This is a genomic window from Streptomyces sp. JLBG701 (genome assembly GCF_058544905.1).
In genome coordinates this window covers 4,413,854-4,528,921 of sequence record NZ_CM178588.1, presented here as the reverse complement: position 1 = coordinate 4,528,921, position 115,068 = coordinate 4,413,854, and the positions used below count along the sequence as shown (strand labels likewise).

General features: G+C 69.4%; 96 protein-coding genes, 1 tRNA gene, 1 other RNA gene and 4 pseudogenes (1 of these 102 running past the window's edge). 54 read left to right on the top strand and 48 right to left on the bottom strand.

The window, feature by feature from the left end; all coding sequences use genetic code 11:
• Positions 1-267 precede the first annotated feature (267 nt).
• The 3 genes from AC5DRG_RS20760 (at position 268) to AC5DRG_RS20750 (ending at position 7,011) form a co-directional block, all read left to right on the top strand.
• Entirely contained in the window at positions 268-783 is a 516-nt protein-coding gene (locus AC5DRG_RS20760) for a DUF6912 family protein (protein WP_491812061.1), read from the top strand.
• An 87-nt stretch (positions 784-870) separates the two neighbouring features.
• Positions 871-1,539 carry an HAD family hydrolase gene (locus AC5DRG_RS20755; RefSeq protein ID WP_491813100.1) on the top strand — a complete coding sequence of 223 codons (669 nt, stop codon included), beginning with the start codon at positions 871-873 and terminating at the stop codon, positions 1,537-1,539.
• A 510-nt stretch (positions 1,540-2,049) separates the two neighbouring features.
• On the top strand, positions 2,050-7,011 hold the full coding sequence (locus tag AC5DRG_RS20750; protein WP_491812060.1) for an NAD-glutamate dehydrogenase: 4,962 nt from the start codon (positions 2,050-2,052) through the stop codon (positions 7,009-7,011).
• A 115-nt stretch (positions 7,012-7,126) separates the two neighbouring features.
• Here AC5DRG_RS20750 and AC5DRG_RS20745 read toward each other — a convergent pair whose 3' ends face one another.
• Positions 7,127-7,969, bottom strand: a complete 843-nt coding sequence (locus AC5DRG_RS20745; RefSeq protein ID WP_491812059.1) for an ABC transporter ATP-binding protein — start codon at positions 7,967-7,969, stop codon at positions 7,127-7,129.
• On the bottom strand, positions 7,962-8,885 hold the full coding sequence (locus AC5DRG_RS20740; RefSeq protein WP_491812058.1) for an ABC transporter permease: 924 nt from the start codon (positions 8,883-8,885) through the stop codon (positions 7,962-7,964). Before AC5DRG_RS20740 ends, AC5DRG_RS20745 begins: the two co-directional genes overlap by 8 nt.
• Before the next feature lie 183 nt (positions 8,886-9,068).
• Between AC5DRG_RS20740 and AC5DRG_RS20735 the strand changes: the two genes are divergently transcribed.
• On the top strand, positions 9,069-9,695 hold the full coding sequence (locus tag AC5DRG_RS20735; protein ID WP_491812057.1) for a TetR/AcrR family transcriptional regulator: 627 nt from the start codon (positions 9,069-9,071) through the stop codon (positions 9,693-9,695).
• Here the strand turns inward: AC5DRG_RS20735 and AC5DRG_RS20730 are convergent.
• Positions 9,682-10,653, bottom strand: coding sequence for an alpha/beta hydrolase (locus AC5DRG_RS20730; RefSeq protein ID WP_491812056.1), 972 nt, complete (start codon positions 10,651-10,653; stop codon positions 9,682-9,684). The two genes, AC5DRG_RS20735 and AC5DRG_RS20730, sit on opposite strands and share 14 nt — an antisense overlap.
• Positions 10,654-10,799: 146 nt before the next feature.
• Between AC5DRG_RS20730 and AC5DRG_RS20725 the strand changes: the two genes are divergently transcribed.
• Entirely contained in the window at positions 10,800-11,693 is an 894-nt protein-coding gene (locus tag AC5DRG_RS20725) for a helix-turn-helix transcriptional regulator (protein WP_491812055.1), read from the top strand.
• 94 nt (positions 11,694-11,787) lie between these two features.
• Positions 11,788-11,925, top strand: a pseudogene (locus AC5DRG_RS20720) (IS701 family transposase); the annotation flags it as partial.
• Between the two features lie 131 nt (positions 11,926-12,056).
• On the opposite strand, the gene AC5DRG_RS20715 reads toward AC5DRG_RS20720, so the two are convergent.
• The 5 genes and pseudogenes from AC5DRG_RS20715 to AC5DRG_RS20695 form a co-directional block, all read right to left on the bottom strand.
• Entirely contained in the window at positions 12,057-12,626 is a 570-nt protein-coding gene (locus tag AC5DRG_RS20715; protein WP_491812054.1) for a maleylpyruvate isomerase N-terminal domain-containing protein, read from the bottom strand.
• 86 nt (positions 12,627-12,712) lie between these two features.
• Positions 12,713-12,920, bottom strand: a pseudogene (locus tag AC5DRG_RS20710) (IS630 family transposase); the annotation flags it as partial.
• Between the two features lie 3 nt (positions 12,921-12,923).
• A complete protein-coding gene (locus AC5DRG_RS20705) occupies positions 12,924-13,862 on the bottom strand; it encodes an ADP-ribosylglycohydrolase family protein (protein ID WP_491812053.1) in 939 nt (312 codons plus the stop codon).
• Positions 13,859-14,065 (bottom strand): DUF397 domain-containing protein, encoded by a 207-nt coding sequence (locus tag AC5DRG_RS20700; protein ID WP_491812052.1) that lies wholly within the window; start codon positions 14,063-14,065, stop codon positions 13,859-13,861. Before AC5DRG_RS20700 ends, AC5DRG_RS20705 begins: the two co-directional genes overlap by 4 nt.
• A gap of 11 nt (positions 14,066-14,076) precedes the next feature.
• Positions 14,077-14,928 carry a DUF5753 domain-containing protein gene (locus tag AC5DRG_RS20695; RefSeq protein ID WP_491812051.1) on the bottom strand — a complete coding sequence of 284 codons (852 nt, stop codon included), beginning with the start codon at positions 14,926-14,928 and terminating at the stop codon, positions 14,077-14,079.
• A gap of 207 nt (positions 14,929-15,135) precedes the next feature.
• Here AC5DRG_RS20695 and AC5DRG_RS20690 point away from each other — a divergent pair, with 207 nt between their 5' ends.
• The 3 genes from AC5DRG_RS20690 to AC5DRG_RS20680 all read left to right on the top strand — a co-directional run bounded on the left by AC5DRG_RS20690 (position 15,136) and on the right by AC5DRG_RS20680 (position 16,279).
• On the top strand, positions 15,136-15,555 hold the full coding sequence (locus AC5DRG_RS20690; protein ID WP_491812050.1) for an ATP-binding protein: 420 nt from the start codon (positions 15,136-15,138) through the stop codon (positions 15,553-15,555).
• 89 nt (positions 15,556-15,644) lie between these two features.
• Positions 15,645-16,001 carry a hypothetical protein gene (locus AC5DRG_RS20685; RefSeq protein WP_491812049.1) on the top strand — a complete coding sequence of 119 codons (357 nt, stop codon included), beginning with the start codon at positions 15,645-15,647 and terminating at the stop codon, positions 15,999-16,001.
• Positions 15,998-16,279 (top strand): hypothetical protein, encoded by a 282-nt coding sequence (locus AC5DRG_RS20680; protein WP_491812048.1) that lies wholly within the window; start codon positions 15,998-16,000, stop codon positions 16,277-16,279. The genes AC5DRG_RS20685 and AC5DRG_RS20680 overlap by 4 nt, the downstream gene beginning before the upstream one ends.
• Positions 16,280-16,371: 92 nt before the next feature.
• Here the strand turns inward: AC5DRG_RS20680 and AC5DRG_RS20675 are convergent, their stop codons facing one another.
• The gene (locus AC5DRG_RS20675; RefSeq protein ID WP_491812047.1) at positions 16,372-17,190 is read right to left on the bottom strand and encodes a phosphotransferase; all 819 of its coding nucleotides are present in this window, start codon (positions 17,188-17,190) and stop codon (positions 16,372-16,374) included.
• Between the two features lie 92 nt (positions 17,191-17,282).
• Between AC5DRG_RS20675 and AC5DRG_RS20670 the strand changes: the two genes are divergently transcribed.
• Positions 17,283-17,594 carry an NIPSNAP family protein gene (locus AC5DRG_RS20670; protein WP_491812046.1) on the top strand — a complete coding sequence of 104 codons (312 nt, stop codon included), beginning with the start codon at positions 17,283-17,285 and terminating at the stop codon, positions 17,592-17,594.
• Here AC5DRG_RS20670 and AC5DRG_RS20665 read toward each other — a convergent pair.
• Positions 17,591-17,830 carry a hypothetical protein gene (locus AC5DRG_RS20665; protein ID WP_491812045.1) on the bottom strand — a complete coding sequence of 80 codons (240 nt, stop codon included), beginning with the start codon at positions 17,828-17,830 and terminating at the stop codon, positions 17,591-17,593. The genes AC5DRG_RS20670 and AC5DRG_RS20665 overlap by 4 nt on opposite strands.
• Between AC5DRG_RS20665 and AC5DRG_RS20660 the strand changes: the two genes are divergently transcribed.
• On the top strand, positions 17,825-18,070 hold the full coding sequence (locus tag AC5DRG_RS20660) for a hypothetical protein (RefSeq protein ID WP_491812044.1): 246 nt from the start codon (positions 17,825-17,827) through the stop codon (positions 18,068-18,070). The genes AC5DRG_RS20665 and AC5DRG_RS20660 overlap by 6 nt on opposite strands.
• Positions 18,071-18,114: 44 nt before the next feature.
• Here the strand turns inward: AC5DRG_RS20660 and galE are convergent, their stop codons facing one another.
• Positions 18,115-19,095 carry a UDP-glucose 4-epimerase GalE gene (galE, locus tag AC5DRG_RS20655; RefSeq protein ID WP_491812043.1) on the bottom strand — a complete coding sequence of 327 codons (981 nt, stop codon included), beginning with the start codon at positions 19,093-19,095 and terminating at the stop codon, positions 18,115-18,117.
• Between the two features lie 119 nt (positions 19,096-19,214).
• Complete coding sequence (locus tag AC5DRG_RS20650) at positions 19,215-19,715, bottom strand: MarR family winged helix-turn-helix transcriptional regulator (protein WP_491812042.1); 501 nt, start codon at positions 19,713-19,715, stop codon at positions 19,215-19,217.
• Positions 19,716-19,840: 125 nt separating this feature from the next.
• On the opposite strand from AC5DRG_RS20650, the gene AC5DRG_RS20645 reads away from it, so the two are divergent.
• Positions 19,841-20,254 carry an organic hydroperoxide resistance protein gene (locus AC5DRG_RS20645; RefSeq protein WP_491812041.1) on the top strand — a complete coding sequence of 138 codons (414 nt, stop codon included), beginning with the start codon at positions 19,841-19,843 and terminating at the stop codon, positions 20,252-20,254.
• 78 nt (positions 20,255-20,332) lie between these two features.
• Here the strand turns inward: AC5DRG_RS20645 and AC5DRG_RS20640 are convergent.
• The 6 genes and pseudogenes from AC5DRG_RS20640 to AC5DRG_RS20615 form a co-directional block, all read right to left on the bottom strand.
• Positions 20,333-21,511, bottom strand: a pseudogene (locus tag AC5DRG_RS20640) (CDP-glycerol glycerophosphotransferase family protein); the annotation flags it as partial.
• Positions 21,512-21,633: 122 nt separating this feature from the next.
• Complete coding sequence (locus AC5DRG_RS20635) at positions 21,634-23,898, bottom strand: bifunctional glycosyltransferase/CDP-glycerol:glycerophosphate glycerophosphotransferase (protein ID WP_491812040.1); 2,265 nt, start codon at positions 23,896-23,898, stop codon at positions 21,634-21,636.
• Positions 23,899-24,057: 159 nt separating this feature from the next.
• Positions 24,058-24,939 carry a carbohydrate ABC transporter permease gene (locus AC5DRG_RS20630; protein WP_491812039.1) on the bottom strand — a complete coding sequence of 294 codons (882 nt, stop codon included), beginning with the start codon at positions 24,937-24,939 and terminating at the stop codon, positions 24,058-24,060.
• Entirely contained in the window at positions 24,936-26,282 is a 1,347-nt protein-coding gene (locus AC5DRG_RS20625; RefSeq protein ID WP_491812038.1) for a carbohydrate ABC transporter permease, read from the bottom strand. The genes AC5DRG_RS20630 and AC5DRG_RS20625 overlap by 4 nt, the downstream gene beginning before the upstream one ends.
• A gap of 21 nt (positions 26,283-26,303) precedes the next feature.
• Positions 26,304-27,668: an ABC transporter substrate-binding protein gene (locus AC5DRG_RS20620; RefSeq protein WP_491812037.1), complete on the bottom strand. Its 1,365-nt coding sequence runs from the start codon at positions 27,666-27,668 to the stop codon at positions 26,304-26,306.
• 292 nt (positions 27,669-27,960) lie between these two features.
• Positions 27,961-31,416, bottom strand: a complete 3,456-nt coding sequence (locus tag AC5DRG_RS20615; protein WP_491813099.1) for an FHA domain-containing protein — start codon at positions 31,414-31,416, stop codon at positions 27,961-27,963.
• A gap of 431 nt (positions 31,417-31,847) precedes the next feature.
• On the opposite strand from AC5DRG_RS20615, the gene AC5DRG_RS20610 reads away from it, so the two are divergent.
• From AC5DRG_RS20610 to AC5DRG_RS20595, 4 genes are all read left to right on the top strand, one after another.
• Positions 31,848-33,530: a serine/threonine-protein kinase gene (locus AC5DRG_RS20610; RefSeq protein WP_491812036.1), complete on the top strand. Its 1,683-nt coding sequence runs from the start codon at positions 31,848-31,850 to the stop codon at positions 33,528-33,530.
• 129 nt (positions 33,531-33,659) lie between these two features.
• On the top strand, positions 33,660-34,904 hold the full coding sequence (locus tag AC5DRG_RS20605) for a serine/threonine-protein kinase (RefSeq protein ID WP_491812035.1): 1,245 nt from the start codon (positions 33,660-33,662) through the stop codon (positions 34,902-34,904).
• A gap of 116 nt (positions 34,905-35,020) precedes the next feature.
• On the top strand, positions 35,021-36,127 hold the full coding sequence (prfB, locus tag AC5DRG_RS20600; protein ID WP_491812034.1) for a peptide chain release factor 2: 1,107 nt from the start codon (positions 35,021-35,023) through the stop codon (positions 36,125-36,127).
• 299 nt (positions 36,128-36,426) lie between these two features.
• A complete protein-coding gene (locus AC5DRG_RS20595; RefSeq protein ID WP_491812033.1) occupies positions 36,427-37,053 on the top strand; it encodes an LPXTG cell wall anchor domain-containing protein in 627 nt (208 codons plus the stop codon).
• 95 nt (positions 37,054-37,148) lie between these two features.
• On the opposite strand, the gene AC5DRG_RS20590 is transcribed toward AC5DRG_RS20595, so the two are convergent.
• Complete coding sequence (locus AC5DRG_RS20590; RefSeq protein WP_491812032.1) at positions 37,149-37,340, bottom strand: hypothetical protein; 192 nt, start codon at positions 37,338-37,340, stop codon at positions 37,149-37,151.
• Positions 37,341-37,590: 250 nt separating this feature from the next.
• On the opposite strand from AC5DRG_RS20590, the gene ftsE reads away from it, so the two are divergent.
• The 5 genes from ftsE (at position 37,591) to ssrA (ending at position 41,613) form a co-directional block, all read left to right on the top strand.
• Positions 37,591-38,280, top strand: a complete 690-nt coding sequence (gene ftsE, locus AC5DRG_RS20585; RefSeq protein WP_491812031.1) for a cell division ATP-binding protein FtsE — start codon at positions 37,591-37,593, stop codon at positions 38,278-38,280.
• A 40-nt stretch (positions 38,281-38,320) separates the two neighbouring features.
• Complete coding sequence (ftsX, locus tag AC5DRG_RS20580) at positions 38,321-39,238, top strand: permease-like cell division protein FtsX (protein ID WP_491812030.1); 918 nt, start codon at positions 38,321-38,323, stop codon at positions 39,236-39,238.
• A 67-nt stretch (positions 39,239-39,305) separates the two neighbouring features.
• Positions 39,306-40,490, top strand: coding sequence for a S41 family peptidase (locus AC5DRG_RS20575; RefSeq protein WP_491812029.1), 1,185 nt, complete (start codon positions 39,306-39,308; stop codon positions 40,488-40,490).
• Positions 40,491-40,583: 93 nt separating this feature from the next.
• Positions 40,584-41,129: an SsrA-binding protein SmpB gene (smpB, locus tag AC5DRG_RS20570; protein ID WP_491813098.1), complete on the top strand. Its 546-nt coding sequence runs from the start codon at positions 40,584-40,586 to the stop codon at positions 41,127-41,129.
• Between the two features lie 87 nt (positions 41,130-41,216).
• Positions 41,217-41,613: a transfer-messenger RNA gene (gene ssrA / locus AC5DRG_RS20565) on the top strand.
• On the opposite strand, the gene AC5DRG_RS20560 is transcribed toward ssrA, so the two are convergent.
• The 10 genes from AC5DRG_RS20560 to AC5DRG_RS20515 all read right to left on the bottom strand — a co-directional run bounded on the left by AC5DRG_RS20560 (position 41,612) and on the right by AC5DRG_RS20515 (position 57,091).
• The gene (locus AC5DRG_RS20560) at positions 41,612-42,811 is read right to left on the bottom strand and encodes an MFS transporter (RefSeq protein WP_491812028.1); all 1,200 of its coding nucleotides are present in this window, start codon (positions 42,809-42,811) and stop codon (positions 41,612-41,614) included. The genes ssrA and AC5DRG_RS20560 overlap by 2 nt on opposite strands.
• 28 nt (positions 42,812-42,839) lie before the next feature.
• Positions 42,840-45,761, bottom strand: a complete 2,922-nt coding sequence (locus tag AC5DRG_RS20555; protein WP_491812027.1) for a glycoside hydrolase family 3 protein — start codon at positions 45,759-45,761, stop codon at positions 42,840-42,842.
• Positions 45,762-45,807: 46 nt separating this feature from the next.
• Positions 45,808-46,824, bottom strand: a complete 1,017-nt coding sequence (locus AC5DRG_RS20550) for a LacI family DNA-binding transcriptional regulator (protein ID WP_491812025.1) — start codon at positions 46,822-46,824, stop codon at positions 45,808-45,810.
• The gene (gene yicI / locus AC5DRG_RS20545; RefSeq protein WP_491812024.1) at positions 46,824-49,097 is read right to left on the bottom strand and encodes an alpha-xylosidase; all 2,274 of its coding nucleotides are present in this window, start codon (positions 49,095-49,097) and stop codon (positions 46,824-46,826) included. Before yicI ends, AC5DRG_RS20550 begins: the two co-directional genes overlap by 1 nt.
• 27 nt (positions 49,098-49,124) lie before the next feature.
• Positions 49,125-49,949, bottom strand: a complete 825-nt coding sequence (locus AC5DRG_RS20540; RefSeq protein ID WP_491812023.1) for a carbohydrate ABC transporter permease — start codon at positions 49,947-49,949, stop codon at positions 49,125-49,127.
• The gene (locus AC5DRG_RS20535) at positions 49,946-50,896 is read right to left on the bottom strand and encodes a carbohydrate ABC transporter permease (RefSeq protein ID WP_491812022.1); all 951 of its coding nucleotides are present in this window, start codon (positions 50,894-50,896) and stop codon (positions 49,946-49,948) included. Before AC5DRG_RS20535 ends, AC5DRG_RS20540 begins: the two co-directional genes overlap by 4 nt.
• Positions 50,893-52,191, bottom strand: a complete 1,299-nt coding sequence (locus tag AC5DRG_RS20530; protein WP_491812021.1) for an ABC transporter substrate-binding protein — start codon at positions 52,189-52,191, stop codon at positions 50,893-50,895. The genes AC5DRG_RS20535 and AC5DRG_RS20530 overlap by 4 nt, the downstream gene beginning before the upstream one ends.
• A 531-nt stretch (positions 52,192-52,722) precedes the next feature.
• Positions 52,723-53,469, bottom strand: a complete 747-nt coding sequence (locus AC5DRG_RS20525) for a M55 family metallopeptidase (RefSeq protein ID WP_491812020.1) — start codon at positions 53,467-53,469, stop codon at positions 52,723-52,725.
• A gap of 4 nt (positions 53,470-53,473) precedes the next feature.
• Positions 53,474-55,183, bottom strand: coding sequence for a hypothetical protein (locus tag AC5DRG_RS20520; RefSeq protein WP_491812019.1), 1,710 nt, complete (start codon positions 55,181-55,183; stop codon positions 53,474-53,476).
• 627 nt (positions 55,184-55,810) lie between these two features.
• A complete protein-coding gene (locus tag AC5DRG_RS20515) occupies positions 55,811-57,091 on the bottom strand; it encodes an MFS transporter (protein WP_491812018.1) in 1,281 nt (426 codons plus the stop codon).
• A gap of 125 nt (positions 57,092-57,216) precedes the next feature.
• Between AC5DRG_RS20515 and AC5DRG_RS20510 the strand changes: the two genes are divergently transcribed.
• The 4 genes from AC5DRG_RS20510 (at position 57,217) to AC5DRG_RS20495 (ending at position 62,796) form a co-directional block, all read left to right on the top strand.
• Entirely contained in the window at positions 57,217-58,209 is a 993-nt protein-coding gene (locus tag AC5DRG_RS20510; RefSeq protein WP_491812017.1) for a LysR family transcriptional regulator, read from the top strand.
• Between the two features lie 134 nt (positions 58,210-58,343).
• Positions 58,344-59,360, top strand: a complete 1,017-nt coding sequence (locus AC5DRG_RS20505; protein ID WP_491812016.1) for a hypothetical protein — start codon at positions 58,344-58,346, stop codon at positions 59,358-59,360.
• Complete coding sequence (locus AC5DRG_RS20500; RefSeq protein WP_491812015.1) at positions 59,360-61,552, top strand: bifunctional polysaccharide deacetylase/glycosyltransferase family 2 protein; 2,193 nt, start codon at positions 59,360-59,362, stop codon at positions 61,550-61,552. The genes AC5DRG_RS20505 and AC5DRG_RS20500 overlap by 1 nt, the downstream gene beginning before the upstream one ends.
• Entirely contained in the window at positions 61,549-62,796 is a 1,248-nt protein-coding gene (locus AC5DRG_RS20495; RefSeq protein ID WP_491812014.1) for an acyltransferase family protein, read from the top strand. The genes AC5DRG_RS20500 and AC5DRG_RS20495 overlap by 4 nt, the downstream gene beginning before the upstream one ends.
• Before the next feature lie 66 nt (positions 62,797-62,862).
• On the opposite strand, the gene AC5DRG_RS20490 is transcribed toward AC5DRG_RS20495, so the two are convergent.
• The 6 genes from AC5DRG_RS20490 to AC5DRG_RS20465 all read right to left on the bottom strand — a co-directional run bounded on the left by AC5DRG_RS20490 (position 62,863) and on the right by AC5DRG_RS20465 (position 70,951).
• On the bottom strand, positions 62,863-63,624 hold the full coding sequence (locus AC5DRG_RS20490) for a hypothetical protein (RefSeq protein ID WP_491812013.1): 762 nt from the start codon (positions 63,622-63,624) through the stop codon (positions 62,863-62,865).
• 336 nt (positions 63,625-63,960) lie between these two features.
• Positions 63,961-66,384, bottom strand: coding sequence for a proprotein convertase P-domain-containing protein (locus AC5DRG_RS20485; RefSeq protein WP_491812012.1), 2,424 nt, complete (start codon positions 66,382-66,384; stop codon positions 63,961-63,963).
• Between the two features lie 532 nt (positions 66,385-66,916).
• A complete protein-coding gene (locus AC5DRG_RS20480) occupies positions 66,917-67,174 on the bottom strand; it encodes a helix-turn-helix domain-containing protein (RefSeq protein ID WP_491812011.1) in 258 nt (85 codons plus the stop codon).
• Complete coding sequence (locus AC5DRG_RS20475) at positions 67,174-67,788, bottom strand: hypothetical protein (protein ID WP_491812010.1); 615 nt, start codon at positions 67,786-67,788, stop codon at positions 67,174-67,176. The genes AC5DRG_RS20480 and AC5DRG_RS20475 overlap by 1 nt, the downstream gene beginning before the upstream one ends.
• 110 nt (positions 67,789-67,898) lie before the next feature.
• Positions 67,899-70,265, bottom strand: a complete 2,367-nt coding sequence (locus tag AC5DRG_RS20470) for a proprotein convertase P-domain-containing protein (protein WP_491812009.1) — start codon at positions 70,263-70,265, stop codon at positions 67,899-67,901.
• 347 nt (positions 70,266-70,612) lie between these two features.
• Entirely contained in the window at positions 70,613-70,951 is a 339-nt protein-coding gene (locus AC5DRG_RS20465) for a hypothetical protein (RefSeq protein ID WP_491812008.1), read from the bottom strand.
• A 135-nt stretch (positions 70,952-71,086) separates the two neighbouring features.
• Here AC5DRG_RS20465 and AC5DRG_RS20460 point away from each other — a divergent pair, with 135 nt between their 5' ends.
• From AC5DRG_RS20460 to AC5DRG_RS20420, 9 genes are all read left to right on the top strand, one after another.
• Positions 71,087-71,518 carry a helix-turn-helix domain-containing protein gene (locus AC5DRG_RS20460; RefSeq protein ID WP_491812007.1) on the top strand — a complete coding sequence of 144 codons (432 nt, stop codon included), beginning with the start codon at positions 71,087-71,089 and terminating at the stop codon, positions 71,516-71,518.
• Between the two features lie 187 nt (positions 71,519-71,705).
• Entirely contained in the window at positions 71,706-73,085 is a 1,380-nt protein-coding gene (locus AC5DRG_RS20455) for a nitrate/nitrite transporter (protein WP_491812006.1), read from the top strand.
• A 111-nt stretch (positions 73,086-73,196) separates the two neighbouring features.
• On the top strand, positions 73,197-74,357 hold the full coding sequence (locus AC5DRG_RS20450; protein WP_491812005.1) for a uroporphyrinogen-III synthase: 1,161 nt from the start codon (positions 73,197-73,199) through the stop codon (positions 74,355-74,357).
• 310 nt (positions 74,358-74,667) lie between these two features.
• Complete coding sequence (locus AC5DRG_RS20445) at positions 74,668-75,252, top strand: CGNR zinc finger domain-containing protein (protein WP_491812004.1); 585 nt, start codon at positions 74,668-74,670, stop codon at positions 75,250-75,252.
• Between the two features lie 329 nt (positions 75,253-75,581).
• On the top strand, positions 75,582-76,103 hold the full coding sequence (locus AC5DRG_RS20440; protein WP_010039908.1) for a sigma-70 family RNA polymerase sigma factor: 522 nt from the start codon (positions 75,582-75,584) through the stop codon (positions 76,101-76,103).
• Positions 76,103-76,930: an anti-sigma factor family protein gene (locus AC5DRG_RS20435; protein WP_491812003.1), complete on the top strand. Its 828-nt coding sequence runs from the start codon at positions 76,103-76,105 to the stop codon at positions 76,928-76,930. The genes AC5DRG_RS20440 and AC5DRG_RS20435 overlap by 1 nt, the downstream gene beginning before the upstream one ends.
• 107 nt (positions 76,931-77,037) lie before the next feature.
• Complete coding sequence (locus tag AC5DRG_RS20430) at positions 77,038-79,338, top strand: HelD family protein (RefSeq protein WP_491812002.1); 2,301 nt, start codon at positions 77,038-77,040, stop codon at positions 79,336-79,338.
• A 334-nt stretch (positions 79,339-79,672) separates the two neighbouring features.
• Complete coding sequence (locus AC5DRG_RS20425; protein WP_491812001.1) at positions 79,673-81,097, top strand: NAD-dependent malic enzyme; 1,425 nt, start codon at positions 79,673-79,675, stop codon at positions 81,095-81,097.
• A 338-nt stretch (positions 81,098-81,435) separates the two neighbouring features.
• On the top strand, positions 81,436-81,717 hold the full coding sequence (locus AC5DRG_RS20420; protein WP_105974351.1) for an HU family DNA-binding protein: 282 nt from the start codon (positions 81,436-81,438) through the stop codon (positions 81,715-81,717).
• A gap of 138 nt (positions 81,718-81,855) precedes the next feature.
• Here the strand turns inward: AC5DRG_RS20420 and murA are convergent, their stop codons facing one another.
• Positions 81,856-83,196: a UDP-N-acetylglucosamine 1-carboxyvinyltransferase gene (gene murA, locus AC5DRG_RS20415; protein WP_491811999.1), complete on the bottom strand. Its 1,341-nt coding sequence runs from the start codon at positions 83,194-83,196 to the stop codon at positions 81,856-81,858.
• A gap of 251 nt (positions 83,197-83,447) precedes the next feature.
• On the opposite strand from murA, the gene AC5DRG_RS20410 reads away from it, so the two are divergent.
• The 11 genes from AC5DRG_RS20410 to AC5DRG_RS20360 all read left to right on the top strand — a co-directional run bounded on the left by AC5DRG_RS20410 (position 83,448) and on the right by AC5DRG_RS20360 (position 96,406).
• On the top strand, positions 83,448-84,020 hold the full coding sequence (locus tag AC5DRG_RS20410; RefSeq protein WP_491811998.1) for a YqgE/AlgH family protein: 573 nt from the start codon (positions 83,448-83,450) through the stop codon (positions 84,018-84,020).
• A gap of 29 nt (positions 84,021-84,049) precedes the next feature.
• On the top strand, positions 84,050-84,349 hold the full coding sequence (locus tag AC5DRG_RS20405; protein WP_491811997.1) for a DUF3039 domain-containing protein: 300 nt from the start codon (positions 84,050-84,052) through the stop codon (positions 84,347-84,349).
• 197 nt (positions 84,350-84,546) lie between these two features.
• Positions 84,547-85,842 carry an extracellular solute-binding protein gene (locus tag AC5DRG_RS20400; RefSeq protein ID WP_491811996.1) on the top strand — a complete coding sequence of 432 codons (1,296 nt, stop codon included), beginning with the start codon at positions 84,547-84,549 and terminating at the stop codon, positions 85,840-85,842.
• Entirely contained in the window at positions 85,839-86,798 is a 960-nt protein-coding gene (locus tag AC5DRG_RS20395) for a carbohydrate ABC transporter permease (protein WP_491811995.1), read from the top strand. The genes AC5DRG_RS20400 and AC5DRG_RS20395 overlap by 4 nt, the downstream gene beginning before the upstream one ends.
• 23 nt (positions 86,799-86,821) lie before the next feature.
• Positions 86,822-87,667, top strand: coding sequence for a carbohydrate ABC transporter permease (locus AC5DRG_RS20390; protein ID WP_491811994.1), 846 nt, complete (start codon positions 86,822-86,824; stop codon positions 87,665-87,667).
• 1 nt (position 87,668) lies between these two features.
• Entirely contained in the window at positions 87,669-89,327 is a 1,659-nt protein-coding gene (locus AC5DRG_RS20385) for a beta-N-acetylhexosaminidase (RefSeq protein WP_491811993.1), read from the top strand.
• Positions 89,328-89,554: 227 nt separating this feature from the next.
• Positions 89,555-90,448, top strand: coding sequence for an FAD binding domain-containing protein (locus tag AC5DRG_RS20380; protein WP_491811992.1), 894 nt, complete (start codon positions 89,555-89,557; stop codon positions 90,446-90,448).
• A complete protein-coding gene (locus tag AC5DRG_RS20375; protein ID WP_491811991.1) occupies positions 90,445-91,980 on the top strand; it encodes a (2Fe-2S)-binding protein in 1,536 nt (511 codons plus the stop codon). The genes AC5DRG_RS20380 and AC5DRG_RS20375 overlap by 4 nt, the downstream gene beginning before the upstream one ends.
• On the top strand, positions 91,977-94,286 hold the full coding sequence (locus AC5DRG_RS20370) for a xanthine dehydrogenase family protein molybdopterin-binding subunit (RefSeq protein WP_491811990.1): 2,310 nt from the start codon (positions 91,977-91,979) through the stop codon (positions 94,284-94,286). Before AC5DRG_RS20375 ends, AC5DRG_RS20370 begins: the two co-directional genes overlap by 4 nt.
• Positions 94,287-94,417: 131 nt before the next feature.
• Positions 94,418-94,960, top strand: coding sequence for an AAA family ATPase (locus tag AC5DRG_RS20365; RefSeq protein WP_491811989.1), 543 nt, complete (start codon positions 94,418-94,420; stop codon positions 94,958-94,960).
• A 210-nt stretch (positions 94,961-95,170) separates the two neighbouring features.
• On the top strand, positions 95,171-96,406 hold the full coding sequence (locus tag AC5DRG_RS20360) for an SUKH-4 family immunity protein (protein WP_491811988.1): 1,236 nt from the start codon (positions 95,171-95,173) through the stop codon (positions 96,404-96,406).
• 13 nt (positions 96,407-96,419) lie between these two features.
• Here AC5DRG_RS20360 and AC5DRG_RS20355 read toward each other — a convergent pair whose 3' ends face one another.
• The 5 genes from AC5DRG_RS20355 to AC5DRG_RS20335 all read right to left on the bottom strand — a co-directional run bounded on the left by AC5DRG_RS20355 (position 96,420) and on the right by AC5DRG_RS20335 (position 100,953).
• Complete coding sequence (locus tag AC5DRG_RS20355) at positions 96,420-97,475, bottom strand: amidohydrolase family protein (protein WP_491811987.1); 1,056 nt, start codon at positions 97,473-97,475, stop codon at positions 96,420-96,422.
• A 140-nt stretch (positions 97,476-97,615) separates the two neighbouring features.
• Positions 97,616-98,248, bottom strand: a complete 633-nt coding sequence (locus AC5DRG_RS20350) for a dihydrofolate reductase family protein (protein ID WP_491811986.1) — start codon at positions 98,246-98,248, stop codon at positions 97,616-97,618.
• Between the two features lie 89 nt (positions 98,249-98,337).
• Positions 98,338-98,409, bottom strand: a tRNA-Cys gene (locus tag AC5DRG_RS20345).
• Between the two features lie 404 nt (positions 98,410-98,813).
• Positions 98,814-100,286 carry a sensor histidine kinase gene (locus tag AC5DRG_RS20340; RefSeq protein WP_491811985.1) on the bottom strand — a complete coding sequence of 491 codons (1,473 nt, stop codon included), beginning with the start codon at positions 100,284-100,286 and terminating at the stop codon, positions 98,814-98,816.
• Positions 100,273-100,953, bottom strand: coding sequence for a response regulator transcription factor (locus AC5DRG_RS20335; RefSeq protein WP_491811984.1), 681 nt, complete (start codon positions 100,951-100,953; stop codon positions 100,273-100,275). The genes AC5DRG_RS20340 and AC5DRG_RS20335 overlap by 14 nt, the downstream gene beginning before the upstream one ends.
• A 129-nt stretch (positions 100,954-101,082) precedes the next feature.
• Between AC5DRG_RS20335 and AC5DRG_RS20330 the strand changes: the two genes are divergently transcribed.
• The 8 genes from AC5DRG_RS20330 to AC5DRG_RS20295 all read left to right on the top strand — a co-directional run bounded on the left by AC5DRG_RS20330 (position 101,083) and on the right by AC5DRG_RS20295 (position 109,226).
• Positions 101,083-102,618: a glycosyltransferase family 39 protein gene (locus tag AC5DRG_RS20330; protein WP_491811983.1), complete on the top strand. Its 1,536-nt coding sequence runs from the start codon at positions 101,083-101,085 to the stop codon at positions 102,616-102,618.
• Positions 102,619-102,865: 247 nt separating this feature from the next.
• A complete protein-coding gene (locus tag AC5DRG_RS20325) occupies positions 102,866-103,228 on the top strand; it encodes a hypothetical protein (RefSeq protein WP_491811982.1) in 363 nt (120 codons plus the stop codon).
• A gap of 94 nt (positions 103,229-103,322) precedes the next feature.
• Positions 103,323-104,771: an MFS transporter gene (locus AC5DRG_RS20320; RefSeq protein ID WP_491811981.1), complete on the top strand. Its 1,449-nt coding sequence runs from the start codon at positions 103,323-103,325 to the stop codon at positions 104,769-104,771.
• A 32-nt stretch (positions 104,772-104,803) separates the two neighbouring features.
• Entirely contained in the window at positions 104,804-105,001 is a 198-nt protein-coding gene (locus tag AC5DRG_RS20315) for a hypothetical protein (protein ID WP_491811980.1), read from the top strand.
• Complete coding sequence (locus AC5DRG_RS20310) at positions 105,001-105,369, top strand: type II toxin-antitoxin system death-on-curing family toxin (RefSeq protein ID WP_491811979.1); 369 nt, start codon at positions 105,001-105,003, stop codon at positions 105,367-105,369. Before AC5DRG_RS20315 ends, AC5DRG_RS20310 begins: the two co-directional genes overlap by 1 nt.
• A gap of 138 nt (positions 105,370-105,507) precedes the next feature.
• A complete protein-coding gene (locus AC5DRG_RS20305) occupies positions 105,508-107,316 on the top strand; it encodes a DEAD/DEAH box helicase (protein ID WP_491811978.1) in 1,809 nt (602 codons plus the stop codon).
• A gap of 407 nt (positions 107,317-107,723) precedes the next feature.
• A complete protein-coding gene (locus tag AC5DRG_RS20300; RefSeq protein ID WP_491811977.1) occupies positions 107,724-108,371 on the top strand; it encodes an IclR family transcriptional regulator in 648 nt (215 codons plus the stop codon).
• Between the two features lie 63 nt (positions 108,372-108,434).
• Complete coding sequence (locus AC5DRG_RS20295; protein ID WP_491811976.1) at positions 108,435-109,226, top strand: S16 family serine protease; 792 nt, start codon at positions 108,435-108,437, stop codon at positions 109,224-109,226.
• A 23-nt stretch (positions 109,227-109,249) separates the two neighbouring features.
• Here the strand turns inward: AC5DRG_RS20295 and AC5DRG_RS20290 are convergent, their stop codons facing one another.
• The 7 genes and pseudogenes from AC5DRG_RS20290 to AC5DRG_RS20260 all read right to left on the bottom strand — a co-directional run bounded on the left by AC5DRG_RS20290 (position 109,250) and on the right by AC5DRG_RS20260 (position 114,363).
• Positions 109,250-109,675 carry a type II toxin-antitoxin system VapC family toxin gene (locus tag AC5DRG_RS20290; protein WP_491811975.1) on the bottom strand — a complete coding sequence of 142 codons (426 nt, stop codon included), beginning with the start codon at positions 109,673-109,675 and terminating at the stop codon, positions 109,250-109,252.
• 11 nt (positions 109,676-109,686) lie between these two features.
• Positions 109,687-109,929, bottom strand: coding sequence for a ribbon-helix-helix domain-containing protein (locus tag AC5DRG_RS20285; protein WP_491811973.1), 243 nt, complete (start codon positions 109,927-109,929; stop codon positions 109,687-109,689).
• 81 nt (positions 109,930-110,010) lie between these two features.
• A pseudogene (locus AC5DRG_RS20280) lies at positions 110,011-110,972 on the bottom strand (glycine betaine ABC transporter substrate-binding protein).
• A complete protein-coding gene (locus AC5DRG_RS20275) occupies positions 110,969-111,796 on the bottom strand; it encodes an ABC transporter permease (RefSeq protein ID WP_491811972.1) in 828 nt (275 codons plus the stop codon). Before AC5DRG_RS20275 ends, AC5DRG_RS20280 begins: the two are co-directional and overlap by 4 nt.
• Entirely contained in the window at positions 111,793-113,037 is a 1,245-nt protein-coding gene (locus AC5DRG_RS20270; RefSeq protein ID WP_491811971.1) for a betaine/proline/choline family ABC transporter ATP-binding protein, read from the bottom strand. Before AC5DRG_RS20270 ends, AC5DRG_RS20275 begins: the two co-directional genes overlap by 4 nt.
• Positions 113,030-113,677 carry an ABC transporter permease gene (locus AC5DRG_RS20265; RefSeq protein ID WP_491811970.1) on the bottom strand — a complete coding sequence of 216 codons (648 nt, stop codon included), beginning with the start codon at positions 113,675-113,677 and terminating at the stop codon, positions 113,030-113,032. The genes AC5DRG_RS20270 and AC5DRG_RS20265 overlap by 8 nt, the downstream gene beginning before the upstream one ends.
• A 191-nt stretch (positions 113,678-113,868) precedes the next feature.
• Positions 113,869-114,363: an Lrp/AsnC family transcriptional regulator gene (locus tag AC5DRG_RS20260; RefSeq protein ID WP_491811969.1), complete on the bottom strand. Its 495-nt coding sequence runs from the start codon at positions 114,361-114,363 to the stop codon at positions 113,869-113,871.
• A 123-nt stretch (positions 114,364-114,486) separates the two neighbouring features.
• On the opposite strand from AC5DRG_RS20260, the gene hppD reads away from it, so the two are divergent.
• Positions 114,487-115,068: the 5' portion of a 4-hydroxyphenylpyruvate dioxygenase gene (hppD, locus tag AC5DRG_RS20255; RefSeq protein WP_491811967.1), read on the top strand. It continues 564 nt past the right edge of the window; only the first 582 of its 1,146 coding nucleotides appear in the window; it begins with the start codon at positions 114,487-114,489; the stop codon falls past the right edge of the window.

Genomic DNA, 115,068 nt, shown 5'->3' with positions numbered 1-115,068 from the left:
GGAAGCGGGGGCCCGTGCCGGGCGGTCGGAATGTTCACCTATCAGAGTGGTCGAGGGGGTGCCGAAGCCCATGGCGTCGGGGGTGCACCGGGTGAGTCGCGAGGCGTGGAGTGGACGCCTCCGAGGGGGCGGGCAGGGACTCGAAAGGGGACTCCCGGGCGCCCGCGCACGTATCCTGAAGGCCCTCCGGTTGAGGGGGGACCGCGCCCTCCCCGGGGCCTCGGCGGAGCCCTCCTCGCCCTTCCGATCACCAGAAAGCGGCCAGCCATGCGCGTCTACGTCCCCCTGACCCTCTCCGGTCTCGCCGAGGCGTACAAGACGGGTGAGCTGGGCGCCGGGCCGTTCCTCGCGTACGCCGTCACGCCGGCGTTGCGCGAGTGGTACCTCTCCGACGACATCGAGGAGTTGGAGTACGCGGCGCTGAACCGGGCCGCGGTCGCCTCGTTGCGGCTGCTGGCCGCGGACGCGGAGGCCGCGCGGCGGCGGGTCGTGATCGCCGTCGACGTACCCGACGGGGCGGCCGTCGCCGACCCCGACCGGGGGCTCGATCCGGCGGCGCTCGGTGAGGTGCGGGTCTCGGGGACCGTGGCGCTCGCGAAGGCGGCCGCGGTGCATGCCGACTCGGCGGACGCGGAGGCGGATGTGGCGGCCGCCGCGGACGCGGTGGTGGCCGCGGACGGCGGGGACGACGACGCGCAGTTCGTGGTGGACGGGGCCGAGGACCACGAGCTGCTGTGGTTCGCCACGCAGGAGATTCCGAACCTGGTGGGGCTGGGAGGCTGACGCGTCCCGCAGCGCCGGCGTCGCGGCGCTGCTGACCTGGTGTTCTCTTGATTGTCAGTGGTGGCGGGTACGTTCTTTGGCATGGGGATGCACAACGGCCACAACGGCACACACATCGTGTGGGACTGGAACGGAACGCTGTTCCACGACAATGACGCGATCATCGGGGCGACCAACGCGGCGTTCGCCGAGCTGGGGCTCGCGCCGATCACGATGGAGGAGTACCGGGCGCTGTACTGCGTGCCGGTGCCGAAGTTCTACGAGCGGTTGATGGGGCGGCTGCCCACCGACGCCGAGTGGGAGGTCATGGACGTGACCTTCCATCGGTACTACTCCGAGCATCGGGTCGGATGCGGGCTCACCGCGGGTGCGGCGGAGTTGCTCGAGGGATGGCGGTCGGCGGGGCGCAGCCAGTCGATCCTCAGCATGTACGGGCATGACGAACTCGTCCCGCTGGTGCGGGGGTTCGGGATCGAGCCGCACTTCATACGGGTCGACGGGCGGACCGGGCCCTCCGGCGGCAGCAAGGCCGAGCACATGGTGCGGCATCTCGGGGCGTTGAGCGAGGTCGATCCCTCGCGCACCGTGGTGATCGGGGACGCCGCCGACGACGCGGTGGCCGCGCTGCATGTGGGCGCCCGGGCCGTGCTCTACACCGGGGGTTCCCACAGCCGGGCCAGCCTGGAGGAGGTGGGCGTGCCGGTGGTGGACACGCTGGGGGAGGCGGTCGCGGAGGCGGAGCGGTTGGTGGCCTGAGCGGGTCGGGGCGCGGGTGGCTTCCCAGAGCCGAACCGCACACTGAACCGCACGGCGAACTACACGCCGCTCACCCCTCCGCTCCTGTGCAGACTGTCAAAGTTCCACCCCCGGATTTGTACACATACGGCTCGTGACGACCCCCGGGTCCGGAGCGATAGCCTTGTGGCGTGATCAGCGCGATAGTTCGCGGGGGCCTCGTCGTCCCTGCTCTGCGCCCGGAGTGCACGGACCACATCCGTGCCCGGGCGGCGGTCGCTGGTCCGCGTGGGCGGGACGGAGCCTCCAGGGCTCCCAGGACGCCGAGCGCACTCTGGGCGGTGGCGGCGCAGAGAGCAGCGTCACACCCCTTGTGCGCGTCGAAAATGGCTGATAACCCCCCGCTCATCTCCCCTTGCGGCATAGCGTCGAAGCAGACCGGACACCCCGCGTCGCGGCGTTACGTCGGAAGCGAAGAGACCGTACTTCCTTCTACGTCACGCAACGGCGCGCGACAGGAGCCAGAGGACAATGCAGACCAAGCTGGACGAAGCCAAGGCCGTGCTGCTCGAACGGGCCGCCCGGGTAGCTGAGAACAGCCCGGTCGGGGGGCACCTACCGACTGGGACGACGGACGAGGGCACCCCTGACCGGGACACCGTGCTCGCGTTCCTCCAGCGCTACTACCTGCACACCGCACCAGAAGACCTCACCGACCGCGAACCGGTCGACGTCTTCGGAGCCGCGATCGCGCACTACCGGCTGGCCGAGAGCCGGCCGCAGGGCACGGCCAACGTAAGAGTCCACACGCCGACGGTCGAGGAGAACGGCTGGGCCTGCAGTCACTCCGTCGTCGAGGTCGTCACGGACGACATGCCCTTCCTCGTCGACTCCGTGACCAATGAGCTCACCCGCCAGGGGCGTGGCATTCACGTCGTCATCCACCCGCAGATGACCGTGCGGCGCGATGTCACCGGCAAGCTCATCGAGGTGCTCGGCGCGACTCCGGCCGGTGAGCTGCCGCATGACACGCACATCGAGTCCTGGATCCACGTCGAGATCGACCGCGAGAGCGACCGTGCCGACCTGAAGCAGATCACCGCCGATCTGCTGCGCGTCCTGTCCGACGTCCGGGAGACCGTCGAGGACTGGGAGAAGATGCGCGACGCGGCGATGCGTATCGCCGACGAGCTGCCGACCGAGCCCACCGCTGACGACCTGCGCGACCAGGAGGTCGAGGAGGCCCGCGAGCTGCTGCGCTGGCTGGCCGACGACCACTTCACCTTCCTCGGGTATCGGGAGTACCAGCTCCGGGGGGACGACTCCCTCGCCGCCGTGCCAGGCACCGGCCTTGGCATTCTGCGGTCCGATCCCCATCACGCCGGCCAGGAAGGGCATCCCGTCAGCCCCTCCTTCGAGCGGCTGCCCGCCGACGCCCGGGCCAAGGCCCGCGAGCACAAGCTCCTGGTCCTCACCAAGGCCAACAGCCGGGCCACCGTCCACCGGCCGTCGTATCTCGACTATGTGGGCGTGAAGAAGTTCGACGAGAACGGCGAGGTCGTCGGCGAGCGGCGTTTCCTCGGGCTGTTCTCGTCCGCCGCCTACACCGAGTCCGTCCGCCGGGTGCCCGTGGTGCGGCGCAAGGTGGACGAAGTGCTGCGGGGCGCCGGGTTCTCGCCCAACAGCCATGACGGGCGCGACCTGCTCCAGATCCTGGAGACCTACCCGCGCGACGAGCTCTTCCAGACGCCGCCCGACGAACTGCGGTCCATCGTCACGTCCGTGCTCTACCTCCAGGAGCGCAGGCGGCTGAGGCTGTACCTGCGGCAGGACGAGTACGGGCGTTACTACTCCGCCCTCGTCTATCTGCCCCGCGACCGGTACACGACCGGCGTGCGGCTGCGGATCATCGACATCCTGAAGGAGGAACTCGGCGGTACCAGCGTCGACTTCACGGCCTGGAACACCGAGTCGATCCTCTCCCGGCTGCACTTCGTGGTCCGCGTCCCGCAGGGCACCGAGCTGCCCCAGCTGTCCGACGCCGACAAGGAGCGCATCGAGGCGCGGCTCGTGGAGGCCGCCCGGTCCTGGGCCGACGCCTTCGCCGAGGCCCTCAACGCCGAGTGCGGTGAGGAGCGGGCCGCCGAGCTGCTGCGGCGGTACGGGAGCGCCTTCCCCGAGGGGTACAAGGCGGACCACACCCCGCGTTCCGCCGTCGCCGACCTCGTCCACCTCGAACGCCTCAGCGAGAGCGGCGGCGAGGGAGGGGACAAGGACGGGAAGAAGGACTTCGCGCTCAGCCTCTACGAGCCGGTGGGGGCCTCGCCCGAGGAGCGCCGGTTCAAGATCTACCGCAAGGGTGCCGCGATCTCCCTGTCCGCCGTGCTGCCGGTCCTCAACCGGCTCGGCGTCGAGGTGATCGACGAGCGGCCCTACGAGCTGCGCTGCTCGGACCGCAGCACCGCCTGGATCTACGACTTCGGCCTGCGCATGCCCAAGTCGGCGGTCGGCAACGGCGACTACCTCGGTGACGACGGGCGCGAGCGGCTCCAGGAGGCGTTCGCCGCGACCTGGACCGGACAGGCGGAGAACGACGGCTTCAACTCCCTCGTGCTCAGCGCCGGGTTGAACTGGCGGCAGGCGATGGTGCTGCGGGCGTACGCCAAGTACCTGCGCCAGGCCGGTTCCACCTTCAGCCAGGATTACATGGAGGACACCCTCCGCAGCAACGTCCACACCACCCGCCTCCTCGTCTCCCTCTTCGAGGCACGGATGTCGCCGGACCGGCAGCGGGCCGGGCACGAACTGGTGGACGCGCTGCTCGAAGAGGTCGACGCGGCCCTCGACCAGGTGGCCTCGCTCGACGAGGACCGGATCCTGCGCTCCTTCCTCACCGTCATCAAGGCGACCCTGCGGACCAACTTCTTCCAGGAGGTTCTCGGCGGCGGCCCGCACGACTACGTGTCCATGAAGTTCGACCCGCAGGCGATCCCCGATCTGCCGGCGCCGCGTCCGGCGTTCGAGATCTGGGTGTACTCGCCGCAGGTCGAGGGCGTGCACCTGCGGTTCGGCAAGGTCGCGCGCGGCGGTCTGCGCTGGTCCGACCGGCGTGAGGACTTCCGCACCGAGGTCCTCGGGCTGGTCAAGGCGCAGATGGTGAAGAACACCGTCATCGTGCCGGTCGGCGCCAAGGGCGGCTTCGTCGCCAAGCAGCTGCCGGATCCGTCCGTGGACCGCGACGCCTGGCTCGCGGAGGGCATCAGGAGCTACAAGACCTTCATCTCCGCGCTGCTCGACATCACCGACAACATGGTCGCCGGCGAGGTCGTGCCCCCGGCGGACGTCGTCCGGCACGACGAGGACGACACCTACCTCGTGGTCGCGGCCGACAAGGGCACGGCGACGTTCTCGGACATCGCCAACGAGGTCGCCCAGGCGTACAACTTCTGGCTCGGCGACGCCTTCGCGTCGGGCGGCAGCGCCGGGTACGACCACAAGGGCATGGGCATCACCGCCCGCGGCGCCTGGGAGTCCGTCAAGCGGCACTTCCGGGAGCTGGGCGTCGACACCCAGGCCGAGGACTTCACGGTGGTCGGCATCGGCGACATGTCCGGCGACGTGTTCGGCAACGGCATGCTGCTGAGCGAGCACATCCGCCTGGTCGCCGCCTTCGACCACCGGCACATCTTCCTCGACCCGAACCCGGACGCGGCCACCTCGTACGCCGAGCGCCGCCGCGTCTTCGAGCTGCCGCGCAGCTCCTGGGCCGACTACAACACCGAACTGCTGTCGGCCGGCGGCGGCATTTTCCCGCGTACCGCCAAGGCGATCCCGGTCGGCGGGCACATCCGCGAGGCCCTCGGGATCGAGGGCCGGGTCACCAAGATGACCCCGGCCGACCTGATGAAGGCGATCCTCCAGGCGCCGGTCGACCTGCTGTGGAACGGCGGCATCGGGACGTACGTCAAGGCGTCGACCGAGTCCCACGCGGACGTCGGCGACAAGGCCAACGACCCGATCCGCGTCGACGGCGCCGACCTGCGCGTCAAGGTCGTCGGCGAGGGCGGCAACCTGGGTCTGACCCAGCTCGGCCGGATCGAGTTCGCGCTGCACGGCGGCAAGATCAACACGGATGCCATCGACAACAGCGCGGGCGTGGACACCTCCGACCACGAGGTGAACATCAAGATCCTGCTCAACGGTCTGGTCACGGACGGCGACATGACCGTCAAGCAGCGCAACAAGCTGCTCGCCGAGATGACCGACGAGGTCGGCCGCCTGGTCCTGCGCAACAACTACGCGCAGAACACGGCGATCGCCAACGCGCTGGCCCAGTCCAAGGACATGCTCCACGCCCAGCAGCGCTTCATGCGCAGCCTGGTCAGGGCGGGCCACCTCGATCGCGCCCTCGAATTCCTGCCCACGGACCGCCAGATCCGCGAGCGCCTCGGCGCCGGCCAGGGCCTGACCAGTCCGGAAACGGCCGTCCTGCTGGCGTACACGAAGATCACGGTCGCCGACGAGCTGCTGCACACCTCGCTGCCCGACGACCGCTACCTGCGCAGCCTGCTGTACGCGTACTTCCCGTCGGCGCTGCGCGAGCAGTTCGCCGAGCAGATCGACAACCACCCCCTGCACCGCGAGATCGTCACGACGGTCCTGGTCAACGACACGGTCAACACGGGCGGGACGAGCTTCCTGCACCGCCTGCGCGAGGAGACCGGCGCCTCCCTCGAGGAGATCGTCCGGGCGCAGACCGCGGCCCGCGCGATCTTCCGCTCGGCCCCGGTGTGGGACGGGGTCGAGGCTCTGGACAACCGGGTCGAGGCCGCCGTACAGACCCGGATCCGGCTGCACTCGCGCCGCCTAGTCGAGCGTGGCACGCGCTGGCTGCTCAACAACCGGCCGCAGCCGCTCCAGCTCACCGAGACGGTCGACTTCTTCCGCGACCGGGTCGGCCCCGTCTGGGCGCAGCTGCCCAAGCTGCTGCGCGGCGCGGACCTGGAGTGGTACCAGCAGATCTACGACGAGCTGTCGGGCGCCGGCGTCCCGGACGAACTCGCCACGCGCGTGGCCGGTTTCTCCTCCGCCTTCCCGACCCTCGACATCGTCTCGGTCGCCGACCGCATGGGCCGGGACCCGATGGACGTCGCCGAGGTCTACTACGACCTCGCCGACCGCCTCCACATCGCCCAGCTCATGGACCGCATCATCGAGCTGCCCCGTGCCGACCGCTGGCAGTCCATGGCCCGCGCCTCCATCCGCGAGGACCTGTACGCGGCCCACGCGGCCCTGACCGCGGACGTCCTCGCGGCCGGCAACGGCACCTCCACTCCCGAGCAGCGCTTCAAGGCCTGGGAGGAGAAGAACGCGGCGATCCTGGGCCGCGCGCGCATGACCCTGGAGGAGATCCAGGGCTCCGAGGCGTTCGACCTGGCCAACCTGTCGGTCGCGATGCGCACGATGAGGACGCTGCTGCGCCAGCACTCATAGGCCGTACGCCGGCTGTAGTTTCGTAGGCCTACGACGATGAGGGCGCCCCGAGCCGCAATGGCTCGGGGCGCCCTCATCGTCGTATCGACAAGTACTGCTGCCGCTGGTGCTGCTGCTAGGAAGTCACCGCGACCTTCGGCTTCGGCTTGGGCTTCGGCTTGTCGGGGCCGCCCGTGAACTTCTCGTACTCCTTGAGTACGTCCTCGGTGGGGCCGTCCATGCGCAGTTCGCCGCGCTCCAGCCAGAGCACGCGGTCGCAGGTGTCGCGGATCGACTTGTTGCTGTGGCTGACCAGGAAGACCGTGCCCGCGGTCTCGCGCAGCGCGCGGATGCGGGCCTCGGAGCGCTTCTGGAAGGAGCGGTCGCCGGTCGCGAGGGCCTCGTCGATGAGGAGGACGTCGTGGTCCTTGGCGGCGGCGATGGAGAAGCGCAGGCGGGCGGCCATGCCGGAGGAGTACGTCCGCATCGGGAGCGTGATGAAGTCGCCCTTCTCGTTGATGCCGGAGAACTCGACGATCTCCTGGTAGCGCTCCTTGACCTGCTCGCGGGTCATGCCCATGGCGAGGCCGCCGAGGTAGACGTTGCGCTCGCCGGTGAGGTCGTTCATCAGGGCCGCGTTGACGCCGAGGAGGGAGGGCTGGCCGTCGGTGTAGATGGCGCCGTTCTCCACCGGGAGCAGGCCGGCGACCGCCTTGAGCAGGGTCGACTTGCCGGAGCCGTTGGTGCCGATCAGGCCGATCGCCTCGCCGCGGTAGGCGACGAAGGACACGTTCTTGACGGCGTGCACCGTGCGGACGCCGGACGCCTTCTCGGCCTTCTTGCCGCGCACGATGCGGTTGAGGGCGGCGGTCGCGCTGCCGCGTCCGGCACCGGTGCCGTTGACCCGGTAGACGATGTCGACGCCGTCGGCGATGACGGTGGGGATCTCTTCGCTCGGGAACTCGGTGTTGTCAGCCACGGCCGTACGTCTCCTCAGCCTTCCAGAAGTAGATGAAGCCGCCGACTCCGGCGACCAGCGCCCAGCCCGCCGCGAGCAGCCACACGTGGTGGGGCAGCTGGCTGGAGTGGAAGCTGTCGATGAGGGCGTACCGCATCAGGTCGATGTAGACGGCGGCCGGGTTGGCCTGGAGGACCGGACCGACCCAGCCCGGGAGGTCGGTGTGCTTGCTGAGCAGGTGGTCGATGCTCCACATCACGCCCGACACGTACATCCACGTACGCAGCACGAACGGCATCAGCTGCGCGATGTCGGGCGTCTTCGCCCCCAGCCGGGCCATGATCATCGAGACGCCGGCGTTGAAGGTGAACTGCAGCAGCAGGGCCGGGATCGCCAGCAGCCAGGACCAGGCGATCGGCACGCCGAAGCAGAGCAGGATGACGACCAGTGCGGCCATCGAGTACAGCAGTTGCTGGAGCTGCTGGAGGCAGAAGGAGATCGGCAGCGCGGCCCGCGGGAAGTGCAGGGCCCGTACGAGCCCCTGGTTGCCGGAGATCGCGCGGGTGCCGGTCAGGATCGAGCTCTGGGTGAACGTCCAGATGAACACGCCCGTCACCAGGAACGGGATGTAGTCCGGCACGCCCTTCTTCGTCTGGAGCAGGACGCCGAAGATGAAGAAGTAGACCGCCGCGTTCAGGAGCGGGGTCATCACCTGCCAGACCTGGCCCAGCTTCGCCTGGCTGTACTGCGAGTGGAGCTTGGCGGTGGAGAACGCGGCGATGAAGTGGCGCCGCGCCCACAGCTCGCGGACGTACTCGCGCAGCGTGGGGCGGGCGCCGCTGACAGCGAGCCCGTGACGTGCGGCGAGCGCCTTGAGGTCGACGCCGTCGGCCGGGGCGGCCGCCGTGGGGGGCGGTGTGTGGAGGACCTGGCTCACATCCGCTGCTTTCACTCGGGGGGAGGGGTGCGCACGCGCGGTCCGCAGTTTTCCCACCGTTTCCTTACGTGTTTCCGCACGTTCTCTTACGTCGGGACGGGACCGTATCGTCGCAACGGAAGCGTATTCCGATTCCGCGTCGGAACGCAACCGTTTCGTCGTAACGCCCCTATGCTGGACGACATGACGACGAACGCCGAGGAGCCCAAGACGCGCCCGCGCCGCAGGGCGCCTGCCGGTGCGGCCGTACTCCGTGAGGATGTGACGGAAGCCATCCGCGCGGCCGTCTTCGAGGAGCTCGCGTCGGTCGGCTACGCGCGGATGTCCATCGAGGGCATCGCCCGCCGGGCCGGCGTCGGCAAGACAGCGGTGTACCGCCGCTGGCGTTCCAAACTGCACCTGGTCCTGGACCTGGTCTCGGCGATCGCGGTCCAGGGCCTTCCGGCGCCGGACACGGGTTCCCTGGAGGGCGACCTGCGGCTGCTGTACGAGGTCACATCGCGTGCTCTACGTCACCCGGTCGCCTCGCAGATCATCCCGGACCTCCAGGCCGAGGCCGCCCGCAACCCCGACATCGCCGAGGCCATGCAGAAGGCTCTGCGGGAGGGCCAGGACAGCGTGGCGAGCGGGATCGTGGCGGCGGCGGAGCGGCGGGGGGAGGTCCGTGAAGGGGTCGACGAGAACCTGGCCCTGGACCTGATCTCGGGACCGCTTTACTGGCGGTCGGTGGTGATTCGGAGCCCGAGGCTGCCGAAGGGGTATCTGGCGGGGCTGGCTCGGGCTACGACGCAGGCGCTCAAGGCGTTGTGAGTTTCGGGGCGCCGAACTGTGCGCTCAGGTGTGCGCGCAGCTCTGTGCCCAGTTCTGTGCTGAAGAAAGTCGTCAGCTTCGCGACCGCCGGGTCGACGTACCGCGGCTTGTCGTAGAGATCGACGTGGCTCGCGCCCTCGATCCAGTGCAGTTCCTTCGGGCCGCGCGCCTTCTGGAACGCCTCCACGCTCATCCAGGAGGTGACCGCCTCGCGCCCTACGACCATGAGCAGCGGGCGCGGTGCGATCAGGTCGACGAAGCGGAAGGCGTCGTAGGACACCATGCGGTCAACGCTGGACCAGGTGAAGAGCCTCGCCGAGCGCGGGTGCGCGCCGCGGTCGGTTCGGTAGTACTCGAAACCATCGGCGGCGTGTTGACCGCCCAGGGTACGGGCCTGTTCGGCCGTGTCGGGGAAGAGCGGGAAGGTCTGGACCCCCTCGCCGCGAGCCTCGGCGGTGCGTGCGGCTGAGGCCGCGTCGAGCATGCCCTGGATCATGGCGGGGTCCTGGGTGCCGTCGGCGCCTACGCGGAACTGGCGCGCGATGTCTACGGCACTGACCGTGGCGACCGCCTTGATACGGTGGTCCGTCGCCGTCGCGGAGAGGACGTACCCGCCCGAGGCGCAGATTCCCAGCGCCCCGATGCGGTCGGGGTCGACCTCCTCGCGCGTGGTGAGGAAGGAGACCGCGGACTTGATGTCCTCGACCCGCTGGCCGGGGTCCTCCAGGCCACGCGGCTCGCCCTCGCTCTCACCCTGGTACGCGGCATCGAACGCGAGGGTGACGAAGCCGTGCTCTGCCAGGTGCCGGGCGTACAGGCCGGCGGTCTGTTCCTTCACGCCGCTGCCGGGGTGGCCCACGACGACCGCTGGGCGGGGGCCGGCTGCGTCGTTGTGCGGGAGGTGGAGGTGGGCGGCGAGGGTGAGGCCGGTGCTGGGGAAGGTGACGGGGGTTGGCATGGGGGTGCTCCGGTTGTGGGAGGGGGTGGGGGTGCTTGGCTGTTGCACACCAACCGTCGCGGCCGCGCGGGCACGGGACCAGGGACGGTTCTGCCTGTGCAAGCCAGTACCAGGCACGCGGCTGGGCAGTGGCGGACACTGGCGGCATGGACCATCCCGGAACGGCCGCCGGCGGCAGCGAGCTGGGCGCGTTTCTGCGTTCCCGTCGTGCCGCTCTCGATCCGCGGCAGGTGGGCGTGCCGGACGATGGCCGTCCGCGTCGGGTTCCGGGACTGCGCCGGGAGGAGCTCGCCCAGCTCGCGCACGTGAGCATCGACTACGTCGTCCGGCTGGAGCAGGGGCGGACCCGCCGGGTATCCCGTCCGGTCCTCGACGCGCTCGCGGACGCGCTGCAACTCGCCCCGGACGAGCGGGACTACCTCTTCACCGTGGCCGACGTCGCAGCGGCACCGCCCGCGCGCCAGCCCGGCCGGCCGGTGGTCGCCCCGCGCCTGCGAGAGCTACTGGACACGATGCACGACGTACCTGCCCTGGTCCTACGTCGTGGCATGGACGTACTGGCCTGGAACCGTGGGGCGGCCGCCCTGCTGACCGACTTCGCCGCGCTGCCCCCGGCCGAGCGCAACCTGATCCGGCTGACCTTCCTCGACGACAACTTCCGGTCCCTGTACGCGGACTGGCCGCGCGCCGCCCGCGAGTGCGTGGCGGTCCTGCGCATGGAAGCCGGCCGTACCCCGCACGACCCTGCATTGAGCGCACTGGTCGGCGAGTTGAGCGTCCTCGACGCGGACTTCCGCACCTGGTGGGCCAGCCATCAGGTGCGCGGACCGAGGCAGTTGACGAAGACCTACCACCACCCGCTGGCGGGCACCCTGGTCCTGGACGTCCACCAGTTCTCCGTCGACACCCACCCCGACCAGATGCTGGTCGCCTACACCGCACAACGAGACTCGCCGTCCCAGGAAGCACTGCGCTTCCTCCTGCGATGGGCCGCGACTCCGACCAACGGGCCGCAGGAACCGGCCGGTGACAGCTCCTAGTAGGACTCCGTTAGGTCTTTCCGTTGGGCCTGATCAGGAGCATGTTGGGTGTGTGGACGCATGTGAAGTGAACCGTATGCGGGCGATGTTGGCGTCCTGGCCGGGCTGGCACCACCACGTCACCCTCGTGACCGCCGCCCACGCCTTCCTCACCGAACAGCGCCTGGCCCCAAAAGTCCCCGCACCGGCCTCACCCTCTACCAGGTCCTCGACACCCTCCAGAATACCCTGAGGTGCTGGACCGGCATCTGCACCACCTGCCAACACCCCTGCCCGCCAGGACCTACACCACGCCAAGATCAAGACAGACCTAACGGAGTCCTACTAGTGCTCTGACCGGGAAGGTTCACCGGGTGAGCTTGCTCAGTCCGATCGTGCTGCTTTCCACGTCCAGGATGCTCGGTGGGGAAGGCCGTCGAGTTCCGCGCGGCCGGTGCACCAGAGGAGTACCTGAGTGGGGTCTCCAGGCGGGGCGTCGGGAAACAGTCGGCTGAGTATGCCCGCACTCAGCGGTGCCGGCGGTCGCCAGTGCACGCTCAGTCCCTGCGTGATGTCGTGGGTGTGCAGGAGGATTTCGGCGACACCCATGGCCGCAAAGCCCTCGGGGTCGCACGGACCCCAGTGCCAGGCCCGCAGGGTCGGGCTGGCTGTGATCAACGCGCTGCTGAGAAGCCCGCCGCAGGCGGTGACGGCCTGGAGTACCTCAGCCGGTGAGGCGGTGGGGCGGACGTCGAGGTCGAAGGGAAGATAGGCGTCGGCGGGCTGTGCAGCCAACTGCCCTGCGTAGGCCAGTAGGTCGTGGCCGATGTGTGCTGCCGTTTGCCAGCAGCTCCATTCGAGCGGACCCGCCGGCACTGTCCAGTCCTCGGCGGTATGAGGGCCGAGCACCCGCAGCATCTGTGCCACGGCAGTGTCGACGTCCTGATGGTCCATGCGGAGCTCCTCGCGAGGTTCGGCTGTGCGACTGGGCTGTGGCGGTTGTCGTTGGTTCACGCCGCCGGCGTTCTGGCACGTCCTCCTCAACGGATGCCCTTCTCGCTGCGGATGCGGGCGCGTTCCTTGCGCTGGGCGGCGAGTACGTCGGGGTGGCGTGCGTTGGCGTTGCGCCAGCGCAGGTAGCGGTGCATGGACCGGGTCTGCGCGGGGTGGCTGCGCTGGTTGGAGTTGGCCAGAGTGCTGCCTCAGTGGGCCGAAGTGCGCTTCGATCGGGTTGGCCCAGGCGGCGTAGCACTAGCGAGCCAGTCGCCGGGCCAGCTCCATCAGCTCCGCCGCCCGCAGCACGCGCGGCTCGAACCCCGGCAGCGGTACGTGCAGTGGCTGCGTCCAGCGTCCGGGGACGGCCTCGATGCCGTACACGGCTCCGGTGAGCCCGCCCGTCACCGCCGCGACGGTGTCCGTGTCACCGCCGAGGTCGATCACGGCGCGTACGGCGTCCTCGTAGGAGGACGTGGTGCGCAGCGCCCAGACGGCGGAGCCGAGACAGGGCCAGACGGCGCCGTTGAATTCGGTGGCCAGGTCCGGGTGCCAGTCGGGGGCGAGGACTACGGCGTAACGCTCCCGATGGTCCGGATGAACAGCCTTGAGAGCATCCTCTACGGCGTCCAGCGGATCGTCCCCGTTGAGCGTGACCCGCATCAACTCATGGAAGATAGCCGTGCCTTCCCAGGCTGCCCGGTCCCCGTGAGTGAGGGCGGAGATGCGGCGGGCGGCGTCCATGGTGGCCTCGCGGCCGTGCCGGGCGAAGTACACGGCGGAGGGGGCCGCCCGCATCAACGCACCGTTGCCCGCGCCTCGTTGACTCACCTGGAAGTGCAGGGCGGCGGCCGTGTCCCAGGAGTCGCCACTGCTGAGCACCGCCTCCGTCTGAAGCCCGATGTCCTTCGGGTCGGCGGCGGCCCACCTCCGGAACCGCTCGAAGACGTCGGGCAGTTGAAGCCCACCGCACTCCAGCAACGACTCCGCGACGAGCACCGCCATCTGCGTGTCATCGGTCGCCTCCCCGGGATCCCAGCCACCGCCTCCGCACATCTCGGCATGCCGGCCGGGGGTGGGGAAGCGGGCGGAGAAGGCTCCTTCGGGGCCGAACTCGAAGGGTGCGCCAAGTGCGTCACCGACGGCGGAGCCGACGACTGCGCCCAGGGCGCGCTGGGTTCGGGGGGAGTCGCTCATGGGGTGAAGTGGGTGCCGCTCTTGATGGTGGCGAGGAGGGCGTTCAGGGCGGGGCGGGTGGTGGTGAGGGTTGTGGTGGGGGTGTCGCTTTCGCGGAGGTGTATGGAGGTGGGGGCTGTGTTGGGGAGGGCGAGTTCGAGGCAGTCGTCGCCTGTGCCGCCACCCGAGAACGACGACTTCTGCCAAGTGAGGGGTGTGGTCATGGTGGCGCCTCTCAGAGTTCCTGAAGCATGTGGGCGATGAAGTCCCGGGATTCGGCCGGGTTCAAGGCTGAGCCTGCCACCCTGTCGTACCGCTTGCGGTATTGCTTGAGCAGCGGCTCAGCATCGAAGTAGACGCTGCCGTGACCGGTCTCTGCCTGCACGGTGTCCAGTTGGGGTGCGGGGCTGTGCAGATAGAGCATGGAATGCCCGGCGCCAGCGAAGTCCTCAGCGGCAAACGGCAAGACGCGCACGGTCACATGGTCCAGCTCTGAGTGCTCAAGGATGCGCTCCAACTGCGCGTGGGCTGTGTTCCGGCCGCCGACGAGAATGCGCAGAGCCGCCTCGTGAATGATCGCTTCGTATGGAGTCGCAGGTGCGTCCGTGATGATGTGCTGGCGGCGCAGACGGAACGCCACGTACGCGTCCAGGTCCTGGGGCGTCAGCTCCGGTGATGCGTAACGGAACGCGGCCCGCATGTGATCCTCGGTCTGCAACAGGCCGGGAATGTGCGCCATTTGAAAGGTCTGGATGCGCACGGCGTGCTGTTCCAGATCCGCCAGGTTGAGCCCGACGGGGACCACGATGCCGCGGTACTTCTCCCACCAGCCTTTGCCCCGCTCCAGCGTCATGCCCACCAGCGCGTCGACGTACGCGGAGTCGTCGCAGGCGCAGTGCCTGGCCAGGCGACGGATGCGGTCCTCGCTGATGCCGCTGCGGCCGGACTCGACATGGCTCTGGTGCATGGGACTTGAGCTGAGCAGCGCGGCTGCGGCTCGCGCGGTGATGCCAGCACGTTCGCGCATCTTGCGCAACTCGGCACCCAATCGCTCCTGCCGATAGGTGGGGTTGCTCCTGGGCGGCATCTGCGTCGTCCCCCTGGGTTTCCGGCGTACGAGTGTGCCGATCAAGCATGGCACGGATCACACGGACGGTTGGCATTTTGCGGGTATAGGTTGCCCCGACTATAGGTTGCCCCCTACCTTCGGTGATGCGGGCGGCACCCTCCGTCGCATCCGGCCTCCGCCTGCCTCAACTCATCCGCGCCCCCGGCGACTTGGAGCTGATCCCCCATGCCCGAATACAGCCTCCGCATCCCACCCCACGCCACCTCACCCCGCGTCGCCCGAGACTTCGTCACCTCCGTGCTGCACGCACAGCAACTCGGCGCCATCGTGGACGACGCGGCGCTCTGCGTCTCGGAGTTGGTGACCAACTCGTGCGTTCACGTGGCGGGAACCGGCGCCGGGCTCCTCCTTGTCACCAATCCGGTCGGCGTGCGCGCAACCGTCTTCGACGCGGACGTGACCCTGCCTGTGATGAGGGAGGGGTACGACGCCGAGGGCGGGCGCGGTCTGTGGATCGTCGATGCCCTGAGCGAGGGGCGCTGGGGCGCCGAGCACGGTGGGTGGCGAACCGGGCGCCGGGGCGAGAGCGGGAAGGGCGTGTGGTTCGAACTCGGGGTGTCGGGCCTGCCCGGACCCGGCCGATGACCGCTCGGTTGGGCTCGGGCGCGGCTACGCTGGCAGGTGATGAGCGCGGGCATGTCGAGTCCGGGCGGCGGGAGAGAGGGGAACGAGGGATGAGTGCACAGCCGGTGCATCATGACGGGCCGATCATCCCGATGCCCCCGTTGACCAGGGACGCGTTGCGCGAGGCCGTGAAGCGGCTGAGTCTCGTGGATCTCCCGCAGTTCGACCTGGAAGCCGGGCGGGCATTCGATCAGGCCAGCCAGACCGGGAGTACGGCTCCGCTTCAACTCTTCCTTAGACGCTGGGGGGTCTTCGTGGCGGTCGAGCGGGATCCGATGCGAGCGGCCCGTCTGCACGAGGCCGAGCGGATTTCCCAGGACAGCAGCGTCGGCGAAGCCGCGTTCCGTGCCGCCATGGCGGAGATCAACGGGATTCTGCGTGAGGCCGAGCAGGAGATCGGGGGTTGAACGATCAGGAGCCGCCGGACCCGGAGTGGGCTTGGGAGTATGGGGCTGAGCCGGACTGGGTGGTCGGTGAGCTGCCCGCTGAGGGGCGCGCGGCGGCCGAGGAGGTCGCCCGGGAACTTGTCGTTCTCGCCTCACTGGGACAGGACCCGGGCGATGGAGCGAGTGTGACGAATCCGCAGGGCCTGCGGGTGATCGCCATGGGGTCGCTCATGGTGTGGTACCAGGTCATCGACTATCGGAAGCGTGTGTACATCCAGCGAGTGACCTGGCTCGGATGACGGACGCGCTCGTGAGCTCGTTTGCGCCTTACGGGTTGCTGCCGAGACCTCTCACCCTGCTTGCCCGGCTCGTTGGACAACGCCACCAGGGCTCAGTTCACCAGTGCGGCCGTGAACGTGTCGCGATGGCTCACCAGCCAGGCCTGCATGCGGTTCCAGCGTTCCCAGCCGCCGCGTTCTTTCAGTGCTTGGACGAAGACGGGGTCGTCGTTGGCCACGCGGGCGGCGACGAAGGCTCGGCAGGTTTCGGTGGCCTGTTCGATGACGGCGGGCAACTCGGCGCGTTCCTTCGGTGAGAGGCCGTAGCTGTCGGCCAGGAGGCGTAGGCGTGATGGTGCGTCCAGGCCGGTCGGGTATGAGGTCGTCGCGGATGCGGGGTCGAGCATGGGGATCCAGTAGCGGGCGGTCATCGCGACGTCCCAGATGGGGCGGCCCGGGGCTGCGAGGTCGAAGTCGATCAGGGCCGAGGCGCGCCCCTCGCGGAAGACGACGTTCTCCGGGCATACGTCGTTGTGGCACAGCATCGTTCCTCCCTCCGGGTCGGCCATGTCCCGAGGCCAGTCGGCGCCGGCGTCGACCGCGACGGCCGCGCTCACCTCGTGCAGGCGGCGCAGCAGGGTTCCCACCGAACTCAGGGCGGTTGCCGTCATCGCCCAGCGCGGGAACGGCGGCAAGGCCACGTCACCGGGGATGAAGGTCAGCTGCTCACGGCCGTCGGCGGTGAGGTGGACCGGGACCGGAGCCGCGTCGAAGCCGTGCCTTCGCAGAGCGAGGAGTTGGGCATGGAGGGCGTGTGCGTTCGGCGGCGCCGGGCGTTCCACCAGCGCACCCCGACGGAGGACGGCGCCGGCGTTCACCAAGCCGCCGGCCAGCACTTCGCCATCCCCCACCGCATCGCTCTGTGACGTCATGCCGCTGACGCTATCGCCGTGCCGAGCTTGAGTGGGCCGGGGCTGAAATCCGACTTGAACCGATCCGCCTCGTCACACGGCATCATGCAGGCATGATCACCATTCATCTGAAGTACGAGGTCGACGCCGACAAGCTTGAGGACTTCGAGGAATACGGTCGCCGCTGGGTCCGGCTGGTCAACCGCTTCGGCGGGACGCACCACGGCTACTTCCTGCCGAGTGAGGGCGACAGTGACATCGCCTACGCCCTCTTCTCCTTTCCCAGCCTGGCCGCGTACGAGCAGTACCGCACGGACAGCAAGTCCGACCCGGAGTGCCAGGAAGCGTTCGAACTGGCTCGCAGTACCCGCTGCATCAAGCGGTACGAGCGCCGCTTCCTCCGGCCGCTCGACGACCTGGCCTAACCTGCCGGGACGTGCGCCCGCGCCGCCGCGCGCAGCGCCGCGACAACGGCTGTGCTCGTCGGGTTCGCGGTCTCGGTGTGACGCGTCGCGGCGAACAGCAGGCGCAGGATCGGACGGTCCTCGATGGCCGCCGTGCGGATTCCGGGTGTGGCCGGGTCGATGGCCGTCCGGGGGAGGAGCGCAACGGAGCCCGGATCGGGACCCGTTCCGAGGTGCGGATCAACGGCATCGTGCATCTGCGCACCGTGCTGCCCGCCGACTCGATGGTGCCGATCGGCTGGGTCGCCGTCGGTGACCCGGTGCGCATCCTTCCGACGGAGGACCACGACGGGATCTGGGCGGTGCAGAAGGACCTGGACTTCCCCGGCTACGTCTTCGGCCTGGACCGCCCGGCCGACGGCGAGAGCCTGATGCCGGCCATCCCCGAACGCTGGGGCCGCGGCCTCGGCCGCCACAGAGATGACCAGCAGATCTGAGCCCCGCCGCAGGAGCTATCGCCCTGAACTCAGCCGCCCTGAACTCACCCCCGCGCCGCCCCCGGATGCAGCCGCACCCACCCCTCCCAAGCCGACGTGATCATGTCCTGGACGTCGTGCTTGGCCTTCCAGCCCAGTTCGGAGGTGATGCGGTCGGCGGAGGCGACCACGCGGGCCGGGTCGCCGGGGCGGCGGGGAGTGACGGTCGGGGGGCGGTCGTAGCCGGTGATCGCGTTGATGCGGTCGATCATCTCGCGGACCGAGACGCCCTCCCCCCGGCCGATGTTGAGGGTTAGTTCGCGGCCGGGGGAGGTCTGGAGGGCTCGGGCCGTCGCCACGTGGGCCTCCGCCAGGTCCACCACGTGGATGTAGTCGCGGACGCAGGTGCCGTCCGGGGTCGGGTAGTCGTCGCCGAAGATGCGTGGGGGTGCGTCGGCCGTGAGTTTCTCGAAGACCATCGGGATCAGGTTGTAGACGCCCGTGTCGGCCAGTTGTGGGGTCGCCGCCCCGGCCACGTTGAAGTAGCGCAGGGATGCCGTCGACAGGCCTGTCGCCCTGCCCGTCGCGCGGACCAGCCATTCACCTGCCAGCTTCGTCTCGCCGTACGGCGACATCGGCAGGCACGGCGTTTCCTCCGTGACCAACTCCACGTCCGGCATCCCGTACACCGCCGCCGAGGACGAGAAGACGAAGGACGGGACCTCGGCCTCCGTCACCGCCTCCAGCAGGACGCGCAGGCCCTCCACGTTCTCCCGGTAGTAGCGCAGGGGCTGGTCCACCGACTCGCCCACCTGCTTCTTCGCCGCCAGGTGCACGACACCGGTGACCTCGTGGTCGGCCAGCGCCCGCGCCACCCGCTGTCCGTCCAGCGTCGAGCCCACCACCAGCGGCACCCCGTCCGGCACGCGCTCGGCGATCCCGGTGGACAGGTCGTCGTACACCACCGCCTGTTCGCCCGCCTCGGTCATCGCCCGTACGACGTGCGCGCCGATGTAGCCGGCACCACCCGTGATCAGCCAGGTCATCTGCTGACGTCCCCTCTTCGGCCCCAGTCGGGCATCAACATCAATCAAGTCCATCAGTGAGCAGTCAAGCAGTGAGCTCTGAAAGGGGAACGGACCGGGGCGCGGCCTCGGTTCCCCGTTCACTCCTGAGGGGGAGCCGCCGCGTTCATCGCCGCCGCGTCCAGCGTCGAGGTGAGCTGGTCCAAGCGGTCCCGCAGCTCGCGGATCTCGTCGAGGTCGAAGCCCGTCGCGGCCACGATGCGGCCCGGTACCTGCATCGCCCGCTCGCGCAGCGCGGCGCCCTCCTCGGTCAGCCGCACCTCCACCGACCGCTCGTCCCGGGCACTGCGCTCCCGTCGGACCAGACCTGCTGTCTCCAGGCGCTTGACCAGGGGGGACAGGGTCCCGGAGTCCAGGCGCAGGTGTTCGCCGAGCTTCTTGACCGGCTGGTCGCCGTGTTCCCACAGGACCAGCATCACCAGGTACTGGGGGTAGGTGATGCCGAGGTCCTTGAGGATCACGCGGTAGACGCCGTTGAAGGCGCGCGACGCCGCGTGCAGGGAGAAGCAGATCTGGCTGTCGAGGCGGAGCCAGTTGTCGTTCGGCTGGGTCGGGGCGGTGGGTGTGGGCGTCGCGGTCATGTCTCCAGAGTAGCGCTAGTCCGCCATTTAGTTGTGTGCAATTGAATTGTGTGCTCTACTTGTCGTCGTGAGGGCAGCCCGGAAGGGCTGCCCCAGCACCCACACACTTGAGAGGGACGGGTTCCATGGACGCGATTTACACCGCCGTAGCCACCGCCACGCACGGCCGCGAGGGCCGTGCCGTCAGCTCGGACGGCAAGATCGACCTCGGCCTTGCCATGCCGGTGGAACTGGGCGGCAACGGTCAGGGAACCAACCCGGAGCAGCTCTTCGCCGCCGGTTACGCCGCCTGTTTCGGCAGCGCCCTCGGCCTCGTCGGCCGCGCCGCCAAGGTCGACGTCAGCGACGCCGCCGTGACCGCCGAGGTCGGCATAGGCAAGCAGGGCGAGGGCTTCGCCCTCAAGGTGACCCTGCGCGTCGAGCTGCCCGACGGCCTCGACGAGGCGACCGGCCGCAAGCTGGTCGAGCAGGCCCACCAGGTCTGCCCCTACTCCAACGCCACCCGCGGCAACGTCCCGGTCGACCTCGTCATCGAGTAATCCGGTAGCCCCGGGTTGGGCCGTTGCAGGGGCGAGGCAGTCCGTGAGGACTGCCTCGCCCCTGTCGTTGTGCCGCGCTCATCGGACGGCGGCCGGGGCCGGCACGCGCTCGGCGAGCGGCAGCACGGGCGGGATCGCTTCCGCCGGTTCGCCCAGGAACACCCGGCGGACGGCCCGCTCGGCGGCCCGCCCGTCGTCGAACTCGCAGAAGCGGTAACGGAATTCGGCCCGCAGGGCCGCGGACTCCGGTCCCGCGTACGAGCCGTCCCGGAACACCCCCGCCAACTCCTCCGCCGTACGCACCACAGGACCCGGCGGCGCCGCCAACAGGTCGAAGTAGACGCCCCGCGTCTCCCGGTAGGCCTCCCAGTCGTCGGAGTGGATGACGATCGGGCGGTCGAGGTTGGCGTAGTCGAACATGATCGACGAGTAGTCGGTGACCAGCGCGTCCGCGGCCAGGCAGACGTCCTCGGAGCAGCGGTGGGCGGTCACGTCGATGATCCGGCCGCTGCTCCTCGCGCGACCTTCGCCCTCGCCTCCCCGGTCGTAGAAGTAGTGGGCGCGCAGCAGCACGACCACGTCCTCGCCGGCCGCCTCGCAGAAGGCCTCCAGGTCCAGGCCGGTCTCGAAGCCGGTGCGGTGGTCGCGGTGGGTGGGAGCGTAGAGGACGGCTGTGCTGCCCTCCGGTACCCCCAACTCCGCGCGGATACCGGCGACATCGTCCGCCGTCGCCGTGTAGTAGACGTCGTTGCGCGGATAGCCGTACTCCAACTGCTCGTACGAGCCCGGAAAGGCGCGCTCCCATGTTCGCGTGGAGTGCCGGTTGGAGGAGAGGTTGTAGTCCCAGCGGCCGACCCGCCGCAGCAGCCTGGCAGAGCTGCTGGACTCGTCGACGCCCATCTTCTTCAGCGGGGTGCCGTGCTGGGTCTGCAGGTGGACGCTGCCGGGGCGTTTGACGACCCTGTCGGCGAAGTTGGCATTGTTCACCAGGTACTTGGCGCGGGCCAGCACCTTCCAGTACGCACGAGAGCCGATGACGACGTGCTCGACACCCTGCGGCATCGTGTCCACCGCGTCCGGCTCCACCAGGAACACCGAGCGCATGTGCGGGGCGAGTTCGCGGGCCTTGGCGTGGATCGCGGCCGGGTTGCAGGTGTAGCCGCGGCCCCAATAGGCGCAGTACACAGCCAGGTTGGGGTCCAGCGGGCGGCGCAGCTCGCGGGCGTACAGGAGGCGGGTGCGGAGCATGAGGGGGCGCGAGATGCTCCGGGCCGACCGCGTCACCCCGGTCTCCCTGTCGGCCGCCACGTGGTCGGTCGCGTCGGAGTGGGCCGCGACGGGCTTGAAGGCATACGAACTCCCGGAAGAAGAAACGGTGTTCACTGGCTCTCGGTGACGGGTGAGTGCACGCCGCCCGGTTGCGGAACCGTGGCGAGCGGTGAGTGCGCGAGCCGCGCCGCCGCCGACGGCACCGGATGGCGCGCGTCCAGCGGCACGACCGGCGGGAAGTCCCGCTCGCCCAGCACGACATGGCGTACGACCCGTTCGGCGGCGCGTCCGTCGTCGTACGGGCAGAAACGCTCGCGGAACGCGGAGCGCAGCTGGGCGGAGCGGGATCCGCGCCAGTGGCCGGTGGCGAAGATGTCGATCAGCTCGTCCTCGCTGCGCGCGACCGCGCCCGGCGGGAAGGCGCGCAGGTCGAAGTAGGTGCCGCGGGCCGCCTCGTACGCCTCCCAGTCGTCGGAGTGGATGACGATCGGGCGGTCGAGGTTGGCGTAGTCGAACATGATCGACGAGTAGTCGGTGACCAGGGCGTCCGAGGCGAGGCAGAGGGACTCGACGTTCGGATGGTCGGTGACGTCGATCAGGCGGGCCGAGGTGCGGGCGAGCGGGCCGCCGTGGAGGTAATGGGCGCGGGCCAGGACTACGAAGCGTGGGCCGAGGCGGCGCAGGATCCGTTCCAGGTCGAGGGTGGCGCGCTGGGTGCGACGGTAGTCGCGGTGGGTGGGGGCGTAGAGGATCGCGACCGATTCCTTGGGGATGCCGAGCGACTCGCGCAGGCGGGTCACGTCCGCCGAAGTCGCCTGCTGGAACACGTCGTTGCGGGGATAGCCGTAGGGGAGGGTCGTGTAGCCGCCCGGGTAGACGCGCTCCCAGGTGAGCGTGGTGTGGCGGTTGGCGGAGACGACGTAGTCCCACTTGTCGACGCCTGCGAGGAGCTCCTCGAAGTCCAAGTCGCGGGCGGCCGCCGGGTGTTCCTGGAGGTCGAGGCCCATGTGCTTGAGGGGCGTGCCGTGTTGGGTCTGGACGAAGACCTGGCCGGGGCGCTTGATCAGACGGCGGTCGAAGTTGACGTTGTTCACCAGGTACTTGGAGCGGGCCAGTGCCGTCCAGTACGCGGCCGAGCCCGGGTTGAGCCGGCGTGCTGCGGTGGGGACGGTGTGGTGGTGCTCGGGGCGGGCGATCCACGCCGTGCGGATGTGCGGGGCGTGGGTGCGGAACGCGGACTCCAGCGCGCCCGGGTTGCAGCCGTGGCCGCGGCCCCGGTGGGCGGCGAAGACGGCCCGGTCGGAGCGCAGGGGCAGGAGCCGTTGGACGCGGTAGTGGAGGCGGAGAGTGGTGGAACGGACCGCTCTCAGCAGGCTTTTCGTGAACTTGACCGCGTTGCGGCGCAGGGCAGTTGTCAGCCGTAGGGCCCGGTAGGTGCGGTGGATGCCCAGGCGGATCAGGGCGTGTTGCAGGCGGGAGCGCAGCGGGACCGAGGCGCCCGGTGTGCGGTAACGGCGGTAGTGGGCACGGGCCTTGCGCAGGAACTCGGCGCGGGTGCCCTCCGGCAGGCGGTCGCGCTTGGCGAACACCGTCGACAGGTGGTCGACCATCCGGCGGAACAACACCGGCCGCCACTGGGCGAGTTCGGGGCGCCCGTCGAGAAACGCGAAGACACGGTCGTACTGCTCGAAGACGTCGAAGTGACTGCGGCTGGTCGTGGACAGGATGTTGCCCCGGCGTCGCTGGCGGTAGTGGACGCAGACGCGGTCGAGCGTCGCGATCGACTCGGCGGTCAGCATCGCCGGGTAGGTCCAGGGCGTGTCCTCGTAGTAGCCGGGCGGGAAGGCGAGGCCCTCGCGCTCGACGAACTCCCGCCGGTACGCCTTGTTCCAGGCCACCATCAGCAGCCGCAGCAGGCCCGGGCGGTCCTCCAGGCGGAAAGGGGCCGGGCCGTGTTCGGCGAGCTGCATCGAGACCTTGTTGCGGTGGGCCTCGCCCGACCAGTACGTGCGCGCGTAGTCGTAGACCAGGACGTCCGGTTCGCCGGTCTCCTTGAGGCGGTCGGCGATCGAGCGCAGCGCGTCGGGGGTGAGCGTGTCGTCGCCGTCGAGGAAGACGAGGTAGTCGCCCTGCGCGTGCTCCAGACCCGCGTTGCGGGCTCGGCCCAGGCCCTGGTTCTCGCGGAGGTGGACGGCCCGTACGCGGGCGTCGCGGGCCGCGTACTCGTCGATGATCTCGCCGCAGGCGTCCGGGGAGCAGTCGTCGACGGCGATCAGTTCGAGATCGGGATACGACTGTGAGAGCACGGAGTCGAGGCACTCGTGCAGGTACGCCTGGACCTTGTACGCGGGGACGATGACACTGAACCTGGGCAAGGCACATCCATGGGTCGACGCGGGCGGTCTGCCCGGGAACGCCCGATGGAGTGACCTGGTTACGCCGCTTACGGCATATGGGGGATCGGCGGTGAACGAGGAGGGGCCGACCGTTCACAGGCTCTAGGGCCCGCCCCTCCAACCTGACGTTCGTACCGGTTACTTGACCGCTCCCGCCATCACCCCGGACACGAACTGCCGCTGGAACGCGAAGAACACGGCCAGCGGGATCACCATCGAGATGAACGCGCCCGGCGCCAGGATGTCGATGTTGCTGCCGAACTGCCTCACCTGCTGCTGCAGCGCCACGGTCAGCGGCTGCGACTGGGCGTTGGAGAACACCAGCGCGACCAGCATGTCGTTCCACACCCACAGGAACTGGAAGATGCCGAGCGACGCGATCGCCGGCGCGCCCAGAGGCAGTACGACCGTCGCGAACAGCCTCACCTCACCCGCGCCGTCCAGCCGTGCCGCCTCCAGGAGTTCCCGGGGGATCTCCGCGAAGAAGTTGCGCAGCAGGAAGATCGCGAACGGCAGTCCGAAGCCGACGTGGAAGAGCACCACACCGATGATGTCGCCGAAGATCCCGATCTTGCCGAAGAGATCGGAGAGCGGGATCAGCGCCACCTGCACGGGGACCACGAGCAGCGCCACGACGAGCAGGAACCACCAGTCGCGGCCCTTGAAGTCCATCCACGCGAAGGCGTATCCGGCCATCGCGCCGATGAGGACCACAAGGAGCGTCGACGGGACCGTGATCCAGATGGTGTTGAACAGCGCGTCGGTGATCGCGCCGTTGTCCAGGAGCGTCTCGTAGCTCTTGGCCGTCAGTTTGCTCGGCGCGGTGAATACCTTCCACCAGCCCGAGGAGGCGATGTCGGTCGGGTCGCGGAACGAGGACACCAGCAGACCGAAGGTCGGTACCAGCCAGAACACCGCGACCAGGATCAGGAAGACCCGCATCACCCCGCCCGCCGCGCCGCTCGCGACCCGGGCGGCGAAGGAGCGCTTGGCGCGCACGGTCGTGTCGAGGGCGGTCACCGTTCACGCTCCTTCCTCAGCCGGCGGATGTTGACGAACATCACCGGCAGTACGAGCAGCAGCAGGATGACGCCGATCGCGCTGCCGACGCCGAGATTGCCCCCGCCGCCGGAGTACGACAGGAACAGCTGCAGGGCAAGGACGTTGGCGTCGTCCAGGCTGGGCTGCGGGGCGATGATGTAGACCAGGTCGAAGATCTTCATCACGTTGATCATCAGCGTGACGAGGACGACGACCAGGACGGGCGCGAGCAGCGGCACGGTGACCTTTCTGAACACCTGCCACTCGTTGGCGCCGTCCACCCGGGCCGCCTCCAGGAGGTTGCGGTCGACGCCGGCGAGCCCGGCCGCGATCAGCACCATCGCGAAGCCCGCCCACATCCAGACGTAGCTGCCGATGATGGCGGGGGTGACGAGGGTCGGGCCGAGCCAGTCGATGCCGTTGTAGGGGGCCGCGAAGTTCGAGCCGGGGAGCCGTAGTTGGGCTCCGTCGGCCTCCGCGGGGAGGGTGAAGGTGCCGTCGGCGGCACTCTTCGCGGAGGCCACCACCTTCCCGTCCTTCACGGCCTCCACCTTGACGCCCTTCAGCGCCTTCTCACCCGCGTCCACCTGGCCTTTGGTGCCGCCACCGCCGAGCTTGAAGTCCAGCCAGACGGTGCCGGAGACACCCTCGGAGGCGGTCGGCGTCTTCGCGTCCTCGGGGGTGCCGGGCAGCTTGTTGGGCGCGATACCGACCAGGGGGAGCAGGGCTGGGGTGCCCGGACTCACAGTGCCCGTTGTCGTGTACGACCCTCCGCCGGACGCCTTCAGATCGCTCACCGTGGCGTTCGGCCGGGCCTTCGGATAGACCGACGACTCGACGAACGCGTCGTGCACGGACGTCACGACCGCGTTGGCCACGCCCTGGTCGGGATCCTGCTCGTAGACGAGACGGAAGATGATGCCGGCCGCGAGCATGGAGATCGCCATCGGCATGAAGATGACCAGCTTGAACGCCGTTCCCCAGCGCACCCGTTCGGTCAGCACCGCGAAGATCAGGCCCAGTGCGGTGACCAGGGCGGGTGCGACCGCGACCCAGATCGCCGTGTTGCGGACCGCGGTGAGCGTGGCGTCGTCGGTGAAGATGTCGCCGTAGTTCTCGAAGCCGACGAAGCCCGAGCCGTCGGCGTCGTAGAGGCTGCGCCAGACCGAGTACCCGATCGGGTAGACCACGAGCGCGCCGAGGAGCACCAGCGCGGGCAGCAGGAACAGCACCGCCACCCACAGCCGGGTTCCCGTCACGCTCTTGCGCGTTTTGACGGGGGGCAGCGGCAGTGCGCCGGCGCCCCCTGTCGAGTTCGCCATGGATGTCATCCGGGCGCGCCGTCAGCCGGTCTTGTAGGCCTTGGCCGCGTCCGTTTCCAGCTTCTGCTGGGTGCCGGCCACGTCCTTCGGGTTCTTCAGGAAGTCCTGGAGGTCCTTCCACTCGCCGACGCCCTGCGTGCCGCCGAACGCCGCCGGCGCCTGGTCAGACATGTCGAACCGGAAGTCGTCGCCCGCCGCGATCAGCGCCTTCGCGATGTCCCGGGTGACGTCGTCCTTGTACGTGGCCTGGTCCATCTCCTTGTTCGGGGAGAGGTAGCCGCCCTGCGCCGCCCAGATCTCCGCCGCGTCCGTCGAGGCCAGGAACGTCATCAGGGCTTGCGCGCCCTCGCCGTCCTTGAGTGCCACCGCCACGTCACCGCCGCTGACCACGGGGGAGTCGGCGCCGACCGCCGGGAAGGGGAACACCTTGGCGTCCGTGCCGACCTTCGCCTTGGTGTCGGCGTTGATGTTCGCGGTCACGAAGTCGCCCTCGAAGACCATGCCCGCCGGGCTGTCACCCGAGAAGGTCTGGGTGACCGACTTCGGGAACTCCGTCTGCAGCGCGCCCGAGCGGCCGCCCGCAATCAGGTCGTCCTTGCCCCACAGCTCCGCGAGCGTGGTGAGCGCGGCCTTGACCGACGCGTCCGTCCACTTGATCTCGTGCTGCGCCAGCTGGTCGTACTTCTCCGGGCCGGCCTGCGAGAGATAGACGTTCTCGAACCAGTCGGTCAGGGTCCAGCCGTCGGCTCCGCCGATGGAGACCGCGGGGGAACCGGAGTCCGACAGGGTTTGCGCGGTGGTGAGGAAGTCCTTCCAGGTGGTGGGCGTGTCGGTGATGCCCGCGGCTTCGAAGGCAGCCGTGTTGTACCAGATGAGGGACTTGTTGGCGGCCTTCGCGTACACGCCGTACTGCTTGCCCTCGTAGGCGCCGAGATCCTTCCAGCCCGTGGAGAAGTTCTTGTCCAACTGGGCCTGGGCTTCCGTGCCGAGGGGTTTGAGCCAGCCCTTTTCGGCGAACTGGTGCAGCACGCCTACCTGCGGCAGGAACGCGACGTCCGGCGGCTGGCCGCCCTGGATCTTCGTACCGAGGAACGTGGAGGTGTTGTTGCCGGTGGGTACGAAGTTGACTTTCGCGCCGGTTCGCTTCTGGAACTCCTCCAGGACCTTGGTGAAGTTCTCCTGCTCCGGGCCCGTCCAGACTGCGGCTACTTCGAGTGTCTGGCCGTTGAGTTTGGGGAGGGTGAGGGAGGAGCCGGGTTCCTTGCTTGGGGTGGAGCTGGCGTTGTCGGTGCCCTTGTCGTCGTCTCCGCCGCAGGCGGTGAGAGTCAGGGAGAGGGCGAGGGCTCCCGTGAGGAGAGCGGCTGTGGTTTTGCTCGTGCTACGCATCACTGCCCCGTTCTTGGTGCCTCGTCGAACGTTCGAGCGCTGTCCCGTGCGGTTGTGTCTACGCCGGGGAGTTGGGGTCGGCAAGAGCGCGTCCGCTGTCAAGTGGGGGATCGTGACCCGGTCGTGATTTGGGCGCGGGTGGGGTGGGGTTCCCGTCCCTGGGGGCTGCGCCCCCAGACCCCCCTTTCGGCCCTGAACGGGCCTTGTCCTCAAACGCCGGACGGGCTGAAAAACTCAGCCCCTCCGGCGTTTGAGGAGCGGGGTCTGGGGCGGAGCCCCAGGGAGCCCAGCGCTACAAGAGCGACGGGACCTCCGTCGCCGACACCTCTCTCGCCGCCCTCTCCAACGCACTCGCCAGCAGCGCCAAGTCCGTTGGCCCGTTGCCCAGTTCGCGGATCGGGCGGCGGGTCGGCGGGTCGCCCATGCGGTGCCAGTCCAGGGAGACGACCGTGGGGCGGAGGGTTGCCGTGCGGGGGATTCGGCCTGTTACTCGGCCGCCCTGGAAGGGGGTTATCCGGCCGTCCGGGGATGTTAGGCGGCCGCGGCCGGGCGTTGGTTCGTCTGGGCCAGGGGTCGGGGCGTCGAGGGTGATGCGGAGGGAAGCACGGCGGGACGGTTCCGTTTCCGCCGTGCGGCCGCCTATGCCGGCCGCGGCCACCAGGTGGACGCCAAGCCGCTCACCCTCGCGGGCCACCGCCTCCAGCGCACGCATCACCGAGCCCGCCGCCGGGCGCCCGGGGGAGCCGAGGGCGGGGGAGACCAGGGCGTCCAGGTCGTCCACGACCACGACGAGCCGGGGCAACGGCGGTGCCGCCTCCGTGTGTTGACGGGATGCCGCCGGGCGGAGGCGGAGGGTGGAGCTGGGGGGCGTGTCGATGTCGCCGTTGGCGGTCATGCCCGCGCTACCTGCCGTGGACCTCGCCGAGCGTTGGGTGACTATGCGGCCCGACACCTCACGCACCGCGTGCCACTCGGTGAAGTGGGCCCGGCCCAGCAGCTCGGAGCGTCGCTTCAGCTCGGCGCTCAGGGACTGGGCGAACTCCCGCATGCGGACGGGGTCGTTGGCGGTCAGATGGGTCGTCACATGCGGTACGTCCGTGCAGACGCGCAGGCCGTCGCCGTGCCCGGAGCCCGCGCTGACGTTGTCCCGGCCGTCTATCAGGATGATGCCCAGCCGGTCCGGGCGCTCGGCGGCGGCCAGCGAGGCGACCATCGCCCGCAAGAGCTCCGTGCGGCCGCTGCCCGACGGGCCCTCGATCAGCAGGTGCGGGCCCTCGGTGACCAGGTCCGCGGCGAGTGGGCCGCGTGGACCGGCGCCGAGCACGGCCGAGGCCCGTCCGCCCAGGGACTCCGCGTCGTCGGACGCGTCCGCCCAACGTGCCATCAGTGACGCCGGGGTGGCCCTCGCCAGCCCCAACTCGTCCAGCAGGCGCGCGGCTTGAGGCAGGGGGGAGGACACGCGCGGGCGGCGCTCGGTCGCGGCACCGTCCGGCCGCAGCGGTGCCAGCGCCCTCGCGAACCGCTCCGCCCAGGCCAGGGAGACCGCGTCCACGGCGGCGACGGTGCCCTGCGACAGGGACGCACCCGAGCCGGGCTCCGCGACCCGCATCAGCCGCAGCGCCGTCGCCACGTCACCGCTGAGCAGCGCGACGGCCCCGCACTCCCGGAACACCGGCGAGGCCGCGCACGCCGCTTCGTACGTCTCCGTCACCGGCGACGCGGGTGACGCGGGTGCCGTCTCGGCCAGGCACACCACATGTATGCCGACCCGCGGGCCCTCCTGCGCCAGCCGCACCATCGCCTCGCGCACGGCGGCGCCTCCGGGGTCACCGTCGACGAGGACCACGGTGTACGGGCCGGGGTGGGCGGTTTTCGCGTCCGCGTCGTCGGCCTGTGCCCAGGAAGGGCGGTGGGCCGCGCCCCTGGTCTCGTGGTCGCCGGTGCCGCTGCGGGGGGCCGGCACGCCCGGGCCCTTGAGAGGCTCGGGGGTGTGGTCGTCCAGGCGGCGCAGGAGTTCGTCCGTGCGGGCCGTGGCCTGTTCGCGGTCGTAGGCGACGAGGAGACGGCAGTCCTGGCCGTGCGCCGGACGCAGATGCGGGAGCCAGCCGAGCCAGGACCACTCGGCCGTGCGCTCCTCCAGGGAGCGTGCGCGGTCCGTGCTGAGCAGGACGATTTCCAGACAGTCGGGGGAGTGCAGCGCGGTGAGCTGGGCGAGCACCGCGCGGGCCAGCCCGGCCAGGCGTGGGCGCGGACCGGCCAGGCCCAGTGCGCCCGCCTCGCGCAGACCCGCGGTCACCGGGACCGCGGGCAGCAGGCCCGAGCCGTCGGGCGCCGCCCGGTCCGCCGTGCCCAGGCGCACCGTCAGCGCCTCCGGGTGGCCCGGGCCGCGCTCCCACAGGCGGGGGCCGGGGGCCAGCGCGGTCAGCAGCAGCGCCGCCGGGTCCGGCCACATCTCCGGCGCCTGGGGGTGGGCCGGCGTGGACGCCGACGCGGTGGAGCGGGCGGCCGGAGCGTCGTCGTAGGTCTCCTGCTCCTCGGCCCCTGCCTCGCCGCGTCCGCCGGCCAGCCGTCGCGCCCACGCGCCGAGCCCGCCGCGCCTGCGCACGCCCTGCGGTACGTCCGTCCCCCTCAGCGGGGTCCCCTTGCGGGTGCCGCCACCGGCGGTGCCGGCTGTGCCCTCGGCGAGGTCGCTCAGTGATGTCGTCGTCGTACGGGCGGACGGGCCGTCGGTGTCCTCGGCGCCCGGCGCCCTGTCGAGGGGGCCCGTCCCGAGCTGGTCGATGCGTCCGACATGGGTGTCCCCGTGGCGGTCTCCCGCGCGGGTCTCGATGTGCGGTGCCGCGGCCTGGCCCGGAACCGTGGGTGCTTCGGCGGAGCGGTGTTCCTGGGCGCCGGGGGCCGTCGCGGATGTACCCCAGCTCGCGGAGCCGTAGGCGTGATGTGTCTCACCGGAGGGAGCGCTGGAGGGTGCTCCGGCGGGCAGGGGTGTGCCCTGCTCGCTGGTGCTGTTGCTCTTCACGCGTGCGTGGGGGGCCGAGGCGCTGCCCGTGCCGGTCCCGGGGGAGACCCGTACATGGCCCTCCCCGTCGGGGGTCGTCTTCGCCCGTGACCCCGGGCCGCCGGCCGGGGTGAGTCGAAGGGCCGACTCGCCGATCCGCAGCAGCGCGCCCGGGGTGAGGCGGACCGGGCGGGTGCCCACGCGCGTGCCGTCCAGGGTCGTGCCGTTGGTGGAGCCCAGGTCGGCGACCGAGACGCGGCCGTCGGAGGCGACCGTCACCGCGCAGTGCAGCCGGGAGACGTCCGGGTCGTCGAGCGGGACGTCGGCGTCGGCGGAGCGGCCGATGTCGATCCGCCCGCCGTGCAGGAGATGGACCCCGCCCGCGTCCGGGCCCGCGATCACCTGGAGCTGGGTCGGGGCGTCGTCGACCTCGGGGTGCGGCTCGGGTTCGGCGGGGGCGCCCAGGGACAGCACCGCGCCGTCCGTCAGGGGCGGCTCGCCCAGGGTGCTGCGCTGGGCGTCGAGGCGCTCCGCACCCGCGTACAGCACGACCGGGCCGCCGCCGAGCTCTCTGCCTCGCTCCGCCTGTGACATGCCCCCGTCGCCGGAGACGGCCGACGCCAGTGCCGAGGCGACCGCGGCCAGGGCGGTGCCGGCGGGCGCGGTGACCAGCACGTCGCAACTCGCGGCGCGCCCCTGCGGCAAGGAGGGCGGGCCCAGCGGGTCTACGACGGTCAGCCGGATCTGCATCGCCGTCAGCGGTCCCTTCTGCGCGGGCACCCGAGAGCGAGAGCGAAGCCCCACCGCGGGTCCCTCACCGCGGACTTCCCCCACCGCCACACGAGCACGTCGGCCAGTACTGGAGGCATCCTCGCACCTGCCACTGACAACACGCCCGCCGCCCACCATCAAGTGATCTTGATTGGTCGGCTCTGCCCGCAAAAGTGCCTGCCCAGTGCGCGACAGACGACCGCTTGAGATCGGTCACGTTCGGGCCCGGCAACCAAGCGACCCAGGGCGAGCGTCTTTCCATCGAACATGTACGGGAACGCGTGCGTAATCCCGTACGTCTCGTCCGTACTCGTACCTATGGGGAAGCACAGGCCCGCGACAGCCCGGTGCCAGGTTCCGCAGCACTACAGTGGTCGGAACACCGAAGCAAGCAGCAGGGAGCGCATGACGTGCGGCCAGTAGGGAGCAAGTACCTCCTTGAGGAGCCGCTTGGGCGCGGCGCCACAGGTACCGTCTGGCGCGCCCGCCAGCGCGAGGCGGCGGGCGCCGAGGCCGCGGTCCAGGGGCAGCCCGGCGAGACGGTGGCGATCAAGGTTCTGAAGGAAGAACTCGCCAACGATCCCGACATCGTGATGCGGTTCCTCAGAGAGCGGTCCGTCCTGCTCCGGCTGACCCACCCGAACATCGTCCGGGTCCGCGACCTGGTCGTCGAGGGTGATCTGCTCGCCCTGGTCATGGACCTCGTCGACGGCCCCGACCTGCACCGCTACCTGCGTGAGAACGGGCCGTTCTCGCCCGTCGGCGCCGCCCTGATCACCGCGCAGATCGCCGACGCGCTCGCCGCGAGCCACGCCGACGGCGTCGTACACCGCGACCTGAAGCCGGCGAACGTCCTGCTCAAGCAGACCGGCGGCCAGATGCACCCGATGCTGACCGACTTCGGCATCGCCCGTCTCGCCGACTCCCCGGGCCTCACCCGCACCCACGAGTTCGTCGGCACGCCCGCGTACATCGCGCCCGAGTCCGCCGAGGGCCGCCCGCAGACGTCCGCGGTCGACATCTACGGCGCCGGCATCCTGATGTACGAGCTGGTCACCGGTCGGCCGCCGTTCTCCGGCGGCTCCGCCCTGGAGGTCCTCCACCAGCACCTCAGCGCCGAGCCCCGCCGCCCCTCCACGGTTCCCGACCCGCTGTGGACGGTCATAGAGCGCTGCCTGCGCAAGAACCCGGAGGACCGGCCCAGCGCCGAGAACCTCGCGCGCGGGCTGCGCGTCGTCGCCGAGGGCGTCGGTGTGCACGCGAACTCCGCGCAGATCGCGGCCGCGGAGAGCGTCGCGATGCTCCTCGCGCCCGACCCGTCGCCCGCGACCGTGCCGGGCATGCCGGGTGCCGCCGACCCGACGCAGGTGCTGCCGCACAGCGGGGGTGCGGGGGTGGGGGCGTACGACCCGAACGCCGCCACCAGCTTCCTGCCGCACACCGCGGGTGCCGCGGGCCAGGCCGGTGCCGCCGACCCCACCGCCGTACTGCCGCCCGTGCCGCAGCACCAGCCAGGCGGGCAGCAGGGGCAGCAGCCCGAGCAGCCGCACCCCTGGCAGAACCAGATGCGTGCCGCCCGCGACCGCAACGAGCCGACCCAGGTCCAGCAGTACCTCGACCCCAACGACGACCCGCTGCGCCGCCGCCCCCAGCGGCAGGCCGCCCGCCCGCAGCAGCCCCAGCAACAGCGGCCGCCGCAGCGCCAGCAGCCCGGCCCCGGATACGGCCGTCCGCAGCAGCAACAGCCCCAGCAGTACGCGCCGCCGCCGCAGCACCAGCAGCCTCAGCGGTACGCGCCCGCCCCGCAGCAACCCCAGCAGCCCGCCCCGCGGCAGGCCCGCGAGCCGCGGCAGCGCAGCGCAAACCCGATGAAGATCCCCGGGCTCGGCTGTCTGAAGGGGTGCCTGTTCACGATCATCATCCTGTTCGTCGCGGGGTGGCTGATCTGGGAGCTGAGTCCCCTGCAGGGCTGGATCGGCACGGGCAAGAGCTACTGGCAGCAGATCGGGGACATGTTCAGCACCGTGAGCGGGTGGATCGAGGATCTGGGCGGAGGCTCCAGTTCGAGCGGTGGCTCCGGCCCCGGGCAGTAGCTCCGTTTCCGTTCAGGGAGGCGGCTCTGGGGATTTGTCGACACCTGGGGGGTGATTTCTGCCTCTGCGGTGAAGGTTGGGTCCACGGACGCGTAGTTTTAGCGACAACACGCGTCTGTAGGAGCAGTCTTGGTACGGAAGATCGGTAGCCGGTACACCGCCCACCAGATCCTGGGGCGGGGCAGCGCCGGCACGGTGTGGCTGGGCGAGGGACCCGACGGGCCCGTCGCCATCAAGCTGCTGCGCGAGGATCTCGCGTCCGACCAGGAACTCGTCGGACGCTTCGTGCAGGAGCGGACTGCGCTGCTCGGGCTCGACCATCCGAACGTCGTGTCCGTACGCGACCTGGTCGTCGACGGCAACGACCTCGCGCTCGTCATGGACCTCGTCCGGGGCACCGATCTGCGGACCCGGCTCGACCGGGAGCGGCGGCTCGCGCCCGAGGCGGCGGTGGCGATCGTGGCCGACGTCGCCGACGGGCTCGCGGCGGCTCATGCGGCCGGGGTCGTGCACCGGGACGTCAAGCCGGAGAACGTCCTGCTGGACATGCAGGGCCCGCTGGGGCCCGGCGGCTCGCACCCCGCGCTGCTCACCGACTTCGGCGTCGCCAAGTTGATCGACTCACCACGGCGTACCAGGGCTACGAAGATCATCGGGACGCCGGACTATCTGGCGCCGGAGATCGTCGAGGGGCTGCCGCCGAGGGCGGCCGTCGACATCTACGCGCTCGCGACCGTGCTGTACGAGTTGCTCGCCGGGTTCACGCCCTTCGGGGGTGGGCATCCGGGGGCGGTGCTGCGGCGGCATGTGACCGAGACGGTCGTGCCGCTGCCGGGGATTCCCGACGAGTTGTGGCAGTTGATCGTGCAGTGTCTGGCGAAGGCGCCGGCGTCGCGGTTGCGGGCGTCCGAGTTGGGGGCTCGGCTGCGGGAGCAGTTGCCGTTGCTGGCGGGGATGCCGCCGTTGGATGTGGATGAGCCGGACTCGGAGCCCGAGGAGGAGGACGAGGCGGACGCTGCGGTCTCCGCCTCGCCTGTGGGGGAGCAGGTGCGGCGGCGGGGGGCTGTGCCGCTCGTGCCGGGCGGCGCCAAGCCGGATTCCAATCGGGATACGCATACGTCTATGAGGGTGCCGGGGCCGGATGAGCTGGCCGGGGGTGCGCGCGGGACGGCTCGCGTGCCGCGTCCTGCCGGGGCGCCGCGGCCTGGTTCTGCTCGGCATCGGGCCTCTGCGCGGCGGAGGCGGGTGACGCTCGGGGTGGCTGGGGTGGTGTTGGTCGCTGCGGTCGGGGTGGGTACGTGGCTGGCCACGTCCGGTGATGACGCGGGGGCGACTCCGCAGGACACGAAGAATTCGGCACCGGCGTCCCCGTGACCGTCCCAGGGGGCTCCGCCCCCTGGACCCCCGACCTATGCCCACCCACTACCCGACTCGGTCGGGCAAGAAGTGACCCGACCGAGGTCGGTTGCCACAGACGTTAGGCTGGAGGCGTGGCAGTCGTCGATGTATCCGAAGAGCTCAAGTCCCTCTCCTCGACCATGGAGTCGATCGAGGCCGTCCTGGACCTGGACAAGCTGAGGGCAGATGTCGCCGTGCTCGAGGAGCAGGCGGCCGCGCCGTCCCTGTGGGACGACCCCGACGAGGCGCAGAAGATCACCAGCAAGCTGAGTCACCTCCAGGCGGAGGTCAGGAAGGCCGAAGCGCTTCGCGGCCGGATCGACGACCTCTCGGTTCTCTTCGAGATGGCCGAGGAGGAGGACGACCCGGACACCCGCGCCGAGGCGGAGAACGAGCTCGTCTCCGTCAAGAAGGCGCTGGACGAGATGGAAGTCCGCACGCTGCTCTCCGGCGAGTACGACTCCCGCGAGGCCGTCGTCACCATCCGCGCCGAGGCCGGCGGCGTCGACGCCTCCGACTTCGCCGAGAAGCTCCAGCGCATGTACTTGCGCTGGGCCGAGCGGCACGGCTACAAGACGGAGCTCTACGAGACGTCGCACGCCGAAGAGGCCGGCATCAAGTCGACCACCTTCGCCGTGCACGTGCCGTACGCCTACGGCACGCTCTCCGTCGAGCAGGGCACCCACCGGCTTGTCCGGATCTCGCCCTTCGACAACCAGGGGCGCCGCCAGACCTCGTTCGCCGGTGTCGAGATCCTGCCCGTCGTCGAGCAGACCGACCACATCGAGATCGACGAGTCCGAGCTGCGCGTGGACGTGTACCGGTCCTCGGGACCCGGCGGCCAGGGCGTCAACACGACCGACTCCGCGGTCCGTCTGACCCACCTCCCCACCGGCATCGTCGTCTCCTGCCAGAACGAGCGCTCGCAGATCCAGAACAAGGCCAGCGCCATGAACGTCCTCCAGGCCAAGCTCCTTGAGCGGCGCCGGCAGGAGGAGCAGGCCAGGATGGACGCCCTCAAGGGCGACGGCGGCAACTCCTGGGGCAACCAGATGCGTTCGTACGTCCTGCACCCGTACCAGATGGTCAAGGACCTGCGGACCGAGTTCGAGGTCGGTAACCCGGAAGCCGTGTTCAATGGCGAGATCGACGGGTTCCTGGAGGCCGGAATTCGCTGGCGCAAGCAGCAGGAGAAGTAAGTTTGTCGACAAGGCAACTGTCGCCCACCCGGCGGCAGTTGCCTTTTGTTTTCCCGCCATGATTCAGGATGTCTGGGTTTTACATCACACTCACACACTCCATCCTCCGGCAAATGCCCCCCACTTGGACATTGCGCGCGCAACGGCCTTGACGTTGCTTTGAAAAATGGGAAGGGTAAAGCGTGGCATGCGTATCTCTGGGGCGCATGTGAACCGGGGGGCTCAACAACTACCCCCGTCGATCACGGCCCCGAGCACCGATGCTCTACTGACGACCAGCTACTGGGGGTAGCAACTTTATGACGAAGAAGACGCGGATCCGGATCGCGCGCATAGCCGCCGGTGCCGTGATCGCCGCCGGTGCCTCGCTGACCGCTGCCGGCGCTGCTTCCGCGCTGGAGATCGGCGTGAGCGTGGACGAGAACGGTGTCGGCGTGAACGTCGACACCGGTCTCGAAGACGACCCGACCCCTCCGTCCACCGACATCCCGACGGACCCGTCCACCGAACTGCCGACGGACCCCGGTACCGAGGAGCCGCCGCCCGTCACCGACGACCCGACGGACGAGCCGACGGAGCCCACCGAGGACCCGACCGAGCCGACCGACGACCCCACCGCCGACCCGACCGAGAGCACCGGTAGCGGGAACGGAAACGGCAATGGGAACGGCAACGGGAACGGGAACGGGAACAGCAACACCGACACCGACGGTGGCTCCGACACCTCCGCCCAGGAGGCCGGCACCTCGTCCCTGACCGACACCGGCACGGACACCGCGGCCCAGGGCAGCGGTGACGAGCTCGCCGAGACCGGTGCCGCTCAGACCACGTTCCTGCTGATCGGCGCCGCGACGATGATCGCCGGCGGCATCGGCTTCCGTATGCTCCCGCGTCTCGTGGGTGGCCGCGGCGGTGCGGCTGCCTGACGGTAGCCGTCCGCGTACGGAACGTACGCACGCCTCATGTATGAAGGGGCCCGGAGCGATTCGCTCCGGGCCCCTTCACCTGCTCTGGACGGGCCTTATGCCGTCTGGTGCGCCACCAGCGCCAGCGCCGCGATCAGCACGGCCAGCAGCGCGATCAGCGCCATGGGGTTCATGCCCCCGAAGAAGTTCTCCTGCTGGAGCCGCTCACGGTTCGCCCGGCACACGGGGCAGCGGCCTTGGTTCACGGGCGCGGCGCAGTTCGCGCACACCAACCGGTCGTACGTCATGCGCTCGCCCTCCTTGCACCGGTTCCACGTTCCACGTACACAACGCCCTCAGAAACGAGAACGTTCCCCCTCCACTGTGCCAGGTTCCCCCGGAAAGGGCGCGGGCGCCTGGAAAGCCCCTGCGTCAGTCCGAAAGCTACCCCCGTACAAAAACGCACAACCCTCACGCAACCGTGACCGGAGCCTGCGGGGGCACACCCGGGTCGCGTATGGTCACGCTCATCTACCCCCGGCGACCCGTGGTGCATCCGTGATCCGATTCGACAACGTCTCCAAGGTCTACCCCAAGCAGACCCGCCCCGCTCTCAGGGATGTCTCCCTGGAAGTGGAGAAGGGCGAGTTCGTGTTCCTCGTGGGGTCCTCCGGCTCCGGAAAGTCGACCTTCCTGCGGCTGGTCCTCCGTGAGGAGCGCTGCAGCCACGGTCAGGTGCACGTGCTGGGCAAGGACCTCGCGCGCCTCTCCAACTGGAAGGTGCCGCAGATGCGCCGCCAGCTGGGGACGGTGTTCCAGGACTTCCGGCTCCTGCCGAACAAGACGGTCGGTGAGAACGTCGCCTTCGCGCAGGAGGTCATCGGCAAGTCGAAGGGCGAGATCCGTAAATCCGTACCGCAGGTGCTCGACCTCGTCGGGCTCGGCGGCAAGGAGGAGCGGATGCCCGGTGAGCTCTCCGGTGGTGAGCAGCAGCGCGTGGCCATCGCGCGGGCCTTCGTCAACCGGCCCAAACTGCTGATCGCCGACGAGCCCACCGGCAACCTCGACCCGCAGACCTCCGTCGGCATCATGAAGCTGCTCGACCGGATCAACCGGACGGGCACCACCGTGGTGATGGCGACGCACGACCAGAACATCGTGGACCAGATGCGCAAGCGCGTCATCGAGCTGGAGCAGGGCCGCCTCGTCCGCGACCAGGCACGCGGCGTCTACGGCTACCAGCACTGACGACCGGCACTTGTTCCACGGAAAGGTTTGACCAGACGCCATGCGCGCCCAGTTCGTACTGTCCGAGATCGGTGTCGGTCTCCGTCGCAACCTGACGATGACGTTCGCCGTCGTCGTCTCCGTCGCCCTGTCCCTGGCCCTGTTCGGCGGGTCGCTCCTGATGAGCGACCAGGTCAACACCATGAAGGGCTACTGGTACGACAAGGTCAACGTCTCCGTCTTCCTCTGCAACAAGAGCGACGCGGAGTCCGACCCCAACTGTGCCAAGGGCGCGGTGACCTCGGACCAGAAGAAGGAGATCCTGGCCGACCTCGACAAGATGACGGTCGTCGAGAAGGTCACGTACGAGTCGCAGGACCAGGCGTACAAGCACTACAAGGAGCAGTTCGGCGACTCCCCGCTGGCCAGCTCCCTCACGCCGGACCAGATGCAGGAGTCGTACCGGATCAAGCTGAAGGACCCGGAGAAGTACCAGGTCATCGCGACCGCCTTCGACGGGCGTGACGGTGTGCAGTCGGTGCAGGACCAGAAGGGCATCCTGGACAACCTCTTCGGGCTGCTCAACGGCATGAACTGGGCCGCGCGCGCGGTGATGGCGCTCATGCTGGTCGTCGCGCTGATGCTGATCGTCAACACCGTGCGCGTCTCCGCGTTCAGCCGACGGCGTGAGACCGGGATCATGCGCCTGGTCGGTGCTTCGGGCTTCTACATCCAGGCGCCGTTCATCATGGAGGCCGCGGTCGCGGGGCTGATCGGCGGCACGGTCGCCTGTGGCTTCCTGCTGATCGCGCGGTATTTCATCATCGACCACGGTCTGGCCCTGTCCGAGAAGCTGAATCTGATCAACTTCATCGGCTGGGACGCCGTTCTGACGAAGCTTCCGCTCATCCTCGCGACGAGCCTGCTGATGCCCGCATTGGCCGCGTTCTTCGCGTTGCGCAAGTACTTGAAGGTGTGACGCACGCCCCGAGGGCCGTACGGGCAACCGCCCGTGCGGCCCTTCGCGTTGTCCTAGACTCACCGGCATGTCAGGCCGTGACCCTTTCTGTCAGCCCCGCCGCATCCGCCGCGGGGCCGCCCTGACATTGGTCTTCGCGAGCGTGCTCGTCGCCGGTGCCGCGACCGGGTCCTTCCCCGAGGCCGCCCGGAAGTCGGCGTCCGGGACCTCCCCTTCGCCCGCGGCCGCCCCCGCCGGACACGCGGAGGACGTGAGCGAGGCCGCCGCAGAGGCCATGGCCGACGGCAAGTCCCCCATGGAGGCCGCCGAGCGTGCCGTCAGCCGCAGCGGGGACCGCTGGGGCGCCGTCTACTCCGAGGGCGAGTACGAGGAGTTCGAGGAGGCCCTCGACGGCCAGTACACCGGCGTCGGGCTGTGGGCGCGGCGCGAGAGCGACGGCCGTATCGAGGTGACGAAGGTGCGGTCCGGTTCCCCCGCGGCCGCCGCCGGGATCCGGGCCGGAGACCGCCTGAGCGCCGTCGACGGCGCGAGCGTCACCGGCCGTCCCGTCACCGAGGTCGTCTCCTTACTGCGCGGTGACGCGACCGACGCGACGGCCGGTACGACCGTCCGCCTCGGCCTGGAGCGCGGCACACGCGCGTGGAGCCTCACACTGCGCCGGGCCCTGATGTCCACGGACTCCGTCACCGTCCGCGAGCTCGCAGGCGGTGTCACCGTCATCAAGATCGCCGCCTTCACCAAGGGCTCCGGCGACGTCGTACGCGATGCCGTACGGCAGTCCGCGGCCGGCGCCGGCATCATCCTCGACCTGCGCGGCAACTCCGGCGGCCTGGTCACCGAGGCCGTCACCGCCGCCTCCGCCTTCCTCGACGGCGGCCTCGTCGCCACCTACGACGTCAACGGCGAGCAGCGCGCCCTGCACGCCGAGACGGGCGGCGACACCACCAGACCCCTGGTCGCGCTCGTCGACGGCGGCACGATGAGCGCGGCCGAGCTGCTCACCGGCGCCCTCCAGGACCGCGGCCGCGCGGTCGTCGTGGGCTCCCAGACCTTCGGCAAGGGCTCGGTCCAGATGCCGAGCCGGCTGCCGGACGGCTCCGTCGCCGAGCTGACCGTCGGCCACTACCGCACCCCCTCGGGGCGCGGCGTCGACGGCACCGGCATCACGCCCGACCTGGACGTCGACCAGCAGGGCGAGGTCGCCGTAGGGCGCGCGGAGACCGTGCTCAGCGGCCTCGGGGACGTGTCCTGAGCCGTCCCGTGAGCCCCGTTTCGCGCGTGCGGTAATCGCCTTTCCCTCGGACCCCCCTGTAGTGCGAAAATGGTCAGCACTATGAGTAAGGGAATGTACGTACCGAAGGAGTCCCAGCCCAAGCAGGGGTCAGGGAGCGCCGCCAAGGCCAGGGACGGTGAGAAGGGCGGCAAGCGCAAGATCGTCGCCCAGAACAAGAAGGCCCGGCACGACTACGCGATCATCGACACCTACGAGGCCGGGATCGTCCTCACCGGCACCGAGGTCAAGTCGCTGCGCGAAGGTCGGACCTCGCTGACCGACGGCTTCGTCCAGATCGACGGGGGCGAGGCGTGGCTGCACAACGCCCACATCCCCGAGTACCACCAGGGCACCTGGACCAACCACTCGGTGCGCCGCAAGCGCAAGCTGCTGCTGCACCGCGAGGAGATCGACAAGCTGGAGGCCAAGACCCAGGAGACGGGTCACACGATCGTGCCCCTCGCCCTGTACTTCAAGGACGGCCGCGCGAAGGCCGAGATCGCGCTCGCGCGAGGCAAGAAGGAGTACGACAAGCGCCAGACCCTGCGGGAGAAGCAGGACCGGCGGGAGTCGGACCGGGCGATCGCGGCGGCGAAGCGGAAGCAGCGGGGCGAGTAGGAAACAGGTTGGCGTCGTCGTGTGTTGTTCACGTACGATGGCACTGCACCCCACAGCGGGTGTGGTAGTAGTTTGAAAAAACAACATGGGGATGATCGGTTTCGACAGCGGATGTCGAAGCAGGGGAAGCGTGTCGAGGAAGCGGCAATGATCTCGTAAACCATATGTCGCAAAAAATAATCGCCAATTCCAAGAGCGATTCTCCCGAGCTCTTCGCTCTCGCTGCCTAATTAAGTAGCGAAACGCGAAAGCTCCTTTATGGGAGTGTCAGCCCGGGGCTGTTCCCGACCCGGATCCTGGCATCAGCTAGGGGACTAAACCTTGATCTCGGTCACGGGGTGAAGAGGGAAATCTAACAGTGACTGGGCCCGTCGGCGACTTGTTCGCGTGATCGCCGGGGCCGAGAAAATCGCAGCGAACTGCACACGGAGAAGCCCTGATTCTGCACCGGTGGACGCGGGTTCGATTCCCGCCATCTCCACTCATCCCATGTGTGTAAAGGCCCGGCAGTCATCACGACTGCCGGGCTTTTCGCGTGCCTGGTGTGCGGCTACGGCCATGACGACGACGGAGGTCAGGACGATCCCGGCGCCGACGTAGAGGGGCGCGGTGTAGCCGAGGCCCGTGGTGATGGCCAGGCCGCCGAGCCAGGCGCCGAGGGCGTTGCCGATGTTGGACGCGGACACGTTGGCGCTGGCGGCCAGGGGTGCCCCGTGGGCGTAGTCGGTGACGCGGGTGATCATGCCGGGCACGCCGGCGAATCCGAACAGGCCCATCAGGAACACGAGGATCACCGACGCGGTGGCGCTGGTGGCCAGGAGGCCGAACACGGTCAGGGTGACGGTGAGCCCGAGCAGGGCGAGGACCAGGGCGCGGTCACGGTCGCGGTCGGCCGCGCGTCCGCCGACCAGGTTGCCGACGACCAGGCCGACGCCGTACACCATGAGCAGCCAGGCGACATCCGACGGGGAGAAGCCGCCGACCTCGGTGAAGGTGTACGCGATATAGCTGAACGCGCCGAACATCCCGCCGTAGCCGAGCGCGGTGGCCGTCAGTGTCAGCCAGACCTGCCCGGAGCGGAAGGCACGGAACTGGGTGCGCAGAGCTGTCCTGGTCCCCGTCGTCCCCGTCTCTCCCGCGCCGGAGGGGACGAGGGCGACGATTCCCGCCAGTGCCAGTACGCCGATTCCGGTGACCGCCCAGAAGGCGGCCCGCCAGCCCCAGCGTTCGCCGACCAGCGCGCCGAACGGTACGCCCAGGACGTTCGCCACCGTCAGTCCGGCGAACATGACGGCCACCGCGCGGGACTTCTTCTCCGGCGGGACCAGACTTCGCGCGACCAGTGAGCCGATGCCGAAGAACGAACCGTGGCACAGCGCCGCGACGATCCGTCCGAGCAGCATCACCGGATAGTTCGGCGCGATGGCGGACAGCAGGTTGCCGATGACGAACAACGCCACCAGGCCGACCAGGATCCCCTTGCGGGGCAGCCGTGCCGTCGCCGCGGTCAGCGCGATCGCGCCGACCGCGACACTCAACGCGTACCCGGAGATCAGCCGGCCCGCCGCCGCCTCGGACACCCCGAAACTCGACGCCACCTGCGGCAGCAGGCCGGCGATCAGGAACTCCGTCAGCCCGATGCCGAAACCGCCGAGTGCCAGCGCGATGAGCCCACTCGGCATCGGGCGCTCTCCGATCGATCGATCGCGGTCAGTTCAGGCTGAACGTCGACATGCGCATGCCCTCACTCAGGACCAGATACACGTCCGCGCGGCCCTTCGCCACGCTCGGCGACAGGGCTTCGGTCACCGTCTCGTAGGTGTACGGCGATGACGTGCCGTCCGTGTGTGCCGTACCGGCGAGAGGGCCCGTGGGGGAGCCCAGGCGGACCTCGATCGTGCCGGGGGCGCCTGCCAGTTGGGCGGTGAACTTCGTTGCACCTGAACCCAGTTGTGTGTCCGCGAACTTCAGCCACGCGCCGTCGGACGTGGACGACACCGCCGTACCGCTCACCTTCGACTCGTCGACGAGACGGACGGCGGAGTAGTCGTCGAAGTTCTCGGCGCGGGTGACCTTTGACAGATTCCGGGGCGGAATTGTCTCGCCCTTTATCTGCCAGGTCGCGCGGGTTCGGATGTCTGCCGAGGATGCGCCGGCGAGGACGTCGTAAGTGCCGGTCTCCACCACCCACTTGGAGCGGGTCACATCCCAGTGGGCGAGGTCTGACGACCGCACCTTCAATCTCACCGTCTTTGTCTCGCCCGGTTTCAAGGACACTCGTTGGAATGCCTTCAGTTGCTTCAGGGGCTGCTTGTCGCGGGACGTGCGCTGGTGCACGTACAACTGCACCACCTCGTCGCCGGATCGGGTGCCCGTATTCGTGACCGGCACCTCCCAGCCGCCGTTGACCCGCTTCAACTCGCCGTAGCGGAACGTCGTGTACGACAGGCCGTAGCCGAAGGGATAGAGGGGCTCTCCCTTGAAGTACTGGTAAGTGCGGTCCGACTTGATGATGTCGTAGTCGAGGATCGATGGGAGGTCCGCGGTCGACTCGTACCAGGTCTGGGTCAGGCGGCCCGACGGGTTCACGTCGCCGTAGAGGACGTCGGCCAGCGCGTTGCCCGTCTCCTGGCCCGCGTGGGACGTCCAGAGGAGGGCGGGGACCTGCGATCGGAGGGTGCCCAGGGTGGTGGGGTAGCTGTTCTCGACGATCACCACCGTCTTCGGGTTGGCCGCGCGGACCGCCTTGACCAGGGCCTCCTGTGACGGGGCCAGGGCCATGTCGGAGCGGTCGTGCGCCTCGCGGCCGTTGATCGCGGGCATCGAGCCGACCACCACCACGGCCGTGTCCTTGCCCTGCACCGCCGCCACGGCCTCGTCCATGCCGCTGCGGACCATGTCCTTCGTGTAATGCGCCGCGTCGTCCTTCGTCACCAGGCCGAGCGTGCCGTTCTCGTCAACCGGGCCCAGGTAGACCGGGTTTGACCACCAGGACTCCTCGGTCTCGTAGCCCGCGTAGCGCAGCAGGTACGTGCCGTCGTCCTGCGCCTCCAGCTTGAACTGTTGCTGGACGAACCAACCGTTGGGCTGCGTCTGGTCGTTGACGAAGTTCGACCAGTTGTAGCCGACGTACCTGCCGTTGGCCGCCGAACGCAGAGTGACGATGCCGGCGCCCCAGTCGAAGACGTCGAACTGCGCGTCGACAGCGGCGGTGGACGCGCTCTCCTTCAGCGCCGCGCCCGCGTCGCCCGTGCCCGCCGTGACGTACTTGCCCGTCGTCGCGTTCCGCAGCGCGATGCGGTCCACGGCCTCGCTGCTGGTCACCGGTGTGCCCAGCTTGGCGGCGATGCCGTCGGCGGGGGTGACGGCGTAGGGGAGTGTGCCCGAGTACCAGTCGGTGTAGAGGGTGTCGGCGAGGGGGCCGACCACCGCGACGTTCTTCGACGACGCCTTCAGGGGCAGGGTGTTGGACGCGTTCTTGAGGAGTACCGCCCCTTCACCCGCCGCCTTTCGCGCGAGCTTCTGGTGCGCGGGACTGTTGATCACCGACTCGTCGATCGAGCCGTACTTACCGCCGCCCGGGTCGAATTCGCCCAGCCGGACGCGGACGGAGAGGATGTGGCCGACGGCCGTGTCGATGTCCGACTCCGCCAACAGGCCTTGTTGGAGCGCGGAGTTGACGGCGTTGATCGTCACCGACGAGTCCGCGCTGTTGTCCGTGAAGCTGTCGATGCCGGCCTTCAGGGCGGCCGCGTCGCCCTCGGCGAGGGTGGGGTAGTACTGCTGGTCGCCGGGGAGGTTGCCCGGGGCGAAGGCGTCGGTGACGTTGAGCAGATCGCTGGACGTCCATGACCGTACGACCTCGTCCAGGTCCGGATTCACCGTGTTCGGGCGGCCGTTGACGAGGTTGTACGAGGACATCACGCCCGTCGCGGCGTCCGCCTCTATCGCCGGCTTGAAGGCCGCCTCGTCGTACTCCTTCGCCACGCGCGGGCGCAGGTCGGAGGATGTGGTCGTGCGGTGCCATTCGTTGTTGTTCGCCAGGTAGTGCTTGAGGGTCGGGGCCGTCTTGAGGTGGTTCGGGTCGCCGCCCGTCAGGCCCTCGCCGTACGCCGTCGACAGCGCGCCCGTCAGCTCCGGGTCCTCGCTGTAGCCCTCCTCGTTGCGGCCCCAGCGCGGGTCGCGGAGCAGGTTGACGACGGGCGCCCACAGGTTGAGGCCCCAGCCGTCGGGGCGTTCCTGCTGGAAGCCGCGGGTCTCGTCGCCGACCGCCGAGCCGACCTGTTCCATCAGCTCCGGGTCCCAGGTCGAGGCCAGTCCGATGGCCTGCGGGAAGACGGTGGCCTCGCCGAGCCAGGCGACGCCGTGCAGGGCCTCGGTGCCGGTGCGGAAGGCCTGGATGCCGAGGCGGGGGATCGCGGGCTCGTACTGGTGGAGAAGGGAGACCTTCTCGGGGAGGGTCAGGCGGCCGAGGAGGTCGTCGACGCGCTGGTCCACGGGGAGTTGTGGATTACGGAAGGGGTAGGGGTAGGCCGGGGTGTCCGCGTGTGCGGGGGCGGTGGCGGCGAGGCCCGCGATCAGGGCCAGGGCCACCAGCAACGTGGTTCTGCGTCTTCTCTTCTTGCCTTTCATGTCACGGCTCCTTCAAGTAGGGCCTTGCATGCGGGCGTTGTGAAAACTACGGCGTGTTGCGCGGTGCGGTGCTCGCCCGGTCCGTCAGCCGGGGAGCGAGGAGGGTCGCCTCGGGTACGGCCGTGCTGCCGCCGCCGAGCTTCTTCATCAGCAACTCCACCGCGCGTTCGCCCACCTCGGCGGACGGTATGGCGACGGAGGTGACGGGGACGCGGACGGACTCGGCGAGTTCGTCGGGGCAGATGGCGGTGACGGAGAGATCGCCGGGCACGCGCAGCCCGAGCTGCTCGAACGCGTCGATCAGCGGCTCCAGGATCGGCTCGTTGTGGACCACGACACCCGTCAACGCGGGCTGTTCTCGCAGCAGTTGCTCGGCGACCCGGCGGGCGGCGGCGGGCGCGGCCTCGCAGGGGTGGACCGAGGAGGCGATGCCGTTGCGGTCGGCGGCGGCCGTGAAGCCCTGGACGACGCGTTGCGCGAACGCCGTCTCCCGCACGTACACCTCGGGCGGCGACCCGACGAGCGCCACGACCCGGTGCCCGAGCCCCGCGAGCCGCTCCACGCACAACTCGCCCGCCGCCCTGAAGTCCAGGTCGATACAGGTGAGCCCCTCCGGCTCCAGCGGGAACCCGATCATCACGGACGGCCGGTCAAGCGAGCGCAGCAACGGCAGCCGGGGATCGTGGAGTTGTACGTCCATCACGATCAGCGCGTCCACCAGTGCCGTGTCCGCCACCCGCCGCAGGCCCTCCTCGCCCTCCTCCTGGGTGAGCAGCAGCACGTCGTGATCGTGCCTGCGCGCGGCCGTCACCACCGACACCGCGAACTGCATGACCACCGGTACATGGATCCCGGCCCGCAGCGGGACCACCAGCGCCAGCACGTTCGAGCGGCTGCTCGCCAGGGCCCGTGCACCGGCGTGCGGCCGGTAGCCGAGCTCGCGGATCGACGCCTCGATACGGCGCCGGGTCTCGTCCGAGATCGGGCGCTTGCCGCTGATCGCGTACGACACGGTGCTGGCCGAGACTCCGGCGTGCCGTGCCACGTCAGTGATCTTCACCATCACTCCGACTCCAACTCAGGCTCCGACTCCAGTTCCACGGTGAGGAATCCGGTCCCCGCCGGCGCCCGCGACTCACGCCCACCCGCCGCGAGCCCCCAGGCCGCCGAGGGGTCACCGCACGACGCCCGCAGCGTGTCCCCTTCTCGTACGACGGTGAAGGTGACGTCCCCGACGGGCACCGTCACCCGGGCGCCCCGCTCCAGGCCGTACGCCCGCAGCGTGACCCCGTCGGCGTGGTCGTAGTCGGGCCGGTCGTCCACCGCGCCCACCGGGATCACCGCGCCCGGCCGGACCAGCAGCGGCACGCTCAGGAAGCCGTGGCGCTCGCGCACCCAGCGCGGGCCGGTCACCGTGCGCCCGGTCAGGAAGTGGGTCCAGGTGCCCTCGGGGACGTAGTACGAGACGTGCCCCTCGTCGGAGAACACGGGCGCGACCAGCAGATCCGGGCCCAGCATGTACTGCCGCTCCAGATGCGCGCACCCGGGATCGTCCGGGAACTCCAGGACCATCGCCCGCATCATCGGCACGCCCTCGGTGTGAGCGGTGCGGGCGGCCTCGTAGAGGTAGGGCATGAGACGCAGCTTCAGCCGGGTGAACAGGCGCAGCACGTCGACGGACTCCTCGTCGAACAGCCACGGCACGCGGTACGAGGACGATCCGTGCAGGCGGCTGTGGGAGGAGAGGAGTCCGAAGGCGATCCAGCGTTTGAAGAGGGCCGGGGTCGGGGTGCCCTCGAAGCCGCCGATGTCGTGGCTCCAGTAGCCGAAGCCGGTCAGGCCGAGCGACAGTCCGCCTCTGAGCGACTCGGCCATCGACTCGTACGTCGCCTCGCAGTCGCCGCCCCAGTGCACCGGGAACTTCTGGCTCCCGGTCGTCGCCGAGCGCGCGAAGACCACGGCCTCGCCCTCGCCTCGGTGCTTGCGCAGGACGTCGAAGACGGTGCGGTTGTAGAGGTAGGTGTAGTAGTTGTGCATCCGCTCGGGGTCCGAGCCGTCGGCGAACGTCACGTCCACCGGGACCCGTTCGCCGAAGTCGGTCTTGAAGCAGTCGACGCCCTGTGCGAGCAGCGCCTCCAACTTCGCCGCGTACCAGTCGCGGGCCGCCGGGCTGGTGAAGTCGACCAGTGCCATGCCGGGTTGCCACAGGTCCCACTGCCAGACACTGCCGTCCGGCCGCTTCAGGAGGTGGCCGAGCGCCTTGCCCTCCGCGAAGAGGGGCGAGCGCTGGGCGATGTACGGGTTGATCCAGACGCAGATGTGCAGGCCGCGTTCCTTGAGTCTGGCGAGCATGCCCTCCGGGTCCGGGAACACCCGTGGGTCCCACTCGAAGTCGCACCAGTTGAACTCCCGCATCCAGAAACAGTCGAAGTGAAAGACGGACAGGGGGAGTTCGCGCTCCCGCATCCCCTCGATGAAGGACGTCACCGTCTCCTCGTCGTAGGAGGTGGTGAACGACGTCGACAGCCACAGGCCGAACGACCAGGCCGGCGGGAGGGCCGGGCGGCCGGTGAGGGCCGTGTACTTGCGGAGGATGTCCTTCGGGGTCGGGCCGTAGATGACGTAGTACGTCAACTGCTGTGTCTCCGCGCTGAATTGGACCCGGGACACCGCCTCCGAGCCGACCTCGAACGACACCCGGCCCGGATGGTCGACGAAGACGCCGTAGCCGGCGTCCGTGAGGTAGAAGGGGGCGTTCTTGTAGGCCTGTTCGGTGGCGGTGCCGCCGTCGGCGTTCCACATGTCGACGACCTGGCCGTTCTTGACCAGCGGGCCGAAGCGTTCGCCGAGGCCGTAGACGGATGTGCCTACTCCCAGGCCGAGTTGCTCGCGCAGGAAGTGCGCCCCGGTCGCGTCCCGCATGATGCCCATGCCCTTGGGGCCACTGGAGGTGAGGGTGCGGCCGTGGGCGAGGAAGTCGACGTGCCAGGGGCCGGTGCGGGCGACCTTGACCGACAGTGCGCCCGAAGTCAGGGTCGCGTGGTCCTCGTCGTAGGAGACCTGAGACGCGAACTCTTCCTTCCCCAGCTCGAATTGGGGGCTGTGCGGTTCCTCGCCCTCGAAATGGGTGAAGGTGACGCCGATGATGTCGGGCAGCGGGGCGTGGGCGCTGATCGTCACGACCGGTCCCTTCAGCAGGTCGCCGCGGTGGCGGATGGGCTGGGTCGGTGCGTGGATCTCCAGCGTTCCGGCCGGGGCGGTGACGTCGAGGACCTCGACCGGGTGGGCGGCGGTGACGCCCTCGCGCAGGAGCCAGTAGCCGTCGGTGAACTTCACGTGGGGGTCTCCTTGCTATGTGACGGGCTACTTCACGGCACCTACGGCGATGCCGCGGGTGAGGGTCCGCTGGAAGACGAGGAAGAAGACGATGGCGGGCAACACACCAAGCAGGGCAGCCGCGTTGGTCATCGTGGCGTCCATCAGACGCTGGCCCTGGAGGACGCCGAGGGCCACCGACACGGTCTGGTTGTCGTTGGAGATCAGCATGACCAGGGGCAGCAGGAACTCGTTCCACGTCCAGATGAAGAAGAAGACCAGCAGCACGCCGAGGGTCGGGCGGCTGACGGGCACCACGATCCGCCACAGCACCTGCCACTTGTTGGCGCCGTCGATCTGGGCGGCCTCGATGATCTCGCGGGGGAACTGGCCGAGGACGGAGGAGAGGAGGTACGTGCCGAACGCCGCCTGGATCACCGTGAAGACGATGATCACGCTCAACCTCGTGTCGTACAGGCCCACTTCCTTGCACAGGTAGTAGATCGGGTAGACCAGCGCCTCCTGCGGCAGCATGTTGGCGAGCACGAAGAAGGCCAGCACCCAGGTGCGGCCCTTGATGCGGCCGATGCCGATCGCGTACGCGTTGAGGACCGAGAGGGCCACGGCCAGGACCGCCACCGACCCGCTGATCAGCACCGAGTTGATGAGTTTCTGGCCGAAGTCGACGCGTTCCCAGAAGTCCTTGATGCCGTCGAGGTAGAGGCCGTCGGGGAGGCTGAGGGGGCCGTTCTGGGCGTACTCCGTGGGGGACTTGAAGGCGTTGATCGTGACGATCAGGAACGGCACGATCATGAAGAGGGCCGCGATACAGAGGGCGATCAGCACGGGGTAACGACGTAGGGCGGTGGTCACGACCCCTCCTTCTCTTCCGCGCGGGTCTGGAGCTTCAGGCCGACCAGGGAGAGGGCCAGGATGATCACGGTGAGCACCGTGGAGATCGCGGCGCCGTAGCCGACCTGGGTCTTCTCGAAGAACGTGGTGAAGGAGAAATAGGAGGGGACGTTCGTCGCCCCGCCCGGGCCGCCCTTCGTCAGGACGTACACCGCGCCGAACACCTTCAGCGCGGCGATCGTGCACCAGGTCAGGACGACGTAGATCTCCGGGCGGATCTGCGTCAGCGTGATGTGCCAGAAACGGCGCCACCAGCCGGCGCCGTCCAGCTCGGCCGCCTCGTACAGCTGCGGGTCGACGCGTTGCAGTCCGGCCATGAAGACGACCAGCGGGAAGCCGATCTGCACCCAGACCATCACGCCCATGACGCTGAAGAGGGCGATGTCGGGATCGCCCAGCCAGTCCTGCTGCCAGGAGCCGAGACCGACCGCCTTCAGCAGCTCGTTGAGGGAGCCGTTGTCGGGGGCGAGGATCCAGCTCCAGACGATGCCGGCGACCGCGATCGGCAGCACCTGGGGGAGATAGAAGCAGGCGCGGAGGACGGCGGCTGTCGTGGATCCGAAGTGCTTGCCGACGTAGTCGAACAGGGCGGCCGCGAGGACGAGTCCGACCATCGTCGGTACGGCCGCCATCGCGACGACCATGAACAGGCTGTGCCGGAACGACGCCCAGAACTCCGAATCGTCCAGCAGACCGCGGTAGTTGGCGAGCCCGGACCACTCGGGGGTGCCCACGCCCTGCCAGTCGGTGAAGCTGATGCCGGTGTTCATCAGGAAGGGGACGATGATCACGGCCAGGAAGGCGAGGGCTCCGGGGAGCAGGAAGAGGGCGTAGGAGTCGCGGGGGCGGCGAGGGTGACCGGCCTGGGTCTCTTTGCTGGTCACCCCCCGTTCGACGGTCACCGTCATTGCTTCGGCGCGCCCTTGTCGTACGCCTCCTGCAACGAGTCGAGTACGCCGTCCGGTTGGTCGCTGCCCGTGATCAGCTTCTGGGTCTCGGAGACGAGGACGTCGTAGTAGCCGGGGACCGGCCAGTCCGGGTAGAAGGCCAGGCCGTCGCGCTGGGAGAGGACGTTGAAGTTGTCGATGAGCGTCTTCGACTTGGGGTCGGTGATGGCGCTCGCGTCGGCCGCGACCGGGACGCCGCCCTTGTTGCCGAGCAGGTTCTGGATCTTCTTCGACATGGTGATGTCGATGAAGTCGTAGGCCAGCTTCTTGTTCTTCGCGCCCTTGGGGACCACCCAGAGGTTGCCGCCGGAGCCGAGGGTGAGGTTCGAGTCGGGCCACAGGAAGGTGGCCCAGTCGAACGTCGCCTCGTCCACGAAGCGGCCGTACCACCAACTGCCGGAGAACAGGATCGGCGCCTTGCCCTGGAGGAAGGAGACCCCGGTCTCCTCGGCCTTGACGCTGCTGGACGTCTTGCTGATGTAGCCCTTCTTCACCCAGTCGGCGAAGGTGTCGGCGGCGTACGTCCAGGCCGCGTCGTGGAAGTCGGCCTTGCCCTTGTACAGCTCGTAGGAGTCCACCCAGGAGCGGTCGGCCTTCGACAGGGCCAGCTGGTAGAGGTACTGCTGGGCGATGTACTCGGCGCCGCCGTTGGCGAGCGGGGTGACCTTGTTCTGGACGAACTTGTCCATGGCGGCGGTCAGTTCGGCGAAGGTCTTCGGCTCAGCGATGTTGTACTTCGCGAAGAGGTCCTTGTTGTAGTAGACCATCGTGTACTCGGCGTAGTTGGGCACGCCGTACCACTTGCCGGAGCCCATGACCCCGTTGGCGTCGTACACGCTGGTGGTGCGGACGCTCGCGCTGAGCTTCTTGTCCCAGCCGCGTTTCGTCGCCTCTTCGGTGAGGTCGGTGAGGAGCCCCTGCTTGGAGAGCAGTCCGGCGGTCGCGTTGCCCTTGTTGTACTCCATGACGTCAGGCGCGTCGGAGGAGTTGAGGACCATCGGGGCCGTCTTCTGGATCTGCTCGAATCCCTTCGACTCGAACTCCACCTTCACGCCCGGGTGCTTGGCCTTGAACTCCTTGATCGCCTCGTTCCAGGCCTGACCCATCGCGCTGTTCGGGGCCTCGTAGTGCCAGAGCTTGAGCGTCTTGCCGTCTTCGGAGGACCCGCTGTCCGAGTCACCGCAGGAGGCGACCAGCAGCGATCCACTGAGGATCACCGCAGCCATGGCCACCACACGCCTTCGTGCCGTCAACATCCAGTGCCTCCAGGGGAGTCGGATGGGTATCAGGGCATGTCGGGGTGTCACGCAACAGTCGTCGAATCGATTCGATGCGTGACGTCGAAGCGCTTCGACGGAGGAAGGTATGTGGGGGCTGTGAGCGCGTCAACGGGTTGCGCCGGAATTGGGGCGGGGTTCGGCGGGCCGGACGGGTCGGGCGGCGGGGGGAGCGTGCCGTGGTTGTGGTGGTCACACGGGCGCGGCGTAGCAGTGCACGGTCACTGTCTGAGCCGGACTCCAGCGCTCCCGTGCCTCCCTCACGACCTCGGCCATCAGCAGGCCGCCCGGCTTCCCCTCCAGACGGCTCCAGTGGAGCGGTGCCACATCCCCGGCCCCGCTAGAGGACAGCCCGATGTGCCCGACGACGCGCCCGTCCAGTTCCGCCACCCAGGACACCGTGATGGACCTGGGCGAGCACCCGGACGCACTCATCGACGTCGGAGGCTTCACAGGGCCTGACAACACAGGCCGCCGGAGATCCGTCAGCTGTGGAAACGGTCGGTCGAATCACCTAGGCATCGAAGCACACACGACCAGCCGGTAGGCGTCGGTGAAGTCGGCGGTGGTGAACGTGATCGTGCGGCCGCCCTGGCTGCCCTCAGCGCGTGAGACACCCGGCACGAGTGTCGCCAGATCGACCATGTACGGGCCGAAAAGGTCGACCTCGACATCGAGCGGTGCGGAAATGATCAGCGGGGGAATCAGTGCACGCCTCGTGATGGCCTCGGCTGCCGCCCGGCGCAAGTGCTCCCGGGCTTCTTCGGGATGCAGGGCGACAGCAGCTGCCTGGCCGAGGGCCTGCTCGACCGCGACGGTGACCGCGGAGGGGACCAGTTCACCCAGTTCGGCGCAGGCGCTGTCGTCGCCGCTGAGCAGCACGACCGGCACGCCCAATTGCCCGGCCATGGCCGCGTTGAGACCGATCTCGCCCATTGAGCGCCCGGCCACGCGCACGTCGAGGATGGCGTCACTCATGGTGTGCGCCAGCACGGCCGGTCCGCTTCCGGCTCGGGCGTGGTAGCCGACGAAGAGAGCCGCGTCGGTGTGTTCGTCCATCCCGCCGAGCATGCCCAGCGAGCGCGGCTTGCCACGAACCAGGCGGACCCGTCGGTCGAGTTCCTCCGGCAGCAGGTTACGGAAGGTCCCGTGTGCGTCGGCGACCAGAACCTCGGCAGAGGGTTCGGCCTCCAGGACGCCGGCGATCACGGCATTCGCTTTGGCCGTCATCAACGCCCGACCACGCTTGCCAATCACTGAGTCAACGCGGAGCCCGCGATTGGGTTTCCAGGGACAGCTGCAGGAGCCCGTGTCGGAAGCGGTGGGCCACTCCGTCCTCGCGGAGGATGCCTGTTTCGTGGGCGCGGGTGATGAAGGCGCCGTAGCGGAGGGGGAGTTGGTCGCGGAGTACGTACCAGGCGTGGGCGGCGCGGAAGATCGGCCAGGCTGTGAAGACGCAGGTGGCCAGGAGGGCGAACATTGCGGTTGCCGGGAGGAGGAAGGTCGGCGGGGGAGTGACCTCGGTGCCGTCCAGGGTTAGCGACCATGCCGTCCGGGCCGAGACAGCCCCGGCCACCGCGAAGCAGACGGCTACGGCGGCGGACGTACGGGCGTCGCGGCGGAGCAGCTCGTGTGGGCGGCCTGCCTTCGCGGGGGCCACCGTCGCGTCCAGGGTGCCTGCGCGGTTGAGGACCGTGCCCGCGGTGAAGCCGCCGGATACTCCGGTGAGCAGGGCCAGCGTCAGGCCCTGGAGGAGTAGGGCGCGCAGGTCGGAGCCGTCCAGGGGTGCGAAGAGCAGGCCGCTCGTCGTAAGCGTGACAGCCGCCGCTACGCCGATCAGTGGCAGCAGGCGGGCCAGGCGGAACAGTACGGTTCGGCCGAACGCCGTCGAGCGGAAACCGCCGCCGGGTGTGGTCGACCGGGCTCGGTATTCGGTGCGCCGGGCCAGGGCGTGGGCCCAGGTGGCGGCCGCCCCGCAGGCCGTGCCCCAGAGTGCGCCGGCCAGGAGTCCGGTGGCGGCCGGGTGGGAGCAGCGGGCGAGGCCGGCGGCGAGGGCGGTGAAGAGGAGGCCGTAGACCGTGGCGAGTTGGGGCTGTGCGCCGCGGTGCAGGTGCCACCAGCGGATCGCGCCGCCGGTGCCGCCGCCGTGCCGTTGGGTATGCCGGGCCAGGAAGTTGAGCCAGCGGCGGGGGTGTTGGCCTGCCGTGCGGGTGGAGCGTGGGTTGAGGGTGGCCGGGACCAGCGCGGCCAGGAGGTGGCGCTCGATGGAGAGGGCGGTGGGGAAGCGGCTGCGGTCGGCGAGGCGGAGAGGGCTTTCGAGGAGTTGTTGGCCTGGTGGGTGCTGGGCCTCGGGGCGGCGCCCGTAGACCCGCAGCCCCAGCCACTGCATGAGCGGCGTCGTGAACGCCTCCGTCGCCGCCGGTGCCCCGCCCGTGCGCATCGAGGCGAGCAGCGGCTGCCAGGCGGGGAGGTTCGGGGGCCGGGAGTCGGTGAGGAAGGCCGCGAAGTGGTCCGGGGTGAGGGGGGTGAGCCGGATCGCCACCGAGTTCCGTACCGGCCCGGCGATCGCCACGGCCTCGCGGAACTGCTCCGTACGGGAGGCCAGCGCCACCGGCAGATGCGCGCCGAGTGCCTGGTCCAACGCCCGCAAGAGAGGCACCCGGTGGTCCTTCGCCACCTCGTCGAACCCGTCCAGGAACGGCACGACGGCACCGTCCCGGCGCAACGCCCGCAGCAGGTCATCGCCGGGCACCTCACCCAGCAACCCGGGGTAGCGCTCGGTGAGTTGGCGGGCCACCCAGGTGTGCAGCGGCAACCGCGGCTCCCAGCCGGCCAGCGACAGTACGACGGGCACGGCGCCGCCCGCCAGCAGCAGGTGCCGGGCCAGCAGCTCCAGGGCGATGCTCTTGCCCGACCCGACGGCCCCGGTGACGACCAGCCGCCCCGACCAGGCCTCCTCTAACCGGCCCACCCCTCCGGCCCGTGGGGCATCGTCGGCGTCCCCGTGGGCCGACAGCCCGCCCATCTCCGGCGCGGCCTGCCACGGTACGGCGACGGGCGCCACCTCGACCCCACGGAACCGCAGATCGTCCTGGACGCGCTCACGCTCGGCCCGGGCGAGATCGGCCAGCCACTCCTTGCGGGGGCGCGGGGGCGGGGGAGTGCGAGCACAGAACCTGCGCCACAGGGTCCCGCACAGGGGGAGGGCGAGTGCCGCGGCCCCGGTGAAGACGCCGAAGTTGTCGGGGAGACGGGGTGCGAGTCGGGCCGTGTGGAGTGCGTAACTCAGCGACAGGAGAAGGAGGACGACGGCGAGGATGAGACCAACTGCGGAGGAGCCGCGCAGGCGATCTGCGACCTGGATTCCGCCGTCGGCGGTGGGGGTGCCGGGCAGTCGGTCCGAGGCGTTGTTTTCGCCGTCCTCCGCCCCGCCCTCCACGCGCCGTCTCTCTCCGTCCGCGGTCCCGATTCCCCCGCCCATGACCCTTCCCCCTCCCCCTCCGTCCCGCGTGACGGCGACATCCGATCATGCCGCAGGCGGGCGGGAGTTGGCTCGCCCTTCACGGAACTCCCCTCTGTCACATGTCTCCCACGTCTGTCACATGTCTCCCACGAGGGTTTGGTGCCCCAGCGAGATCAGCAGGGCGACCGCTGCCGCCGTCACCGGAACCCCGTATCCCGCCGTGGCCGACGCGTGCTCCGCCATCCAGCCGCCGACCGCGCTGCCGACGGCGATCCCGCCGAGGAGGCCGGTCACCGCGAGGGTCATGCCCTCGTTGAGGCGGCCTTCGGGGGTGCGCTGCTGGACCAGGGTCATGCCGGTGACCATGGTCGGGGCCGTCGCCATCCCGGCGACCAACAGCGCGCCGGCCAGGGCGAGTAGCGAGCCGGTGAGGGATGCGGCGAGCAGCGGCAGCGTCAGGAGGGCCGTCATCGCGGCGATGCAATAGGGGTAGCGGCGCTCCGCCGAACCGGTCGGCCGGACCGCTCCGTACAGCAGACCCGCCGCGAAGGAACCGGCCGCCTGGAGGCCGAGCACCACACCCGCCGCCGACTTGTGGCCCTGCGCGTCCGCGAACGCGAGAGTGACGACCTCCATCGAGCCGAACACCACGCCCATCGCCAGACAGACGGTGAGCAGCGGGGGCATACCGGGGGCGCGGAACGGGGACTTGGCGGGAGTCCAGTGCCGTACGGGCGGCTCTGTCGAGCGTTGTGCCGAGAAGAGGAGCATGCCGGTCAGCAGCAACACCGCGCCCACCAGCGTGCCCGCCTCCGGGAAGAACGTTCCGCAGAGGAAGGCCGCGAGGACCGGGCCCAGCATGAAGCACAGTTCGTCCGCGGCCTGTTCGAAGGAGTTCGCGGTGTGGAGGGCGGCCGGGTCGTCCGCCAGCAGATGGGCCCAGCGGGCCCGGGACATACCGCCGAGGTTGGGGGTCGTGGCGGTGGCGGCGTACGCGGCGAACAGGGTCCAGTCGGGGGCGCCGTAGCGCACGCACAGCAGCAGCGCGAGGCTGCCCAGCGCGGCGAGGGCCGTGGCGGGCACGGCGATCCGGGCCTGGCCGTGGCGGTCGACGAGGCGGGCGATCCAGGGGGCGACGAGTGCCGTGGCCGCGAGGCCGGTCGCGATGACGGCGCCGGCGAGGGCGTACGAGCCCCGCGAACCGGCGATCATCAGGACCGCGCTCACGCTGAACATGCCCATGGGGAGCCGGGAGATCAGGTTCCCGACGGTGAAGGCGCGGGTGCCGGGGCGGGTGAAGAGGCGGCGGTAGGGGCCGGGCGGGCGGTGCCGGATGCGCGGGCGGAAGTCGACGGCCACGAGGGAGTCGGCGGTGACGGTGAGGAGGGGACGGTCGTTCGGGGGCGGCTTCGGCATGGGCCCACCGTCACCCGGGGCGGATCAAGGGGTCCAACACCTTCTCCGTACCGATTCACGCACCTGTGTTGTAAGTCCCGTAAAACCCGGTCCTGATCGACGCACCTCCGTTGTAGCTTCACCGAATGCCCGCCCCCACCCACCACCTCGACCCCCGCCTTCTCCGCGCCTTCCTCACCGTCGCCGAGGAACTGCACTTCACGCGCGCCGCATCCCGTCTGTACGTCGCTCAGCAGGCGCTCAGCAGGGATGTACGGCGGCTGGAGCGGGAGTTGGGTGCCGAGCTCTTCGTACGGACCACCCGGCAGGTGACGCTCACGGCCGACGGTGAGCGGCTGCTGCCGTACGCACGCCGTGTGCTGGACGCGCAGGACGAGCTGCTCGCCGCCTTCGGGCAGGCGCGGCCCCTGCTGGTGGACCTGAACTCACCGGGCCTGGTCACCGGGCGCACCGTCCTGCACCGGGCCCGCCAACTCGCCCCCGACCACGAGCTGATGGCCCGCTACGAGAGCGGGCTGACCGGTGCCGCCGCCGAGCTGCTCGCGGGGCGGCTCGACGTGTCGTTCGGGCGGTTCGCCGGTCTGGACCCGGCGCTGCGGGCGGGCCTCGACCACCAGCCCGTCCGCTTCGAGCCCATGGCGGTCGTGCTGCCCGAGGACCACCGGCTGGCGGCACTGGACGCCGTGCCGCTGGCCGAGTTGGCGGGGGAGACGGTGTACGCGGGTGCCGGAAATCCCCGTACGCCGGAATGGACCGATCTCGCACGTCACTTGTTCGAGGGACGGGGCATCGAGATCGCGCCACCCGTGCCGCTGGCCGTCGGTGAGGAGGAGTTCCAGCGGGTCATGGCCAAGTGGCGGAACCCGATCCTCGCCGTGGTGGGTTTTCCGGCCATGCCGAACACCGTGCTGCGCCCGCTGACCGACCCGGTTCCGCTCTCGCCCGTGTCCCTGGTGTGGCGCAGGGGACTGGTGCATTCCGGATTCGACGCTCTGCGGCGAGCTGCGGCCGAACTCTCGGAGGCGGAAGGATGGTTGCAAAGAGTGACCGGAGACTGGCTTCCCGCGATCGACATGGCACTGATAAATGTCCATATTCGGCATACAGGCACCAGATGACCCATGAGCGCACTACATTCTTGGCCCTGAGCACGATGTGACAAAGGGGGCGCTCGGACCGGGTGGGGGCTCGGTTCGGTCGACGGGTGCTCGGGTCGTGTGCGCACCCGGACCTGTCCCGTGGGGGGAAGCGCGTGCGCGAGAACACATGGCTGAAAAATGCCAAGCAGGACACCCGACCGGAGTGGCCCGAAGCGGCAGCCGCGACGGGGAATCTTCCAGCGGCAGGTGACCGCGCGCAGGCCTTTCCGGACACAAGAGGAACGGAAATCCTCGCGTCGGACGACGAGTCCATCCTCGTATCGGACGAGGAGTCCGCGGAGTCTGCGGACTCTGCGGGTCGCCTGAAGCCGAGCCCCGAGGGTGCGGCCCTGCGTGACCCCTGGGAGAACGGCAACGACCCGGACGAGGTGACTGTCCAGCTGGACGCCGTCGCGCTGCGGCCCGGCAACCGGCTCGTCGGCCGGCCGGGAGGCTCCGACACCTCCGATGCCGCCGGCCCGGACGGTTCCGACAGCCCGGTGTTCGTGGACGAGTCGGGCCGCAGGAGCCGTAGATACCGCCGTATCGGCATCCTCGCCGGCACCACCTGCGCGGTCTACGCCGTCGTCATCGTCGTGACCCTGCTCTCCGGCAACTCCAGCGCGCCCTGGCTGCCCGTGCCGGCCCGGGACGAGGGCAAGGAGGCCGGCCAGGTCGAGACCTCGCCCCTGCCCGCCAACCCGGCCGAACCCACCTATTCCGGCGGCGCCCTGCCTGGTGTCCCGCTGCTGCCCGGCGGTGGTACGCCCCTCTCCCCGGGCGTCGGCGCCACGACGCCCGGTGCCTCCGCGAGCCCCGCCGGCCCCGGCTTGTCCGTCGCCCCGAAGCCGACGGCGACCCGGACGACCCCGGGCACCGGGAGCGGCCCCAGCCCGGACCCCGGGCTGTCGACCGACCCCTCGGCGAGTGCCACGCCGACCCCGACACCCACCCAGGAGCCCTCGACCGGCCCGTCGGAGTCGCCGGGCTCGCCGACCGGCAGCGCGGGCACCGGGACCGGCACCGAGACGGTGGCCGACGGGACGAGCAGCCCGCTGCCCGTCGAGTCGTCGTCACCGGAGTCGCCGGAGTCCCCGGAATCCTCGAACTCCCCGGAGTACACCCTCTGATGACAGCCCGTACCCGTCGTCGCGCCGCCGCGACCGCGGTCCGCGACGGCTCGCGCCGCCGCCTTCCCATGCGTCTGCTGCTGTCCCTGCTCTTCCTGGTCGCGCTGATGGCGATGCTGATGCTGCGCGGCTACACACACAGCGAGATCCTGGCCGACCACCGCGTCCGGCCCCCCGTCGCCGCCGACCAGGTGCCGGAGCGGATCCTCAAGGGCGGGCCGGTCATCGACACCCGCGACGGCCGCACCGAGAGCCTGGGCCTGAAGGACCACCGGCTCGTCCTCACCTTCGACGACGGCCCGGACCCGACCTGGACCCCGCAGATCCTGGACGTGCTCAGAAAGCACCGCGCCCACGCGGTCTTCTTCGTCACCGGCACCATGACCTCGCTCCACCCGGAACTGGTCCGCCGCATCGTCGCGGAGGGACACGAGGTCGGCCTGCACACGTTCAACCACCCCGACCTCTCCTACGAGTCGAAGCGACGCATCGACTGGGAGCTGTCCCAGAGCCAGTTGGCGCTCACCGGCGCGGCCGGCATCCGCACCTCGCTGTTCCGCCCGCCGTACTCCTCCCGTGCGTCCGCGATGGACGACAAGTCCTGGCCGGTCACCGAGTACATCGGCAGCCGCGGCTACATCACGGTCGTCAACGACGTCGACAGCGAGGACTGGCGCAAGCCCGGCGTCGAGCAGATCGTCCGCAACGCCACTCCCGAGGGCGGCAAGGGCGCGATCGTCCTGATGCACGACTCCGGCGGCGACCGGCACCAGACGGTGCGGGCCCTGGACCGGTTGCTGCCCCAGCTCAAGGCCGAGGGCTATGAGTTCGACAACCTCACCGAGGCGCTCGGGGCGACCGGCGCGCACACCGAGGTCACCGGCGTCGACCTGTGGAAGGGCAGGGTCTGGGTCTGGCTGGTCGGCGCCTCGGACACCCTCACGGGCGTACTGGTCGTGGGCCTCGCCGTCGTCGGGTTCCTCGTCATCAGCCGCTTCGCCCTGATGCTCGTGCTGTCCGTCGCCCACGCCCGCAGAGTGCGCCACCGCGACTTCCGCTGGGGAGCGCCGGTGACGCAGCCGGTGTCGGTGCTGGTCCCGGCGTACAACGAAGCGAAATGCATCGAGAACACGGTCAATTCGCTGATGGCGAGCGAGCACCCCATCGAGGTCGTCGTCGTCGACGACGGTTCGGGCGACGGCACGGCGAGAATCGTCGAGGCGATGGGCCTGCCGAACGTGCGAGTGGTGCGCCAGCTGAACGCGGGCAAGCCGGCCGCCCTCAACCGCGGTCTGGCGAACGCCAGTCACGACCTCATCGTGATGATGGACGGCGACACGGTCTTCGAGCCGTCCACGGTCCGCGAGCTGGTCCAGCCCTTCGGCGACCCGCGCGTCGGCGCGGTGGCCGGCAACGCCAAGGTCGGCAACCGCGACTCGCTCATCGGGGCCTGGCAGCACATCGAGTACGTGATGGGCTTCAACCTCGACCGCCGCATGTACGACCTGCTGCGCTGCATGCCGACGATCCCGGGCGCGGTCGGGGCGTTCAGGAGAAGCGCGTTGGAGCGGGTCGGCGGCATGAGCGACGACACGCTCGCCGAGGACACCGACATCACCATGGCGATGCACCGGGACGGATGGCGGGTCGTCTACGCCGAGAAGGCGCGCGCCTGGACGGAGGCCCCGGAGACGGTCCAGCAGCTGTGGTCCCAGCGCTACCGCTGGTCCTACGGGACCATGCAGGCGATCTGGAAGCACCGCAAGGCGCTGGTGGAGCGGGGCCCGTCGGGCCGCTTCGGCCGGGTCGGCCTGCCGCTGGTGTCGCTCTTCATGGTCGTGGCCCCGCTGCTGGCCCCGCTGATCGACGTGTTCCTGATCTACGGCCTGGTCTTCGGCCCCACCGGGAAGACCATCGTGGCCTGGCTGGGCGTCCTCGCGATCCAGGCGGTCTGCGCGGCGTACGCCTTCCGTCTCGACCGCGAACCCATGACCCACCTCATCTCGCTGCCCCTCCAGCAGATCCTCTACCGCCAGCTCATGTACGTCGTGCTGCTCCAGTCCTGGATCACGGCCCTGACCGGAGGCCGCCTGCGCTGGCAGAAGCTGCGGCGCACGGGGGTCGTCGAGGCGCCGGGCGGTCCGGTGCCGAGACAGCGGACGAGCGGGGACGACCGGAGGCCGGTGGGATGACCCAGGAACACGCGCGCGCGTCGTACGAGATCCCCCGGCAACGACAGCCGCAGCGGCCGTCGGAGGCGGAAGTCGCCGCCGCGACGAAGCCGGGCCGCGACCGCTATCTGGACCTTCTCCGCTCCCTCGCCCTGGGCCGGGTGGTCGTCTACCACCTCTTCGGCTGGGCCTGGCTGACGGTCCTGTTCCCGTCCATGGGCGTCATGTTCGCGCTGGCGGGCTCACTGATGGCGCGGTCGCTGAACCGGCCGGCGTGGGGCGTGATCAGAGGACGTGTACGCCGACTGCTGCCCCCCTTCTGGGCGTTCGGGGCCGTGATGCTGACGCTGCTGTTCGCCGGCGGCTGGAACCTGACGAAGGACCCGGACCACCACGGCGTATGGGGCCTGGTCGAGCTGGTCAACTACGTCATCCCGATCGGCGCCCCGCCCTACCCCTGGAGCATCGGCTCCGAGTCGGGCCTGCTGGAGGCCACTTGGGCGGAGCAGGCGGGGGGACCGCTGTGGTACCTGCGGGCGTACCTGTGGTTCGTGGTCGCTTCCCCGCTGCTGCTGTGGGCGCTGCGCCGGGCACCGTGGCCGACGCTGCTGGCCCCGCTGGGGCTGACGGCCGTGGTGGGTACGGGGCTGGTGTCGATCCCGGGTGAGACGGGCAACGCGGTGACGGACTTCGCGGTCTACGGCAGCTGCTGGGTACTGGGCCTCGCCCAGCACGAGGGGCTGCTGGCGAAGACCCCCCGGTATGTCGCGGTCTCCTGCTCGACGCTGCTGATGGCCTTCGGGCTGTGGTGGGCGTCGGGCCATCTGGGGCCGGACGGCTGGAACCTGAACGACATCCCCCTGGCCCAGGCGACCTGGTCCTTCGGCTTCGTCGTGATCCTGCTGAGCTACTCGCCGTCGTGGCAGGAGCTGCCCGGGCGGCTGGCGAGGTGGGACAGGCTGGTGACGTTGTCCAACAACCGCGCGGTCACGATCTACTTGTGGCACAACATGCTGATCATGGCCACGGTCCCGGTCATCGACCTGCTCTATGAGCTTCCGTTCCTGCAGAGTGACGGAGCGGTGGCCGCGCTGGATTCGACGTACACCTTCTGGATGTTCGTCCTGGTCTGGCCGTTGCTCGGAATCGCGATTCTCGGGGTGGGCTGGATCGAGGATCTGGCGGCGAAAAGGAAGCCTCGATTGTGGCCGAACGGTGCGAAGAAAAGGGCGCGAAAAAGGTTGGCTGCCGAGCGGGGTCAATGAATTATCCGGCGTTGAGACCGGCCGCACCGTGCGTTTCCGCTCGGTGCGGCCGGCCGGCGCTCGGGCCTACTTCAGGTAGCCGCCCTTGAAACCGCTCTGGTCGGCCCAGATGCGCTCACGGGCGTCCCAGGTGATGCCCGACCACTTGCCCTGCCAGATGGTCTCGGCGGTGGCGTTGTTCGCCGGGTCGGCGGAGATCCACTCCTTGACCGGGCTGTTGGAGAACTCGGCGAACGGCACCCAGTTCCGGTGCGAGGCCCACCCGTTGTAGACCTTGACGACCCGGGAGGAGGTCGTGCGGTAGTTGACGCCGATCTTCACCGTCGTGACCTTCACACCGAAAATGGTGTCGGAGACGCTGTACCAGGCGCTCCGGTCGTAGTACCGGGCGGACGGGTCCGCGAGCTCCTCGTCGGTGGTCGGAGGCGTCTCGGTCTCCTCCACGGCGAGCGTCGCTTCCAGAACGACCTTGCCGTCCGCGGTTTCCTTCCGCAGCTCGGTTTCGTAGGTCTCCTCATCAATGGTCTCGATGTCGGAGACGTCCGAGATGAAGTCCCCGATCTCCTGCCCGCGCTGAGGGTCGTTCAGGAGGGTGACGAACTCTTCCTTGTCGCTGTCGGACAGCCCCTGGTACTGGTCCAGCGTCTCCTGGGCTTCCGTCTCACCCAGCTCAACCTGCTCGACGAGGTATGCCTCGTAGGCCTCGGGAGTGGTGCCGGTGTCCTCCGTGGACGCCGTCGCCGGCAACGCCGCCATGGTGATCGCCGCCGCCGTGACCGCGGCCAGGCTGACGAGTCTCTTGCGGGTCATCTTCACGGTCTTACGCATATCTACTGCCTCCGTTACGTGGATGAGAAACACGAATCGAATAGAGCAGCAGGGAAAGCACGCAGCGTGCAAAGTGGAAGGATTTCTTCCGGTGATTACTGCGCCCCCCTACACGCGGTTTCCGCCTTTCCCCTTCGGCGTTTCCCGCGCAGACATGATCTTTCCATAGGAGTTGGCTGTGAGGAATGCCTACTCGCTTTATTTGAGGTTGACTTGAGCTTTACTCGTCGAGATGTCCGAAACGAGTAATAGGGGTCGGACCGAATTCGCCGACCGGGCATGCACAACGCCCGGCCGGGAAACCCCGGCCGGGCGTTCTGCGGTGCGGTGTGGCTGTCAGAACGTCAGCGACCAGCCCGTGAGGGTGCCTTCGGCGCCCGTGGACTTGTCCTCCACGCGGAGCTTCCAAGTCCCGTTGGCCGGCGAGGTGTTGGCGTCGACCGTGTAGACCTGCCGGAGGGTGCCGCCGGTCTCCGTCTCGGACGTCGGCTTGAGCACGTACGTCTTGAGGTCCGGAGCGACCAGGGTGATCTCCAGGTCGCCGAGCCACTCGTGGGTGGCGTCCACGTACACCTGCAGGTCCTGCGGCGCGTTGCCGGTGAGCCCGCTGACGGTGATCGGCGCCTCCGCGGTGCCGGGGTCGGGAACACTCTGGCCGCTCTGGCTCTCGTAGGAGCTGGGGAGCGTCAACGACCAGCCGTTGAGGGTGCCCTCGGCGCCCGCGGACCTGTCCTCGACGCGGAGCTTCCAAGTCCCGCTGGCCGGCGAGGTGTTGGCGTCCACTTGGTAGATCTGCCGGAGGGTGCCACCGGGGTCGGTCCCGTTGGTGGTCTTGAGGGCGTAGGTCTTGCCGTTCGGGTCGACGAGGTCGAGCTTCACCTCGCCGAGCCACTCGTGCGTGACGTCCACGTACACCTGCAGAGCCTGCGGGGCGTTGCCGGTGAGCCCACTGACGGCGATCGGCGACTCCACGATGCCGGCGTCGGGGACGGTGTGGTCGTCCTGGTTCTCGTACGAGGGGAACGTCAGCGCCCAGTTGTTGAGGGTGCCGTCGGCGCCCGCGGACTTGTCCTGGACCTGGAGCTTCCAAGTGCCGTTGGCGGGCGCGGTGTTGGCGTCGACCGTGTAGGTCTTGCTCAGCGTGCCGCCGGGGTCCGTGCCGTTGGTGGTCTTGAGGGCGTAGGTCTCGCCGTTCGGGTCGACGAGGTCGAGCTTCACCTCGCCGAGCCACTCGTGCGTGACGTCCACGTACACCTGCAAGGCCGCGGGGGCGTTGCCGGAGATTCCGCTGACGGTGATCGGCGACTCCACGGTGCCGGGGTCGGGGACGGCGTAGTCCGCCTCGTTGATGATCTTCGACGGGCGGGGCTTCGTGGCCGGCTCGGGCTCGGGCTCGGGCTCAGGCGCCGCTCCGACGGCCTTGGCGACGTCGATGCGGGGGATGGTGACACCCGCCTCGTCGGTGATCGGCGTGCCGGTGGTCGCGAGCAGCGACACCAGACCGGCGAGGCTTTCGCTTGGGTAGGCCTGGCGGAGGACGGCGAGGGCTCCGGCGACGTGCGGAGTGGCCATGGACGTGCCGCTCTTGCTGTCGTAGCCGCTGGGCACGGAGGAGATGATGCCGTTGCCGGGGGCGAAGACGTCGAGCAGCGGGCCGTGGTTGCCGAAGGAGGCGATCTCGTCGTCGTCGGTGGTGGCGCCGACCGAGACGGCGTTCGGCACGCAGGCGGGGGCGGTGACGGCCGTGGAGAGGCCGTTGTTGCCGGCCGCCACGACGGTGGCCACACCGGCTTCGTAGAGCTTGTCGATGACCGTCTTGCGGGCGTCCTTGGTGCAGGCGGAGGTGTAACTCGCCGAGCCGAGGCTGAGGTTGGCGGCGATGATCGGGGTGCCTGCCTGCTGGAGCTGCCAGACCTTTTCCAGTGCGGCGATCTGGGCGCTGGTGAAGCTGCGGACGCAGGGTGTGGTGGCGGCGGTGCCGCAGTACTTCGTCGAGTCGAACTTGCTGAAGACCTGCATGGCGACGATGTCGGCGCCGGGGGCGACTCCGGTGGCGGGTGCGCCGGTGATCCCGGTGCCGTCGCCGGCGGCGATGCCGGCCACGTGGGTGCCGTGGTCGCAGCCCTCAAGCGTCGCGCAGGGTCCGCTCGCGGAGTTGGCGGCGCCGGTGCCTTCCTGGGTGGCGGTGCCGTCGCCGCAGAGGCTGGTGGCGCCGTAGGCGGTGTCGATGGGGGAGAAGCAGGCCTCGGCGACGACCCGGCCGCCGAGGAAGGCGTGGTTGGTGGCGACGCCGGTGTCGATGACGGCGATCGCGCTGCCCTCGCCGGTCTTGCCGGCCTTGTGAGCGGTGTCCGCGCCGATGACCGGGACGCTCTCGTCCAGGCTCGGCTCGGCCAGTTCGTCCTCGGTGACGCTGACGACACCGTCCTGGGCTGCGAGTTCGTCCAGGTCGGCCGCGTCGACCCGGAGGTTGACGATCGGCAGGGTCTCGTAGGTCTGCAGCGTCTCGCCGACGCTCGCCACGCTGGACAGGTCGTCGCGGCTGTCGGTGACGACGATGACGCGAACGGTCTCGCCGTCGGCGGTGGCGTCGTACAGCGGCGGGTCGATCGGGTCGTCCGCGGTGGTGGACAGCGAGTCGTCCTCGGTGGTGGTCGTCGCGGTGGTGGCCGACGACGTGTCAGCCGCGTGGGCGGGTATCGCGCCCAGGGCCACGGTCATCACGCCGGTGATGACCGATGTCCATATCCGTCTTTTCATGTCGCTCTCGGAATCAGCTGGGCATGGCAAAGCATGCGAGGAATGTGAGAGAGGGCATTCCGGCAGGGGAATGGGCCGGACGGCGAAATGTGAGTGCACGCACGGGTGTTCCGCACGGGGCGTCATCCGTCAGGTGGCCGTTAGGGGAAGCGGCGGCGAGTGTGCTGTGCCCGTGGCAACAGCTGTCTGCCGACCGCAGCGGCGACATGAAGACGGTTCCGCTTGATCGTCCCGAAGACTAGGGCGGTCGTGATCACGCCCGCAAGACCCGGATAAGCGGAATTGGATGGTCCGACGGCGTTCGGCGAGTTGTGGCGGGTTGCGGCGGCAAAAAAATCGCCGCCCACTCGGGATTCCCAAATGGGCGGCATGCTCACGCCTGCAAAACGGAATGCGGGGCCACTACTTCCGAGTTCTCAGCGGCGGGTGAGCCAGCGGCCCACCATGACCACCAGGGTGATGAGGACGGCCATGGTGAGGGCGATCGCGATCTTCGTGCCGGTGTCCATGACGCCGAACATGTGGGTCTCCTTCAGTGGTCGGTCGATTGACGGTCGGTCGATTCGGGGCGGTAGCTGAGCAGGTCTCCCGGCTGGCATTGCAGGACTTCGCAGATCCGGGTGAGGGTGGTGAAGCGGATCGCCTTGGCGCGTCCGTTCTTGAGGACGGACAGGTTGACGTTGGTCACGCCGACGCGGTGGGCGAGTTCGGTGACGGTCATGCCGCGTTCGCTGAGGAGCTTGTCGAGGTGGACCTCGATGTCGTGGCCCTCGTGGTCGTCGGAGGTCATCAGACGACGCCTTCGAGGTCCTCGCGCAGGGCCGCGCCGGCCCGGGTGATCCGGGCGAAGGTGAGCAGGCCGAGGCCGGTCAGTACGGCCAGGTAGGGGAAGGTCCACAGGTCCAGCCACGACCCGGCCGTGAAGTCCGCGGACCGGGCGAGTTCCGCGAGCACGGCCGCTGTGGCGTTGGCCTCGACGATCGCGACGACCAGGCTCCCGGCGAGCAGCCACCAGCCGAGCAGGCGAAGCCGGGATGCCGTGAGTGCCGTGTGGACCCCTTCCCGGGCCGCTCCCCGCAGGAGCCGGTGCAGCAGGAAGAGGCCGCTGATCAGCAGGATCGTCGAGGGCAGTTCGCCGAGTTCGTTCAGGAGGCGCAGGTATGCGTCGGGGTTCTCGGCGCAGTAGCGGGGGATCGAGCCGACCTGCGCCCCGTTCTCGGGGAGGAAGCCGTCGGGGGCGGCCGAGCTGGTGGCCGAGTCGTCGGTGACGCAGACGTTGACGTCCCCCCAACTGCCGTGGACGACGCTGAAGATCAGCCCCGCGGTCGTGAGGGCCAACAGGACACGCAGGACTGTGGACACGACCGTCGCCAGGGGTTCGAGCAACTTACGGTCTTCGGACATGCCGTGCCGCCTCGCTTATCGTTTATCGATGTTATCGAGAAACGATAAGCGAGGCGGCTGTGCGGGGCAACTCCCTGTGCGGGCACGCCGGTTCGCTGTCTGCCCGGGGGTCAGAACCTGACGACGAAGTTGTTGACCGTGCCGGTGTCGCCGGTGCCCACGTCGTCGACGCGGAGCTTCCACCAGCCGTTGACCGGCAGATCGGTCACGTCGACCGTGTAGACCTTCTTGAGCGTGCCGCCCAGTTCCTCGGCGTTGGCCTTGAGCAGGTGCATGGAGCCGTCCGGGGCGATCAGATCGATCCTGAGGTCGCCCAGGTACTCGTGCTCCACGTGCACATACACCTGGAGCTTGTCGGAGCCGACGCCGGACAGACCGGCGGCCTTGGTCCAGATCTCCGTGTAGTTCTTGTCCGGGATGGCCTTCACCGTCTGGTTCTCGTACGACGGGAACCCGAGCGACCAGCCCTTGAGGTCACCGGTGGAACCGGTGGCCGAGTCGGTGACCTTCAGGGTCCAGGTGCCGTTGGCGACCGCGTCGGTGGCGTCCACGCCGTAGGTGGTCTGGAGGGTGCCGCCGGCCTCGGAGCCGTAGGGCTTGAGCGTGTAGGACTGGCCGTCCGGGCTCTGGAGGACGAGCCGCAGGTCACCGATCTTGGTGTGGGTGATGTTCGTGTACACCTGGAGCGGGCCGGCGGCGTTGCCGTCGATGTCGGAGACGCCGATGGTGGACGTGAGGGTGCCGGTCTCGGGGATGGCCTGGCTGGTGGTCTGCTCGAACGGGGTCGGGAAGATCAGCGACCAGGTGGTCAGCGTTCCGGTGTCGCCGTCGTCGGTGTCGGTCATCCGCAGGGTCCACTCGCCGTTGGCGGGCGAGGCGGAGGCGTCGACCGTGAACTCCTGGACGATGTCGTCCGCGCCGTCGGAGGCGCTCGCGCTCTTGAGCAGATGGGTCGTGCCGGCGGGGGAGACGAGTTCCAGCTTGATGTCGCCCCGGTAGGCGTGGGTGATGTTGACGTACGCCTTGAGGTTCTTCGGCGCGTTGCCCGGGTATTCGGCGACGGTCACCGGCGAGGTGGCCGGTGTGCCGCCCGTCGACCCGGTCGGCGCGTCCGGGATGGCGATGTCCTTGTCGTTGTCGACCTGGAAGGCGCGGGGCTTCTTGTCCGCCTCGGGCTTCGGGTCGATCGCGCCGATGGCCTTGTCGACCTGGATACGCGGGGTCGTCACGCCGTTCTCGGTGATCGGCGTGCCGGTGGTGGCGAGCAGCGACACCAGGCTGGCGATGCCCTCGGTGGGGTAGGCCTGGTGGAGGACGGCGAGGGCTCCGGCGACGTGCGGAGTGGCCATGGATGTGCCGCTCTTGTTGTCGTAGCCGCTGGGCACGGAGGAGATGATGCCGTTGCCGGGGGCCAACAGGTCCAGCAGCGGACCCCGGTTGCTGAAGGAGGCGATCTCGTCGTCGTCGGTGGTGGCGCCGACGGAGACGGCGTTGGGTACGCAGGCGGGCGCGTTGACCGCGGTCGCCAGCCCGTTGTTGCCGGCCGCCACGACGGTGGCGACCCCGGCCGCGTAGAGCTTGTCGATGGCGGCCAGGCGGGCGTCCTTGGTGCACGCGCTGGTGTAACTGGCCGAGCCGAGGCTGAGGTTGGCGGCGATGATCGGGGTGCCTGCCTGCTGGAGCTGCCAGACCTTCTCCAACGCCGCGATCTGGGCGCTGGTGAAGCTGCGGACGCAGGGTGTGGTGGCGGCGGTGCCGCAGTACTTCGTCGAGTCGAACTTGCTGAAGACCTGCATGGCGACGATGTCCGCGCCGGGGGCGACTCCGGTGGCGGGTGCGCCGGTGATCCCGGTGCCGTCGCCGGCGGCGATGCCGGCCACGTGGGTGCCGTGGTCGCAGCCCTCAAGCGTCGCGCAGGGTCCGCTCGCGGAGTTGGCGGCGCCGGTGCCTTCCTGGGTCGCGGTGCCGTCGCCGCAGAGGCTGGTGGCGCCGTAGGCGGTATCGATGGGGGAGAAGCAGGCCTCCGCGACGACCCGGCCCTTCAGGAACGGGTGGTTGGTGGCGACACCGGTGTCCACGATGGCGATCGCGCTGCCTGCACCGGTCTTGCCGGCCTTGTGGGCGGTGTCGGCCCCGATGACCGGGATGCTCTCGTCCAGGCTCGGTTCGGCCAGTTCGTCCTCGGTGACGCTGACGACACCGTCCTGGGCGGCGAGTTCGTCCAGACCGGCCGAGTCGACCCGGAGGGTGACGATCGGCAGGGTCTCGAAGGACATCAGCGTCTCGCCGACGCTCGCCACGCTCGACAGGTCGTCGCGGGATTCGGTGACGACGTTGACGCGGACGGTGTCTCCGCCGGCGGTCTCGTCGTACAGCGGCGGGTCGATCGGGTCGTCCGCGGTCGTCGTCGTCGCGGTGGTGGCCGACGACGATGTGTCAGCCGCGTGGGCGGGTATCGCGCCGAGGGTCACGGTCATCACGCCGGTGATGACGGTTGTCCAGATCCGTATCCGTCTTTTCAAGTCACTCTCGCAGAATGCGGGCATGGCAAAGCATGCGGGGGATGTGAGAGAGGGCATTCCGGCAGGGGAAAGGGCCAGGCCGGACGGCGAAACGTGGGTGTACGCGCGGGAGTTCCGCGCGGAGCGTCGTCCGTCAGATGGCCGTTAGGGGAAGCGGCGGCGAGTGTGCTGTGCCCGTGGCAACAGTTGTCTGCCGACCGCAGCGGCGACATGAAGACGGTTCCGCTTGATCGCTGCACACAGTAGGGCGGTCGTGATCACGCCCGCAAGACCCTGATCAAAGTGGAAGGGGTGCCCATCATTTACGACGGCTCGTCGTCCGACGGATGCGGGCGGGCGTCCTCGGAGAGGTGCGGAGGCCGCGGTGAGTAAGGGAAGGGCAGGACCTTCGCCCCGTCCTCGTGCGTGCGCGGGGAGATATCGGCGGCCTGCTGCCTCCGGCGCCGCTCGTCGTGTTCTCCCCGATCCCGCCAGCCCTGCCCGTACGCCCTGAACTCCCGCGTCTCGATCTCGCTCCGCGTGGTGACCACGAGGTCCGGCGGGACCGGGCGTTTGATGCGCGCGGCCAGTTCCTCCCGTAGCTCGGCCGCGGCCTTGGCGTACTCCGTGCCGCTCCATCCCGCACCGTCGTTCGTGGTCACTCGGCCCCCTGTTTTCGAACATATGAGCGATAGACGTTCGAGGATACCCGAGCGAAGAGGAGTCCTCACCGATTCCTTACATGTGCGTGCTCGCAACGACATATTTCGTGCGCGCGCGAGCGTTAAGGTGGACGCATGAAGAGCGACGTCGAGCACATCGAAGAGTTCGCCGCGTGGGTCGAGGGCGTGATGCGTGCGCGCGGTTACGACATCGACAGCCCGCGCGGGGGCGGCAAGAGCAAGCTGGCCGAGGACGCGGGGGTGCACCGTGCGGCCATCACACGGCTGCTGCAGCGGCAGAGCATGCCCGATCTGGACACGATGCGCGGGCTGTCCCGGGCCCTGCGCGTCCCGGTCCGGGACGTCCTCATCCACTCGGGCAAGCTGACGGAGGAGGACCTGCCCGGCGGCCCAGGCCGGCCGTACATCTCAGCCGAGCAGGCGGCGGTCGCGCTGGGGATTCCGGAGCGCTTGAGGGCCACGTTCGTGCGGATCGCGGAGCAGTTGCGGGTGGGGGCGGTGGAGGAGGTGGGGGAGGGGCTGCTGGAACTGCGGGTTCTCCAGTGATCGTTCCCGTCCCCGGCGTCACCGTGCCGGTATTGTCCTCACCGGCGGCCATCCGCCCGAGTGAGAGCAAAGTTCCCTTCCGGTCACCCACAGCCACAGACCGGAAACGCGCTCTACCTACCTTCGGGACTCATCACCGCTCATCCCCCAATGAAGCACCCGAGCCCCGGAGCACCGTGGAGGCGTCATGACAGCCCCTAGTACAGCCCCCGCACCCAGCAGGGGAGGCCGCTGGATCGAGCACTGGGATCCCGAGGACGAGGCCTTCTGGAACCAGACCGGCGAGAAGGTCGCCCGCCGGAACCTGATCTTCTCCGTGCTCTCCGAGCACATCGGCTTCTCGATCTGGACCCTGTGGTCCGTCATGGTGCTCTTCATGGGGCCCGAGTACGGGCTCACCCCGGCCGACAAGTTCTTCATCGTGTCGATGGCGACCGCGGTCGGCGCACTCGTCCGCGTTCCCTACACCTTCGCCGTCGCGATCTTCGGTGGCCGGAACTGGACCATAGTCTCCGCGTCCCTGCTGCTGATTCCCACCATCGCCGCGTTCATCGTGATGGAACCGGGGACATCCTTCTCGACCTTCCTGCTGTGCGCGATGCTCGCCGGTATCGGCGGCGGCAACTTCGCCTCCAGCATGACCAACATCAACGCCTTCTTCCCCCTGAGGAAGAAGGGCTGGGCCCTCGGGCTCAACGCCGGCGGCGGCAACATCGGTGTCCCCGTCGTGCAGCTGGTCGGTCTCGCGGTCATCGGCGCCAGCGCCGGTCCGCGCGTCCTGCTCGGGATCTACATCCCCTTCATCGTCATCGCCGCCGTCCTCGCCGCGGTCTACATGGACAACATCACGTCCGTGAAGAACGACACCGGCGCCGCCAAGGAGGCCGTGAAGGACGCCCACACCTGGATCATGTCCTTCCTCTACATCGGGACGTTCGGGTCGTTCATCGGCTACAGCTTCGCCTTCGGCCTCGTACTCCAGACACAGTTCGGGCGTACGCCCCTGCAGTCCGCGTACGTCACCTTCATCGGCCCGCTGCTCGGCTCCCTCATCCGTCCCGTCGGCGGCTGGCTCGCCGACCGCTTCGGCGGCGCGAAGATCACGCTGTGGAACTTCGTCGGCATGGCCGCGGCCACCGGCATCATCGTGATCGCGTCGATGCAGGAGTCGCTGCCGCTGTTCACGACCGCGTTCATCTTCCTGTTCGTACTGACCGGGCTCGGCAACGGCTCGACGTACAAGATGATTCCCGGCATCTTCCAGAAGAAGGCGCAGGCCATGGGGCTGGAGGGCGAAGAAGCCGCCAGCTACAGCCGCCGGCTCTCCGGCGCCTCCATGGGGCTCATCGGGGCTGTGGGCGCGCTCGGCGGGCTCGGGATCAACCTCGCCTTCCGGCAGTCCTTCCTCTCCGTGGGCTCCGGCACCGGCGCCTTCGTAGCCTTCCTCGCCTTCTACGGGCTGTGCTTCGCGGTCACCTGGGCCGTATACCTTCGCCGCCCGGCCTCCGCGACCCAGGCCGAGGCCGCCGCAGAGACAAAGCCCCAGCTCAGCTACGCCGAGGTGTGACGTAACACCGACGACATAAAGCGGAACCGAGCCTGTCACGCACCATTGACAGGCTCGGTCGCCATGTAGGTGCAAACGACTCGAGTGTGGGACGAGAGTTACGAGAGCCATATGTACGACGAACAGCAGCGACCACAGCAGCCAGAACACGGGCCCCTGGCGGGGTTCACCGTGGGCGTGACCGCCGCGCGCCGGGCCGACGAGCTGGGGGCACTGCTCCAGCGCCGTGGGGCGGCCGTCGTGCACGCGCCCGCCCTGCGGATCGTGCCGCTCGCCGACGACAGCGAACTCCTCTCCACCACCAAGCAGCTCATCGACCAGGCGCCCGACATCGTCGTGGCGACCACCGCCATCGGATTCCGGGGGTGGGTCGAGGCCGCCGACGGTTGGGGTCTCGGCGAGGCCCTGCTCGACCGGCTGCGCGGTGTGGAGCTGCTGGCGCGCGGGCCCAAGGTCAAGGGCGCGATACGGGCCGCCGGGCTGACCGAGGAATGGTCACCGTCGTCCGAGTCCATGGCCGAGGTGCTCGACCGGCTCCTGGAGGAGGGCGTCGAGGGCCGCCGCGTCGCCATCCAGCTGCACGGCGAGCCCCTGCCCGGGTTCGTCGAGTCGCTGCGGGCCGCCGGCGCGGAGGTCGTCGGCGTCCCCGTGTACCGGTGGATGCCGCCCGAGGACATCAGCCCCGTCGACCGGCTCCTCGACGCCGCGGTCTCGCGCGGCCTGGACGCGCTCACCTTCACCAGCGCGCCCGCCGCCGCCTCGCTGCTCTCCCGGGCCGAGAAGCGCGGCCTGCAGCCCGAACTGCTCGCCGCCCTCAACCACGACGTACTGCCCGCCTGCGTAGGCCCGGTCACCGCGCTGCCTCTACAGGCCCTCGGCGTCGACACGGTCTCACCCGAACGCTTCCGGCTAGGCCCCCTCGTACAGCTCCTCTGCCAGGAACTGCCCGGCCGGGCCCGCACGCTCCCGATCGCGGGCCACCGGGTGGAGATCCGCGGCCACGCGGTCCTGGTAGACGGCGCCCTCAAACCCGTACCGCCCGCCGGAATGTCCCTCCTCCGCGCCCTGTCCCGCCGCCCCGGCTGGGTAGTGGCCCGCGCCGAACTCCTCCGCGCCCTGCCCGGCGCAGGCAAGGACGAACACGCCGTAGAAACAGCCATGGCCCGCCTCCGCACATCCCTCGGAGCCCCAAAGCTCATCCAGACGGTGGTCAAACGCGGCTACCGCCTAGCCCTGGACCCATCGGCGGACACGAAGTACGCGGGCGTCTGAGCTCCGCTGGTTGCGCAGTTCCCCGCGCCCCTTGCGGGGCGCTGTACTGCAGCCGGCTTCATCAGGCCCATCGCGACCGTGGCCGTGCCGCAGGCCAGTGGGGTCTGGCCGCCCCCATGCGGCGCAGCCGCATAGGGGCGCGGGGAACTGCGCGACCAGCCCCCACCGGACCCGCGGAAAAGAACTGCCCAACCCAGCGGAGCGCTTGGGCTTCCGGCGGCGCGAGCGGGCGGGCACTGTAGGGGGAAACGGTTCTCCCAGCCCTTCCGGACGGTCCTCACCGGGGTAACCCCAAGGCGGTGACAGGCACATGGCACTGGGTACGGTCACGGCCCCGTACGAGCTGCGGTTCGATGCCGGGCGGATCTGTCTCGACCTGCTCGCGACCACCCACCCCGAGGAACGGCTCGACGCCCTCGATCCGCTGCGTGTCTGGATCGTCCGGGCCGGACTCGTTCCGACCGGCACTCCGCTCGGGCACGTGGACTCCTCCTGGCTCGTCGACTTCCGTGAACTGCGGGGGTGGGTCGGCCAGTTGGTGCGGGGCGTGCCCGGGCATCCCTACGACCTCGCGCTCGCCCGCGTCAACGACCTCGCCCGTGCCGCGCCCCCGGCCCCCCGTGCGGTGCGGGGTGAAGACGGCACGCTCGTCAGGCAGTTGGAGGGTCCGCCCGTATGCGCGGCGCTGCTCGGCGCCATCGCGCGGGACGCCGTAGAACTGCTCACCGATCCCGTCGCGCGGGCGAGTCTGCGGGAGTGCGAAGGCGACAACTGCCCCATCGTTTACCTGGATACGTCACGGGGGCGCAGGAGGCGCTGGTGCTCCAGTGAGGTGTGCGGGAATCGGGAAAGAGTGGCCCGGCATCGGAGGCGAGCCGCACTCGCGCGAGCCTAGGTGTCCCTTATGCCTCTTCTGAGCATGCGTCATGCGGAAGTTGTCGAAGTGATTTCGACAACATCCTGTTTGCCTCCGCCGACTCCCGGGCAGCCGCAGCGATCTTGCCAATGTGGCGGAAATGTAAAGATCGTACGGGGGGTATGTGCGGCCATGTCCCCCTCGTCACGTCAGCCAGAAGAAAACTGTCGTGTCAGGTTGAACACCCAACAGCCCGTCTCCGTACCCCTGGTGGAGCGACCGACTGGGGGAACCCCCGGACACCGGAGGTGGGCGTGCGCAAGGATTCCGTCGTGGCCAATGAACGCGCACCGAGGGCCCGACATCGCATGTCCCAGCCCTCGGAACCTGACGAGGAGCTGATGCGTGCCCTCTACAGAGAGCACGCCGGACCCTTGCTCGCGTACGTCCTTCGGCTGGTCGCCGGAGACCGGCAGCGCGCCGAGGACGTCGTGCAGGAAACACTCATCCGTGCCTGGAAGAACGCCGGTCAGCTCAATCGAGCGACCGGATCGGTACGCCCCTGGCTGGTGACGGTCGCCCGGCGCATCGTCATCGACGGCCACCGCAGCCGGCAGGCCCGGCCGCAGGAAGTGGACCCGTCACCGCTGGAGGTCATCCCCGCGGAGGACGAGATCGACAAGGCGTTGTGGCTGATGACACTGTCGGACGCGTTGGACGACCTGACCCCGGCTCACCGGGAGGTGCTCGTCGAGACGTACTTCAAGGGGCGTACCGTCAACGAGGCTGCCGAGACTCTCGGCATACCCAGCGGCACGGTGCGCTCAAGGGTGTTCTACGCCCTGCGTTCCATGAAACTCGCACTGGAGGAGCGGGGGGTGACAGCGTGATGAGTGTTTACGGGGGAAACCAGGGGTTCGGCACAGGTGGTTCGGGTATGTCTGGCTCCATGCAGGGATCTCCGGGCCCGAATGACCACGAGACCGTCGGCGCCTACGCCCTCGGCATCCTCGACGACTCCGAGGCAACGGCCTTCGAGGCCCACCTCGCGACCTGCGAATGGTGTGCCCAGCAGCTCGACGAACTCGCTGGTATGGAACCGATGCTGGCCGCGCTCGCGCAGCTGCCCGGCTCCCAGGGAACTCCCGCCATCGGCGAGTCGCTGGCCGCGAAGCCGAGCCCGCAGATGGCGACCCGGCTGGTCAACGAGGTCTCCGAGCGGCGCGCCCTGACCCGCCGCAAGAGCTTCTACATGATCGCGGCGGCGGCAGCGCTGATCGTCGGCGGCCCGCTGGTCGCCGTGGCGACGACCGGCGGCGACACCGGCACCGAGGCCGGCATGAGCCACGAGACGAGCCCCGCCAAGGCCGCCTTCGAGGTCATGACCGACAAGGTCTCCGCGACGGACTCCAGCACCAAGGTCTCCGCCACGGTCGCGGTCGAGAAGAAGGACTGGGGCACCCACGCCGTTCTTCAGCTGAAGAACGTCAAGGGCCCGCTCAAGTGCGCCCTGATCGCCGTAGGCAAGAACGGCGAGCGCGAGACGGTCACCTCCTGGGCCGTCCCGAACTGGGGCTACGGCATCGCGAACGCGAAGTCGGCCGAGGCGAGGGAACCGCTCTACGTCCACGGCGGCGCCGCCTTCACCCCCAACCAGATCGACCACTTCGAGGTCGCGACCTTCGACGGGGAAAAGCTCGTCACGGTCGACGTGTAAGCCGAGGCGTAGGCCGACGCGTAAATTCGCTGGTGGTTGACAGATAGCGCCTGAGGGTCCCCTTCGCGTACGGTTGACGGCTGCCCAGCACGTCAGAAGGGGGCCCGGTGGCCGCACAGGCTCAACAGGAAACCGCGCTCGACCCGGTCCAGGACGATTCCGTCCGGGACCGGGAGATCAGCGTCGAACAAGAACACCTGGACCGGGTGTACAAGCGGCTTGAGGAGAAGATCCACGACGCCGAGTTCCTCATGAAGGACGCGGCCAAGCGCGGCCAGGTAGGTACACCTGGCGCACTCGCCGAGCGCGACGCACAGGTGTTCCGCGCCGGCATCCACCTCAACCGGCTCAACAACGAGTTCGAGGACTTCCTCTTCGGACGGATCGACCTGCTCCTCGGCAAGGACGGCGAGAAGGGCCCCGACGGCGCGTACACCTCCGTCGAGCCCGCCGAGGGCGCCGTCCGCGACGACGGCACGGCCGATATCGCCGAGACCCTCCACATCGGCCGTATCGGCGTCCTGGACTCCGAGTACGCGCCGCTCGTCATCGACTGGCGGGCCCCCGCGGCCGCCCCGTTCTACCGCTCGACCCCGGTCGACCCGGGCCGGGTCGTACGCCGCCGCGTCATCCGCTCCAAGGGCCGGCGCGTCCTCGGTGTCGAGGACGACCTCATGCGCCCCGAGCTCCGGGCCACCCTGCACGGCCACGAGCTCCCGGTGATCGGCGACGGCGCCCTCATGGCCGCCCTCGGCCAGGCCCGCAGCCACACCATGCGCGACATCGTCGCGTCGATCCAGGCCGAGCAGGACCTGGTCATCCGCGCCCCCGCCGCCTCCGTGACGTACGTCGAGGGCGGCCCGGGCACCGGCAAGACGGCCGTGGCCCTGCACCGCGCCGCCTATCTGCTGTACCAGGACCGGCGCCGGTACGCGGGCGGCATCCTGATCGTCTCGCCCACCCCGCTGCTCGTCGCCTACACCGAGGGCGTGCTGCCCTCGCTCGGCGAGGAGGGCCAGGTCGCCATCCGCGCCATCGGCTCGCTCGTCGACGGCGCCGAGGCCACCCTGTACGACTCCCCGGCCGTGGCCCGCGCCAAGGGGTCGTACCGCATGCTGAAGGTGCTGCGGAAGGCCGCCCGCGGAGCCCTGGAGCCCAGCGATTCGCCGACCCGGCTCCGGGTCGTCGCCTTCGGCCGCCGCCTTGAGCTGGAGGCCGCCGAACTCGACCGCATCCGGCAGAACACCCTCGGCGGCACCGCCCCCGTCAACCTGCTGCGCCCCCGCGCCCGCAAGCTCCTCCTCGACGCCCTGTGGGCACAGTCGGGCTCGGCCGGCCGCCACTCGGACCCCGAACTGGCCGCCGAGCTGCGCTCGTCGTTCGACGAGGACATCACCGGCGAGGACGAGTTCATCGCGTTCCTCGACGCCTGGTGGCCCGAGCTGACCCCCAAGGCCGTCCTGGCCGCGATGTCCGACGAGCGGCGCCTCGGTCGCTGGGCCCGTCGGATCCTCAACCCCGGCGAGGTGCGCCGGGTCGCCCGCTCCCTCAAGCGCGAGGGCCTGTCCGTGCACGACATCGCCATGCTCGACGAGCTCCAGGCCATCGTCGGCTTCCCGGTCCGCACCCGGAAGAGACGCGAGCTGGACCCGCTCGACCAGCTCACCGGGCTCGACGAGCTGATGCCCGTACGCGAGGAGTCGCAGCGGGAGCGGGCCGAGCGGCTCGCCCAGGAGCGCACCGAGTACGCCCACGTCATCATCGACGAGGCCCAGGACGTCACACCGATGCAGTGGCGCATGATCGGCCGCCGCGGGCGTCACGCCACGTGGACGGTCGTCGGCGACCCGGCCCAGTCGTCCTGGTCCGACCCCGACGAGGCGGCCGAGGCCCGCGACGAGGCCCTCGGCACTCGCCCCCGCCGCCGCTTCCAGCTCACGGTGAACTACCGCAACCCGGCCGAGATCGCCGAGCTGGCCGCGAAGGTACTGGCACTCGCCATGCCGGGCTCCACCTCCCCGTCGGCCGTACGGTCGACCGGCGTCGAGCCCCGTTTCGCCGTCGTGGGCGGCTCCCTGGCCCAGACGGTCCGCGACGAGGCCGCCCGCCTCCTCGACCGGGTCGACGGCACGGTCGGTGTCGTCGTCGCCATGAACCGCCGCGAGGAGGCCCGCCGCTGGCTCGCCGGGCTCGGCGACCGCGTGGTGGCGCTCGGCAGCCTGGAGGCCAAGGGCCTGGAGTACGACGCGACGGTCGTCGTCTCCCCGGCGGAGATCGCCGACGAGTCCCCGGCCGGCCTGCGCGTGCTGTACGTCGCGCTCACCCGGGCGACCCAGCAGCTGACGGTCGTCTCGGCGGAGCGGGACGTCCCGGACGCGACGGGTGTCCCGGACCTCCTGAGGGATTGATCGAGACACTGATCGGAGATTGGTCCAGATGAACTCTCGGGACGGGAATGGCCTTACGGGATCTGTTTGTTAGCCTGGGTGTGACACCGGCCCGATCCAAGCCCCCGGGCCCAACCTTCGTCGCTACGAGCGACCACTTGCCGCGAGGCGAGCATGGCGGGTCGGTGTCGCTCATCTTTCCCGCTGCGTTTCCGAGGCCCACGTCATCCGTGACGTGGGCCTCAATTCGTTGCGAACAAAACGTTCGCAATCCAGGGCGGCTACCACGTACTCATCGGTAGGTGCGACGATCGGACGGCAAACCAGCGTCACACGGTGGAAGAGGAAGTCGGACATGGCAACGGCGCCCAGCGTCTCCTACTCGATCACGGTCCGTCTGGAGGTGCCCGCCAGCGGAACGGCGGTCTCCCAGATCACCACGGCCGTGGAGTCCCACGGAGGCTCGGTGACCGGCCTCGACGTGACCGCCTCCGGCCACGAGAAGCTCCGGATCGACGTCACCATCGCCGCCACCTCCACCGCGCACGCCGACGAGATCGTCCAGCAGCTGCGCGGCATCGAGGGCGTCACCCTCGGCAAGGTCTCGGACCGTACGTTCCTCATGCACCTCGGCGGCAAGATCGAGATGCAGTCCAAGCACCCCATCCGCAACCGTGACGACCTCTCCATGATCTACACCCCGGGCGTGGCCCGCGTGTGCATGGCGATCGCGGAGAACCCCGAGGACGCGCGCCGCCTCACCATCAAGCGCAACACCGTCGCAGTCGTGACGGACGGCTCGGCGGTCCTGGGCCTCGGCAACATCGGCCCGATGGCCGCCATGCCGGTCATGGAGGGCAAGGCGGCCCTGTTCAAGCGCTTCGCCGACATCGACGCCTGGCCGCTGTGCCTGGACACCCAGGACACCGACGAGATCGTCGCGATCGTCAAGGCGATCGCCCCGGGCTTCGCCGGCATCAACCTCGAGGACATCTCGGCGCCCCGCTGCTTCGAGATCGAGGCGAGGCTCCGCGAGGCCCTCGACATCCCCGTCTTCCACGACGACCAGCACGGCACCGCGATCGTCGTCCTCGCCGCCCTGAAGAACGCACTTCGCGTCGCGGGCAAGGCAATTGGCGACATCCGCGTCGTCATGTCGGGCGCCGGCGCGGCCGGTACGGCCATCCTCAAGCTGCTGCTCGCGGCCGGCGTCAAGAACGCGGTCGTCGCCGACATCCACGGCGTCGTGCACGCCGACCGCGAGGACCTGGTGGGCGCCGCGGCCGACTCGCCGCTGCGCTGGATCGCCGACAACACCAACCCCGAGGGCCTCACCGGCACCCTCAAGGAGGCCGTGCGCGGCGCCGACGTCTTCATCGGCGTCTCCGCCCCCAACGTCCTCGACGGCGACGACGTGGCCGCCATGGCCGACGCCGCCATCGTGTTCGCGCTCGCGAACCCCGACCCCGAGGTCGACCCGGCGATCGCCCGCCAGACCGCGGCCGTCGTGGCCACCGGCCGCTCCGACTTCCCGAACCAGATCAACAACGTGCTGGTCTTCCCGGGTGTCTTCCGCGGCCTCCTGGACGCCCAGTCCCGCACGGTCAACACCGAGATGCTGCTGGCGGCCGCGCAGGCGCTGTCCGACGTGGTGACCGAGGACGAGCTGAACGCGAACTACATCATCCCGAGCGTCTTCAACGAGAAGGTCGCGGGCGCGGTGGCCGGTGCGGTGCGGGAGGCGGCGAAGGCCGCGGGAGCGTCGGTCTCGGCGTCGTAGTTCGTCTGGAGTCGGTGTGCGGCTGCTGTGAGGATCGCCACGGCAGGCCCCGCATCGGCGCGTCGCGGAACCCGGGGCTCGTGGCAGCCGTTTATCGTGACGGCCAGGCTCGGGCCCTGCGTTCGTGTGACTCCCAGGAGTGTTCTCGCGACTCCCAGGGGTGCCTGATTGGCTTTCCCGCCGCAGGTAGGGGCAGGATGCCTCCCTGGGCGCGAGGGTCTGACGACGGACCCGGGTCCGGGGACTCACCGAGGAACCTGGCAGCATCGGCTGTGCCCAACATGCGGCTCCGCCGCGTGGCACGCCTCAAACGGTAAGAAGAACACGGGAGTAACAACATGAACCGCAGTGAGCTGGTGGCCGCGCTGGCCGACCGCGCCGAGGTGACCCGCAAGGACGCCGACGCCGTTCTGGCCGCGTTCGCCGAGACCGTCGGCGAGATCGTCGCCAAGGGCGACGAGAAGGTCACCATCCCCGGCTTCCTGACCTTCGAGCGCACCCACCGTGCCGCTCGCACCGCGCGCAACCCGCAGACCGGCGACCCGATCAACATCCCCGCCGGGTACAGCGTCAAGGTCTCCGCGGGCAGCAAGCTCAAGGAAGCGGCGAAGGGCAAGTAACCTTGCCGTCTGTACGCCACGGGATGGTGTGCGGCTTGTAGCAACGCCAATGGGGCGGCGCCCGGACTTCGGGTGCCGCCCCATCGTTGTGCTGTCACCAATGGCCTCAAACGCCGGCCGGGCTGAATATGGCCGAGGCTATCCGAGTGCCTTGCCCGGCAGTTCGACCTTCGCGCCCAGCTCCACGAGCTTCTCCATGAAGTTCTCGTAGCCGCGGTTGATGAGGTCGATGCCGTGGACCCGGGACGTGCCCTGGGCGGCCAGCGCGGCGATGAGGTACGAGAAGCCGCCGCGGAGGTCGGGGATGACCAGGTCGGCGCCCTGGAGGCGGGTCGGGCCTGAGACGACCGCCGAGTGCAGGAAGTTGCGCTGGCCGAAACGGCAGTTGGAGCCGCCGAGGCACTCGCGGTAGAGCTGGATGTGGGCGCCCATCTGGTTGAGCGCGGAGGTGAAGCCGAGGCGGGACTCGTACACCGTCTCGTGGATGATCGACAGGCCCGTGGCCTGTGTCAGCGCGACCACCAGCGGCTGCTGCCAGTCCGTCTGGAAGCCGGGGTGGACGTCCGTTTCGAGGGCGATCGACTTCAACTGCCCGCCGGGGTGCCAGAAACGTATGCCCTCGTCGGCGATCTCGAAGGCGCCGCCCACCTTCCGGTAGGTGTTGAGGAACGTCATCATCGAACGCTGCTGAGCGCCACGGACGTAGATGTTGCCCTCGGTCGCCAGCGCCGCCGACGCCCAGGACGCGGCCTCCAGGCGGTCCGGCAGGGCGCGGTGGGTGTAGCCGCTGAGCGAGTCCACACCGGTGACGCGGATCGTGCGGTCGGTGTCCATCGCGATGATGGCGCCCATCTTCTGCAGGACGCAGATGAGATCCTCGATCTCGGGCTCGACGGCCGCGTTCGAGAGCTCGGTGACACCCTCCGCGAGGACCGCCGTCAGCAGCACCTGCTCGGTCGCGCCCACCGACGGGTACGGCAGCTGGATCTTGGTGCCGCGCAGCCGCTGCGGGGCCTCCAGGTACTGGCCGTCCGCCCGCTTCTCGATCTTCGCGCCGAACTGCCGCAGCACCTCGAAGTGGAAGTCGATCGGCCGGCCGCCGATGTCGCAGCCGCCCAGGCCCGGGATGAACGCGTGCCCGAGGCGGTGCAGAAGAGGGCCGCAGAACAGGATCGGGATCCGGCTCGAACCCGCGTGGGCGTCGATGTCGGCGACGTTGGCGCTCTCCACGTGCGAGGGGTCCATCACCAGCTCGCCGGGCTCCTCACCCGGACGGACCGTCACCCCGTGCAGCTGGAGCAGACCGCGTACGACACGCACGTCTCTGATGTCGGGCACGTTGCGCAGGCGGCTCGGACCGCTGCCGAGCAGTGCGGCCACCATGGCCTTTGGTACGAGGTTCTTCGCACCGCGGACACGGATCTCACCCTCGAGCGGGGTTCCGCCGTGGACAAGCAGGACATCGTCGTTGACGGTCATGTATCTCGCGTTCCGATGAGTGGGGCAGGGCCAGGTAGGACAGACTAATCGCCGCCCACCCCCCTCCCGTAAGCCCAAGGACCTCCTAGCTCGGTCATAGCTCTGTCACAACACGAACCGCTCTCAATCGGACACATGGGGTCACTGGCCTGTTTGTGCGCCGGGGTCGCTTCCGTCCGCCCTGAGCTGCATTCACTCCTCTCCCCGCATTGCCTCCCCACGCGCGGGGCAGATGCGGGATCATGTCTGGCATGACCGAGGTGTCCTCGCTCACAGGGCGGTTGCTCGTGGCAACCCCCGCCCTGGCGGACCCGAACTTCGACCGCGCGGTGGTGCTCCTTCTCGACCACGACGAGGAGGGCTCCCTCGGCGTCGTCCTCAACCGCCCGACCCCGGTGGACGTCGGGGACATCCTGGAGGGCTGGGCGGACCTCACCGGGGAGCCGGGTGTCGTCTTCCAGGGCGGCCCCGTGTCCCTGGACTCGGCCCTCGGTGTCGCGGTCATCCCGGGCGGCGCGTCCGGCGACCGGGTTCCGCTGGGCTGGCGCCGGGTGCACGGTGCGATCGGGCTCGTCGACCTGGAGGCACCGCCGGAACTGCTCGCCTCGGCCCTGGGCTCCCTGAGAATCTTCGCCGGATACTCGGGCTGGGGCCCAGGACAGCTGGAGGACGAGCTGGTCGAGGGCGCCTGGTACGTCGTCGAGTCGGAACCCGGCGACGTCTCCTCCCCGTCCCCGGAAAGACTCTGGCGCGAGGTCCTGCGCCGCCAGCGCAACGAGCTCGCGATGGTGGCCACGTATCCGGACGACCCTTCGCTCAACTGATGCCAGGGAGCTTCAGTACTCTTGGCGTTATGAGCACTCTTGAGCCTGAGACCCAGCCCCAGCGAGGCACTGGGACGGGAACCCTCGTAGAGCCGACGCCGCAGGTGTCGCACGGCGACGGGGACCACGAGCGCTTCGCCCATTACGTCCAGAAGGACAAGATCATGGCGAGCGCCCTCGACGGCACCCCCGTCGTGGCGCTGTGCGGCAAGGTCTGGGTGCCCGGCCGCGACCCGAAGAAGTACCCCGTGTGCCCCATGTGCAAGGAGATCTACGACTCCATGGGCGCGGGCGGCGGAGACAAGGGCAAGGACGGCGGGGACAAGTAGCGGTCCCGCTTCACATCTGACGACTTCTCGACCCCCTGGACGCGCTTCGGCACGCCCGGGGGGTCTTTGCGTGTTGTGGTCACAGAGTGGTTGAGACCTCTTGTGGACATGTTCATGTAGTCCTTAACCTCCGGAGTGTTGTGCAGAGCGAAATAGCCATTGCGTATGTTGCAACGCAACACTCGGAGGATCACCCCATGAAGCTCTCCGCCCGGCCGGCCGTGCTCCTGGCGCTCCTGGCCGTTGTCACCGCCTGCGCCCCCCAGACTTCCGACAACTCCTCCTCCGACAAGGACGAGAAGACCGGCACCCTGCGCGTCTGGCTCTTCCAGGAGGTCGGAAACCAGCCGAAGGAGAAGGTCGTCGACTCCGTCGTCGCCGCCTTCGAGAAGACCCACAAGGACACCAAGGTCGACGTCGAGTACATCCCGATCGACACCCGCGCCCAGCGCGTCAAGGCCGCCTTCAACGACCCGAAGTCCGCTCCCGACCTCATGGAGTACGGCAACACCGACACCGCCGGTTATGTCCACGACGGCGGACTCCTAGACGTGACCGGGGACTTCGGCGACTGGAGCGAGGCCAAGGACACCGACCCCACCGCCAAACAGTCGGTCACTGTGGACGGCAAGATGTACGGCGTCCCCTTCTACGTCGGCGTCCGCGCCCTGTACTACCGCACCGACGTCTTCGAGGAACTCGGCCTCGAAATACCGAAGACGATGGCCGAACTGGCCTCCACGGCCCGCGAGATCAGGGCCGCGAAGCCCGACCTGTACGGCCTGGTCGTCGGCGGCGCCTACACGTACGGCGCGATGCCCTTCGTCTGGGCCAACGGCGGCGAACTCGCCACCGGCAAGAACGGCTCGTACGCCTCCGCCATCGACAGCGCCGCCGCCCAGAAGGGCATCAAGGCCTACACCTCCCTCTTCGGCGACGACAACTGTCCCGCCGCCAAGTGCGCCGGGATGGGCGGCAACGACACGATCACCGCGTTCGCCGCCGGCAAGGCTGGTATGGCGATCGGCGGCGACTTCAGTCACACCGCCGTCGAGGCCGGGAAGGTGAAGGGCAAGTACGCGGTCGTGCCGCTGCCCGGCGTGAAGTCCGGGTCGATCGCTCCGGCGTTCGCCGGCGGCAACAACATCGGTGTCCTGAAGAGCACTTCGCATCGCACGCTCGCCGTCGAGTTGATGGAGCAGCTTGCGTCGAAGAAGACGCAGGCCTCGTTGTTCGACGCGATGGGGTTCCTGCCGACCTTCGGGGACGTGCGTACCCAGGTCGCGGCGGAGAAGCCGTATGTGAAGCCCTTCGCCGAGACGCTTGTCGCCGGCACCAAGTTCGTGCCCGCGTCGCCGGCTTGGGCGCAGATCGACTCCTCGCTGGTGCTGCCGACGATGCTGCAGGAGGTCATCAGCGGCAAGAAGGATGTGGCTACGGCTTCCAAGGACGCGGCTACGAAGATGGATGACGCGTTTGGCTCCATCGGATGAGTGCGCCTACCAAGGTGGGGGGCGCGGATCGTGTGCGGCTGCAGGTCCGTGGTGGCTTGTCGCGCAGTTCCCCGCGCCCCTTGGTACGTATCAGTACCCCCTGGTTGTATCTCGCCCCTGCCCTTGTCGTCCTTGGTGGGCTGCTCGTCTATCCCATCTATCAGCTTGGCCTGATCTCGTTCTTCCACTACACCCAGGCCCAGGTCAGTGGTGGTGAGCCGACCACCTTTGAGGGGTTCGGGAACTACGCCGAGTTGTTCGGGGACACGCAGTTCTGGCAGGTGTTGCTGGCTACCGTGCTGTTCGCGGGGGCGTGTGTGGTGTCGACGATCGGCGTCGGCTGTGCGCTCGCCGTGCTGTTGACACGTGTGCGTGCCGTGCCCCGGCTGGCGTTGATGCTGGCCGCGCTCGGCGCGTGGGCTACGCCGGCCGTCACGGGGTCGACGGTGTGGCTGCTTCTGTTCGATCCGGACTTCGGGCCGGTGAACCGGGTGTTGGGCCTGGGCGACCACTCGTGGACGTACGGCCGCTTCAGCGCCTTCTTCCTCGTGCTGCTCGAAGTGGTGTGGTGTTCCTTCCCGTTCGTGATGGTGACGGTGTACGCCGGCATCCGCGCCGTACCGGAAGAAGTGCTGGAGGCGGCGGCCCTGGACGGCGCCTCGCAGTGGCGCATCTGGCGTTCCGTTCTCGCGCCGATGCTCCGGCCGATCCTGATGGTCGTCACCATCCAGTCGGTCATCTGGGACTTCAAGGTCTTCACCCAGATCTACGTCATGACGAACGGCGGCGGCATCGCGGGCCAGAACCTCGTGCTGAACGTGTACGCCTACCAACAGGCCTTCGCGTCCTCGGAGTACAGCCTCGGTTCGGCGATCGGGATCGTGATGCTGCTGATCCTGCTCGCGGTGACGCTGGTGTACCTGCGGCTGCTGCGCCGCCAGGGGGAGGAGCTGTGAGCCCTGTGAATCCGGTGAACCCCGTGAATCTTGTGCGTGGATTCGTACGACGGCCAGGGCGCGCGGCGGCCGAGACGGCGGCGCTGCTGATCGCGGTCGTGGTCGCCTTCCCGCTGTATTGGATGGTGCTGAGCGCCTTCAAGCCGGCCGGTGAGATCGAGTCGACCGAGCCGCGGCCATGGACTCTGGACCCTTCCCTGGACTCCTTCCGGCGGGTGTTCGGGCAGCAGGAATTCGGCCGTTACTTCCTCAACAGTGTTGTCGTGGCGTGCAGTGTCGTGCTCGTCTCGGCGCTGATCGCGTTTCTCGCCGCGACCGCCGTGACGCGATTCCGGTTCCGCTTCCGGACCACCCTGTTGATCATGTTCATGATCGCCCAGATGGTGCCCGTGGAGGCGCTGACGATCCCCCTGTTCTTCCTCATGCGGGACTTCGGCCAGCTGAACACCCTGGGCGCGCTGATCCTGCCCCACATCGCCTTCTCGCTGCCCTTCGCGATCTGGATGCTGCGGGGGTTCGTGAAAGCCGTGCCGGAGGCGTTGGAGGAGGCCGCGTACATCGACGGGGCGAGCCGGGCGCGATTCCTGTGGCAGATCCTTTTCCCGCTCGTCTTCCCGGGGTTGGTGGCCACGAGCGTGTTTTCCTTCATCTCGGCCTGGAACGACTTCCTGTTCGCCAAGTCGTTCATCATCAGCGACACCTCCCAGTCGACGCTGCCGATGGCCCTGCTGGTCTTCTTCAAGCCCGACGAGCCGGACTGGGGCGGGGTCATGGCGGCCTCCACGGTGATGACGATTCCGGTGCTGATCTTCTTCGTACTCGTACAGCGACGGCTGGTCTCCGGGCTGGGCGGAGCGGTAAAGGACTGACGTGACTGAACTGATTCCCGCGTCCCGCGGCGTCGTCGCCGGTTCGGGCGAGGTGCGGCTGACGGTGCATTCCCAGCTCTACGCCGGCACCGCGACGGAGGGGGTCGGGCACTGGCTGCGCACCGTCCTGCGGGAGGCCACCGGCCTGCCGCTGCGTGAGGGGTGGGAGCTCGACGACACCGAGGGCGACGGCATCGGGCTTCAGCTCGACCCTCGGCTCGGCCCCGAGGAGTACCGCCTCGTCAGCGACTCGACCGGCGTACTGATCGAGGGCGGCAGCGCGGCCGGTGTCTTCTGGGGAGCCCAGACGCTGCGGCAACTCCTTGGCCCCGACGCGTATCGCAGGGCCCCGCTCGGCCGCGACCGTACCTGGGCCGTGCCGCATGTCACGATCGAGGACGCCCCCCGATTCCGCTGGCGCGGCCTCATGCTCGACGTGGCCCGGCACTTCATGCCCAAGGACGGCGTCCTGCGCTACCTGGACCTGATGGCGGCGCACAAACTCAACGTCTTCCACTTCCACTTGACGGACGACCAGGGCTGGCGCGTCGAGATCAAGCGGTACCCGAAGCTGACGGAGACCGGCTCCTGGCGGGCCCGTACGAAATTCGGCCACCGTGCCTCACCGCTGTGGGAGGAGAAGCCGCACGGCGGTTACTACACGCAGGACGACATCCGGGAGATCGTCGCCTACGCCGCCGAGCGGCATATCACCGTCGTCCCCGAAATCGACGTACCGGGACACTCGCAGGCCGCCATCGCCGCGTATCCGGAACTCGGCAACACGGACGTCATCACTGCATCCATTGCAGAGGGCACCGCCTTGAAGGTCTGGGACACCTGGGGGATCTCTCCGAACGTACTCGCCCCCACTGACAACACCCTGCGGTTCTACGAGGGGGTGTTCGAGGAACTGCTGGATCTCTTCCCCGCGGACGCCGCCGAGTTCTCGGCGTTCATTCACGTCGGCGGTGACGAATGCCTCAAGGACCAGTGGAAGCGGTCGCCGACCGCGCAGGCCCGGATCAAGGAACTCGGGCTCGTCGACGAGGACGGGCTCCAGTCGTGGTTCATCGGACACTTCGACAAGTGGCTCTCCGCGCGCGGGCGTCGACTCATCGGCTGGGACGAGATCCTGGAGGGCGGGCTCGCGGACGGGGCCGCCGTGTCCTCCTGGCGTGGTTACGAGGGCGGGATCGCCGCCGCGCGGGCCGGACACGACGTCGTCATGTGCCCCGAGCAGCAGGTGTACTTGGACCACCGCCAGGCGCCCGGCGAGGACGAGCCCGTGCCGATCGGCTACGTGCGCACCCTGGAGGACGTCTACCGGTTCGAGCCGGTTCCGCCGCAGCTCACGGAGGCGCAGGCCGCCCATGTGCTGGGCGCGCAGGCCAACCTGTGGACCGAGGTGATGGAGGACCACGCGCGCGTGGACTACCAGGCCTTCCCGAGGCTCGCCGCGTTCGCCGAGGTCGCCTGGAGCTCCCTGCCCGCCCCGGGGATACGGGACTTCGCCGACTTCGAGCGGCGGATGGCCGTCCATTACGGGCGACTTGACGCCCTGGGCGTCGGCTACCGCCCGCCCGGCGGTCCGCTTCCGTGGCAGCGGCGGCCGGGTGTGCTCGGCCGCCCGATCGAGGGGGCGCCCCCGAACAAGTAAGGGGAAAAAGGCCCCAAGCGTCACCGAAGAGTGGCAATTCAAGCGCACCGGCAAATCCGTATGAAAACGGACCATCTCCCTGGTGAGGTGGGCGAATGCCTCCTAGCGGACCCCCGCGTTCGGGACTTGCGAAGATGTGCCAGAGTTGCCACGTCCGCCCTGTCAGCACGTACCGTACGGCAGCAACAGGTGGGACCAGGTGGGGCAGCGGGAAGGGGCAGCCGGTTTTGACCACGCACGCACCGCAGGCGGCGCAGTCCGTCACGCTGCCCACAACGCTGGACGAGGCCGTGGCGGCGCTCGCCGCAGTGCCCGCCGCCGTGCCGGTGGCCGGCGGCACCGACCTCATGGCCGCCATCAACTCCGGGCAGCTGCGGCCCGCCGCGCTCGTCGGGCTCGGCCGGATCAGCGAGATCCGCGGCTGGCAGTACCAGGACGGCCACGCCCTGCTCGGCGCGGGCCTCACCCACGCGCGGATGGGCCGTCCCGACTTCGCCGCCCTGATCCCGGCCCTCGCCGCGTCCGCGCGTGCCGCGGGCCCGCCGCAGATCCGCAACGCGGGCACCCTGGGCGGCAACATCGCCTCCGCCGCGCCCACCGGGGACGCCCTCCCCGTGCTGGCCGCCCTGGAGGCGACGCTGATCATCGCGGGCCAGGGCGGGGCGCGCCGGGAGATCCCGGTGTCGCACCTGCTGGCCGGCATGGAGATGCTGCGCGCCGGTGAACTCATCGGGTACGTGCGCGTGCCGCTGCTGCACGCGCCGCAGGTCTTCCTGAAGGCGACCGGCCGCACCGGCCCCGGACGCTCCGTCGCCTCCGTCGCCGTCGTCCTCGACCCCGCCCGGCGCGGAGTCAGGTGCGCCGTCGGGGCCATAGCGCCGATGCCGCTCAGGCCCCTGGACGCCGAACAGTGGGTCGCCCGGCTGATCGACTGGGACAACGCCCGCGCGATCGTCCCCGAGGCGCTGAGCGCCTTCGGGGAGTACGTCGCCGCGGCCTGCATCCCCGATCCGGTGCCGGCCGAGGACGGCTCCGTACAACCGCTTCCGCCCGCCGTACTGCACCTGCGGCGCACCGTCGCCGCGCTGGCCCGACGAGCACTGGGGAGGGCACTGACGTGACCGACGACCAGCACGGAGAGGGCGCGCCCCGGAGCGGCGGACGCTGGGATCCGCTGCCCAACGGCGACTACGACGACGGCGCGACCGCCTTCGTGAAGCTCCCCGAAGGGGGCATCGAAGCCCTCCTGGCCGCCGACAGCCCGCTCGCCGCGCCGGGCCACGGTTACGTGCCGCCGCAGATAGAGGTCACGCCCGGCACGCCCGACCCCGGCGCCACCGGCGGCTGGGCCGTGCCGCCCGCGCCCGCCGAGGGCGTCCAGTGGCCGGACCCGAACGCCGTGCCGCAGGACGGCACACACGGCCGGAACGCGTACGACCAGTTCACGTACAACCCCGGGGCCACCGGGCACTGGGCCTTCGGGGACGTGCCGACGACGGAGGCCGCGGCCGCGCCCGGACACGATGTGACCGGGGAGTGGTCGATCCCTGTCGCCGGGGGGGATCTTCCGGACGAATCGGGCGAGTTCACCACATCGTCACTGGTCGAGCAGTGGGGCGGCACGCCCCCCGCCACGCTCCCCGGCGGCGCGGCCGCGCCCTGGGCGACCGAGGCCGCGGGCCAGCCGTGGGGTCGACAGGCGGACGAGGCCGGGGCGCCCGAGCCGGACCCGGTACCGCAGGCCTCGCAGGTGTCGGCCGAGGCGTACGTCCGGCCGCCGGCCGCCGAACCCGCCGTAGAAGCCCCACAGTCCACTCAAAGGGCCGATGGGGCGGATGAGGCGTCCGGGGACGCGCAGGGGGCCGTGGAGGCCGCTGAGGGGCGCTCTGAGGCTTCCGGTGAGGAGTCCGTGGCGGACTCGGATGGCGACGCCGCGTCCGATGCCGACTCCGAGGCTTCCGGGGCTTCCGACGAGGCCGCGCCCGTGCCGCACGACGAGGAGCATCCGCTCGCCTCGTACGTGCTGCGGGTCAACGGCGTCGAACGGCCCGTCACCGACGCCTGGATCGGTGAGTCGCTGCTCTACGTCCTGCGTGAGCGGCTCGGACTCGCCGGTGCCAAGGACGGTTGCTCGCAGGGCGAGTGCGGGGCGTGCAACGTCCAGGTCGACGGACGGCTCGTCGCCTCCTGCCTGGTGCCCGCGGTCACCGCGGCCGGCAGCGAGGTCCGTACGGTCGAGGGCCTCGCCGCCGACGGACAGCCCTCGGACGTGCAGCGGGCGCTCGCCAGGTGCGGCGCGGTGCAGTGCGGTTTCTGCGTGCCGGGCATGGCGATGACCGTGCACGACCTCCTTGAGGGCAACCCGGCGCCGACCGAACTGGAGACCCGCCAGGCCCTGTGCGGCAACCTGTGCCGCTGCTCCGGCTACCGGGGCGTCCTGGACGCCGTCCAGGAGGTCGTCGCCGAACGTGAGGCACACGCCGCGGCCGACGCTGAGACGGACGGGGACGAGGCACGTATCCCGCATCAGGCGGGCCCGGGGGCCGGTGGCGTCAACCCGTCGGCGTTCGAGCCCCCGGGCTCGCGCGGCCAGTCCCATGCCGACCAGTCCTACGGCGACCAGTCCTACGGCCAGGACGGAGGCCAGGCGTGAGCAACGAAGCCGCCACCGCGACCACCCCCGCGGAGGCCGTCCCCACCCCCGAGCCCATCCCGCACGGCCTCGGCGTCTCCCTGCCGGCCGCCGACGCGCGTGCCAAGACCGAGGGCACCTTCCCGTACGCGGCCGACCTGTGGGCCGAGGGCCTGCTGTGGGCGGCCGTGCTCCGCTCGCCGCACCCGCACGCGCGCATCGTCTCCATCGACACGTCCCACGCGCGCGACATGCCCGGCGTACGGGCCGTCGTCACGCACGAGGACGTGCCGGGCGCCACGTCGTACGGCCGCGGCAACTCCGACCGCCCGGTGTTCGCCTCCGAGGTAGTACGCCACCACGGCGAGCCCATCGCCGCCGTGGCCGCCGACCACCCCGACACCGCGCGCATGGCCGCCGCCGCCGTCATCGTCGAGTACGAAGTACTCGACCCGGTCACCGACCCCGAGCAGGCCTTCGAGGCCGAGCCGCTGCACCCCGACGGCAACCTGATCCGGCACATCCCGCTGCGCCACGGCGACCCGGACGCGGCCGGCGAGATCGTCGTCGAGGGCCAGTACCGCATCGGCCGCCAGGACCCGGCCCCCATCGGCGCCGAGGCCGGTCTCGCCGTGCCCCGCCCGGACGGCGGCGTGGAGCTGTACCTCGCCTCCACCGACCCGCACACCGACCGCGACACGGCGGCCGCCTGCTTCGGCCTGGAACCCGAGCGCGTGAAGGTCGTCGTCACCGGCGTCCCCGGCGCCACCGCCGACCGCGAGGACCAGGGCTTCCAACTCCCGCTCGGCCTGCTGGCGCTGAAGACCGGCTGCCCGGTGAAACTGACGGCCACGCGCGAGGAGTCCTTCCTCGGCCACGCCCACCGCCACCCGACCCTCCTGCGCTACCGCCACCACGCGGACGCCGAGGGCAAGCTGGTCAAGGTCGAGGCACAGATCCTGCTGGACTCGGGCGCGTACGCGGACACCTCGTCGGAGGCGCTCGCCGCCGCCGTGGGCTTCGCCTGCGGTCCCTACGTCGTCCCCAACGCCTTCATAGAGGGCTGGGCCGTCCGCACCAACAACCCGCCCTCCGGCCACGTACGCGGCGAAGGCGCCATGCAGGTCTGCGCCGCCTACGAGGCGCAGATGGACAAGCTGGCGAAGAAGCTCGGCATCGACCCGGCGGAACTGCGCCTGCGCAACGCGCTGGCCACCGGGGACGTGCTCCCGACCGGCCAGACGGTGACGTGCCCGGCACCGGTCGCCGAACTCCTCCAGGCGGTACGGGACTTCCCGCTGCCGGCCCTCCCCAAGGACACACCCGAGGACGAGTGGCTGCTGCCCGGCGGCCCCGAGGGCGCGGGCGAACCGGGCGCGGTGCGCCGGGGCGTCGGCTACGGCCTCGGCATGGTGCACATGCTCGGCACCGAGGGCGCGGACGAGGTCTCGACGGCCACCGTCAAGGTCCAGGACGGCGTCGCCACGGTCCTGTGCGCGGCCGTGGAGACCGGCCAGGGCTTCACGACACTGGCCCGGCAGATCGTCCAGGAGACCCTCGGCATCGACGAGGTCCACGTGGCGCCGGTCGACACCGACCAGCCCCCTGCGGGCCCCGGCCTCCGCGGCCGCCACACCTGGGTGTCCGGCGGTGCGGTGGAGCGCGCGGCGAAGATGGTCCGTACGCAGTTGTTGCAACCACTGGCGCACAAGTTCGGCATGTCCACGGAGCTGCTCCAGATCACCGACGGCAAGATCACGTCGTACGACGGAGTCCTGTCGACCACCGTCACCGAGGCGATGGACGGCAAGGAACTGTGGGCCACGGCCCAGTGCCGCCCCCACCCGACGGAACCACTGGACGAGGCCGGCCAGGGCGACGCCTTTGTGGGCATGGCCTTCTGCGCGATCCGCGCGGTGGTGGACGTCGACATCGAACTGGGCTCGGTACGGGTGGTCGAACTGGCCCTCGCCCAGGACGTCGGCCGCATCCTGAACCCGACCCAGCTGGCGGCCCGCATCGAGGCCGGCGTCACACAGGGCGTCGGCATCGCGTTGACGGAAAACCTGCGCACCGCGCGCGGGTTGATCCGCCATCCCGACCTCACGGGCTACGCCCTCCCGACGGCCCTCGACGCGCCGGACATCCGGATTGTGAAGCTGGTCGAGGAGCGTGATGTGGTCGCCCCCTTCGGGGCGAAGGCCGCGTCGGCGGTCCCGGTGGTGACGTCCCCGGCGGCGATCGCGTCGGCGGTGCGGGCGGCGACGGGACGTCCGGTGAACCGGCTGCCGATCCGCCCGCAGGCGGCGGTGGTGACGGGGCAGTGACCGAGGACGAGAGGCAGTATGAACCGCCGCCCGCGGTGGGGAAGTTGCTGCTTGTGGTGCTGTTGTTCGTGTTCGCCGCGGTTGTGGTGGTCGTGGGCGGCGTGTACTTCGGTTGATGGCGTGACGGCCTGATGGAGGGCGTGGTCCTCATCACTGGCGTCATGGCCGCGGGCAAGTCGACGGTGGCGCAGGCGCTGGCCGAGAGCTTGCCGCGGGCCGCGCATGTCCGGGGGGATGTCTTCCGGCGGATGATCGTTTCGGGGCGCGAGGAGTACGTGCCTGGAGACGGCGGTGCGGGCGAGCGTGGGGAGGGTGAGGCCCAACTCCGGCTGCGGTACCGGATCTCGGCGGCGACGGCGGACTCGTACGCGGCGGCCGGTTTCACGGCGGTCGTGCAGGATGTGGTGTTGGGCGAGAACCTCGCGGCGTACGTCGACCTGGTCCGCACGCGGCCGCTGTACGTGGTCGTCCTGGCCCCGAGCCGGGAGAGCGTGGCGGCGCGGGAGGCCGGGCGGGCGAAGACGGGGTACGGCGTCTGGACCGTCGATGACCTGGACGGGGTGCTGCGGGCGGAGACGCCGCGGATCGGTCTGTGGCTGGACAACTCGGCGTTGACGGTGGGGGAGACGGTCGCGGCGATTCTGGCCGGGCGGGAACGGGCGCGGGTTTTCTGACGTCTTCCTGTCGGGGCGGTGTCAGTGAGGTCGCCGAGACAGGACATTTTCCTTGATGTCGCTGGTCGGGAGCGTTGTCAGTGGTGCCGCGTAGTGTTCTGAGCAGTGGGGGACGGGCGCTTCGGCGCTTCCGTCTGGGACTGCGGTTACCGCTGGGCGGCGGGCCGTGCCCTGCTCGGGGACTGTGAACATTCATGTGCGGGGGAAGCAATGAGCACGACCGGTGCCGTGATCGCGGCCATCACACTGACCGAGGAAGAGCTGGATCTGTACGTCACGCACGAGCCGACGCGTCGCTGGCTGACGGGGCCTGGACTGCCGGGAGGAGTAGGCCCGTTGACGTTCGCGGCGCTGCGGGCGGACGGGCTGCGGACGGTGGCGGACTCGACGGGGGATCCGGGCAACCGCTTGGCGCCTGACCTGCGGAACCAGTTGGTGATAGGCGGTCTCCTGGGCGCGCAAGGTAAGGAACGCTCGGAAGGACTGGAAAGTCTGGAAGTCCCGGAGACGGAGTCGATACTGCTTGACGGCGAGACCGGGGAGGTCTCCACGACGTACTTTCTCCACGACCGCCCCGACCTGATGGACCGCCGCACTCTGGCGCCGTCGCTGGAGACGCTGGTGCGGTTCGCGACGGTGACGGAGGAACTGGCGGAGGTGCGCGGCCAGTTCGCCACGTACGCGGGTCGTTTCGGGCCCAAGGTGGTGGAGGAGGCGTCGCGGCAACTGCTGGCGGTGTTCGAGGAGGGCACCGGGGGAGAGGTACCGCCGTTCTGGAGGTCGGCGGCGCTGATCCGCCCCCTGGCCCTGGTCGCGGGCCCGGGCACGGAGTCGGGGCTGACACTGGACGTCCCGGCCCGCCTGCTGGACCGGGAGTTCGGCCAGGGCACGGTGGCCCGCTTCGAGGACGTCGACTTCCCCGCGACACTCACCCACGAGCCGACCCGCCGCTTCCTGCGCGAGACGGGCCTGCCCGAGCGAGGCTTCCTCTTCGAGCTGGACACGGACGTCCCGCTGCCGACGCTGGCCGAGTACTACGAGGACGAGTACCCGGGCGACTTTCCAACGTACGAACTCCCTGACCGGGCCGACCACTTGATACGCCTAGGGGGTCTCGTCGAGGCCAACAGCCTGGTCGTGGACGGCACGACGGGCGAGGTCCTCAACTGGAACGAGCCCGAGGCGAAGCTGTACCCACTCAACACAGATGTCTCCACGCTGGCCTTCACCCTGTGGCTGCTGCACAGGGAGAGGGCGATCGACGGGGAGCTGTCGGGCGCGCTGACGGGCGAGGCATACAACCAGTTGGCGTCGACGATGATCCAGGTCTTGTCGGCGGTAGACGCGACGGGCGTGAGCGCCGGATTCGGGTCTGGGTCTAGGTCTGGGGCTGGTCGGCACTACTGGACGGAGGTTTTCCAGGACGAGGCGGGCCGGGTGCTCTGAGCGCCGGGGACAGTCATACGACGACCCGCCCCCGCAGGATGATGCGGCTGGGGTGAGCCAGGGCGGACGCGTCCAGGGTCGGGTCGGTGTCGTAGGCGACGAGATCGGCTGGGGCGCCGTCGACGAGACCAGGCAGACCGAGCCAGGAACGGGCGGACCAGGAGGCGGCGGCGAGGGCGGCTTCGGGGGACAACCCGGCACGGGCAAGCCAGCCGACCTCCGAGGCGACGGTGCCACAGGGAAAGCTGTCGGTGCCGGCGAGCACGGTGACGCCGGCGTCGTGCGCGGCACGAACATTGGGCAACATGCCGTCCCACCCGTCCAGCCACCAGTCCCGTTGGGCGCTGGGCTCCCGAGCCCGCATTGTCGCTTCCCCGGCGCCGAAGACACTGAGGGTGGGGACGAAGGCGGTGCCCTGGGAGGCCATGAGGTCGATCAGCCCGGGATCGAGATGCATACCGTGCTCCAGACTGTCCACCCCGGCCAGCACGGCGTTGCGGCTCCCGTCGGCGGTCTGACAGTGCGCCGCGACCCGTCCATCGACGGCATGCACGGCGTCGACGACCGAGGTCAGGATGTCCAACGGCAAGGCTGGTTCGTCGTACTGCCAATCCCCGATGACCTTGCACCACCCAGATCCCGCCCGCGCTTCCTCGACGGCGGCTCGCACGAGTTCGTCCTCGCTGATGTCTCGCCCAAGGCCCGGGTAAAACCGCCCGGGGGTGGCAAGCCAACGTCCTGCAGATCGAACTCGCGGCAGCTCGGGATCTTCGTCAACCCAGCCGGGGATACGTTCCGCGGATCCCGGCGTGCGTACGAGCAGCACGCCGGCATCGCGATGCCCGACGAGATGCCGCCGCAACACCTCATCATTGAAGGGGACTTCGAGGCTCTCGGTACCGGGGTGGGTGTGCACGTCGACGAGGCCGGGGAGCAACCAGCCGCCGTCGACGACGAGTTCGGCGCCGGAGCCGCCGACGAGGGACTCGGCCCGCAGCAGCCCCTCGTGGATCGAGAAGGCGCGCTCCTCCCGCTCGGGCAATACAACACCCCGCACCTGCAACGCCACGCCTGCCGCCCCCTCGTCCCCGGCACGAATCACTGGCCGCCGATCTTACGGACGCCCACAGAATGGGAACGCCTGGACTTGAACTGCGCACATCGCCGCCGCCCTCCGCCACGCGGCCCGCGCCTACCCCCGGCCCCCGGTCAGCCCTCGGCTTCATCTGGCCAGAGGCTCCCGGTGTGGTCGTGGCCAGGTGGCCGATACCGCAGGAGGATGTTGCCCGAGCGGAACACGGTCACCGCCCCGGCTGTCAGGTCAATGCGGCTCTTCAGGCCGGCGTACAGGTTCCGACCGCGGCCCAGCAGCACCGGATGCAGCAAGATCCGCAGCTCATCGACCAATCCCTGCTCCAGCAGGGTCACGGTGAGCCCCGAACTCCCGAAGATCGCGATGTCACCGGCGGATTCGGCCCGCAGCCGTGCAACCTCGGCCTCCAGATCGCTGCCGTCGATGATGCGGGTGTTCTCCCAGGGGGCGACCGGGCCGCCGCCCGTCACCACAGTCTTGGGTACGGCGTTCATGAAGGCCGCGACGTCGGGCATCCGTTCCGCGGCCTCGGCCGAGTTCCAGACCTCGGCGAAGTGATCGTAGGTGTGCCGGCCCAGCAGCAGGGCGCCCACTTCGCGGGTCTGGCGCAGGTTCCAGTCGAAGAACTCCTCGTCGTAGAGTCCCCAATCCACTTCCCCACCGGGCCCCTCGTGATAGCCGTCGAGGGAACAGAACAGGAACGCGAACACCTGCTGCCGTCGGCCATGAGGCGTCGAGCCGTAACTCATCGGGCGTGTCTTGACCGGGTGGAGGAGCCCCCCCCACAAAGACGTCCGGCCGACCACCCGCAGGCGGTCGGCCGTGACACAGAAATCGGAGGCCGTGGCGGGAATTGAACCCACGTGCCTCGCTTTGCAGGCGAGTCCCTAAGCCACTCGGGCACACGGCCGTGTCGGGTGGAGCGTGGTGCTCCGTGCCGAACTTGGTGGAATGACCGTATGGCGGGGCGGGGAGGGGATCAAGGGTGGCGTGGGGGCTGCAATGGGACTGCCATACGCCGTTCATGAACGGTCCGGCCCCTCGGCCTCAGCGTGCGACGCCGGGGGCGGTTTCCGGTGGGTAGGGGTTGGCCATGGCCGACGCGGCACTTCCGCACAAGCAGGCGCTGGCTGCGGTGAAGATCGTCGTTCAGTGGGCGGTCTTGTGCCAGTCGAGGACCATCAGCGCGCGGACGAGCCGGGTGGCCCACTTCACGTCGAGGCGGGGCCGGGTCGGTACGCGCCCGTTCTTCAGGTGTGCGAAGGCCTCATCTGGTGGTCTTACGCTTTCGAAGGGCTGCCGCGGTGCAGCGCGTCATTTCTCGGCTGGGGTGGGGGCCCGGGGAAGGCGTAGCTGGAAGCATGCTCCGAGGGTCCGGGGGGTGAGGGTGAGGGTGCCTCGGTGGCGGTGGGCCAGGTCGCGGGCGATGGCGAGGCCCAGGCCGGTGCCGCCGTGGTCGCGGGAGCGGGCGTCGTCGAGGCGGACGAAGCGTTCGAAGATGCGCTCGGCGTCCTTGGTGGGCACGCCCGGTCCGTCGTCGTGCACCGTGAGGACGACCCAGGCGTCCTCGTTCCGGACGGTGATCTGGATGCGGTGGGCGGCGTGGCGGACGGCGTTGTCGATGAGGTTGCGCAGCAGCCGTTCGTATTCGTCGGGGTTTCCGTGTGCGTGTGCGGGAGCGGTGCTGTCGCAGGTGAGGGTCAACGGTCGTTCGGTGAGGGGGTATTGCTCGGTCAGCCGAGAGGCGAGGGCGGTCAGGTCGATGGTTTCGGGGTCGGCGGCTATGGGGGTGCGGGTGTCCAGGCGGGCGAGGAGCAGCAGGTCTTCGGCGAGGGCCTGGAGGCGGCGGGTCTGTCGTGCGGCGGTGGTGGCCGCGGCGGGCCAGTCGGTGCGTTCCGGGTAGGCGAGCGCGACTTCCAGGCTGGTCAGCAGTGTGGTGAGGGGGCTGCGTAGTTCGTGGGCGGCGTCCGCGACGAAGCGGCGTTGCTGGGCGGCGGCGTTGTCCAGGCGTTGGAGGGTGGTGTTGATGGTGGTGGCCAGGGCGGTGATCTCGTGTCCCGTGGCGGGGACGGTGACGCGTTCGCGGGGGTCGCTCGGGGTGACCGAGGCGGTGAGGACGCGGATGGCTTCTACCGGTCGTAGCGCGATGCGGACGGTGAAGTAGGTGACGGCGGCGATCAGTACGAGGCTGACGAGCCCGGCCCACAGCAGCAGGCGGTCGGTGGTCTCGGTGATCGCCTCAGCTGTGTGCGGGAGCACCACCACATAAACCCGCAGGTTGGCGTCGGCGGCGACTCCCAGAGCGGCGGCTTTGTCATTGCTCAGTACATCGGCCGAGAAATCAGCGGTTACTACCTGATTGGTGCCGCCGGCTACCGAGAATTTGTCACTGGGGTCGTAGTCGGGGTTCGCAGGTAGGCGGACGGAGTTGATGAGCTCGGCCCTTGAGGTTTTCGGTGGGGCGGGCATCACGTGGTGGGTGCCGGGAGCGAAGTCGTCCATGCCTCCGCCGTAGGCGACAGCGGTGCGTCGGCCGGTCGCGACGACCTCGTACGGCACCGTGCTGGTGGAGTCGGGAATGACACCCTGCTGCAACTTGTCGCAGATGGCCCAGAGTTGGTCCTTGGCCTGGTCTTCGGCGATCTGCGTGCTCTGGCGGTAGACGTCGTGGTGGACCCACCAGCCGATGCCGGCCAGGACGACGGCGGCGGTCGAGGCGGCGGCCAGGGCCGCGACGGCTCGTACCGAACGCGGCCACCAGCGGCGTCGCGGCTCAGTCGCGTTCACGGTCGTCCACCAGCCGGTAGCCGGTACCCCGTACGGTCTGCAGGGACCGTCGGCCGAACGCGGAGTCCACCTTCTTGCGCAGGGCGCTGACGCGCGCCTCCACCAGGTTGGGATCCCAGGCTTCGTCGGGCCACGCGTGATAGAGCAGATCCGATTTGGAGACCGCCTGGCCCGCCCGGCGGGCCAGCAGCTCAAGGACGGCGAACTCCCTGGGCGTGAGTTCCACCCGGGCCCCGGCCCGGCGGCAGACGCGGCTCGCGACATCCAGCGAGAGGTCGCCCACGGCAAGGACGGGCGGGGCGACCGTGGCGGCCCGTCTGACCAGGGCCCGCAGCCGTGCGACGAGCACCAGGTAGGAGAAGGGTTTGGCCAGGTAGTCGTCGGCCCCCGTGTCCAGGGCCTCCGCCTGGTCCCACTCCCCGTCCTTGGCGGTGAGCACCAGGATGGGGGTCGCGTTGCCCTCCCGGCGCAACTGGGCGCAGACCTTGTAGCCGTTGAGCCCGGGCAGCATCAAGTCCAGGACGACCAGGGCGTATTCGCCGGTGCGGGCCATCCACAGGCCCTGCCGGCCGTCATGGGCGAGGTCGACGCTGTAGCCCTCGGCGGTCAGGCCGGTGTGCAGCGTGTGGGCAAGGTCCACCTCGTCTTCGACCACCAGGATGCGCATGCGGTGCAGCCTCGCACAGCGCCGGCCCGCCTTCCTGATCGGCCGGTCAGGTTGGGTCAGCCTCCGGTCAACGAGGTCCGGGCACGCTGGCGGCCGTCTCTTCGCCGCTGCTGAAAGGCCCTGTCGCCGATGTCCGTTGCTCAACGTAGCCCCGCCGAGGCCAGGACGGTCTCCCCTCCCGTACCCGCCCGTCGACGATCAGCGGGCCCGGCCGAAGCCGTGGTCGTCATCGCGCCCCTGGCGCTGACCATCGCTCTGGGGCTCTGGGGTATCCGCCGGAAGAACACCATGTGGGGGGACGAGGCCGTCACCTATCAGCTCGCGCACCGCGATCTTTCGCAGATATGGCTCACCGCCCAGCAGGTCGATCTGGTCCACGCTCTCCATTACGCCGTGATGCACGAGCTCTTCGGTCTCTTCGGCGGAGGGCTGCTGACCTTGCGGCTGCCGTCCGTGCTGGCCATGTCCGCGGCGGCGAGCGGCGTCGGGCTGCTGGGGCTGCGCCTGGCGGGACCCCGTGCCGGGCTGCTGGCCGGGCTGGTGTTCGCGCTGCTTCCCCAGGTACAGAAGTACGCGCAGGAAGGCCGTTCGTACGCCATGGTCTGTGCCCTCGTCACCTGGGCCACCTATGCGCTCGTGGCCGGCGTCCCGCAGCGCGTCCGGTGGCGGTGGGCGGTCTATGGCTGCACCATGCTGCTGGCCTGTCTGCTCCACGAGTTCGCGGTCCTCGCCCTGGTCGCCCACGGCGTCACCCTGGTCGTCTCCCGTGTGCCAGGACCGGTGCTGAGGGCGTGGAGTGCGGCGGCCGCGGGGGTGGTGGCCGGGCTGGCGCCGCTGGCGATCTGTAGTGCGGGGCAGTCGGGGCAGGTGTCCTGGATCGGGGGACCGGTGCGGCTTCCCGGTGTCCTGGCCATGGCGGTCGTGAGCGTGGCGTGTGCCCTGGCGTCCCTGGGGGCGAAGAGGCCCGTGCGGCTTTCCGTGCTGGCTGTGCCGATGGTGGTGCTTCCGGGCCTTCTGCTGCTGATCGCCTCGTTGGTCAAGCCCCTCTTCGTCGACCGGTATGTGCTCTACAGCAGTATCGGAATCGCGTTGCTGCTGGGCGCCTGGATGGATCACTTCCTCCGGCGGCAGCGGCGGTTTTCCCGCGTCGCGTGGATCGCTGCGGTCGCCGTACTGGCCGTACTCGTCCCGACGAGCCTGTCGCTGAGGACGCCCCAGAGCCGGACCAATGACGTCACGGCCATCGGCGCCGCCGTACGCGAGGAAGGCCGTCCCGGTGACGGGCTGCTCTATCTCTCCGACCAGTACCGGGCCTGGACCGCGGCCATTCCCGAGGACACCCGTTTCCTGACGGATCTGGCGCTGGCGCAGGATCCCGTTTCGTCCAACACGCTTGGCGGTGTCGAGGTTCCCGCCCAGGACATCGCGGCACGCATGCTGGACTTCGACCGGATCGTCGCGGTCCGCGACCCGGCGGGTGCGCACCCGCCGGCCGACCCGCGGGACGAAGCGAAGACAAGCACCCTGCGGCGCCACTTCCGCGAGTACGGAACAACCCATGTCAGCGGGGCGCGAGTCACCGTCTATGTCCGAGACCACGACCCGTCTCCGAAGGTCGGTCCTGGATCCGACAGCCCGGGAGCGAGCGGTGGGGTGGTGAGGTGACCGCGACTGATGCAGGCCCGGCCGGTACCACCGCCGTCACGCTGTCTCGCCCCGGAAGCCACGGACCTCGGCTTGCCGGTCGCTGCCGGCCATGGAGGGAAGAGATCACCGACACGATCGGTCGGCTCGACACCTTCCCGGACCCAGGCCGACCGACAACAGCCCGGGGAAATCCGGGACGTCGGGGATGTCGGCCCGCACACGCACCGCGACGACGAATGGGGCGGCAACGGAAGCTGACGACCGAGTGCTCGTACACACCAGCGCCGAACAGGAGTTGGCGACCGCCCACTGGTTGCTGTCCGCCCACCCCGCGCCCGTCCAGGCCCGCCAGGAATGGACCGACAGCAAGGTGGCGCTCCTGCCCCTCGGAACTCTGCGTGACGCGGTCGAGGAGTGGAGGCCGTTGGGCGTGGACTGTCTCGGCCGCGGCACCTATCTCGGCGTGCCGAGAGTGGACATCCGGGAGTTCGACCCGCGGACGTTCGTCTCGTACTGGGCGATGCCGTCGGCCGACGAGCTGTGCGTGCCGCTCAAAGTGGCTGGGCTCATCGCGGCGGGGAAGCGGGCACTTGTCGTTGAGGCCGTGGAGGGAATCGGACCCGAGTGACTCCCGCGACGAGATGGTCGTACGACCAAGGTCCCAGGTCGGGAGCGACTCCCGACAGGGGTCATCGCGGGCTGCGCACCTTACTCTGGCGACCATGGCCGCCCTCGAACCTCGCGACACCGGTGTCGCGGACACCGCCCCTGACCTGCCCACCGAGGCTGAGGCCGACGAGGGTGTGCTGAGTCGTTCGCATCGTGCGCTCAGTATCGGCATCGTCTCCGTCGTGCTGCTGATCGCCTTCGAGGCGACGGCCGTGGCGACGGCTATGCCGGTTGCCGCGCGGGAGCTGGATGGGGTGTCGCTTTACGCGTTCGCGTTCTCCGGGTACTTCACGACCAGTCTGTTCGGGATGGTGCTCGCCGGGCAGTGGTCGGATCGGCGGGGGCCGCTCGGGGCGTTGACCACGGGGATTGCCTCCTTCGCTGCCGGGCTGTTGGTCTCCGGGACCGCTGGGGTCATGTGGCTGTTCATTCTTGGGCGGGCCGTGCAGGGGTTCGGGGGTGGGCTGGTCATTGTCGCCTTGTACGTCGTTGTCGGGCGGGCCTATCCGGAGCGGTTGCGGCCGGCGATCATGGCGGCGTTCGCGGCCGGGTGGGTCGTGCCGTCCATCGTCGGGCCGCTTGCCGCCGGGGCGGTGACCGAGCGGTTGGGCTGGCGGTGGGTGTTCGTCGGGATTCCGGTGCTTGTGGTGTTTCCGCTGGCGCTCGCGTTGCCGCAGATACGTCGGCGGGCCTCCGGGGCGTTGCAGCAATCGACCTCCTTCGACCTGCGTCGGATTCGGCTCGCTCTCGGTATCTCCCTCGGGGCCGGACTGCTTCAGTACGCCGCCCAGGATCTGCGTCCCCTCTCCGTCGTTCCGGCCGTTGTCGGTGTCGCGCTGCTCGTGCCCGCCGTGGTCGGACTGCTCCCGCGCGGGACATACCGGGCCGCCCGTGGGCTGCCCTCCGTCGTGCTGCTGCGTGGCGTCGCCGCCGGGTCCTTCATCGCTGCCGAGTCCTTCGTGCCGTTGATGCTGGTCACCCAGCGGGGGTTGTCGCCGACGTTGGCCGGGTTCTCGCTCGCGGCGGGTGGGGGGACGTGGGCGTTGGGGTCGTGGGTGCAGTCGCGGCCGCGGGTTGAGCCGTATCGGGAGCGGTTGATGACGTTCGGGATGGTGCTGGTCGCTGCGGCGATCGCGGCGGCGCCGAGTGTGCTGATACCTGCCGTGCCGGTGTGGACCGTCGCCGTCGCTTGGGGCTTCGGCTGCTTCGGGATGGGGCTTGTCATCGCCTCGACCAGCGTGCTGTTGCTCCATCTCTCCGCCCCGGAGGAGGCCGGCACCAACTCCGCCGCTCTCCAGATCTCCGACGGCCTTTCGAATGTCCTGCTGCTCGCGGTGGGCGGCGCCGCGTTCGCGGCACTGGGCGGCGGCGCCGTGAGCCATGCGGCCACCGCGGCGAACGGCTCCCATCCGGCCGCCTTCGCCGTCGTGTTCCTGCCGATGGCGGGGGTGGCGTTGGTGGGGGCGTGGGTGACTACGCGGTTGCGAACCGAACCCCGATGACACCGAGTGGTACCGCGTAGTACCGTCGAGGCATGGCTGGACTGAACCTGCGGTTTACGGACGACGAGCTCGACGCGCTGCGCGAGCGCGCGGCGGCGGAAGGGCGCAGCATGCAGGCCTTCGCGCACGACGCGGTGATCGCGGCCATAAACGAGCACTCGCGACTGTTCAACGAGGCGGCTGATCACGTACTCAAGGCCAGCGCCGAGCTGAACCGGAGGCTCGCCTGATGCACTACCTCACCCTGTCCGAACTGCTGAACCTCGCGAAGCGGCTTGGAGCGGACGAGGTGCGTGACTACGGGCTCCTGGACTCGGCGCTGGCGCGTCCCCAGTCGAGCGTGTTCGGGCAGGACGCGTATCCGGACGTCTGGCAGAAGGCGGCGGCGCTGATGGAGTCCCTCGCCCGCAACCGCGCCCTCGTTGATGGGAACAAGCGCATCGCCTGGTACGCGACCTGGGTCTTCCTGCACATGAACGGGCACCCGTTGGACGCGGACTTCGACGTCGACGAGGCCGAGACGTTCGTACTCGATGTCTGCCAGGGCGCACTGGACGTTCCGAAGATCGCCGCCCAGTTGCCGCGCTTCGCGCGCTGACCCCGCCCGCGCTGTGAGCTGAGTCCCATCCACGAGTGACCCGGCGTAGTCCGCACGTTGACCCAGTCGGCCCGCCGGTAGGGTGGCCCGGTTGTCATACCCAGCCCAGCCGAGCCGCCCGACCCCCAACCGGAGACCGTGACTACCACCGCCGCCAGTACCGCCGCTGCCTCCTCCTCCCATCACCTTTCTCCCGCCTTCCCCGGTCGTGCGCCTTGGGGTACCGCCAGCAAGCTGCGTGCCTGGCAGCAAGGGGCGATGGAGAGGTATGTCCAGGAGCAGCCACGTGACTTCCTCGCGGTCGCCACGCCCGGCGCCGGGAAGACGACCTTCGCGCTGACGCTCGCTTCCTGGTTGCTGCATCACCATGTCGTGCAGCAGGTGACCGTGGTCGCGCCGACCGAGCATCTGAAGAAGCAGTGGGCCGAGGCGGCCGTGCGGATAGGGATCAAGCTGGACCCCGAGTACAGCGCGGGTCCGCTCGGCAAGGAGTACGACGGGGTCGCGGTCACCTACGCCGGTGTCGGCGTTCGGCCCATGCTGCATCGCAACCGCGTCGAGCAGCGCAAGACCCTCGTCATCCTCGACGAGATCCACCACGCCGGTGACTCCAAGTCCTGGGGCGAGGCCTGCCTCGAAGCCTTCGAGCCCGCCACGCGCCGGCTCGCGCTCACGGGTACGCCCTTCCGGTCCGACACCAACCCCATCCCCTTCGTGACGTACGAGGAAGGGAACGACGGGATCCGGCGGTCCTCCGCCGACTACACCTACGGCTACGGGAACGCGCTGGCCGACCACGTCGTGCGGCCCGTCATCTTCCTCTCCTACAGCGGCAACATGCGGTGGCGTACGAAGGCCGGTGACGAGATCGCCGCCCGGCTCGGCGAGCCGATGACCAAGGACGCCATCAGCCAGGCCTGGCGTACGGCCCTCGACCCGCGCGGCGACTGGATGCCGAGCGTGCTGCGCGCCGCCGACCAGCGGCTGACCGAGGTCAGGAAGGGCATCCCGGACGCCGGTGCCCTCGTCATCGCCTCCGACCAGGACTCGGCCCGCGCCTACGCCAAGCTGATCCGCGAGATCACCGGCACGAAGGCCACCCTCGTCCTGTCCGACGACACCGGCGCCTCGAACCGCATCGACAAGTTCAGCGAGGGCAACGACCGCTGGATGGTCGCCGTCCGCATGGTGTCCGAGGGCGTCGACGTGCCCCGGCTCGCCGTCGGCGTCTACGCCACCACCATCTCCACGCCCCTCTTCTTCGCGCAGGCCGTCGGCCGTTTCGTACGGTCCCGGCGGCGCGGCGAGACCGCCTCCGTCTTCCTCCCGACCGTCCCCGACCTCCTCACCTTCGCCAACGAGATGGAGGTCGAGCGCGACCACGCCCTCGACAAGCCAAAGAAGGACGGCGAGGAGGACCCGTACGCCGAGGAGGACAAGCTCCTCGCGGAGGCCGAGAAGCAGCAGGACGAAGACACCGGCGAGCAGGAGCAGTTCGCCTTCGAGGCGCTGGAGTCCGAGGCCGTCTTCGACCGGGTGCTGTACGACGGTGCCGAGTTCGGCATGCAGGCGCACCCGGGGAGCGAGGAGGAGCAGGACTACCTCGGTATTCCGGGGCTCCTCGAACCCGACCAGGTGCAGATGCTGCTCCAGAAGCGGCAGGCCCGGCAGATCGCGCACAGCCGCAAGAAGCCCGACGAGGAAGCGGACCTCCTCGAACTGCCCGCCGAACGGCGGCCCGTGGTCTCCCACAAGGAGATGCTGGAGCTGCGGAAACAGCTCAACACCATGGTCGGCGCGTACGTCCATCAGAGCGGCAAGCCGCACGGCGTCATCCACACCGAGCTGCGGCGGACGTGCGGAGGGCCGCCGAGCGCCGAGGCGACGGCCGGGCAGCTGCGGCAGCGGATCGCCAAGGTGCAGGAGTGGGCCACCCGCATGCGCTGACGCTGGGCGCTGTGCCCGGCCCGGTTTTTGGCGTCTGTCGTGCTTCGGGTGCGGGCCGTCTGTGGCTGGTCGCGCCCACGCGGCGGTAGCCGCAAATCGAATACAGCCCCGCGCCCCTTAGGACGTGCAGGTTGCCGCAAATCAGTCCAAACCGGAGTGGTCCGTACCGGGCAGTGCCCGGATTCTGGACGGAGCCTTCCGCTCAGCGAACCCGCTTCGCTACTGTCCCGCTACGCACACGCCCCGTGGCAGCGCCGCCGCGGAGCGCAGCCGTGAAGCGACTGAGCCCGGGACTCGCACCGGGCCGCCGGCCGATCGGCGGCCTCTGAAGCGCGTCGCCGACGGGACTCGGTGGCGCAACAGCCGCGAGGAGGCTGCCGACCTCACCACCAAAAGGAGTGGGCGTCGTGACCGCGGAGACCTCCCAGACGCTCGACCGGGGACTGCGTGTCCTCAAGCTGCTCGCCGACACGGATCACGGGCTGACCGTCACAGAGCTGTCCAACAAACTCGGGGTCAACCGGACTGTTGTGTACCGGTTGCTCGCGACACTTGAGCAGCACGCACTCGTACGCCGTGACCTGGGCGGCCGTGCCCGGGTCGGGCTCGGTGTGCTGCGCCTCGGCCGCCAGGTGCATCCGCTCGTACGGGAAGCGGCGCTGCCCGCGCTGCGGTCGCTGGCCGAGGACATCGGGGCGACCGCTCATCTCACGCTGGTGGACGGGGCGGACGCGTTGGCCGTCGCCGTGGTCGAACCGACGTGGACGGACTATCACGTGGCCTACCGGGCCGGCTTCCGGCATCCGCTGGACCGGGGGGCCGCCGGGAAGGCGATTCTCGCCGCGCGGCAGCGGACGGTGTCGGTGGACGAACCCGGATACACCCTGACGCACGGGGAGTTGGAGGCGGGGGCGAGCGGAGCCGCGGCGCCGCTGCTGGGGGTCACCGGGGTCGAGGGCAGCGTGGGCGTCGTGATGCTGGCGGACGCGGTGCCGGAACGGGTGGGACCGCGGGTGGTGGACGCGGCCCGGGAGGTCGCGGACGCGTTGCGCTGACGGCAGCCAGCCGTACGACTGCCCGCAGCCGAGCCTGTCCGCCCGCCCCGTTAGATTGATCCCGTGCTCTCTCGCCTCACGCGCCTCCAAGCCGTCGCCGTCTGTGCTCTGCCCGTCGTGGGTCTGATCGCCACGGCCCTGTTCGCGCCGCTGCCGTTCTCGGTGGCGCAGCCGGGGATGACGGCGAACGTTCTCGGTGCGGACCAGGACACCCCGGTGATCACGATCTCCGGGGCGGCCACCCGGGACACGAGCGGGCAGCTGCGGATGACGACCATCGAGGCGACGGGTCCTGACGCGCATGTCTCGCTCGGTTCGGTGATCGACGGCTGGTTCCGCACCGACCAGGCCGTCATGCCGCGCGACTCCGTCTATCCGACCGGGGACAACCTCAAGGAGATCGAGCAGCACAACGAGGCCCAGATGAAGGAGTCGCAGGACGCGGCGACCGAGGCCGCGCTGAACTACCTCGACCTCAGCGACAAGAACGTCAAGGTCACGCTGGAGCTCGCGGATGTCGGCGGGCCCAGCGCGGGTCTGCTGTTCACCCTCGGCATCATCGACAAGCTCGACGGCGACGGCACCGGCGGCGACCTCACGGGCGGCCGCACCATCGCCGGTACGGGGACGATCGACGCCGACGGGACGGTGGGCGCGGTGGGTGGCGTGGCGTTGAAGACGCAGGCCGCGCGGCGGGACGGGGCGACCGTGTTCCTTGTCCCCAAGGCCGAGTGCGGCGACGCGAAGTCGGAACTCCCCAAGGGTCTACGACTGATTCCGGTGACCACGCTGAAGAGCGCGGTGACTGCCCTGGTGGCACTGGAGAAGGGGACAGGCTCGGTACCGAGCTGCTGAGCCTCGTCCCCTGACTCCATACGTCAGTGGGCGTCGTCCTCCATGGGGTGCTGCCAGCGCAGGCCGGGGAAGCGGGCGAAACCCCGGTCGGCGGAGTAAAGGGTGGCTCCGTGTTCTATGGCGAGGGCGGCGAAGTAGGCGTCGGGGACGAGGTTGCCGCGAGCGCCGGCCTTGGCACACAGGCGCTCGAAGATGTCCCAGTGGCGTGGCCCCTCCTGCACCAGCGTGGCAACCGGCGTGCTCCGCACGTCACGGAGAAAGGCGAACGCCGTTTCCGGTTCGCTCGGCGGCTGGTAGATGCGCTGGTGGGTGACGATCCGCAGGAAGCCGCTGTCGATCACGCCGTTGTACCCGAAGGGCTCGTCCCCCCGCAGCCGCTCGATGAGCCAGGCGTGATACCGGTCGTGGTCCTTGCTGTCCTCGCGAAAGGCGTACACCAGGATGTTCACGTCGCAGATGATCATTCGAGGCCGTCCAGGAGGTCGCGCACCGAGGCGTTGTCGTCCAGGTTGATGCCGGGGCGCACCCCACCACGGCCGGGGTCGGTGGTCAGCTTGACGATGTTCTTCGCCGCCGCCACATCCCGCGCGAACGACGCCCGCAACGCATCCTCTATCACCGCACTGACCGTGACGCGCCTGCGTGCGGCCCGCAGCTTGGCTTCCTGGAGCAGGTCCTCTGGGAGGTCGACTGTTGTCCTCATGCACCCAAGCGTAAGCTCACTGCATCATGATGCGCCAAGGTGATTCAATGATGCGCGGATTTGACCGCCCCGCTTGCTGCCTCACCCGCCCTTGACGAACCCCTCCGCCTTCATCCAGTCCAACGCCACCTGATGCGGATCCTCCCCGTCCACGTCCACCTTCGCGTTCAGTTCCTGCGCCACGGAGTTGTTCAGCTTCTTTGTGATCGGGTCGAGTACGTCCGCGATCGCCGGCCACTTCTCCAGCGCCTTGGAGTTGATCTCGGGGGCGACGTTGTAGTTGGGGAAGAACTTCTTGTCGTCGTCCATCACGCGAGGTTCATGGACTTGATGCGGCCGTCTGTTGTGAAGACCTCTCCGAACGTGCAACTGCCCTTCTGTACCTGGGTGTAGATGATCCCGGTGTCCATCTGCGTGATGTTCGACGCCGGCACGCTCATCCCGTACGCCTTCTCCATGCCCGGCAGCCCGTCCGCCCGGTTGGCGAACTCGCTCTCCACGCACAGCGTCACGGCCTTCGGATCGGACTTGGACAGCGCGGCCACGTCCGACAGCGTCTTGGTGCCGTACTTCTTGAAGTTGGCCTGGTTCATGGCGAGGGCGTAGGTGTTGTTGAGGGCGGACGGGGACAGCCAGGTGATCCCGTTCTTCAGGTCCGCTTCCCGCACCGCCTGCCACTGTTCCTGCGGGTCGGCGATGGGCTCGCTGTTGCCGAGGTACGTGATCCACGCGGTGCCCGTGTACTCGTACATGCCGTCCGCGTCACCGGACTTGACGGCTTCCCGGGCCCCGATGGAGCCCTGGATCCCGGTCCGGTCGAGGACGTCCGCGCCGGCCGCCTCGAAGGCGATACCCATGATCGCGCCGAGGATCAGCTGCTCGGTGAACTCCTTGGAGGTGACGGTGAGATCGGCACCCTTGAGCGGCGCGCCCCGGCCGACGGTGCCGGGGCTGACGTCGTCGACCATGGGGGAGCCGCTGGTCAGTCCGCAGCCGGACGCCAGGACCAGTACACCGGCCACCACCAGACGGGCGCGCCTCAAGTCCCCACCTCCAACCCCCGTGGCCGCAGGAACAATTCGGCCAGTGAGGCCAGCCAGTCCACGAGCAGGGCGAGGCTGACCGTGAGGATCGAGCCGAGGACCAGCACCGGCATCCGCTGGGTGGTGATCCCGGTGGTGATCAGCACACCCAGGCCGCCACCTCCGCCGAAGGTCGCCAGCGTCGCCGTACCGACGTTGAGGACGAGGGCCGTACGGACGCCGGCCAGGATCAGCGGGACGGCCAGCGGCAGTTCGACCCTTCCCAGCACGCCCAGTTGGGACATGCCGATCCCGCGGGCCGCCTCCATCAAGGTGGGGTCGTTCGCCTTCAGGCCCGCGATGGTGTTCGACAGCACCGGCAGGACGGCGTAGATGGTGATGCCGATCAGGGCCGCCTTCTCGCCGGTGCCGAGCCAGATCACCAGCAGGGCCAGCAGGCCGATCGCCGGGGTCGCCTGGCCCATGTTGGCGATCGTCATGGCCACCGGGGCGGCCTTCCTGAACGCCCTGCGGGTCAGCAGGATGCCCAGCGGGATAGCGATGATCAGCACGAAGAACGTGGAGATCACGGTCAGTTGGATGTGCTGCCAAAGGGCCTTGGAGACCTGGCCGTTGGACAGGGCGTTCTCGGAGATGGCGTCCAGGTCCGCCTGGCTGAACCATAGCCAGGTCGCGAGGAGCAGCGCCACCAGCGCGGCGGGGAGGAAGGTCAGCTTCTGCCAGGTGACGCGGCGCTTAGGGGGAGCCGGAGCCGGAGGCGGCGGCGAGGTCTCGGCCTCTGTCCCTTCCTCCGTCTCCTCTTCCAGCTCGGGAGTCGTGGTCACGCCTTCAACTCCCCTCCGTCGCCCTCCTGCTCGGCGTGCGTCTGGGCGGCACGGGCCTCCTCCAGCTCGTGCTGGGCCTCCCTCGCCTCCAGCCGGTCGGCCTCCAGCAGTTCCTGCACGGAGTTCATGAGCGTCGCCATGTCGACGACACCGGTGTACTCACCGCGCCGCCCGGTCACGGCCACCCGCCCGGCGTTGTCCGTCAGCACCGCCTCCAGCGCGTCCCGCAGCGTCGCGTCCCGGGTCACCGTGTCGTGCACCAGCGTGCCCGCGCGGGCCAGCGAGCCCCGCGCCCGCATCAGGTCGCCGCGCCTGAGCCACTTGTAGGGGCGGCCGCGCTTGTCGAGGAGCAGGATCTCGTTCGTGCCGCTGTCCCGGAGCCGGTTGAAGATGTCCTGGAGGGGGTCTTCGACCGTCACCGTCGGATAGTCGGTGATCTCCACATCCCGTACGCGAGTGAGGTTCAGCCGCTTCAGCGCCGCACCCGCGCCCACGAAACCGGACACGAAGTCGTCCGCCGGGTTGGTGAGGATCGCCTCCGGGGTGTCGAACTGAGCGATGTGCGAGCGTTCGCGCAGTACGGCGATCCGGTCGCCCAGTTTGATCGCCTCGTCGAAGTCGTGCGTGACGAACACGATCGTCTTGTGCAGCTCGTGCTGGAGGCGGATCAGCTCGTCCTGGAGATGATCGCGGGTGATCGGGTCGACGGCACCGAAGGGTTCGTCCATCAGGAGTACGGGCGGATCGGCGGCCAACGCCCTTGCCACGCCGACGCGTTGCTGCTGGCCACCGGAGAGCTGACGCGGATAGCGGCCGTGGAACTCGCCCGCGTCGAGCCCGACGAGGTCGAGCATCTCCTCGACCCGGTCCCTGATCCGGGCCTTCGACCAGCCGATCATCCTCGGTACGAGCGCGATGTTCTGGGCGACCGTCATGTGCGGGAAGAGGCCGGACGACTGGATCGCGTACCCGACCTTGCGGCGCAGCTTCACCGGGTCGATGTCGGTGACGTCCTCGCCGTTGATGCGGATACGGCCGCCGGTCGGTTCGATCAGCCGGTTGATCATCTTGAGCGTGGTCGACTTACCGCAGCCGGAGGGGCCGACGAAGATGACGATCTCGCCCGCCTTGATCTCCATGTTGACGTTGTCGACGGCGGGATTCGGACTGCCCGGATACCGCTTGGTCAGGTTCTCCAGCTCGATGGAGGCACCGGAGGTCGTGGTCGCTGTCTCAGGCACGGATCCCCCTGGGAATGGTCAGCCGTCCGATCAGGACGTAGGCGGCGTCGAACAGCAGCGCCAGGACGATGATCCCGAGCGTGCCCGCGAGCACCTGGTTGAGCGCGTTCTTGCTGCCCAGCGAGCCGAGCCCGCGGAAGATCTCATTGCCGAGGCCGGGCCCGGAGGCGTACGCCGCGATGGCCGCGATGCCCATCAGCATCTGCGTCGAGACCCGGATCCCGGTCAGGATCGGCGGCCAGGCCAGCGGCAGCTCCACCCGTGCAAGGCGGGCCAGGCGGGACATCCCGATGCCCCTCGCAGCGTCCACCAGCGACGGGTCGACCCCCCGCAGACCGACGATCGCGTTGCGCACGATCGGCAGCAGCCCGTACAACGTCAGCGCGATCACCGTCGGCGGAACGCCCAGCCCCACGATCGGAATGAGCAGACCGATCATGGCGAGCGACGGAATGGTCAGGATGGCCGAGGTGGTCGTGGTCGCGAGGCTCCCCGCCCAGTCGCTGCGATAGGTGACCACACCGATCAGCACCCCGATCAGGGTCGCCACGACCATGCACTGGAAGACCGCGCTGGCGTGTTGATAGGCGTCCGTGAGCAACTGCTGATGCCGGTTGCCCAGGTACTCCCAGAAACTCACGCGGTCACCTCAAAGGTCTGTCAGGTCCTCTCCTGGTCCCAGGGCCTGTCCGGCGGATCAGGCCGGAGACGCCGGGCTTGGTGCGCACATCTGCCGCGTTGTCGTCGGTCGCCGACGCTCCGCGTCGACTCCCTCCTCCGCCTTGCAGCTGCACGCACCAAGCCCCGCTCACCCAAGCCGATCAGGCACCGTTACTTTCCTCCGGCCTGATCCGCCGGACAGGCCCTGGCCGCCTGCTCCACCAGCGGGATGATCCGCAGCGGAACGGGGTTCTCCATGACGATCGCCGTGGCGGCCCGGACGATCCCATCGAAACCCACGACCCGGTCGATCACCCGCTGGAGATCGGCGTTGGAGCGGGCCACGAGCCGGCACAGCATGTCCCCGCTGCCGGTGGTCGTGTGCAGCTCAAGGACCTCCGGCACGGTCGCCAAGTGCGCCCGTACGTCCGGACCTTGTCCCTGCCTGATCTGGAGCGTCGCGAACGCCGTCACGGGGTAGCCGAGCGCGGCCGGGTCCACCTGCGGACCGAATCCGCGGATGACGCCATTCGACTGAAGCCGGTCGAGCCGCGCCTGCACGGTCCCCCGGGCCACCCCCAGCCGCCGCGACATCTCCAGTACCCCGATCCGCGGCTCCCGCGCGAGCAGCACGATGATCCGCCCGTCGAGATGATCGATCGCCACAGCGGCCTCCGGAGTTGGTCATCCTGTACAGAACGCCCGCCGAGACGGACGTATGAATGGGCATATTGCCCAGCAGATACGCCAACTATTGCGCAGCTTGCAAGGCAGCGCGAGGCTTCGGGCATGACGCAGACCACACACCACACTCCCGACACCGCCCGGCAGGCAGACCCCTTCCCGGTCAAGGGAATGGACGCGGTCGTCTTCGCCGTGGGCAACGCCAAGCAGGCGGCGCACTACTACTCCACCGCCTTCGGCATGCGGTTGGTCGCCTACTCCGGACCGGAGACCGGCAGCCGCGAGACCGCGAGCTACGTTCTCACCAACGGCTCCGCCCGCTTCGTCCTCACCTCGGTGATCAGGCCCGCCACCCCCTGGGGCCACTTCCTGGCCGAGCACGTGGCCGAGCACGGCGACGGCGTCGTCGACCTCGCCATCGAGGTCCCGGACGCGCGCGCCGCGTACGAGTACGCCATCGAGCACGGCGCCCGCTCGATCGCCGAGCCGTACGACCTGAAGGACGAGCACGGCACGGTCGTACTGGCCGTGATCGCCACGTACGGCACGACCCGCCACACCCTGGTCGAGCGGACGGGCTACGACGGCCCCTACCTCCCCGGCTTCCTCCCCGCCGCCCCGCTCGTCGAGCCGCCCGCCCAGCGCACCTTCCAGGCCATCGACCACTGCGTCGGCAACGTCGAACTC

Excerpts from the sequence above, each read along its gene's own strand:
- AC5DRG_RS20620 (WP_491812037.1), bottom strand. The coding sequence starts at position 27,668 with ATGCGTAGCACGAGCAAAACCACAGCCGCTCTCCTCACGGGAGCCCTC.
- AC5DRG_RS20730 (WP_491812056.1), bottom strand. The coding sequence starts at position 10,653 with ATGCCAACCCCCGTCACCTTCCCCAGCACCGGCCTCACCCTCGCCGCC.
- AC5DRG_RS20725 (WP_491812055.1), top strand. The coding sequence starts at position 10,800 with ATGGACCATCCCGGAACGGCCGCCGGCGGCAGCGAGCTGGGCGCGTTT.
- galE (WP_491812043.1), bottom strand. The coding sequence starts at position 19,095 with ATGACCTGGCTGATCACGGGTGGTGCCGGCTACATCGGCGCGCACGTC.
- AC5DRG_RS20480 (WP_491812011.1), bottom strand. The coding sequence starts at position 67,174 with ATGACCTCCGACGACCACGAGGGCCACGACATCGAGGTCCACCTCGAC.
- AC5DRG_RS20440 (WP_010039908.1), top strand. The coding sequence starts at position 75,582 with ATGTCCCAGCCCTCGGAACCTGACGAGGAGCTGATGCGTGCCCTCTAC.
- AC5DRG_RS20470 (WP_491812009.1), bottom strand. The coding sequence starts at position 70,265 with ATGACCGTGACCCTCGGCGCGATACCCGCCCACGCGGCTGACACATCG.
- AC5DRG_RS20395 (WP_491811995.1), top strand. The coding sequence starts at position 85,839 with ATGAGTGCGCCTACCAAGGTGGGGGGCGCGGATCGTGTGCGGCTGCAG.
- AC5DRG_RS20365 (WP_491811989.1), top strand. The coding sequence starts at position 94,418 with ATGGAGGGCGTGGTCCTCATCACTGGCGTCATGGCCGCGGGCAAGTCG.
- AC5DRG_RS20715 (WP_491812054.1), bottom strand. The coding sequence starts at position 12,626 with ATGGACCATCAGGACGTCGACACTGCCGTGGCACAGATGCTGCGGGTG.
- AC5DRG_RS20450 (WP_491812005.1), top strand. The coding sequence starts at position 73,197 with ATGTACGACGAACAGCAGCGACCACAGCAGCCAGAACACGGGCCCCTG.
- AC5DRG_RS20735 (WP_491812057.1), top strand. The coding sequence starts at position 9,069 with ATGACGACGAACGCCGAGGAGCCCAAGACGCGCCCGCGCCGCAGGGCG.
- AC5DRG_RS20495 (WP_491812014.1), top strand. The coding sequence starts at position 61,549 with ATGACCCAGGAACACGCGCGCGCGTCGTACGAGATCCCCCGGCAACGA.
- AC5DRG_RS20750 (WP_491812060.1), top strand. The coding sequence starts at position 2,050 with ATGCAGACCAAGCTGGACGAAGCCAAGGCCGTGCTGCTCGAACGGGCC.
- AC5DRG_RS20435 (WP_491812003.1), top strand. The coding sequence starts at position 76,103 with ATGAGTGTTTACGGGGGAAACCAGGGGTTCGGCACAGGTGGTTCGGGT.
- AC5DRG_RS20285 (WP_491811973.1), bottom strand. The coding sequence starts at position 109,929 with ATGAGGACAACAGTCGACCTCCCAGAGGACCTGCTCCAGGAAGCCAAG.
- AC5DRG_RS20515 (WP_491812018.1), bottom strand. The coding sequence starts at position 57,091 with ATGCCGAAGCCGCCCCCGAACGACCGTCCCCTCCTCACCGTCACCGCC.
- AC5DRG_RS20400 (WP_491811996.1), top strand. The coding sequence starts at position 84,547 with ATGAAGCTCTCCGCCCGGCCGGCCGTGCTCCTGGCGCTCCTGGCCGTT.
- AC5DRG_RS20490 (WP_491812013.1), bottom strand. The coding sequence starts at position 63,624 with ATGCGTAAGACCGTGAAGATGACCCGCAAGAGACTCGTCAGCCTGGCC.
- AC5DRG_RS20350 (WP_491811986.1), bottom strand. The coding sequence starts at position 98,248 with ATGAGTTACGGCTCGACGCCTCATGGCCGACGGCAGCAGGTGTTCGCG.
- AC5DRG_RS20755 (WP_491813100.1), top strand. The coding sequence starts at position 871 with ATGCACAACGGCCACAACGGCACACACATCGTGTGGGACTGGAACGGA.
- AC5DRG_RS20530 (WP_491812021.1), bottom strand. The coding sequence starts at position 52,191 with ATGTTGACGGCACGAAGGCGTGTGGTGGCCATGGCTGCGGTGATCCTC.
- AC5DRG_RS20700 (WP_491812052.1), bottom strand. The coding sequence starts at position 14,065 with ATGACCACACCCCTCACTTGGCAGAAGTCGTCGTTCTCGGGTGGCGGC.
- AC5DRG_RS20410 (WP_491811998.1), top strand. The coding sequence starts at position 83,448 with ATGACCGAGGTGTCCTCGCTCACAGGGCGGTTGCTCGTGGCAACCCCC.
- AC5DRG_RS20315 (WP_491811980.1), top strand. The coding sequence starts at position 104,804 with ATGGCTGGACTGAACCTGCGGTTTACGGACGACGAGCTCGACGCGCTG.
- AC5DRG_RS20645 (WP_491812041.1), top strand. The coding sequence starts at position 19,841 with ATGGACGCGATTTACACCGCCGTAGCCACCGCCACGCACGGCCGCGAG.
- AC5DRG_RS20335 (WP_491811984.1), bottom strand. The coding sequence starts at position 100,953 with ATGCGCATCCTGGTGGTCGAAGACGAGGTGGACCTTGCCCACACGCTG.
- AC5DRG_RS20590 (WP_491812032.1), bottom strand. The coding sequence starts at position 37,340 with ATGACGTACGACCGGTTGGTGTGCGCGAACTGCGCCGCGCCCGTGAAC.
- AC5DRG_RS20595 (WP_491812033.1), top strand. The coding sequence starts at position 36,427 with ATGACGAAGAAGACGCGGATCCGGATCGCGCGCATAGCCGCCGGTGCC.
- AC5DRG_RS20560 (WP_491812028.1), bottom strand. The coding sequence starts at position 42,811 with ATGCCGAGTGGGCTCATCGCGCTGGCACTCGGCGGTTTCGGCATCGGG.
- AC5DRG_RS20475 (WP_491812010.1), bottom strand. The coding sequence starts at position 67,788 with ATGTCCGAAGACCGTAAGTTGCTCGAACCCCTGGCGACGGTCGTGTCC.
- AC5DRG_RS20500 (WP_491812015.1), top strand. The coding sequence starts at position 59,360 with ATGACAGCCCGTACCCGTCGTCGCGCCGCCGCGACCGCGGTCCGCGAC.
- AC5DRG_RS20360 (WP_491811988.1), top strand. The coding sequence starts at position 95,171 with ATGAGCACGACCGGTGCCGTGATCGCGGCCATCACACTGACCGAGGAA.
- AC5DRG_RS20575 (WP_491812029.1), top strand. The coding sequence starts at position 39,306 with ATGTCAGGCCGTGACCCTTTCTGTCAGCCCCGCCGCATCCGCCGCGGG.
- AC5DRG_RS20760 (WP_491812061.1), top strand. The coding sequence starts at position 268 with ATGCGCGTCTACGTCCCCCTGACCCTCTCCGGTCTCGCCGAGGCGTAC.
- AC5DRG_RS20485 (WP_491812012.1), bottom strand. The coding sequence starts at position 66,384 with ATGAAAAGACGGATATGGACATCGGTCATCACCGGCGTGATGACCGTG.
- AC5DRG_RS20420 (WP_105974351.1), top strand. The coding sequence starts at position 81,436 with ATGAACCGCAGTGAGCTGGTGGCCGCGCTGGCCGACCGCGCCGAGGTG.
- AC5DRG_RS20615 (WP_491813099.1), bottom strand. The coding sequence starts at position 31,416 with ATGCAGATCCGGCTGACCGTCGTAGACCCGCTGGGCCCGCCCTCCTTG.
- AC5DRG_RS20330 (WP_491811983.1), top strand. The coding sequence starts at position 101,083 with ATGTCCGTTGCTCAACGTAGCCCCGCCGAGGCCAGGACGGTCTCCCCT.
- AC5DRG_RS20320 (WP_491811981.1), top strand. The coding sequence starts at position 103,323 with ATGGCCGCCCTCGAACCTCGCGACACCGGTGTCGCGGACACCGCCCCT.
- AC5DRG_RS20535 (WP_491812022.1), bottom strand. The coding sequence starts at position 50,896 with ATGACGGTGACCGTCGAACGGGGGGTGACCAGCAAAGAGACCCAGGCC.
- AC5DRG_RS20455 (WP_491812006.1), top strand. The coding sequence starts at position 71,706 with ATGACAGCCCCTAGTACAGCCCCCGCACCCAGCAGGGGAGGCCGCTGG.
- AC5DRG_RS20310 (WP_491811979.1), top strand. The coding sequence starts at position 105,001 with ATGCACTACCTCACCCTGTCCGAACTGCTGAACCTCGCGAAGCGGCTT.
- AC5DRG_RS20625 (WP_491812038.1), bottom strand. The coding sequence starts at position 26,282 with ATGGCGAACTCGACAGGGGGCGCCGGCGCACTGCCGCTGCCCCCCGTC.
- AC5DRG_RS20675 (WP_491812047.1), bottom strand. The coding sequence starts at position 17,190 with ATGACGTCACAGAGCGATGCGGTGGGGGATGGCGAAGTGCTGGCCGGC.
- AC5DRG_RS20650 (WP_491812042.1), bottom strand. The coding sequence starts at position 19,715 with ATGACCGCGACGCCCACACCCACCGCCCCGACCCAGCCGAACGACAAC.
- AC5DRG_RS20445 (WP_491812004.1), top strand. The coding sequence starts at position 74,668 with ATGGCACTGGGTACGGTCACGGCCCCGTACGAGCTGCGGTTCGATGCC.
- AC5DRG_RS20705 (WP_491812053.1), bottom strand. The coding sequence starts at position 13,862 with ATGAGCGACTCCCCCCGAACCCAGCGCGCCCTGGGCGCAGTCGTCGGC.
- AC5DRG_RS20460 (WP_491812007.1), top strand. The coding sequence starts at position 71,087 with ATGAAGAGCGACGTCGAGCACATCGAAGAGTTCGCCGCGTGGGTCGAG.
- AC5DRG_RS20695 (WP_491812051.1), bottom strand. The coding sequence starts at position 14,928 with ATGCCGCCCAGGAGCAACCCCACCTATCGGCAGGAGCGATTGGGTGCC.
- AC5DRG_RS20405 (WP_491811997.1), top strand. The coding sequence starts at position 84,050 with ATGAGCACTCTTGAGCCTGAGACCCAGCCCCAGCGAGGCACTGGGACG.
- AC5DRG_RS20555 (WP_491812027.1), bottom strand. The coding sequence starts at position 45,761 with ATGAAAGGCAAGAAGAGAAGACGCAGAACCACGTTGCTGGTGGCCCTG.
- AC5DRG_RS20685 (WP_491812049.1), top strand. The coding sequence starts at position 15,645 with ATGAGTGCACAGCCGGTGCATCATGACGGGCCGATCATCCCGATGCCC.
- smpB (WP_491813098.1), top strand. The coding sequence starts at position 40,584 with ATGTACGTACCGAAGGAGTCCCAGCCCAAGCAGGGGTCAGGGAGCGCC.
- AC5DRG_RS20690 (WP_491812050.1), top strand. The coding sequence starts at position 15,136 with ATGCCCGAATACAGCCTCCGCATCCCACCCCACGCCACCTCACCCCGC.
- AC5DRG_RS20550 (WP_491812025.1), bottom strand. The coding sequence starts at position 46,824 with ATGGTGAAGATCACTGACGTGGCACGGCACGCCGGAGTCTCGGCCAGC.
- AC5DRG_RS20670 (WP_491812046.1), top strand. The coding sequence starts at position 17,283 with ATGATCACCATTCATCTGAAGTACGAGGTCGACGCCGACAAGCTTGAG.
- AC5DRG_RS20665 (WP_491812045.1), bottom strand. The coding sequence starts at position 17,830 with ATGCACGATGCCGTTGATCCGCACCTCGGAACGGGTCCCGATCCGGGC.
- murA (WP_491811999.1), bottom strand. The coding sequence starts at position 83,196 with ATGACCGTCAACGACGATGTCCTGCTTGTCCACGGCGGAACCCCGCTC.
- ftsX (WP_491812030.1), top strand. The coding sequence starts at position 38,321 with ATGCGCGCCCAGTTCGTACTGTCCGAGATCGGTGTCGGTCTCCGTCGC.
- AC5DRG_RS20510 (WP_491812017.1), top strand. The coding sequence starts at position 57,217 with ATGCCCGCCCCCACCCACCACCTCGACCCCCGCCTTCTCCGCGCCTTC.
- AC5DRG_RS20425 (WP_491812001.1), top strand. The coding sequence starts at position 79,673 with ATGGCAACGGCGCCCAGCGTCTCCTACTCGATCACGGTCCGTCTGGAG.